Raw genomic sequence first — 115,343 nt, 5'->3', positions numbered from 1 at the left:
TATGGCCTCATTGAGTTCAAAATCAAAACCTTTGTCCCTTCTTATAAAAAGGTCTTCAAAAGTACTGTACTTGATCTTTTTTTTCTTTTCAATGGCCTTGAATATTTTTTTTGATGTATAATTTTCATGTATTCCAAAAATATAGTAATTGTTTAAAAAACCTTCGTGGAAAGCATACGAAAACCCGTTCCCGCTATGCCTTCCTTCCCGTTTTCTAAAATCGGTATGCGCATCTACGTTCAGGCAGTTAACTGCACTTCCCGTTGCGAGCGAGGTGCCTTTTAGCAATCCGTAGGCATTATTATGGCCACCGCCAACAACAATGGCCTTTTTGCCACTGGCTGTTATTTTATATATAAGGTCGGCCACCTCTTTGTCTATGCTTTCGGTAATCTTTCTGGCTTCTTCTATTTTTTCTTCACCGCTCAAGGAATCTATATATTCAAGTTCCCCAGAAAAATCAAGATGTCCAAGTAAAAGTATTTTGTTTCCTTTTGTGTGGCTGTTATGCTGTATGTTTAAAATAAAGGGCAGGGCAGTATTCCATGCATTTCGGGTACCGGTCTTGCCTAAATTTGCGGAAACGCCAATATCTTCGGGTATTCCCAGTAATACATACTTAGCATCAGAACTGCTAAGCTGTGTCTCCAAAGTATCGTTTACATGAAGCAGTTCAATGTGTTCCCCCAGCTTTTGCTCTCCCTTTCTGGGAGCAATTAAAGTAGTTATTTTTTTTAGGTCGTATACAACCAAATTAGATGCCATAAGATAATGTTAAGGTACAATTAAAAGAATGTAAATAATCTAAATCTTTTTTTTATGCGTATATATATTCGTAAAGCAATTTAAAAAAGATTGATTAAATTGCTGAACCAAATTTTAAAAAAAACAAACTTATGACAGAAACAAAGAACAATAATGGTTTAAAAGTTATAGCAGGTTTGCTAGCTGCCGCTTTAATCGGTACCCTTATTTATACAGTTAGCCTGTATAACAATAAGAAAGAAACAACACAGAAGCTTAATAAAGAGAAAAACCTCGTGATAGATGACCTTAATAACTTAAAGTCGGATTACGACAGGGCTATTTCAGAAAGTGAATCGGCAAATGCCGAATTGGTAGAAGCACGTAATAAAATTGCTACCTATATAGACTCTGTAAAACAAATGAAAGCCGATATAAGCTCGCTTTCCCGTTATAGAAGGCAGGTACAGCAACTTACCAAAGAACGCGAATATTTGCTTGCCCAAAACGATTCGCTTAGAACGTCAAATACCATGTTGGCCATGCAAAGAGACAGCACGAAAGTTGCTTTACAAGAGCAGTCCATGTTTGCAGATTCTTTAATTATGCAAAACACACAATTGGCCAAGGTTGTAGAAACCGGAGCTGCTTTAGGGCTTTCAAAATTTTCTGCTGAAGCCGTAAAAGAGCGTAATAGCGGTAAAATTGTTTCGGTAAAAAACAACAGAAGGGCAGATAAACTTAAAATATGCTATACCGTAGGTGCCAATAAAATTACAAAGCCAGGTGCTAAGCAGTTTTATATCCAGGTAACAGACCCTCAAGGGACTATAATGGGAGAACGTGCCGTAGCCGCCAAAGAAGGCGATGAAACTACCGAGTCTGTAAGTGTGACTTATAGCAAGGCTTCCAGCTTTTATTATGAAAATACTACGTTGGATGTATGCGATTTTATCAATAAAGAAGGGGAAGATTTTGTTGAAGGAAAATATAGCGTTGTAGTGTACGACCAGAATTTAAAAGAACTGGGTTCTACTGAGTTTGACCTACGCTAAACATAGTAACTAACCAATTTACATAGAGAAGCATCAGTTGTCCTTTCAACTGATGCTTTTTTTATAAAATTATGGCAATTGCTCCACGATTTTTTCCACAATTGCAGTCGGCGTATTGTCAATGTCCATTGTAATTGCATCTTTTGGGGGCTGTAAGGCTTCAAATTGTGATTTAAGCAGCGATGCAGGCATAAAATGAGACTTCCGCTTGCCCAAGCGTTCTTGTATAAGTTCAAAAGTGCCCAAAAGATACACAAACACCATTTGTTCTTTAATGCCGTTTTGCAAAATGGCCCTGTAAGATTGTTTCAGGGCAGAACAGGCCACAATACAGCTTTTGCCCTGTTTAATGTTTTTGGTGCAAAACTTATTAATTTCCTGTAGCCAGCCTAAACGGTCCTGGTCGTTTAAAGGATGCCCGGCCACCATCTTGTCTATATTTTTCTGCGGATGAAAACTATCGCCATCGGCAAAGGGAATGTTGGTTTTGGATGAAAGCAGTTCGCCAATGGTTGTTTTTCCCGATCCGGAAACCCCCATAATTATGATGGCTATTGGTTGAGTGGTCTTCATGTGTTTTTATAAGTTTGAAAGTTGTAAAGTTTGAAAGTTGAATGTTAGAAAGTTGAATGTTAGAAAGTTGAATGTTGATTTTTTATAAGTAACTTGTTTAGAATTACGATACAAACTCTCCGTTTATCATCACCTTATCTATATTGTTGTTCCCAAAATCGTATGGTAAAAATCCGTATGAAGGTATTTCCTTGGTTAAAATAATATTTGCTTTCTTTCCTTTGGTAATACTTCCGTGGGTTCTGGATACGCCCATGGCATGGGCACCGTTTATGGTAGCCGCGTTAATGGCCTCTGCCGGGGTAAGCTTCATTTTTATGCAGGCGGCCGCAACAACTTGGTTCATGTTTCCGCTGGGCGATGAACCGGGGTTGTAATCGGTTGCCAGAACAAAAGGCAGTCCTGCTTCAATAAGCTTTCTTCCCGGAGCATAAGGAATGCTCAGGAAATAAGAGCATAACGGAAGCCCCACGGGCATGGTCCCGGTATTTTTTAGGGCTTCAATATCTTCATCTGGCATTACCTCCAAATGGTCTACCGTTAGTGCACGGTGCTTTACGGCAGCTTGAATCCCTCCAATGGCATTAAATTGGTTTACATGGACTTTGGGTGTCAACCCATGTGTTTTTGCGGCTTCTAAAATGGCTTCCATATCGGCTACCGAGAAATAGCCTTTTTCGCAAAACACATCAATATAATCGGCCAGTTTGCTTTTGCCAACTTCCGGTAAAATTTCGTCAATTACCTTTTGTACATACCCGTCTTTATTGTTTTTATAGTTTTCGGGAACGGCATGGGCACCCAAAAAGGTGCTTTTTATGGTTGCCGGATAGTTTTCCTTTAACTTTTTTATTATGTTGAGCATTTTTATTTCTGCTTCGGCGGTAAGTCCGTAACCGCTTTTTATCTCAATGGCCCCGGTGCCCAGTTTCATAACATTTTCCAGCCGTTTTCTGGATTGTTCATAAAGTTCTTCTTCCAGGGTTTGTTGCAGGGTTTTTGCCGAATTTAAAATCCCGCCTCCTTTATTGGCAATTTCTTCATAAGTCAACCCGTTTATCCGGTCTACAAATTCCTGCTCGCGGTTTCCGGCATATACCAAATGTGTATGGCTGTCGCACCATGTAGGGAGTATCGTTTTTCCGGTAGCATCAATTACTTCATCTGCATTTTTTGTATCGGCCGAGCCCATGGTCCCATATGCTGCAATGGTATCGCCTTCAACAAGGAGAAAGGCATTTTTAAGGCTTGGCAATACCTTCATGTCCTTTCCGCTTACTTTAAGGATGTTGGCTTCCCTTACTTGCAATAATTCTTTTATATTTATGAACAATCGTTTCATGTATATTGAAATTAATTAAAATTCAGCTGTTTGCACAAAAAATGAAATCTTAATTTTTGCTGAACAAAGTTTAAATTTCCGTGCGGACATCTTTATAAATTCAAATTAGGCGATAAAGGTATTAAAACATTTAGGAAAGCTGTTTTATATAGCGTATTTTTGATATGAAAATGAAAAATATAAGCGATACCATCCCCCGCGTTTATTCCAAATTATAAAAAAGAACAATGAATAAAGGCATTTATATTGCTACGTTAGAATCCAATAGTGGTAAATCCCTCATAACATTGGGCTTAATGCGCACCTTGTTGGGGAAAACGGCAAAAGTAGGTTATTTTAGGCCGGTTATAGACGATAAAAAAGGAGAAAAGGACAACCATATAGATACGGTACTTTCTTATTTTGATGTTGATATGTCTTATGATGATGCGTATGCATTTACCAGAAACCAAGTAATCCAGAAAAGAAATACAGGAAAGTCTGGAGAAATTATCGATACCATTATTCAAAAATACAAGCAACTTGAAGAACAGTTCGACTTTATCTTGGTGGAAGGCTCCGATTTTTCTGGTGAAGGAAGCGTTTTTGAGTTCGATGTAAATGTGTTAATAGCCAAGAATCTGGGCATTCCTGCCATTTTGGTTGCCAGTGGCGTGCATAAAACAAAAGAAGACTTGGCCGGGAGCTTGCAATTGGCATACAATACATTTATCAATAAAGATGTAAACGTAATAGCGGTCATTGCCAATAAAATAAATGCCGAAAACTTGGAAGTTGCTAAAAAAGAGCTTAGAAATTTTCTCCCGGAAGATGTGGATGTATTTGCAATTCCGCGGCTAGAATCGCTGGCGAACCCAACTATAAAAGAAATTGTTCTGGAGCTGGACGGGAAAGTACTTTTTGGAGAAGAATTCCTGGACAATCAAACAGGGAGTTTTGGTGTTGGGGCCATGCAATTAAGAAACTACATTACCAAATTAAGGCACAACAGCTTGGTTATTACCCCCGGAGACAGGGCAGACATTATTTTGGGCGCCTTGCAGGCCAACATATCCAGTAATTATCCGCGCATATCGGGTATTATTTTAACGGGCGGGCTTATCCCGGAAGAACCTATTTTAAAATTAATAGACGGTTTGTCGCAGGTGGTTCCCATTATTTCGGTTGAAGGCGGTACATTTGGCGTAACCAATAAGGTAGGGAATATAAAATCGAATATCTATGCGGATAGCATTCCGAAAATAGAAACCTCCATTAGTACTTTCGAGAGCCATGTTTCCATAGATACGCTTGCAGAACGCCTTACCAGCTTTAAAAAAACAAAAGGGGTTACCCCAAGAATGTTTCAGTACGGACTTATAACCCGCGCACGGCAGGCCAAAAAGCACATTGTTCTGCCCGAAGGTACCGACGACAGGATTTTACACGCCACGGCCCGTTTACTGGCCATTGATATTGTAGATATTACCTTGCTTGGCGAGAAGGACAAGATCCTGGATAAAATAAACAATCTGGGAATTGTGCTCGATGTTGAAAAACTACATATTGTAAACCCTACAGAATCAGAACATTTTAACGATTACGTTACTACTTTCTACGAACTGCGGAAGCATAAAAACGTAAACATGGACATTGCCCGCGATTGGATGAGCGATGTCTCTTATTTTGGCACCATGATGATTTACAAAGGGCACGCAGACGGAATGGTCTCTGGCGCGGTACATACCACACAGCATACCATTCGCCCGGCACTTCAGTTTATAAAAACCAAACCCGGGGTCTCGGTGGTATCTTCCATATTTTTTATGTGCCTCGAAGATCGTGTGTCTATTTTTGGCGATTGTGCCATTAACCCAAACCCTACCGCCGAAGAACTTGCCGAAATTGCCATTTCATCGGCCGAAAGCAGTAGCGCCTTTGGTATCGAACCTAAAATAGCCATGCTTTCCTATTCGTCCGGTACATCGGGGAAAGGAGCCGATGTGGACAGGGTGCGGCAGGCCACCGAAATAGTAAAAAGCCAACGCCCGGACTTAAAGGTCGAAGGCCCCATTCAGTACGACGCCGCCGTAGACATTACCGTAGGAAAAAGCAAATTGCCCGACTCTGAAGTAGCCGGACAGGCAAGCGTATTGATATTCCCCGACCTGAATACGGGAAACAATACCTACAAAGCCGTGCAAAGGGAAACCGGTGCTTTGGCAATAGGCCCCATGTTGCAGGGCCTCAACAAACCGGTGAACGATTTGAGCCGGGGCTGTACCGTAGACGATGTTTTTAATACGGTTATTATAACCGCAATACAGGCGCAGGGAATATAACTGGGAGCAGAAATAAAAATAAAGGAAACAGAGAATTAGAATAAGGAAATATGAAAAAAATATTAGTCATCAATTCGGGAAGTTCTTCCATAAAATTTCAACTTATTAAAATGCCGGGTGAAATAGTAATAGCCGCCGGCCTTGTTGAGCGAATTGGCCTGGACAATTCGGCCATTCATTACAAATCGAAGAAGATGAACATTTCCGAGCAGGTTAAAATTGCCAATCACGAAGAAGGGTTAAAAAGAATAGCTGCTTTATTGATGGATACCGAGAAAGGCGCCATTGCCAATATAGAAGAAATCGATGCCATTGGCCACCGCGTAGTACATGGCGGTAAAGATTTTGCCGATACCATTGTAATAGACAAAGATGTAAAGGCCACTATAAAGCGCTTGTTTTCCTTGGCCCCGCTGCACAACCCGCATAATTATACGGGCATTGAGGTGGCCGAACAGGTATTTCCCAATGCAACGCAAATTGCCGTTTTCGATACGGCTTTTCATCAAACGTTGCCGGAAAGGGCATACCGATATGCCATTCCGAATAAATTATTAGACGAAAATTACATCCGGGTGTACGGTTTTCACGGTACAAGCCATAAATATGTTGCAGAGAAGGCACAGGATTTTATCAGTAAAAAGAAATCAAAGGTAATTACCGTCCATTTGGGGAACGGTTGCAGCATTACCGCCATTAAGAACGGGAAAAGTATAGACCATTCGCTGGGTTTTGCTCCTGTGAACGGCCTTATTATGGGTACGCGCAGCGGCGACATAGATCAATCCATTATTTTTTATATGGTAAATACATTGGGGTATTCCCTCAACGATGTTAGCGAACTGCTCCATAAAAAAAGTGGCATGTTGGGCCTAACGGGCTACAGCGACCTGCGCGAAATAGAAGAAGCCGCCGCCAACGGCAACCAGCAATGCCAATTGGCACTGGAAATGAACGCTTACCGGATTAAAAAGTACATTGGTGCCTATGCGGCGGCCATGAACGGACTGGATGTAATCGTGTTTACCGCGGGAATTGGCGAGAACAGCAGTGTGTTGAGGCGCATGGTCTGTCAGGATATGGATTATTTGGGCATAGAGCTTGAAAACTACAAAAACAATGTACGCTCCAGCGAGAACAGGATTATTAGCAAGGAATCGTCCAAGGTATTGGTCTTGGTCATCCCTACCAACGAAGAATTGGAAATAGCCAAGCAAAGTTACCAGTTGCTGGTATAAATGTTCGTACGAAACATATAAAAAGGGCAATCAATATGGCTTGGTTTCCCTTTTTTTTATGGGTACTGGTCCAAAAACTTTGCTTTAAGTTCTGGGGTAGGGAGCGGGCAACCTTCTTTTTTGCCAAACCATTTATAGCGGTTCCTGGCAATAAAATTATACAGGGCATCGCGGAGGCTTTCTGGCAAAATATAGTTAAAAACACCAAGAACGCTCCAAAAACCGCCAATTTCCTTTGCAATTTCCAAGGCGGCTGACGATTTTACATAATAGGCCACATTGGGCTCTATAAGTACAATGGAATCTGTAACCGAGGGGTCTATATTTCTTTCGGATAACAGCTTTTTTCCTATATCGCTTTGTAATGAAGCAAAGCGGAACACGTCTTTCTTGTCCCTTTCAATAACAAAATTCACGGTGCTATTGCAAAGGTTGCATACGCCATCGAATAATATAATTTTCTTGTCCTCCAGGTGCTCCATGTTGTGTATAGCTGTTTACTGTTACAAAGATATTAAATAGATACGCACGCCGGCCACATGGCAACGGTATTATAATGTATTTAACATCCCGTTCCCGTTACTGGGCGGCCTGTTGCTTTTTATACCTTAGCAAAGCTTCTACCAAATAATAATCGCCATAGGTCAAGGGAACGTCTACTTCCGAGTTGGCAGGCATGTGCCCTACGCCGTGCTTTAAAATAAATCCGCCGTTGGTACCTTTTTGTGCAAGGTATTCGGGAGAGAGCAGGGTTTTTAATATATTTTCGGCTTCGGCAAGGTATTTCCCATCGGTATAGGTAGAGAGTTCCATGAGCGCAGCGCCTATAATTGCTGCGGCCGACGAATCTCGTAGGGCATCCGGGATATTCGGTGCGTTAAAATCCCAATAAGGTACGCCGTCCTTGGGGAAATTTGGATGATTCAGTATAAAATGTGCAATGTTGGTGGCCTGTTGCAGGTACTTTTCATTTTTTGTTTCCCGGTACATAACCACATATCCATAAAGTCCCCATGCCTGTCCGCGGGCCCATGCCGAATTATCTGCGGCACCTTGATTGGTAATGCGTTTCTTTACCTTTCCCGTGGCCTCGCTATAAATTACTTCGTGGTACGAGCTGTAATCTTCCCGGAAATGGTTTTCCAAGGTCGTGTTGGCATGTGCAATGGCTATGTTGGCATATTTTTGGTCTCCGCTATGCTTGCTTGCCCAAAAGAGGAGCTCTAGGTTCATCATATTATCTATAATAACAACCAGATCGCCTTTTTCGGCCTTGTTCCAGGGGGCGCTGTCCCAGGAACGTATGGCCTTAACGGTATCGTTGTAGCGCGTAGCCAAAGATTTGGCACTGTTCATCAAGATTGTTTCATATGCTTTGGAGTCTTCAAGCCGTTCGGCATTGCCAAAGCTACAGTACATCATAAACCCCAAATCGTGCGTAGAAGTATTGTATTGTTCCTTTTTAAGGGCCTGCAACGATTTTAAGGCCTCGTTTTTTAATTCGGCATCGCCCATCGCTTCATATAAATATAAAAGCGTACCCGAATAAAAACCACTGCACCACCACCCAGAGTTGCTTGTTTCCAGGCTATCGGTAGTTTTATGGTATGTTTTAGGGAAACGGCCATCGGGCAGGCGGTTGGCCATGTATATGTATTGCTCTGCGGCTGTTTGTAAAGCCTTATCTATTTGCGTACTCAAGTTTGTTTCTTGTTTTTGGCACGACAACAGCAAACAGCAAATGGTAATTATAAGTAAGTAACGGTTTTTCATCGATGTTTAGGTTATAAGATTGCTTAAATATTCTTTTTTGGTTGACATTAATTAGGTTATGCATCACAAAATACAATCTTTCTTAAACATAGTTTTCCTTCAGAAGAAAAAATGACACTTTATAACTATTTAGTAGTTATTTGATATATATGAGGAAGGGAAAAAGATACATAGGAAGTTAAAACTTGTACGTGGGAAGCCAAAAAAATGGATAAGCAGGCAAAAAAATGCGATTGCAGAGGTAAAATGTGCATGTGCAGAGGTGAAAAATACGATTGCAGGCAAAAAATATGCGTGTGCAGGTACATAAAATACATAAGAACTGCTTTTTGATACCCAAAAAAGGTAAAATGATAGAAAAGATAAATATTTGTACATTCGGTTTTTAAATAGCAGTATTACAGGGCCACCATGAAGCTTCATTATTTAGACAGAACAGACGCAGAGTTCAATTCTTTTTCGGTTACCAGAAACAAACACAAGCATTTTCTCAAAGTTTGGCACTATCATCCCGAATTAGAGCTCGTGTTGGTACTAAAAAGTACGGGAACACGCTTTATTGGCGATAGTATCGAGAAATTTCATGAGGGAGACGTGGTGTTAATAGGGGCAAACCTTCCGCATATGTGGATAAACGATGCCACATATTACCAAGATGGGTCCAAACTACGTGCAGATGCCATTTCTATTCACTTTAGAAAGGATTTTTTAGGAAATTCCTTTATGGGCACCAAAGAGTTAAGGCAAATAAACCATCTTATGGACAAAGCACAGCAAGGTATGGTGTTCCACAACCTTCCTACCCAAACTGTAGACCTATTGAAGAAGACAGAAGCCGATGCGTCGCTGTCGCCTTTTAAAAAGTTGTTGTTATTGCTCGACGTGCTGGACCAATTGGCACGTCATAAGAGCTATAGTGTACTATCGAGCAAGGGTTTCCTGACTTCTTTTAGCGAAGGGGACAATAAAAACCTAAAAACAGTCTACGAGTACATATTTAAAAACTTTAATCACCCCATAAGTGCCATAGATGTGGCCAGGATTATCCATATGAACCCTTCGGCTTTTAGCAGGTTCTTTAAACGCATCCACCGTAAAACATTTACAGCCTATTTAAACGAGATTAGAATAGGGTATGCCTGCAAACTTTTGTTGGAGGGGAAACAAAAGATACTATCTATTTGTTACGATAGCGGGTTTAACAACATTTCCAACTTTAATAGGCAGTTTAAAAAGATAAAGAAGATGTCGCCTACTGAATTTCTCAATTTATATGCTCAATAGACGCCAAGGGCAAAAAAAGTATCATGGTTTGTAATCTCAGGGGTGGAATTTAATATCCTTCTAAAATAAATTTGAAAAGGATAATTTATACGATGGATAAAGAAATTACTATTATAGATGTGCTGGTGAAGGATATACGGTTCCCGACCAGTAAATTTTTGGATGGTTCTGATGCAATGAACACCGATCCAGACTATTCTGCTGCTTATGTAATACTAAAAACTGATGATACACGGTACGAAGGGCATGGGCTTACCTTTACCATAGGTAGGGGGAACGAATTGTGCGCAGCGGCCATACAATCGTTGTCGTATTTAATAAAAGGCAAAAAGTTATCGGGTTTTACCGCCAACATGGGGGCTTTTTGGAAACTAATAACGGGCGATAGCCAATTGCGCTGGCTCGGGCCAGAGAAGGGAATTATCCATTTGGCCACGGGCGCCCTGGTAAATGCCGTATGGGACCTCTATGCAAAGGTAGAAGGGAAACCCCTGTGGAAACTCTTGGCAGATATGCCTGCCGAAGAACTGGTAAGGTGCATAGACTTTACCTATATAACCGATGTTGTTACCCCGGCAGAGGCCATTGCCTTTTTAAAGGCCAAAGAAGAAGGAAAACAGGAACGGATTGATTATTTGCTTAAAAAAGGATACCCGGCATATACCACATCTGCGGGTTGGCTGGGCTATGCCGATGAAAAAATGCGACGGTTGTGCCGGGAAGCAAAGAAAGAAGGCTTTAAACATATGAAAATCAAGGTGGGTTCTAACCTGGAAGACGACATAAGGCGGGCAACCATTATCCGGGAGGAGATAGGCGGGGACCTACAGCTAATGATGGATGCCAACCAGAAGTGGGACGTAGATGAAGCCATTACAAACATGGAATCCCTTAAAAGGTTCGACCCCTGGTGGATAGAAGAACCCACCAGTCCCGACGATGTTCTGGGCCACGCAAGGATTGCAAAGGCTATTGCTCCCATAAAAGTAGCTACCGGAGAACATTGCCAGAATAGGGTTATCTTTAAACAGTTAATGCAGGCCAACGCCATGCAAATTTGCCAGATAGACAGCTGTAGGGTAGGTGGGGTAAACGAAAATCTTGCCATAATGCTCATGGCGGCCAAGTTTAACATACCTGTTTGTCCGCATGCCGGGGGCGTTGGACTTTGCGAATACGTGCAACACCTATCGATGATAGATTTTATTGCCATAAGCGGCTCTATGGATAACAGGGTGATAGAATATGTAGACCATTTGCACGAGCATTTCCTAGATCCGGTAGTTATAAGGAACGGTGCGTACATGCCGCCACAAAAGCCGGGGTACAGCATTACTATGAAGAGCAAATCAATACAAGATTACAGCTTTCCGGAAGGAAAGGAATGGAAATCAGTATAACAGAAACGATTATTTACATGGGATTCAGTTTAAAAAATAAAACAGCTATTATAACCGGTGGCGGAAGCGGTATCGGGAAAGCGATATCCGAGAATTTTGCCCAAAACGGCGCCTTTGTGCACATCTTGGAGCACAACGAGGTCAATGCGCGGGAAACCATAGAAGGCATACTTGCCAAAGGAGGGAAGGGAAGCTGGAAAAAATGCGATGTATCCAACCAGGAACAGGTAAGCGGCGTTGTAGCAGAGATAGTTGCAGGGCATACAGTGGATATTTTAATCAACAATGCCGGGATTGCGCATGTGGGGAACGTGGAACACACTTCGGCAGAAGATTTCGACCGTATTTACAACGTGAACGTAAAAGGGGTATACAATTGCATGCATGCTTTGGTGCCAGTGTTTAAAAACAATGGCGGCGGCGTAATTATCAATATGGCATCCATAGCATCTTCGGTAGGGATTTCCGATAGGTTTGCGTATTCCATGTCCAAAGGTGCGGTGTTAACCATGACATACTCGGTAGCAAAGGATTATGTTGCAGCGAACATCCGTTGTAATTCCATTTCCCCGGCACGGGTACACACACCTTTTGTAGATGGCTTTATTGCCAGCAATTATCCTGGGAAAGAAAAGGAAATGTTTGAGAAGTTGTCTAAAACACAACCCATGGGAAGGATGGGAAAGCCAGAGGAGATTGCCAATCTTGCCCTGTACCTGTGTAGCGATGAGGCATCGTTTATTACGGGAACAGATTTCCCCATTGATGGCGGGTTTATAAAGTTAAACGGATAAATACAACAAAAAATATATAGATGAAACTAATTCGATTTGGACAAGCAGGTAAAGAACAACCGGGAATACAACTTGAAGATGGAAAGCGCATAGACGTAACTGCTTTTGGAGAAGATTACAACGAAGATTTCTTTGGTAACGGGGGTGTGGATAGATTGCTTGCATGGTTGCGTGCAAACAAGGCCAACTGCCCGGAAATTTCAACCGAGGTACGCTTGGGTCCGCCCTTGGTACGGCCTTCAAAATTGATATGCGTTGGACTTAACTATGCAAAACACGCCGAAGAAAGCGGGATGGACATTCCTAAGGAGCCGGTACTGTTTTTTAAGGCAACATCGGCCATTGTGGGTCCCAACGACGATCTAATTATTCCAAAGGACAGTAAAAAAACCGATTGGGAAGTAGAACTTGCCTTTGTAATCGGTAAAAAAGCTTCGTATGTTGCCAAAGAAGATGCCATGGATCATGTTGCAGGCTATGTGTTGCACAACGATTATAGCGAAAGGGAATTTCAAATAGAACGATCGGGGCAATGGGTAAAAGGAAAGAGCTGCGATACTTTTGCACCGCTGGGACCTTTTATTGCTACCAAAGATGAAATTGCTAATGCAAACAACCTGCACCTATGGTTGAAGCTTAATGGACAAATGATGCAGGACAGCAGCACGTCCGACTTTGTTTTTGATATCCCGACCCTTGTAAGTTATATTAGCGGGTTTATGACATTGCTCCCCGGAGATGTTATTTCCACGGGAACCCCTTTTGGTGTAGGGATGGGCTTAAAACCACAACGTTATTTACGGCCCGGCGATGAGGTAGAATTGGGAATAGAAGGCTTGGGCGTTTCCAAACAAACGGCAAAGGCATACCAAAAAGTGTAATTACAATGCAAATAGACAGCCACCAACATTTTTGGCAGTTCAACCCGGTTCGTGATGCTTGGATAACCGATGCTATGAAGGAAATCCGCAGGGATTTTATGCCCGCCGACCTAAAAGATGTTTTGGAGCAAAATAATATGGATGGTTGCGTGGCAGTTCAGGCAGATCAGTCGGAAGAAGAGACTGATTTCCTGTTGAAACTAGCAGAAGAGCACAATTTTATAAAAGGGGTCGTTGGCTGGGTAGATTTGCTGGCCGAAAATGTGGAGGAACGGCTGCTTCATTTTACATCATATAAAAAATTTAAGGGAGTTCGGCATATTGTCCAAGCAGAACCTATGGGATTTATGGAACAAAGTAACTTCCGAAGGGGAATAAAGGCCTTGGGTAAGTATAATCTAAGTTACGATATATTAATTAAGCCCTGGCAACTAAACGAGGCAATTAATTTGGTACGTAGTTTCCCCCGGCAAAAGTTTGTGCTCGACCATATGGCAAAGCCGGCAGTATCCAACGGTATGGATACACAATGGAAAGATGCCATTACCGGGCTAGCCATGCATAAAAATGTGTCTTGTAAGGTCTCCGGCCTGGTTACCGAGGCAGAAAACTTTAAATGGAACGGGCAAGACCTTACTGCCTTTCTTGAGGTGGCAACCAATGCCTTTGGAACGGAAAGATTACTATTTGGTTCCGATTGGCCTGTTTGCCTGGTCGCTGCCCAATACAAAGAGGTAAAGGAAATTATGACCAATTACTTCAAAGGCAATCAACTGGAAAGGGTAATGGGTACAAATGCCATACAATTTTATAATATAGACAACTAAAAAAACCGACCAACATGAAATTAAAATACCTTGGCCTAGCTTTTATGGCAATGTTTCTTTCTTCCTGCAAGGAGGCATCGGTACAAAAAGAGAACAGTACAACCGATATCTGGTACAAACAGCCAGCAAAAGATTGGATGCAGGCACTTCCAGTGGGAAACGGGCGTTTGGGTGCCATGGTTTTTGGAGATACCAATAAAGAACACATACAGTTAAACGAAGATTCCATGTGGCCCGGGGGCGCTAACCTTGGGAACAGCAAAGGGACCCCCGAAGATTTAAAAGAACTGAGAAGATTAATTGATGAAGGCAAAGTGCATGAAGCCGATAAGTTTATTGTTGATAAATTTTCGTTTAAAGGGATTACAAGGTCGCACCAAACTGCGGGAGACCTGCTTATAGATTTTAAGCACAAGGGTAAAGTTACCAAATACAAACGCGGATTGAGCTTTGCAAACGCATTGGCTTCTGTAACGTATGAAGTAGATGGGGAATTATATACCGAAAAGGTAATAGCTTCCCGGCCAGATGATGCATTGGTTATTCAATTGGAAACATCGGCAGGCGCGGGAATGGATTTCGACCTGCAATTATCAAGGCCCGACGATGCAGGGAAACCAACCGTGGAAATACATACACCGGAAGAAAACGAAATGGTAATGAATGGCACCGTTACCCAATTGGAAGGAAAAGTAGCCGATCAGCCGCACCCAATGAAGGATGGGGTGCACTTTCAAACCCGTTTGAAGGCAAAAACAGACTCGGGGACAATAAAATCCAATAATGGGAAGCTGGAATTACGGGGCGTGAAAAAGGCGGTAATCTATTTGGTAACGCAAACCTCGTTTTATCACGAAGAATTTGAGAAGGTAGCCGAAGAAAATATGGCAAAGGCATCTTTAAAACCGTTTGATGAACTTTTAAAAAAGCATACCGAAGATTTTGGTAAGTTATACAACCGTATGGCTTTTAAGTTGGGCAGGGAAACTTTGGATTCGCTTCCAACAGACGAACGGTTGCAAAAATTTAAAGCCGGGAAGCCCGATCTGGACCTGGAAGCAAAGCTTTTCCAGTATGGGCGTTACCTATTAATTTCCTGTTCCAGGCCGGGAACCAACCCCGCAAACCTTCAAGGGCTGTGGAACAACCATATTGTTGCGCCGTGGAATGCCGATTATCATTTAAACATCAATTTACAAATGAATTACTGGCCCGCCGGGGTTACCAATTTAAGTGAATGCCAACTGCCGCTATTTGATTTTGCCGATAAACTGGTAAAAAGGGGGGAAGTTACGGCCAAAGAACAATATGGAATCAATCGCGGTGCCGTGGTGCATCATACCACCGATATATGGGCGCCTACGTTTATGCGCGCGGCACAGCCCTTTTGGGGGTCGTGGATACACGGTGGCGGGTGGCTTGCCCAACATTATTGGGAGCAGTACCGTTTTACGCAAGACACAGCTTTTTTAAAGGAAAGAGCATATCCGTACTTAAAGGAAATGGCCTTGTTCTACTTGGATTGGTTACAAAAGGACCAAGCCACGGGGCAATGGATTTCGTACCCGGAAACATCTCCCGAAAACTCCTATCTCGCTACCGATGGAAAGCCCGCGGCCGTGTCAAGAGGCACGGCAATGGGACAACAGATTATAGCCGAGGTGTTTGCCAATACTTTACAGGCGGCTACCGTTTTAAATATTGAAGATGATTTTATTGCTGAAGTAAAAGCAAAGCAAAAAGATTTAAAATCGGGGGTAATTATAGGCAAAGACGGACGTATTTTAGAATGGGACAAACAATATGATGAACCGGAGAAAGGGCATAGGCACATATCGCACTTATATGCACTGCATCCTGGAGACGATATTACCGAAGCAACCCCTGAAGCCTTTGAAGCTGCCAAAAAAACTATAGCATACCGGTTGGAACATGGTGGTGCCGGTACAGGATGGAGCAGGGCATGGATGATTAATTTCAATGCGAGGTTGCTCGATAAACAATCGGCAGAAGAAAATATCAATAAGTTTTTTGAAATTTCCCTGGCCGATAATTTGTTTGACGAGCATCCGCCATTTCAGATCGACGGGAACTTTGGCTATACCGCAGGAGTTGCAGAACTTCTCCTGCAATCGCATGAAGGTTTCTTGCGCATTCTGCCAACGTTGCCGGAAAACTGGAAAACAGGAAAGATAAGCAGACTTATAGCAAGAGGAAATATCGAGGTAGGCATAACGTGGAATAACGGGAAATTGGTTACATTGACCTTGCTTTCCCCGATAAATAAATCTGTTGATGTAAAATACGGAAGCACTACAAAAACAATTAACCTAAAGGCAAATACAAAAATGTATTTGGGCGAAGGGCTGAATAAAATTGAAAAGTAAAATGACAAAACAAGTTTTCCTGCTATTTTTTACCGCACTTGCTTTTATTTCCTGTGCCGAGAAAGAACCTGCACCCGTCGGGCCAATACCTTCCAAAAGGCAATTGGCATGGCAACCGTTGGAGTATTATGCGTTTGTTCATTTTAATATGAATACGTTTACAGACATGGAATGGGGCTTGGGAGGCGAATCGCCTAAAACGTTCAACCCCACCCATCTCGATACACGGCAATGGGCAAAAACAGTGAAGAAAGCAGGGATGAAAGGCATTATTTTAACAGCAAAACATCATGACGGGTTTTGTTTATGGCCTACCAAAACTACCGAGCATTCCATTAATAATTCGCCTTACAAAAATGGAAAAGGGGATATTGTTAAAGAATTGGCAGAAGCTTGCAAGGAAAACGGATTGAAATTTGGCGTGTACCTTTCTCCTTGGGACCGAAACAATAAAAATTACGGTAAACCCGAATACGTTGCTATTTTCCATCAGCAGTTACGAGAGTTATTGACCAATTATGGCGATATTTTTGAAGTTTGGTTTGACGGGGCCAACGGCGGAACGGGGTATTACGGCGGTGCCAATGAAGAACGCAAAATAGACAATAAAACCTATTACCAATGGGAAAAGGCCATTGCAATTGTTAGGGAACTACAGCCAAAAGCCGTTATTTTTAGCGATGGCGGCCCCGATATACGTTGGGTGGGCAATGAAGAAGGCTGGGCAAACGAAACCAATTGGAGCATTATGCGGCGCGATGAAATATACCCCGGCTGGCCACGCTACAAAGAATTGCGAAGCGGTCACGAAGATGGTACACATTGGTTGCCTGCCGAAGCCGATGTTTCCATAAGGCCGGGCTGGTATTATCATGCTTCGGAAGATCATCAAGTAAAAACCTTGGCGCAATTGGTGGATATTTATTACAAATCGGTTGGAAGAAATGCATCTTTCTTGTTGAACATCCCTGTAGACAAACGTGGGCTGGTTCACGAAAAAGATTCAATTCAACTGATGAAGCTCCGCAGGCAATTGGATAAGGATTTTGCCCAAAATGTGGCTTCGGAGGCAAAAACAGAGGCTTCCAATAGCCGCAGCAAAAATTACAGGGCCCACATGGCCATTGATGGCAACCAAAACACGTATTGGGCAACGGAAGATTCGGTTACTTCGGCAAGCGTTACGCTTTCATTCCATAAGCCACAAATGGTAAACCGGGTTTTATTGCAGGAATACATTCCGCTTGGGCAGCGCGTTAAAAAGTTTAAAATAGAAGCCAAAGTAGATGGAAAATGGCAACTTATTGACGAACAAACAACTATTGGTTATAAACGGATTTTAAGGTTTGATAGGATAGAGGCATCAAAAGTGAAAATAGCAATAGAAGCATCAAAAGGATCTATTTTGCTGTCGAATATTGCCTTGTACAATGCCCCTAATTTATTGGTGCAGCCCATCATCAAAAGAAATAAAAATGGAATGGTTTCATTGCAAGTTCCCGATGATGCCATAGAAATTTATTATTCCGTTGACGGAACAGAACCTACTTTAAATTCACCTAAATATTCCCGACCTTTTATGGTGAACGAACCAAAAATATTAAAAGTAATTGCATACAATCCCGAAACAGAGGAGCAAACAGGGGTGTTGACCAAAAAACTGGAAACCGCCAAAAAGAACTGGAAGGTGCTGGAAGCTTCTTCTGGAGAACAAACAGCTCTTGCAAAGGTAATAGATGCCAACCCTGAAACGTATTGGACGACCGATGCCAGCGATACGACAAGGGAAATTAGTATAGATTTTGGGGAAAATATAGTTGTAAAAGGATTTTCGTACACACCGATGCAGGCCCGATTTCCGTTTGGGATTATAACCGATTATGAGTTTTCGGTAAGCACGAACGGGGAAAACTGGAAGAAAATCTCCCTAGGAGAATTTGGGAATATTGTAAACAACAGAATAAAACAGGAGGTAAATTTTGCTCCCGTTGAAGCGCAATATATTAAATTGAAGGCAATAAAAGTGGCGGGCGACGATGTGCGGGCAACTTATGCAGAAATTGGCATACTAAAAGATTAGGAATATGGACTTAGCATTGAAAGATAAAATTATACTAGTAACCGGAGGCGATAAAGGCATTGGGCTTGGAATTAGCAGGGTTTTGGCCAAGGAGGACGCATTGCCTATTATTGTTGGACGCACGGAAAAAGATGTTTTAAAGGCCGTAACAGAAATTAAAGAAAATGGCGGAAAAACCGATTACGTTTTAGCAGAACTTACCGATCCGGATGCTTGTAAAAAGGTTGTTGCCAAAGTAATAGAAACCCACGGAACCATTCACGGATTGGTAAATAATGCCGGGGTTAACGATGGGGTTTCACTCGAAAATGGCAATTTTGAAAGTTTTATGGCATCGATCAACAAGAACTTGACCCATTACTACTTAATGGCACATTTTTGTTTGAAGGAATTAAAGAAAAATCAAGGAGCCATTGTAAACATAAGCTCTAAAACGGCAGAAACGGGGCAAGGCGGGACTTCGGGCTATGCCGCCGCCAATGGTGGCCGAAATGCCTTAACGCGCGAATGGGCGGTAGAATTATTGCCTTATAAAGTAAGGGTAAATGCCATTGTGGTTGCCGAAAGTTATACCCCTTTGTATAAAAAGTGGATTCATACGTTTTCGAACCCAGAAGAAAAGTTAAATGAAATTACAGCTCGTATTCCGTTGGAAAACCGAATGACAACCCCGGAAGAAATAGCCAATACAGCAGCTTTTTTACTTTCTTCTAAATCCAGCCATACTACCGGGCAATTGCTGTATGTAGATGGTGGATATGTGCATTTGGACCGTGCTATAAAACCTCAAGGGGAAATTTAAGTTTCGTTGCCGAGAATAAGCATCCTTTTGATTGCTTTTTGGTATTGGGACGGGGCAGGCCGAAATTGCCCAGTGTATGAAAAAACAACTAATATCTTCATTTTAAATAATCCGAACATTGTTTTTTAGACCAACAACAGCAGATTGTAGCTAAACAACCTCGATAATTTTACCGCAAAAAAAAGTTGCGGAAAACTAATTGTTTACAATAATTTAATATTTAATTTAGGAACGTTTTATAACGAACTCATCTTAGCTTCAATCAAAAAAGTCAAGATGAATTCAGTAAATTCAACCAACCTAAAACCATGTTATTACAACTTTTTTTTAAGAAAAATCTATATCTCTTTGTTCTATTATGTTCGTTTTATTCTTTCGCACAGTTCCCCAGGTTTAAAGCCTTGGCCTTTTATAGCACGGAAGTAGAAGAAGCCCATGTAAATTTTGCTAATGACGCAATTGCTTACTTAAAAGATTTAACCATTGGAGATGGTTTTATATTGGAAACAACAACCAATATGGACGATTTATTGTTGGACGATCTGCAATCGTATTCGTTGATAATCATGTTAAACGATTTTCCGCATACCCAACAGCAAAGAGCAGCTTTTGAAAAATATATGGACAATGGCGGTGGATGGCTCGGGTTTCATGTATCTGCATACAACGATAAAACTACCAATTGGCCATGGTTTGTTGATTTTTTGGGCGGCGCTGTTTTTTATACCAATAATTGGCCGCCAATGCCAGCAAAAATCGTAGTCGAAGATACAATGCACCCCGTAACCAAAGGCATGCCCAAAACTTATATAGCACCAGCTAATGAATGGTACCAGTGGAAACCCAGCCCGCGCGAAAATCTCGATGTAAAAGTATTGGCATCCCTTTCGGAAGACAACTATCCATTTGGGCTAAAAGACATTATTCAAGGTGGTGATACCCCAGTAGTTTGGACGCACACAAAATACAGGATGGTTTATATGAATATAGGTCACGGGAGCAGGATTTTTAAGGAAGCTGTTCAAAACAGGATGGTAATTGCTGCTTTAAAATATGTGGTTTCTACGGATAAAAAAGGAAATGTATTTAAATATTAATTGATGAATGCAAAAAACTTCAATCGGATATTAGCTATCGATATAATGCGGGGAATTACCTTGTTCCTCATGCTTTTTGTTAACGACTTATACGAACCCGGTGTGCCAAAATGGATGGTGCATACCAAAGCTACCGAAGACGCCATGGGATTAGCCGACTGGGTTTTTCCGGGCTTTTTGTTCATGGTTGGTTTGTCCATACCATTTGCCTTTATGTCCAGACAAAAAAAAGGAGAGGGCACGGCCAAACTTCTTTGGCACATTGTAGTTAGAACCCTGAGCTTGTTGTTAATTGGGGTCTTGATGGTCAATATCCATAGGTTAAACCCGGAATTGGCCGGGATAAACCAAAACCTTTGGGCCATATTGGTTTATGTTTCTATATTTTTAATTTGGAATACGTACCCAAACTCTAAATATTACAATATTGTTTTCAAGGCATTAAAACTCATTGGCGTTATTGGTTTAATTATACTTGCCTTTATTTTTAAGGCAGGAACCCCCAATGACCCGCAATGGTTAATTACCAGTTGGTGGGGCATTTTAGGCTTGATAGGCTGGGGGTATTTTGCCACTTCGGTTACTTATTTGCTTGCAAAAGGAAGCTTTGTAAAGGTTAGCTTGATCTGGGTACTCTTTATTGCCTTGAATGTACTATCACTGCTTGGACTTTTAACTTTTTTAGACGGGATAGCACTTTATTTTGGAGTTTTGGTGAGTGGCAATGTACCTTCAATTGTTATTTGCGGGCTTTTGATAGGTATGATTTTAAAAAAATACAAGCTTCAACCAGATAAATTGTTTAAAATATTGCTTCCTTTTGGAATATTGGTATTAGCAAGCGGTTTTGTATTGAGAAACTGGTTTATTATTTCAAAAATTCAGGGAACTCCAAGCTGGGCCATGATCTGTAACGGTATAAGCATTTTGGTTTTTTGTGTTCTTTTCTTCATAATAGATTATTTAAAGCTTATAAAATGGAGCGCTATATTTAAACCCGCCGGGCAAAACTCGCTTACCACATATCTTGCCCCCGATATTATTTATTTTACCATTTGGGGACTGGGGTTGAATATTTTGTTTTACAAGCAGGAAGAATCGGTATTACTGGCAGTTTTGGGCTCTGTTGTTTGGGCATTTGCCATGATTGGCTTTGCCGCCCTTTTATCAAAAATCAATATCAAACTTAAATTATAAAAAAATGAAGAATACGTATTTGCTATTATTTTTTCTATGCATCAACTTTACTTTATTGGCGCAAGACACCTTGCCTTTAAGGGGTTTGGCCATAGCAGCGCCCCAACATAAAAGCGTGGACAGGTTTGTAAAATTTATAGAAGAAGAAGTTGCCCCACGGAAGGTCAATACCATGGTTTTAAGGGTAGATTATAACTTCATATACCAATCGCATCCCGAATTGGCTGAAAAAGATGGTTTGACACAGGCCGATGTTGATAAAATTGTTGAAGCATGCGTGAAGTCCGGTATTAAAATTATTCCGCAGATAAATTTATTGGGGCATCAGTCCTGGGCGGAATCTTTGGGAAAGCTTTTGGAAATATACCCGGAATTTGACGAAACCCCACAAATAGAAATGCCCAAAGAATACGAGTGGCCAAATAAAGATGGGCTATATTGTAAAAGCTATTGTCCGCTTCATCCAAAAGTGCACAAAGTAGTATTTGATTTGGTAGATGAAATAACTGCCGCTTTTAAAGCAGATGCTTTTCATGCGGGAATGGACGAAGTTTTTTATATAGCAGACCCAAATTGTCCCAGATGTGGCGGAAGGGACAAAGCCGAGCTATATGCTGGAGAAGTAACAAAAATAAGGAACCATTTGGCAGCTTCGGGAAAGCGTTTATGGATTTGGGGAGATAGGCTTATTGATGGTAAAACAACCGGAATGGGAATGTGGGAAGCAAGCATGAACAATACGTATAGGGCCATTAACTTGATCCCCAAAGATGTAATGATTTGCGATTGGCATTACGAAAGGGCAGACCCAACGGCGTCTTATTTTGCCATGCACGGCTTTGATGTGGCCACTTGCTCTTGGAGAAAGCCCGAAGTGGCAAAAACACAACAACAAATGCTTAAAGATTTAAGAAGCAACGCTACCGATGAAATGAAAGACAGGTACAAAGGAATGCTGCATACCGTTTGGACAAGTGCCGAAAACTTTATGGACATGTTTGAAGACAATAAAAATGAAGAAGTGAATGAAGCCACCACATTTAAGGCTATCTTTTAAGCTTGGCCTTAATATTTTATATGGTTTAATGCCCTGAACATACCTATCGGGGCATATTTCTTTTTATTGCTGCGTATATTTTATTTGTATTTTTACAGTATGCTATTGTAAGTTTTGTAGGAATAACCGACAGACATAAAGATATAATACTTTTGGCATGAAAAGCTATTTACACGATTCCCCATTTAAAATAAGCATTAGTTTTAATAAACTTTTGGAAATGTACGAAGAAGTAGCCAAGAACGGCTCGAAGCTTCAGGCCGAAAATGCAAGGCAAATACTTGAAATGGCAGATGCTTATCCGGAATTGAGGCATGGTTTTTCAGACTTAAACAAATGCGGGGATTACAAAGAACAAATAGAAATACTTTTACAGGATTCGTTTTCGCCCATACTTTCCAACAACGAAATAAAAACGGCCGGACTTCCTTTTGACAATAACATCTTTAAATCTTCTCAACGCTTTAAAAAAATATTAAAAGATGCCGGGGACGGTTATGATTTGCAAATTAGGAACGTGCCCGAGGAACAAATGTACATTCTTCAATGTGCCGTAATTTTATCGTTTTATTATAAAAAAGGGGACCTGGCCTATAAAAAACCACTTTTTTACGACATTCCAGACAAGAACGGTGTTTTAAGGCATTATAGAATACAGTACAATGCAGACTTTATGGAATTTCTCCCGACCGATAAAGCAAAGACCCTTACCGATAAAGATATCGAAGAACTCTTGGATGGTTTTGACAACCTTGAGTTATGGAAAGAAAAATTTCCGCCCAATAGTTGGATTGCGAGCGGCTTTGTTATTTCTAATATTTTTGACGTAACCATAGACGATTCTATTTCCGACTTAAAAACGACCTTGTTGGAACAATCGTCCAGCGATGCCATACTTTTAAACCGTTTTCAGGAAATATTCCGGTCTATTTTCAATATTAGCGATTTACAAACGGGTTTCTCTGGATACGATGAGCATTCGTATGTTTTTGAAAAATTAACCAAAGGGCTGCCCAGTTATTTGCTATGGGAAAAGCATGAAGAAGACTGCGACACCATTTTGTGCGAAAAATCGAGTCAGATCCTCAAAGGCGAAAAAAAATACTTTTCAATTTCAGATATTGAGAAAGCTTATAAATTATCGCAAGGCGCAATGCCATATAGGGCATTATACCACCAAGGATATAAAAGCGCCATTTTAATTCCCATAACAAACGAAAAAGAGCTTTTGGGCGTACTAGAACTGGTTTCTAAAAGAAAATACGAGTTAAACAGCATCAATGCCAACAAGCTTAACGATGTTCTTCCGTATATCACCGCAGCGGTTATCCGTAATAAAAACGAGCATGCCAATGCCATAGAGGCGATTATTCAAAATGAGTATACTTCCATTCACGAAAGTGTAAAGTGGAAATTTGTAAAAGAGGTAAAACATTATTTGGAAGAAAAAAGCAGAGGGAATATTATTTCTTTTAAAGATATTGTTTTTAAGGATGTATTTCCTTTGTATGGGCAAATAGACATTAAAAACTCGTCTATAGCCAGGAACAAGGCAACCCAAAAAGATTTAATAACGCAGCTTGAACAGTTAAGCCTAATATTCGACCGTGTCACCAGTTTGATGAAATTCCCAATTTATGAGGAATATCAATTTAGGGTATTGTCGTATTTAGAAGAAGTAAAAAAATCTTTTAAAACAGGGACCGAACAAATTGTGATGGATTTTCTAAAAGAAGAAATACATCCATCGTTGGAGCAAATAGCCATATTCAACAATTCCCTGGCAGCAATGGTGGCTCATTATGAAAAGGCGTTGGACCCATCTTTGAAAATGATTTACGACCAACGTAGAAAATATGATGATGCCGTTACAAGCATGAACAAAAAAATGGCCAGGATACTGGATGAAAAACAAGTCGAGGCCCAACATATTTTCCCCCATTATTTTGAAAGGTACAAAACCGATGGGGTAGACCACACCATGTATATCGGAAATGCTATTGCGCCTACAAAAAATTACAGCGATATATACCTTCAAAACCTAAAATTATGGCAATTGGTGGTAATGTGTGCCATGGAAAATGCATATTACGAGCTAAAACCAAGCCTTGAAGTGCCTTTGGACGTTACTTCCTTGATTTTGGTGCACAGTTCTCCGCTTACTATTAAATTTAGAATGGACGAAAAACGCTTTGATGTCGACGGGACCTACAATGCCAGATATGAAATAATAAAGAAACGTATAGACAAGGCACATATTAAAGGCACCAACGAACGCATAACCAAACCTGGCAAGATTACCATTGTGTATTCTCAAAAAAAGGAAGAAGAAGAATATTTAAGGTACATACGTTTATTGCAGGCAAAGGGCATGCTTTACGACAATGTTGAAATTAACGAACTGGAGGAATTACAGGGCGTTATTGGGCTAAAGGCCATGTCGGTAGAAATATTGTATACCTATGCCGAAGGAAAGAGCCCATTGACGTTTAACGATCTTATGAAGGTAATTGCTAAATAAACGAAAAAGCTATAATAAAAGAAAAGACCGATAGTATCAACCCTACCATAAATACCATATAAGTAATTCGTAAGAGTTTATATTTTTTGGCCAATACAAGCCCAAGATTATACAGGTCCATGGTCAAAGATTCGTAAATATATTCCTTTTCTTTGGTCATTTCTCTTAAAACCGATTCATATTTTTTATAAGGAACTTTATGGAAATTACCGAAAAATAGCAGGTTTACCTTGCGTTGGGCAACATCTTCATCGGTAAATTCTCCTCTTGTAACATTTGGTTTGGTAGAAAGGATGGCAAAAACTACCGAGATAACACTAAAAATAACCAGTACCAAAGTAGGCAACACCAAATGGCTATTGGAGGGACTATCTAATTTTGGAATCAGGTTGGAAAGGGCCAACGAAATAATAATGGCATTAATGGAAAGGAGGATGTTTGCTTTTGTATCTGCAATAGAACTAAGCTGAATATGGTTGCGTAGCGCAACCCTGTAGAGGGTTTGTACGCCTCTTTCGGGGTTTTCCTGCTTCAGCTTGGCCTTTAATTTTTCATTCTTCTCCTTTTGTTTGTCCTTTTTGTTTTTTTTAATCAGTTGGTTTAGGTTGTTAATCTTGCCCTCGCTCCAGTTTTCAATAGCATAAGCCGTATAATACTGGTGCATGGTTGCAAAAAGCTTTATGTTTTTGTTCCTCCATTCGTCCATGGAAAAATCGGCCACACCGGTAGCGGCCAATTCTTGTCGCAGTATCTCAGAAGTATTAACATAACTTTCTTTTGACAAATGGGAACTATCGGCATCCTTAATTATTTTTTCCAATATATTTTGGGGCAGTGCGCCCATTTTAGTGGCCATAATGGTACTGCATACCTTGTTGAGCTTTTCGGTATTATTGTAGCCATTTTCTTCTAAAAACTGTTTGGCAATTTTACAGCTTTCCCTTTCATGCTCGGTAGGGTTTTGCGTATATCCCGTATCGTGGAACCAAGCAGCAAGCATAATAATTTCTTCATCTTCAGCAGATATTTTAAGTGCTTCGCATAATTTTTTTGCACTCGAAACTACTCTTTCTGTATGGATCAGATTATGATATAAATAGTTTTTACCTAACTTCGTAATTAGTAAGTTTTTTACATAGTCCGACGACTTATCAACTATATCGTTCATGGAATTTTAATATCTAGATCTTTGAATATAATATTACGATAAAATCTGCATTTAATTGAAAATATGATAAAAAAATACTTTGATAAAACCCTCCTCTTCCTTTTTTTGTGCTGCCTGTTTTCCTGTGCAACATACCAGTCGAAATTTGTAAGGGAAAATTACAAGGAAGATTCCCAAAATAAAGAAATAGACCGGCGTTTTTATTTAATAGGCGATGCGGGAGGGTCTAACAACAGCGAACCGTCTGATGCCTTAAAGCTTTTCCGGAAGGCTGTGTCTAAAAGTACTAAAAATGATTTTGCCATTTTTTTGGGCGACAACATCTATCCCGATGGAATGCCCCCGGAAGACGGGGCAAATAGGGAAAATGCCGAGTACCAATTAACCACCCAAATAAATGCCGTAAAAGATGTAGCTGCCAAAGTAATTTTTATTCCCGGGAACCACGACTGGTACAATGGCGGGGTTAAAGGAATAGAAAGGCAAGAAGATTTTATTGAGGGTATTATTAAAAGAAAAAGAGTTTTATTACCAAGTGATGTATGCGGTTTGGACGAAATAGAAATTTCTGAAGCGGTTCATTTAATAACGATAGATTCTCAGTGGTTTTTAGAAGATTGGGACAAGCACCCGACCATAAACGACGATTGTGAAATAAAAACGAGAAAGAAATTTTTTATCGAGTTTGAAGGAATGCTGAAAAAAAATGAAGGAAAAACCATCATTGTGGCGGTTCATCATCCATTGTTTACATATGGAACACATGGTGGGTATTTTGCGGCCGGGAAACAATTGTTTCCATTTCAAAGCAAGGTTCCCATGCCCGGAATAGCATCATTGATCGAGCATGTTAGAAAATCTGGCGGAGTTTCTATTCAAGATACTCAAAACCAACGATATCAGGAATTTAAAAAAAGAATAGAATCCATTGCCATAGAAGCGCCGGCAAATGTAATATTTGCATCGGGCCACGACCATTCCCTACAATATATCGTCAACAATAAAATAAAACAGGTAATTGCAGGTTCCGGCTCAAAAGAATCAGCAACAAAATTAACCGGAAATGCAATTTTTGGTTCGGGGAAACAGGGATATGCCATTATTGACGTTTATAAAGACGGATCTTCATGGGTGAGGTTTTTTACGGCTGTAGACAGTAAGGAAATGCTTGCTTTTCAAACGGAAGTTTATCCGCCTACTCCGGCCATTAAAAACTATAATTTCCCTAAAAATTACCCGAGCTACATTACCACTTCGGTTTACCCCAAAGAGAAAACAGAAGTTTCAAATACCTACAAAGGCTTTTGGGGCGACCATTACCGCGAGATATATGGAACGTCCATTAAGGCAAAAGTAGCTGTTCTGGATACGCTATACGGTGGTCTCACGCCAATACGCATGGGCGGCGGGCATCAAACAAAAACATTAAGGCTTGTAGATAAGCGAGGCAAGGAATACAACATGAGGGCGGTTAAAAAAAGTGCCGTTCAGTTTTTGCAAAGTGTTGTGCTGAAAGACAAGATTTTAACTACGGAAGATCTTACCCAAACCCTGCCAGAAGATCTTTTGCTGGATTTCTATACATCGGCACATCCATATGCTGCCTATCCAATCCCGATATTGTCTAATGCCGTTGGGGTTTATCATACAAATCCTAAATTGTATTACATACCCAAACAACAAAGGCTTGGAAAGTATAACGATGAATATGGGGACGAACTGTATTTAATAGAAGAACGGCCCGGAAAAGAGCACCAAGATCTGGAAAGTTTTGGCCGACCCGATGATATTGAAAGTACAGACGACCTTTTTGATAATTTACGGGAAGACGAGAAATATACCTTAGATGAAAGGGCATACATCAGGGCGCGTTTGTTCGACATGCTCATTGGCGACTGGGACAGGCATACCGATCAATGGCGGTGGGCAGAGTTTAATGAAGGAAATAAAAAAATATACCGCCCCATACCGAGGGACAGAGATCAGGCTTTTTCCGATTTTGATGGTGCTTTCTTGAGTTCAGTAAGAACATTGGTAGCACCGGCCAAAATGATGCAGCGTTACGAACCTGAGCTTAAAAATATAGAATGGTTTAATACCGAACCAATGCCAATGGACCGTGTTCTTATTCAAAACAGCACTTTGCCCGTTTGGCAGGAAGAAGCGGCCTATATACAAGAAAACCTTACAGATGATGTAATTGAAAAAGCATTTAAACAAGTGCCCCGGGAAGTACAGGACCAATCTTTAGAAAAAATAAAAACGACCTTAAAAGAACGAAAAGTGCTTTTGGGGAATATTGCAAACAATTATTACAAAACATTAAATAAAGTAGCCGTATTGTTTGGTACCGATAAAGATGATTATATTGAAGTAATACGTGCCAAAAATAAAGAAACACACGTAGTTATTTCTAGGATAAAAGACGGAAAAAAAGCCGATGTAATAGTAGACAGGATTTTTAACAGCAATATTACCAAGGAAATATGGATTTATGGCTTGGACGATAAAGATATATTTGAAGTGAGCGGCAAGGCTAAAAATCCCATAATGGTACGTTTGGTTGGAGGCCAAAATAACGACACATTTAAAATCAATAACGGCAAAAAAGTGCGTTTTTACGATTATAAATCAAAAAACAATACCGTCGCGGTTAACAATGGAGGTGTGAAACGCTTTACTGATATATACGAGAACAATATTTTTACGTACAATAAAAACAAATATTCAACATATACATTGGTTCCCGGGCTAGGTTTTAATCCAGATGCCGGAGTTATAGCGGGCTTAAACTATACAATAACCAATTATGGTTTTGAAAGGAACCCTTTTTCTACAAAGCACAGCTTTGGGGCACGTTATCATTTTGCAACACAAGGTGTTGAATTTACTTATGATGGAGAAGTGGCAGGTTTATTAAAAAAATTAAACCTCTCTTTTGGCGCTAAATATAACAGCCCTACATATGCAAGGAATTTCTATGGATATGGCAATGAAACCGAAAATCTGGAAGACGATCTCGGGATGGATTACTACCGAACAAATTTAAGTAACCTTAAAGGATATTTGGGGCTTACCAAAAGATCGCCGTATGGAAGCACATTTAGAGGAACCTTTATTTTTGAAGGGGCCCAAGTTGATGATACTCCGGACCGCTTTATAGGGGAATACAACTTAGATGATGATTTTTTCAACTGGAAGTACTTTACTACATTGGAATTGGGCTATACATACAAAAGTTACGACCTTGGTATTAACCCGAGCAGGGGGATGTTCTTTAATGCAATTACGGGATATACTTTCAATTTATCCGATTCCGGGCATGGGTTTGTCTACCTAAAACCTCAACTTACATTTTATAACCGTTTAAGCAAAGACCACAAACTGGTTTTAAAAACAAATGTGCAAAGCCAATTAAACTTTGGCGATGATTTTGAGTTTTATCAGGCGCCCTTTCTTGGCGGGAACAGTGGTTTAAGGGGCTATAGAATTAATAGGTTTACCGGAAAAAACAGTTTGGTTTTCAATGGCGATGTCCGTTATACCTTTAATTCTTTTAAAACAAGGATACTCCCAATTCAATTGGGGCTGTACGGAGGTGCCGATTGTGGAAGGGTGTGGCTGGAAAACGATGACTCCGGACTTTGGCACAACTCTTTTGGCGGAGGTGTTTTTATAGTGGCAAGCAAGCTAATTAATATGGATATGTCTCTGTTTAATTCTAAGGAAGGAAACCGATTTGCCTTAAAGTTAGGAGTGAATTTTTAACCACGCTGCCCGAACGGCAATCGGGCAGGGTTAAAAAATTAAAAAACATCATTAACTAAATTGGTTACTTTTGCATTCCATTAAAATTATAGATAAAATGTATTACAAGGTTGCAATGGGCATATTTTCAGCACTGTTTATAATAGCCTGCCAGCAAGAAAAAAGTACCACCTATCAAGATTTAAAAGGAGATGTGTTTGGTACGTATTATCACTTTCAAATAGATTCAGAAAAAGATTATACAAAACAGATAGATTCCGTTTTTCAGCAAGTTAATATTGCGGCCAATACGTATGTTGCCGAGTCTCAAATATCTATTCTTAATAAAACAGGGATTTACAACAATCCTTCGGCAACCTTTTTGGATATGCTGCATAAAGCAAAGCATTATTATACCGAGACAAATGGTTATTTTAATCCTGCCATTTATCCGTTAATAAGTACATGGAAGTCAAAATTCGAAAACCGTTCAGAGATAGATACCCTTAAGGTAAACAAATTACTGGGTTTAACAGCTTTTGACAGTATCTTGACGGTGGAGACAACTAAAATAACTTTTTTAAAACCAAATGCGGCAATAGATTTAAGTGCCATGGGCGAGGGGTATACGCTAGATGCCTTGGCTTCAATTCTGGACAAAAGCGGGGTAAAAAACTATATGTTGGAAATTGGTGGCGAAATGCAGTGCCGTGGCTTAAACCAAAAGGGCAAAACTTGGCTAATTGGTATTGAAGCCCCTAATTTTGACCCGTTGGTTAAAGAAAGAAGTGTTATAAGTACCGTTCGCTTAAAAAATACCGGACTTAGCACCTCTGGGAGTTACCGCAAATTTTATTACGATAGCCTTGGCAAAAAACATGCGCATATAGTAAACCCCAAAACCGGATTTCCGGTAGAGCATCACCTGCTTAGCGTTAGCATTAAAGCTAAATCATCGGCTATTGCCGATACGTATGCTACAGCCTGTATGGCCATGGGCGAGGAAAAATCCAAGAAGTTTATTGAAAACGATCCCGAAATAGAAGGATATTTAATAGTTGCCAACGCAGCAGATTCTACCGAAACATGGCACTCGGAAAAATTTTTCGATTAAATAACATGTTCTGTATACTATTTGGATAATATTCTTTTATTTTGTTTGAAGTATACAACCTCGGTGCAAACATTCGAGGCATTATAAATCTCGCGTAGTGAGTAAAAAGAGCTAATCAATCAATAAAAATTATATTTCTATGGCATCAGGTTTTTTTGCGGTATTAGACGATATTTCTGCATTAATGGACGATGTTGCTTCCATGAGCAAAATAGCAACCAAAAAGACCGCCGGGATATTGGGCGACGATCTGGCAGTAAATGCAGAAAAGGCTACGGGTTTTGTAGCCAATAGGGAAATACCTGTATTATGGGCCATTACAAAGGGGTCTTTCCTTAACAAGCTCATTATTTTACCCATTGCCTTTTTGCTTAGTGCATACCTACCAGTTGCCATTATTGTTATTTTGATTTTGGGCGGAATATACCTGGCATACGAAGGAGCCGAAAAAATATACGAATTTATTTTCCCGCATGCACCAACCGTTGATGAAGAAACGCCAGTGACCATTCCCGAGGAAGAACTTGAAGAATTTGAAAAAAGCAGGATAAAACAGGCAATACTAACCGATTTTATACTTTCCATAGAAATTGTAATAATTGCATTGGGGGCCGTTATTGAAGAACCTTTGGAAACAAGGATTCTTGTGGTTAGCATAGTTGCCATCTTGGCCACAATCGGGGTTTATGGAATTGTAGCGCTTATTGTTAGAATGGATGATTATGGGTATAAGCTCATTAAGTTAAACGATGAGGACAATACCATATCCGATAAAATAGGAAAATTCCTCGTAAATTCTTTGCCATGGGTTATAAAAGGACTGTCGGTGGTGGGAACACTTGCGCTCTTATTGGTCTCGGGAGGGATCTTTAATCATAATATCGAGTACCTTCATCATATCCTTCCAAACATGCCTTCAATAATTAAAGACTTCCTTACTGGTTTAATCGTTGGTTCTGTAACAGTTTTCGTGGTGATTCTTATTAAAAAAATATTCAAAAAGAAACATTGATAACTTAAGTTTTTTCCTTCGGAATAAATAAACATCAAATACCTGATAAGTAATAGGTTATAGGTTTATTTTATGCCAAGGGATTTCTTATTCTTTTTACGTACATAACTTTTTGTTAAAGTTGTTAACGTTCACCTTTACAAACATTAGTGTTTTCATTACTTAAGCATAACCCGCCTTAGTAATTCATGTTATTACTTCGCTGATTAATATTCAACTAATTAAAATAGCATGATTAAAAACCTAAATTTAGTAGTAATTTTAGTATTGATAGGCTGGACCTCCGTAAGTTGGTCGCAGGCTACCATTACAGGTCTAGTTTTAGACGAAAACGATTCCCCCATTCCAGGTGTTAATGTAACCGTTGAGAAGAAAAATATAGGGGTCGTTACCGATTTTGACGGAAAATTTAGCATAGAAGCTGAAAGGGGCGATGTCCTTAAGTTTAGTTATCTTGGAATGCAGTCCCAAACCATAACAGTTACGGGCAGCCAACCGCTTACAATAGCGATGCAGACCGACCAAATGCAATTGGAAGATGTTGTTGTAGTTGGTTATGGTACCCAAAAGCGGGCCGATGTTACAGGGGCTATCGGTTCGGTTAATAACGAAAACTTCAATAAGGGATTGGCAACAAACCCCGGTCAGCTTTTCCAAGGAAAGGTTGCCGGTGTAAATGTGTCGGTTGTTAGTGGCGAACCCGGTGCCACACAAGATGTAATTATCCGCGGGGTAGGTAGTTTGCGTTCGGGAACAACACCTTTGTACGTTATCGATGGCTTTGCACTGGACAACTCGTCCACAGGGGTTGCCACCAACCCTTTAAACTTTATCAACTCGCAGGACATTGAAAAAATAGATGTCTTAAAAGATGCATCGGCAACGGCCATTTACGGGTCGAGGGGTGCAAATGGGGTAATTGTGATAACAACCAAAAATGGAAAAACCGATAAGGCCCAGATGGACCTGAGCGTGACTTCCGGTTTCTCTACCTTGGCCAATAAAGTGGATGTTTTTAGTGCCGATGAATTTAGGCAGCAAGTGGTAGCTGTTGGGGGAACTTTAGATGATGGCGGGGCCAACACAGATTGGCAGGACGAATTGACCAGGACAGCCTTTTCTCAAAATGTAAATTTCTCGTTGAGCAATGCTTCCGATAATTTTTCGTACCGTGCATCGTTGGGTGTAAACGATCAAGAGGGTATATTAAAGTCCAACGACCTAAAATTGTATTCCGGTCGCTTAAACCTTATGCAAAAGGCATTCAACGACCATTTGCGGGTAGAGTACAATTTAACGGCCAACAGGATCGAAAACGCAAGGGCAGATGCTCAATCAATTGTTGGGAACATGCTTCAACTTAATCCTACAACGCCAGTTTATACCAATGGTAAGCCTACTTTGTTGGAAAATATGCTAAATCCTTTTACCAGAGAAGAAATATATAGCGATGAGGCGGTTAACAACCGTATTTTGGCAAATATTGCCCCTTCAATAAAAATAGTAAAGGGGCTTACCTATAAGTTGAGCCTTGGCGTAGATTATTCTTCAACCAATAGGGATATTCAATACAAACCATATTCTTTGTTGGAAGATTATACAAACGGGTCTTTAAATTCTATTTACACCACCAATAAGAATACGCTGGTGGAAAATACATTGACCTATAATTTCTTTAAGGATAAGCACAACTTCACTTTTTTAGTGGGACAAACATACCAAGAGACATACGAGGAGCAAAAGAGTTTTAGAATGGAAGGATTCTCTGATAATGGAGTCGACCCAAAATACCAAGACCAGATTAGTGGAGAGAGCACCCCGACTTATATGGACACGTATGCTGTTAAAAACGAGCTTCAGTCTTTTTTTGGGAGGCTTAATTATATTTATAACGACAAGTATTTAATAACCGCAACCATGCGGGGAGATGGTTCTTCAAAATTTGGGGAGAACAACAAATATGGTTATTTTCCATCGGTTGCATTGGGGTGGAACATCATGAACGAAGATTTTTTAAGCGCCTCAAGCGTGGTAACCAACCTAAAATTAAGGGCCAGTTGGGGTAAGACCGGAAATCAGGAAATTCCATCAAAAATCACCAAATTAAGTTATACCGATAGTAAAGATGATAACGATTCTTATCCGATAAACGGCGACGAAAGTTCTATTGAGGATTATCCGTATGGTACAATTTTCACACGCTTGGCAAACCCCGATATTCAATGGGAAGTTTCAACACAAGCCGATATCGGTCTGGACTTTGGCTTTTTTAATAACAGGTTAACGGGAACCATAGATTACTTCAATAAAGTATCAGAAAATATATTGCTTGAAGTAACCCCGGCAGACCCGGTTCAGCCAACCGATAAATATTGGACCAATATTCCGGACATGGAAATTAAAAATAGCGGGGTAGAATTTTCTTTGGACTACAATGGAAACTTCAGCAATAACTTTACTTTTAATATAGGCGGGAACATTTCTTACACCAACAATGAAGTGGTAGATTCTCCATATGAAGTTTTAACAACGGGAGCTGCACAAGGTGCCGGGCAAACCGATGCCACCATTAACGGGAACCTTAACGGAGAGGCCATAGGGTCTTTTTACATGCAGGAATTTATGGGCATTGGAGACGACGGCCTAAGTATTTTGTCTGATGATCGTAGGGTGGCCGGAAGCGCCTTGCCGGATATTATTTATGCCTTTTACGTAAATCTAAAGTACAAGAATTTCGATTTGGGGATTAACTTTAATGGGGTTTCCGGAAACAAGGTATACAACCATACGGCAATGTCCCTCTTTACAAAAGGACTATTGGCTTCCAACTTTAATACCACCGATATTGTAACACAATACGAAAACGAAGATATTACCAATTCTAACACTGTTTCTACACGTTATCTGGAAGATGGTGATTTCCTGCGGTTAAACAACACCACATTGGGCTACAATTTAAGGCCGGAGTTATTAGGGATGGGAGATTTAATCCATAACATCAGGTTTTCGGTTACAGGGCAGAATTTGTTTGTAATATCAAAGTATAGCGGATTTGACCCTGAAATTAATTCAAACCTTACTATTGACGGTATTCAGACTTTCGGGATCGATTATTTCAACTACCCAAAAACAAGAACTCTATTGTTCGGTTTAAACATATCATTTTAATCAAAAAAAGACTTCAAAAATGAAGAATAAAATTATAATTGCACTTTTCGGGATTAGCTTATTGTCCAATTTAAGTTGTACCGATTTAGACGAAGAAGTTATAGACGAATCCTTGGAAGGTAGCGGGCAGGCAGAGGCTGTAAGTGGAGCCATAGCCCCGGCTTATGGCCAGATTGCGTGGACCTGGAGGCATACCAATTATTACGGATTGCAGTTAATCCCTGCCGATGAGGCTATTTTGCCCTATCGTGGCGGTACAGATTGGTACGATGGTGGGAAATTTCTGGAAGCGCATACACATAATATTTCCCCAAGCAACGATTTGGTGGGAAGTTCCTGGAACGAGCTTACCAAAAATATCTCCAGGACCCTTTCGGCTATTGAAGTATTAAAACCACTTGCCGAGGCGGGAAATACAGAGGCCGAAGGAGCTCTTAACGAAATGATAGCTTTAAGGGCATACTTGAATATGTTGACATTGGATAGCTGGGGAATTGCGTTTAAAAAAGAATCTTCAGAAGAAATTTCCCAGATACTCCGCGGGCAGGAAGCCATTGATTATATTGAGAGCGAATTAATCTCGGTGGTAGATGTAATAAATACCCAAAAAGGACCCGGAAGGATAACCCAAGCGGCTGTTTTGGGGTTTTTGGCAAGATTGTATCTTAATGCGGCCGTATATCGCGATCCATATGGAACTCCAAGCTTCACCAATGAAGATATGGACAAGGTAATTGCCTATACCAATGAAATAATAAATTCGGGCAATTTTTCATTCTCTCCAGAATATTTCGATTTGTTCAACGACGATAACCATGACAATCCCGAGCTGATCTTTGCGGCAGACCAGCGGGGCGTAATGAACAACGAACATAGCCGTTGGGCATATTGGTCGCTTGCGGGCTCATGGTTTCCAAGACCCGAATTTCCTAGCGCAGACGGTACCGATGGCCCGGCAATTACATCCGATTTTTATCAAACTTGGGTAGATGCCTACGGAAATGTAGACCCAGCAGAAGCCGATGCAAGGTTCTATAAAAAGAATCAAGACATCCCGGAAGCACTTCAAGACCTTACCGGCCTTTCACCGTTGAACGATGAAGACCATTATTATTGTACTGCTGCGGAAGATTTTGAAATTGACAGGGGAATAATACGTGGCATTATTTGGGGGCCTAGAAAAGACGAAAACGGGTCTTTTTATACCTGCGACGGGGGGTATCGTATCTATCCGGTAAAACAGACAAAAGGAAATGGCCCCGACAAAGATGTGGGCTATGTAAACCACGTACTGCAAGTTGATTTTTCAAACGAAGGAAGGCGCCATGCCAATGGTTACCGTACTTCTAAATATCAATTTAGCCATACTTCGCCTAACGGAAATAATTATAGTAGCGTGGATTTGGTGTTAATGAGGTATGCCGAAATTTATTTGATGCGTGCAGAGGCCAAATTGAGAAATGGCGACAATGCAGGAGCCTTGGCCGATGTAAATGTGGTACGCACTTCCAGAACGGCACGTGCGCCAATTCCAGCGGCTTTACCGGCTGTTGACCTAGAGACGCTTTATAGGGAACGTGGTTTTGAACTATATTGGGAAGGTTTTAGAAGAACCGACCAAATCCGCTTTGGTCATTATGAAGATTCCTGGACAGAAAAAACCGATGCAGATGTACACCATAGACTATTCCCAATCCCGCAGGATGCCATTGATGGTGCTTCCAATGTTTCGGGATATTTAGAACAAAACGAAGGGTACTAATACTTATTTTTGTATGAAATACTAGTGTTTTTGGGTAAAAAAACCAGAATGCTATAAATAAAACAAGCTGTAAATAAATATGAAGAATATTCTAAAATTAACCTTGGCCTACTTTTTATTGCTTTCCAACGGAATCAATTGTACGTTATTCGCTCAGGAAACCTTTAAGGTACATTCCCACAACGATTACGAACAGCAACTCCCGTTTTGGTATGCTTTTAGTAATGGTGCCGCTTCCATAGAAGCCGACATTTTTCTTAAAAACAATGAACTTTATGTAACGCATAGCGAAGATGAGATAGTTGCCAAGGCCACTTTGGAGAACATGTACTTAAAAAAATTGGAAAGTTTGGCGGCGTTGGGAGAGTTAAGGGAATTGCAATTATTGGTCGATATAAAATCTGATGCCTATAAAACCCTTGATAAATTGGTCGAAGTCCTTAAAAGGTACCCATCCGTTACAGACAATAAAAAAATACGCTTTGTAATTTCGGGAAACCGGCCTGAGCCTGAAGACTACAATAATTATCCCGATTTTATATGGTTTGACCATCAAAACCTGAACAATCTGGACAAAATAGACTTAAAAAAAGTAGCCTTGGTAAGTGTAAGCTTTAAAACATATACTGTATGGAACGGTTATGGAAGAATGGTGGCCAAGGAGCAGGAAAAGGTAGAAGACGCCATTAAAAAGGCACATGATGTTTCAAAGCCATTTAGGTTCTGGGCAACTCCCGATACCAAAACGGCATGGGCCAATTTGGCAAAGCTGGGCGTAGACTACATAAATACCGATGAGCCGGCACTTGCAAAACAATATTTAAGCAAGCTTGCCAATAATACTTATAGCCAAAAAGAGCCAATAAAAATATATAAACCGGGTTATGGATATAACAAGGACGAAACCCCGCAAAATATCATTTTAATGATTGGCGACGGAAACGGGCTTGCACAAATATCGGCTGCCATGATTGCCAACCGTGGGGAGCTTACGCTAACCGGAATTAAGGATGTTGGATTGGCTAAAACCGCATCTTTTGATAATTTAATAACCGATTCGGCCGCAGGCGCAACTGCAATGGCTACCGGTACTAAAACCAACAACCGGGCCATTGGCGTGGACCCGGCAGGAAAGGCGCTTGACAATTTAGTAACTATGGCAAACCAGCAGGGGTTTAATACCGCTATTGTTTCTACCGATGCCATTTATGGGGCAACCCCAGCATCTTTTTATGCGTACCGTGCAGAGCGTGATAATACAGATGGAATCGTGGAGGACCTTGTGCATAGCAAACTTGACTTTTTTATGGCAGGGGGTAAAAATGAAGAAAATACCATTGGAAAGCAGTTTAAAACGGTAACGATTGACTCATTTACCGATTTTAATCAGCCAATCGCGGTTTATCTTGGGGACGAAAAAGCCCCTTCGATGATAAATGGAAGAGAGAATGCGTTGCCAAATAGTGTCCATAAGGCACTTGAAGTGCTTGGTTCTAAAGAGGAACCGTTTTTTTTAATGGTTGAAGGTGCTCAAATAGATAATGGCGGACATTCCAATAACATTCAGGGTATAATTAAAGAAATGCTTGATTTCGATCGGGCCATAGCCCAAGCACTTCGTTTTGCAGATACTCATAAAAATACGTTGGTGGTAATTACCGCCGACCATGAAACCTCTGGTTTGGGCATTGTTGGTGGAGATATAGAAAGCGGTACCGTACAGGCCGATTTTTTGACCGTAGACCATACCGGAATTATGGTGCCCGTTTTTGCATATGGCCCGCAAGCGGAAAATTTTAAGGGTGTTTTTGAAAACACATCGATTTTTAAGAAAATATGGAAGGCTATTAACAAATAATTCTTACTGAAAACGGCTTTGGGATAGTTGTTGGATCAAATTAATATTTTGATAATTTACAGGTAACATGCCTTAAAAAATATATATCCAACTTTGTGCCGAGAGTTAGTTTTCACATTTTGAATAATTAGTTAGCAAGTTATTTAAAAAGAGGTTGCCCGACAAGGCAACCTCTTCTTTTTTATTTACTTTTTTGAAGCTTCCAAAGAAACCTTTCTAAATTCCTTGAACAATTTTGTAAGTTCTAAAGACGATTTACGGGCTCTAGTTCCAGCTGCTTTATTACCACTTTCCAATTGGCTGTTTGCATCTTTTTGAAAGGCTTCGATTTCGGTTTCGATTTTACTAATTAATTCTTTCATATTTTAATTTTAATAAGTTAAAGCCTGCAATATAGGCAATAATTTTAGTAGAAAAGATGGCAGAAGTTCAAATTTAAAATCATATAAAAGTGCCTTTGCTTATTTGAAGATTCTTAGCACTGGTGTCATTTTATGTAGGTAAATAGACTATGTATCGCATTATTAAGGATTTGTAACATACAAATATCATTTAAAAGCATCAAACCCTATATTTGTTTTAAACCTTGGTAGGTAAGCATACAGACAACTATAAACCAATCAGTAGAAAAATATCAAAAAATAAATATGAAAATTTATCTAAAAATATTACTCGTTCTATTTTTTTCTGAAATAGCGACCGGGCAAGAAACCGCAAAAAACCCGATTATTTATGCAGATGTTCCCGATATGTCCATGATCCGTGTTGAAAATACCTATTACATGAGCAGTACGACCATGCATATGAATCCTGGGGTGCCCATTATGAAATCTACCGACTTGATAAATTGGGAATTGGCATCTTATGCTTACGAAACATTGGGGAATACCGATGCCCTAAATCTGGAAAGCGGCGAAAATGCCTACGGAAAAGGCTCATGGGCGAGCAGTTTGCGTTATCACGAGGGTACGTTTTATGTTTCTACTTTTTCATCGACTACCGGGAAAACGTATATATTTTCAACCGATGATATAGAAAGTGGCAAATGGAAAGAACTTTCTTTTAAGCCGAGCTTTCACGATAATACCTTGTTTTTTGACGATGATGGAAAAATATACATGATTTATGGTGGCGGAGACCTTAAAATAGTAGAACTAAAAGAAAATTTGTCCGGGTTTAAAGAAAGCACCAAAAGAACGCTTATAACAAATGCAAGCGCACCGGCAGGTAACGATATTGCACTCCCAGCAGAAGGGTCTCAACTTTTTAAGGTGAAGGGCAAATATTATTTATTCAATATTACCTGGCCAAAAGGGGGTATGCGAACAGTGGTCGTGCACCGGGCAGATAAAATTGGCGGTCCATATGAAGGTAGGTTAACCTTTCAAGACAAAGGTGTAGCTCAAGGAGGATTAATTGACACACCCGATGGCAAATGGTTTGCCTATCTTTTTAAGGATAATGGCGCTGTAGGCCGCATTCCTTATTTGGTTCCTGTTCATTGGGAAAATAATTGGCCGGTTTTAGGGGTTAACGGCAAAGTCCCGTCAACGTTAAATCTTCCGGCTAGCAATGGCTTGATTCCCGGAATAGTAAATTCCGACGAGTTTAACCGAGAAGCAAACGAACCTTTCTTGCCGTTGGTATGGCAATGGAACCATAACCCGGATGAAGATTATTGGTCGGTTACCGATAGACAGGGGTATCTTCGATTGACAACCAACCGTTTGGACTCTTCCGTGGTGGCAACAAAAAACACCTTGACCCAACGTACCTTTGGCCCCATATGCAACGGCAGCACTGCTGTTGATATTTCTGAAATGAAAGAAGGCGATGTGGCCGGACTGGTTCTTTTACAGGAATATTACGGTTATGTAGGGGTTCAATATAAAAACGGGAAAAAGTACATCGTTCAGGTAAATTATGAATCTGGTAAACCCACGATCCATGCAAAAATTCCAATAACTGTCAATACCGTTTACCTCAGCGCTGCGTGCAATTATAATGAAATGAAGGACACGGCTCAATTTTATTATAGTTTGGACGGGAAATCATGGCATTCCATAGGAAATCAACTAAAAATGAAATATACCCTTTCCCACTTTATGGGCTACCGTTTTGGCCTGTTTAATTATGCTACAAAAACAGCAGGCGGGTATGCAGACTTTAATTACTTCCACATAAAAGAACAGTTAGCACCGTAATAGTTTTTTTAAGCATAAAAAATGTTTTAGGTAGCCAAAAAAGCTTGTAAAGAGCAAGAAATATGCTTTGTGTAACCTATTGTAAACTAATTGTAACAAATAATTCAGCAGTATTAAAAGCTTGAAAATAAATTTGTTTACCACGTCCATTTCCATGGATATATGGAAAGGGCTAAGTTTTTTTATTCAGAAGTAAACGTATTAAATAGATGAAACGAACATTTAAACGTGTGAAAAATTCATTCGTAAATAGCATTTCTGTTAAGCTGTCAACCAATTGTAACCATGATTAAGATGAGAGGAAGCGAACAAAAAATTTCCTTTTTGGAAAAATTGGGGTATAGTTTAGGCGACTTGGCTGCCAATTTGATTTTTCAAACCCTAATGACCTTTTTGGCATTTTTTTATACAGATGTATACAAAATCCTGCCAAACATTGCATCTACCATAATTTTTGTTGGCGGGATGACAGGGGCTTTTTTTAATCCCGTTATGGGAATTATTGCCGACAGGACCCAAACGCGATGGGGAAAATTCCGGCCATGGATATTATGGACGGCCATTCCTTTTGGATTAATGGCAATTTTGGCGTTCAGGACCCCCGAATACAGTTTAAATGGTAAAATAACCTATGCCTTGATTACCTATATATTGCTGGTTGTTATCTATTCGGCAAACAATCTTCCGTATGCCTCGTTAAGCGGTGTCATGACGGGTAGCATGAAAGAAAGGAACAGTATATCTTCCTATAGGTTTACTGCGGTTATGATTGCGCAGTTTCTCGTGCAAAGTTTGCTTTTGCCACTGGTTTATATTCTTGGTGACGGAAGTAAAACACTCGGGTTTGAAAGGGCTATTACCATGTTTGCCATTATTGGAATTATTTTTTTTATTATTACTTTTTTGACCACCCGGGAACGGATCCAACCAAAGGAGGAACAAAAAACTTCCGTTAAGGACGATTTAAAAGATTTATTTAAAAACAAACCTTGGTTTGCCATGCTGTTGGCCACCATTTTTATTTTTATAACCCTTTCCCTAAAGGGGGGCATGTATGTTTATTATTTTGATAATTATTTAAGCGTTACCGGCCTTCAGGAGTTTCTTAACGATATTGGCTTCAATTCCTTAATAGCAAATCTTAACAAGCTTCTTGTTTCCATGGGAATGCATGGCTTTAAATGGCCAGACGATCCCGCTACTTCTGGTTTTAGCATTTTTAACGCTATTGGTATTGTAATGATGATTGTTGGAATAGGAATTTCTAAGCCCATTGCCGATAAATACGGAAAGCGTAATGTTTTTGGCTACAGCATCGTACTTTCTGCAATTACCTTGATTGCTTTTTATTTTTACAGTCCTTCAGCTATTTACCTGGTTTTTGTTACACAGTGCATACATGGTTTCTTTTATGGAATTTCCACACCGCTTTTGTGGGCAATGATTGCTGATGTTGCCGATTACTCAGAATGGAAAAACAACCGCCGTGCCACCGCCATAATTTTTTCGGCCATGATTTTTGGCCTAAAGGCCGGATTGAGCATTGGCGGAGCATTGGTGGCCGGGATTCTTGGGTTTTACGGTTATAACGAGCTTTTAACCGAACAATCAGAAAAAGCTGTTTTAGGAATACAATTATCCGTAAGCATATATCCGGCCATTACCTTTTTACTGGCCGCTGCAAGTTTGTTTATGTATGAAATTGGCAAACGTAAAGAAATGCAAATTCAAGAAGATTTAGAGAAACGCCGGGTTGGATAACTTGATACAAATGAAATTTTAAATAGATGAAATTAATAAAGACAATATTAATAGTATGCTTCACAATTTTTTATGTGAATGCACAAGAAACTTCGTTAACCCTAAAAGAAGCATTTAAAGGGAAGTTTTTAATTGGCACCGCCATGAACGCTTATCAAATAATGGGAAAAGATACGGCGGCCACCAATATTATAAAAAAGCAGTTCAACGCCATTGTTGCCGAAAATTGTATGAAAAGCGAGAGGATTCACCCCCGGGAAGATAAATTTGACTTTTCCCTGGCAGATAAGTTTGTTCAATTTGGTACGGACAATAATTTGGTGGTAACGGGCCACACCTTGATTTGGCATTCTCAAGCTCCAGACTGGTTTTTTGTTGATGATGCTGGAAAAATGGTCTCAAAAGAAACTTTAATAGCCCGAATGAAAAATCACATTCAAACCATCGTGACACGCTACAAAGGAAAAATAAAGGGATGGGACGTTGTTAACGAAGCAATTAACGATGATGGAACATACAGGAGCTCAAAATTTTATCAAATTATAGGTGAGGATTATATAAAACTGGCTTTTCAATTTGCCCGTGAAGCAGATCCCGATGCCGAACTGTATTACAATGATTATTCCATGTCTATTCCCGCAAAGCGGAATGGGGTAGTGGCCATGGTGAAAAAACTTCAAAAGCAGGGAATAACCATAGATGCCATTGGGATGCAATCTCATTTGGGCCTGGACAATCCCGATATTAAAGATTTTGAAGCCAGTTTAGAGGCTTTTTCTTCGCTGGAATGTAAGGTGATGATTACCGAAATGGACATAAGCATATTGCCTTTCCCCGACAAAAATGCGGGGGCAGAAGTAACAAAAAGTTTTGAGTACAAACAACAAATGGATCCCTATCGGGAATCGGTTCCAGACTCGGTTACAACTGCTTTTGAGCAAAGGTATTTATCGTTTTTTAAACTTTTTGAAAAACATAAAAAAGCCGTTACAAGGGTTACTTTATGGGGCGTTACCGATGCCAATAGTTGGAAAAATAATTGGCCTGTTCCCGGGAGGAAGGATTATCCTTTGCTATTTAGTAGAAATTATGCCCCAAAACCCATAGTAGACAAAATAATTAAGCAAACGCTTTCAGAATAACCCGGTTACTATAAAATGCCCATAACTAAATTTTAGATACCGACCGGGATAATAATTAAAGGCACATTCCATCTGACCATTAAAAACAATAAAATATTAACAGATGAAACAAAAGAAATACTTATTAGATCATTTATACATGGCCGATCCTTCGGTACATGTTTTTAATGACAAACTGTACATATATCCTTCGCACGACATAGATTCGGGCATTCCCGAAAACGATAATGGCGATCACTTCAACATGAAAGATTACCATGTATTGTCTATGGAAACCATTGATGAAGAAATTACCGATCATGGCGTGGCTTTAGACATTAAAGATATTCCTTGGGCCAACAGGCAACTTTGGGATTGCGACGTAGCCCATAAAAACGGTAAATATTATATGTATTTTCCTGCAAAGGACGAACTTGACATATTTAGAATAGGAGTTGCCGTAAGCAATCAGCCATACGGTCCCTTTAAACCAGTTGATGCACCAATGAAGGGAAGTTACTCTATAGACCCGTGTGTTTTTGAGGATGACGATGGCTCGCATTACATGTATTTTGGCGGAATATGGGGCGGACAATTGCAGCGTTACCGAAACAATAAGGCCATAGAATGCGGACACGAACCAGAAGACAATAGCCCTGCATTGCCCTCAAGGGTTGCCAAATTGTCTAAAGATATGCTGTCTTTTGCCGAAAGCCCTAAAGAAATTGTAATTGTAGATGTTAACGGGGTTCCCATTTCCGCAGGAGACCACGATAGGCGTTTCTTTGAAGCTTCATGGATGCACAAGTATCAAGGGAAATATTATTTTTCGTACTCCACCGGGAATACGCACCGTATTTGTTATGCCATTGGTGATAACCCTTACGGCCCTTTTATCTACCAAGGTGTAATCCTTACCCCGGTTGTGGGATGGACTACGCACCACGGAATTAGTTCCTTTAAGGGGAAATGGTATTTGTTTCATCACGATAGCGTGCCGTCCGGAGGTAGAACATGGTTAAGGAGCTTGAAGGTATGCGAAATGGAATATAATGAAGACGGTACCATTAAAATAATCAACGGTACAGATTAAAGCATCAATATTTTGAATTGGTGCGGTAAAAAATATTTAATTCAATACAAAAAAGAAAAAGTCTATGTTTTCATTAAAAAAACAAAATGGGTACCGCTTATGGGTGTTCGTCTCTTTTATCATGATTTTTTTCCAGTCTTGTAATACGGGTTCAAAATCAAATGAAAAAGAAATCGGGACTATTCCATTTAAAAAATCAACGGCATATTTTGATGATTTTAAATATACTGGAAAAGACGATTTTTATAATGAAAATACGCTGCCGGACAATTCTTATTTCTACAATCCTATTTTGCCGGGCTGGTATTCCGATCCAAGTATATGTTCCAACGGAGAAGATTATTTTTTGGTAACCAGCACATTCTCTTATTATCCGGGCGTTCCCATTTTTCACAGCAAAGATTTGGTAAACTGGAAACAGATAGGGCATGTTTTGGACCGGCCGGAACAATTGCCTTTGGATGGCCAGCGTATTACCGAAGGGATTTTTGCCCCGGCCATAAGTTATAACCCCCATAACAAAACATATTACATGATAACGACCAACATAAAAAAGGGCAATTTTTTTGTTAAAACGAAAGACCCCTTCAAGGGTTGGTCCGATCCGGTTTGGTTGCCGGAAGTTCAAGGTATTGACCCTTCTTTCTTTTTTGATGACGATGGGAAAGCCTATGTGGTTAACAACGATGCCCCAGATGGCGGCAGCCAATACGAAGGGCACCGGGCTATACGCATACAGGAGTTTGACGTAAAAACGGAAACAATGAAGGGGCCGCGAAAAATGATTGTTAACGGCGGGGTTGACCTATCAGAAAAACCTATTTGGATAGAAGGCCCCCATGTGTATAAAATTAATGGAAGTTATTATTTAATGTGTGCAGAAGGGGGAACCTCGGTAAACCACCGCGAAGTTATATTTAAGTCCGAATCGGTGCTGGGTCCCTACAAACCGTGGAACAAAAACCCCATACTTACCCAGAAACACTTAGACCCAAACAGGCCATTGCCCATTACCTGTGCCGGGCATGCCGACCTTATCCAAAAGAAAGACAGTAGTTGGTGGGCCGTATTTTTGGCATGCCGCCCCATAGACAACGATTTTGAAAACCTGGGCCGGGAAACTTTTTTAATGCCCGTACAATGGGATGAAAGCGGTTTTCCATACATGACCAGAGAAAATGAAACAATACCTAGAATTATAAAAATGCCCGGTAGCATACGTGCTAAAAAAACAACTTACGGCAATTTTAGCATAACCGATGATTTTACAGATTCCCTGCTTCCAAAAGAATGGGTTACCATTCGGGGAGATGGAAAGAATTTATATTCTTTAAAAGATATTCCGGGCTATTTGGCACTTTCCTGTGCCGATGTAAATACGGTAGAACTAAAAACCCCGGCCTTTGTTTCCCGCCGCCTTCAACACCATAAATTTGAAGCAGAAACCACGGTTTATTTTGAGCCTTCAGGTTTGCATGAGGCCGCTGGCATTCTTCTTATGAAAGATGAAACACATCAGTATGCATTTACCTTGACCGGAAATGAAAAAAGCCCAAAAATACTTGTTGAAAAAATAACGAAAGATGGTCGGGAAATTTTGACCGAAAAAAATCTGGAAACCGGTGAAAAACTATTTCATTTAAAGGTAATTTCAAACGGTCTTAATTTTGAATTTCAATATGCAAGCAACACTTCAGAATGGAAAACACTAAAAACGGGAGTAGATGCCCGTTACTTATCTACAGCAAATTCATACGGATTTACGGGTACTAACATAGGGGTGTATGCTACCAAAAAGCGGGTTCCGCTGTTGAGCAAGTAAAATCATTAGACTTATAAATAATAACTTCAGCAGATAATAAAAAAATAGGCTGCTCCTTTTATGGAACAGCCTACGCTATTTAACTAGCTAATTAATTATTGGGCTTGAAAAACTAACAATTATTTATTTCTAAAACCAAGTCCCAATAATTGGAAAAACAATCTTCAATAGTTTTTTGCAATGATGCCGTTGTTCAATATTCAAATGTAATGCATTGTTTGTATTCGGTTATATTTCCATGTTACCAATCCTTATCAATAGGTTACTTCTTCAATTTTATGCATTATAGATAGGTAAGGAATACCTTTAAAACGATATTTACTTCACTATTTAATTATCATAATATCAATTAATGACCCTTAAAAATTCTATAATTCACATTTTTTCGATAAAAAATTGTGAATTATAATTAAATTAACATACCTTGTAGTCAAATTAACTATTACATAACATTCCGATTTAAAAAAGATTTTTTATATGAAGCAGTTTTTAAAAAACATATTCCTTGAACTGATGCATATTTAATTTGATTGAATCACGCAAACGATTGCGTTTGTGCAATGTTGCAAATGCTAAAACTAACAATTACACCCATGATAAATACGCTAACCAGAACCTGTACTTTTATGTATAAAAGCGCATTAAAGTTGTTTTTTAATGCAAAAGGGCATGCCAAGGGATGGCATTTGTATTTTTTGCTTATATGCCTTCAGCTTCCGGCTCAAACCGCCAAGTTTTACTCTACGGACAACAAGCTTTCAAGTACGCTTATCAATCAAGTACTGGAAGATAAAGAAGGCCTTATCTGGGTTGCTACCGAAGACGGCCTTAACAGGTACGACGGGGCAAAGTTTAAGACCTATAAATTTAGCACCAAGGACAGTACCTCCATTTTAAACAATTACGTACGTTGTATGTACCAAACTTTAAATGGGCAATTACTGTTCGGTTTTTTCAATGGCCTGCAACAATACAACACGGGAACACAAAGTTTTAGCGAGATTGATTTATTTGATAAGCAAGGATCAAAAGAACATTGCCATGTTTCTTCCATCTTGGAACGTAAAAATGGGGAGTTGTTAATTGCCACTTCCGGGAGTGGTATATTTAAGTTGCATAACGAGAATGGTGTTGTAGCCGGAAGATTAGCCGTAGAAGTTGTTAAATCAGAGTTTATTCAAAAGCTTTTTGAGGATAAACAGAGAAACCTTTGGGTGATAACACAAGACAAAGGAGTGTATTGTATTGCAGAAAACGGCACCATATCCCGCTATTTTTATAAAAACGAGTCGGAAGCCAATATCTCCAGTATATGCCAGGCACCCAACGGGAATATCTATATTGGAAAGCTAAATGAAGGCTTGTACAAGTTTGAACCAAAGAGCAAAAGCTTTAAAAAAATACCATATACGCAATGCCATTTATCTATCAAGACCCTTTATGTAAATTCTCCTGATGAAATATACATAGGTACCGACAGCAGCGGGATGAAGGTTTTTAATCCGTATACAGAAACATTTTCAGATGTTAGCCTGGGAATCAACAAATTCGACTTTTCCAAGACCAAGGTCCACTCCATCATTAAAGACAGGTCGCATAACCTATGGTTGGGCATTTACCAAAAAGGGGTGGCCCTAATCCCACACAAACCGAATAATTTTAAATATATAGGATATCAATCCATTAACAACAACACCATTGGATCCAATAGTGTTATGGCCATTCACGAAGACAGGAACAACAATTTATGGGTGGGTACCGATGGAGATGGGGTTTACGGCCTGGACAATGCGGGGAATTTAAAAAAACACTATCTCAACAAAGAAGTTACCACCATTATGAGTGTCTATGAAGATTCGAACAATACGGTTTGGGTGGGCTCTTATTTAAACGGAATAGCTTCGCTAAATAAAAACACCGGTGAGTTTAACTTTAATTATGAAATAAAAGATGAAAACTCACATAAAGTAGAAAGAATATACAGTATCACCGAAGATGGCAACAAAACCTTATGGATAGGCTCCATGGGCTCGGGCCTTTTTTCTTTAGACCTCGAGACCGGGAAAATAAAGGACAGGAATACGGGAACAACCATTGGCCTGTCTTACAACCCAAACAATAAAATGCAGAATTTTTGGATCAATACGCTGCTGTATTCCAAAGAAAACAAATTGTATATAGGAACGTATAACGGACTTAGTTGCCTTGACCTTGAAACCAATAGTTTTATTTTTTCTGATGGGCTTAACCGGGTTTTGGCGCATAAAATTATTTATTCACTTTATGAAGATGCCGAAGGGAATTTATGGATAGGAACTTCAGAAGGAATATTCCTCAAGCCCAAAAACTCGTGGAAACTAGAAAACTTTTCTACCAAAGACGGCCTGTCGAGCAATGTGGTATGTGCCATTAAGGGAGATGGGCAGAACAACCTGTGGATTAGTACGCACCATGGAATATCTAAGTTTAACAAAGCGAGCCAACAGTTTACCAATTTTTATTTTAACGACGGGCTTCAAGGAAACGAGTTTAGCAAAGGAGCAGTTACCTACGACGACCAAAATGCCATATATTTTGGGGGAATTAACGGCATTACCTATTTTAAACCCGAACAGATTATCGATGAAGGAAAGATACCCGATATTAGGTTAACGGCCTGCTATTTGCAGAACAAAGAGATAACAACGGCAACAAAATCAAACGGGCGTGCCATTATTGAAAAAGATATCATGAAGGCCGATACATTGCTTTTATCGCATAAAGACAATACGTTTAATCTGGAGTTTGCGGCCACCAACTTTATAGAACCCCAACGGCTAACTTATTTTTACAACCTCAACGGCAAGGAATGGGTAAGCCTTCAGCAGGGATCAAACATGCTGACTTTTAACGATTTGGTTCCGGGAACCTATTCTTTGCGCGTAAAGGCAAAAGAATTTAAGTCGTTTTCGCCGGTTAAAAACTTCACCATTATTGTAAGGCCGCCTTGGTTTTTATCATTATGGGCAAAAATTTGCTATACAATAATCGTCGTTTTAATTACTTGGGCCGTATACAACCAAATTCATCAACGGTATAAGATTAAAGAAAAAATACGACTTCAGCAATATGAAAACCAGATAAACGAAGCTAAGATTCAGTTTTTCACAAACATTTCGCACGAAATAAAAACACCCATGTCGCTCATAACAAACCCATTGAAAAAAATGATGAAGAGCGATATAGACCCCGATCGCCAAAAAGCATACCGTATCATGCACCGAAATTCCGAACGTATCCTGCATTTAATCAATCAGTTAATGGAAATGAGGAAAATTGATAAAGGCCAAATAGACTTAAAGTATCAAAAGGTAGAAATGGTCTCTTTAATAAAAGATATATGTTTCCTTTTTGAAGATCAGAAAAAGGCAAAGGAAATCGACCTGGAATTTCATAACGACCAAGAAGAATTGTATGCAGCAATAGACCCCAATTATTTTGATAAGACCATCCAGAACATACTATCCAATGCTTTTAAGTTTACGCCCAATGGCGGACACATTAAAATAAACCTTGAAAGTGTTGTAAATGAAGCAGGCAAGAAATGTTTTAAAATAACTGTAAAAGATAACGGCAAAGGCATTGACGAACATGCCATTGAAAAGATTTTCGACCGTTTTTACCGTGCTACCCAAGACGAAATGCACCCAAAAGAAGGTACGGGAATTGGCCTGCACTTAACGCGCTCTATTGTTAATTTACATAACGGAAAGGTTTATGCAGAGAACAATAAAGATCAAAAAGGTTGTAGCCTGATCATGGAAATACCGCTGGAAAAGGCAAATGCCAATGTTAAAGAACTAGACCATTTGCCATTAACAGGCTCCGTGGCTCCAAAGTGTTACAAACCGCAACCCGTTTTGTCGTTGTTCAATACCAATAGTGTTTCTAATGGGGAAGATGCCCCGTGTAAAGGAAAACACACCATACTCCTTATAGACGATGATGCCGAAATAAGAAATTACCTTAGAAGGGAGCTGTCTTTAAAATACCATATTTTAGAGGCTTCCAACGGAAAAGAGGCTTACGGCATTATTCTTCAGGAACCGTTGGATTTAATCATCAGCGATGTAAAAATGCCGGAGATGGACGGTGTTACCTTGTGCAGGAAATTAAAAAAGAACATTAATGTAAATCATATCCCATTAATTTTATTGACGGCCAAGTCCAGAGAGCAGGACAACATAATCGGTCTCGATATCGGGGCAGACGCCTATCTTTCCAAACCGTTTAATCTGGAGATTTTGAAGAAGACCGTCCAGAACATAATCCATAACAGGGAGATGCTTAAAAATACATATGGCGGAAATCAAATCCCGGAAGACAAACTGGAGACCATCCAAATTAGGTCGGCCGACGAAAAACTTATCAATAGGGTTACAAAATTAATTAACGAAAACCTGGACAACCCCGATTTAAACGTAGAAATGATTGCCAGGGAAATTGGTATAAGCAGGGTTCACCTATATAGAAAGCTTAAAGAGCTAACCAATCAATCGGCGCGTGATTATGTGAGGAACATCAGGTTAAAACAAGCCGGCGATTTGTTGGCCACCAAAAATTTAAGTATTTCTGAAGTGACTTATGCAACCGGTTTCTCGCATGTTTCTAAATTTTCTTCAAGTTTTAAAGAGTTCTATGGGGTTTCGCCAAAAGTGTATAAAGATTCGCATCTTAAAAAAGAATATATAAACACGCATGAATCCATGGCAAGTTAGATACGTGGGCCATGTTAAAGGCATAGCACAAAATATCTTTTTTAGGATAAACAAGGGGGGCATGGCCTTTTTATGCCTCTTATTCCCCCTTTGGTCATGCCCATTGCCCCATTTTAAAAGGGGGTACGGGCCCTAAAAAGAACGACATCTGCCCCCTTGCGGCATGGGGCCGGGGGCTCTAAATAAAGGGGATGTACCCTTTTCGGACATGTCTATTGGCTATTTAAACATACTCCTTGGCCCACCCAAAGGTGCTTCGAACCACCTTTGGGTGGGCTGCTGCATCCTTCCGGTAGGGGGTAGGGGCTTTAAAGAAAGGGGGCATACCCCGTTCCAGCATGCCCCATTACCCATACCGGGAGACACATGGAGGCTCTCTGCAAGGGCAATGAGGCATGTTTAAAGAGGCTATCAACCATTTACAAACAGGTTAGAACCACCTTTGGGTGGGGTAACAACATTATGAGATACCTAAAAAACCTGTTATTGCCCAAGAATAACTATTCTTAAAGTACTATTCAGTTTGGAAAGGACTGGTGGGAAGCCCTTCTTTATTGTACAAATTGGCCTTATCTGGGTTATTGGCCCATGCATACCTAACATATTTTGGGTTGGCTATGGAATTGCTCCAAACAATTACCTTATTGTTATGTATCGTTGCTTTTGCCCACACATAGTTTTTATCGGCTCCCGCAATGGCAAAAGAATGTAAGGAATCTCCGTTCTTTGCTACCAATCCGCTGCCAATGCCGTTAAATGAAACAACAATCTTATTGCCCTTAATTTCAGAAGATTTATATAGGGGTCCAGAAGCCACCGTGTTTTTCTCATGATATGCAATTTTTTCTGCCAAGAGTGCCAAACGGTGCCCAACATCTTTTTTGTTCAACGGATGAATATCGTTCCACTCTCCAATATCTATCGTTACGGCCATTCCGGTATTAGGGGTTGTTAAGGTTTTTAATTGTTGGTTTCTTAACATTGCCCAGTTGCTTTCCTCGGGATTTGTGGTAGACTTCATAAAATTGGCCAGTTGCACGTACAAGAACGGAAAATTACCGAGGTTCCACCGTATCCTCCATTCGTTGATAAGCGTGGAAAAAAGGGCTTGGTATTCGTCAGGGCTGCCCGTATTGGATTCTCCTTGGTACCAAATAACACCCTGTATTTTATAGTTTAGTAATGGAGCAATCATGGCGTTAAAAAGGCCTGCGGGCTTCCATCGCACAAAGGTTTGCGGTTTTAAAGGTTCTTTAGCAACCCCTTTTTTAAATTTCCAAGTTCCAGTAAGGGAAATGGTAGTATCGTTTAGTACTATTTGATAAGGTTTTTCGGGCACAAATCCGCCTTTGCCGCGTTCGTTTATAACCTTTACGGTAATTTGGTTTTCACCTTCTTTTAAAATGTTTTCTGGAATATTATATCTCCTTGGCGGATATTGATATGTGGTATTGCCTATAAAATGACCATTTATAAATACAGAATCTGCATCGACAATACGGCCCAGCAAAAGCTTGCCCGAAGCATTTTTATGGGCAGGGGAAATTTTAAAGGCTTTTTTGTACCATGCAACGCCGTTAAAGCGGGTCTCTATCTGGTCGTTCCAATAGCCGGGGATTTGCATATTTGTCCAATCCTTGGCCGAGTCGATATTCAATGTTTCCCAATGTTGGGCATTTCCCAGATCGTTGGTGTTTACCTCCCTGTACCAATTGGCAATTCGTTCCCGGTCCCCGGAAATAATGCCGTTAACATAGGTGCTGTCTTTATACAGCAACAGCTCGTTATAGGCTTTCGGGAATTTTTTTAGGGCATCTTCGCTCAACCATGCCTCGGCTGGCGAGCCTCCCAAGCTAGTATTGATTAAGCCAATAGGGACTTGGTAACGTTCTGTTAGGTCCTTTGCAAAAAAATAGGCAATTGCAGAAAAGTTAAGTACGGTTTCTGGCGTGGTATTTAACCATTTACCCCCTTCAATCTGCTCTTGTTCTCCACTAAAATTATAGGTTTTAGGTACTTCAAAATAACGAATCGTTGGATAGTTGGCCTTTGGAATCTCAGCTTCATACAAAGGTTTTACCCTCGACATGGGGATTTCCATGTTAGACTGTCCGGAGCATACCCATACATCGCCCACCAAAATATTGTTTACTTCTATGGTATTCGAGCCACTAATGCGCATTGTATAGGGCCCGCCAGCTTTTCCAGCTTCAAGGTCAACTTCCCAATTCCCATTTTGGCCGGCTTTGGTATGATAGGTTTTTCCTTTAAACAAAATAGTTATGTTTTCTTCTGCGGAAGCCCAGCCCCATACCGTTATGGGGATATCACGTTGCAATACCATTCCATCTGAAATTAATTTGGGAAGGCTTATTTGACTTGATAAATTGAAGGTTGTTAAAATGAATAAAATAGCTACAATTTGCCTTAGGTTTTTCATGTTCTTATTATTTTGAATATGGATCGATGGTTTGTATGCTTCCATCTTTGTTATAATGTAATTCGGTAACTTTTATGCATCTTAAATGTGTTTTTCCTTCTGATAAGGAACTGTCGTGAAAAAAAAGATACCATTTTCCTTTGAATTTTACAATGGAATGGTGAGTGGTCCACCCAACAACGGGTTTTAATATAACGCCTTGGTAAGTAAATGGCCCATATGGATTGTTTGCAGTGGCATACACAATTTTATGTGTATCTCCGGTAGAATACGAGAAATAGTATTTCCCATTGTATGTATGCATCCAAGCTGCTTCAAAAAAACGCCTTTCATGGTCTCCTGCCAACAATGGTTTCCCGTTTTTGTCGATAATCTGAATGTCTTTTGGGGGTTCTTCAAAATTTATCATATTGCTGGACAGTTTGGCAATTTTGGGGCAGAGGGCACTGCTGTCTTCGGCCGGATAGACATCTTCGGAAGCATAGCTTCCAGTTGTCCACTTTTGTAATTGACCGCCCATAATACCGCCAAAATACATATAATAACTACCATCATCATCTTTAAAAACACTAGGGTCGATACTAAAACTACCCGAGATATAAGTGTTTAACGCCTTAAAAGGGCCTTCGGGCTTTTTTCCAGTGGCAACACCAATCCTAAAAACATTATTGGCATCCTTGGCGGGAAAATAAAAGAAAAAAGTACCGTTTTTTTCGGCGGCATCGGGAGCCCATAGTTGCTTTTTTGCCCAAGCCACTTGGTCTACGTCCAATGCCGTTCCATGGTCGGTTACCTTGCCGGGAATGCTGTCCATGGAAAAAACATGATAATCCCTCATATTAAAATGATTTCCATCTGCATCGTTGGCAATTTTGGAGTCGATATCGTGCGAAGGATAAATATAGAGTTTGTTGTTGAACACATGTACCGAGGGATCGGCGGTATACAAGTTGGTTATTAAAGGTTTTGGGGAACCTGTTTCCATATTTTTTGGTGTTGCCTGAGCAGTGCTTTTAGTATCCTGTTGCTTTTTGGCCGTTGTTTGGCATCCTGTTAAAACAATGGCAAGAAGCCAAACTATTTTTATTCTGTTGCGTGTATGGTGCATATATTTGTTATCAGTAAAATAATTATTTTTTTATTTCAACACTTTCTTTGGGCCCTAAATAGCTTTCTTTTAACGGTTGGGTTTCAATGACTATTTTTTGGAGCACCAAACCACTGTTTTTCATGTAATATTTTAGGGTATGGTCCCCTTTATCAAGGGGTAGTTTGGTTGTTATAATTTTTATGTTGTTTGCAACCAATTGGTTCCAGTTGTGTTCATTGTCGTTTTCATGAAAGTTAATGACCTTTGGGGCATCCTCATCGATGCCAATACCGTAATAGTGGCCAATGCTTGGGTTGTAATTTAACGTGGGGGAGAAGTAAGCATGGATTTTTACCGTACCTGAGGAAAATGAATGAAAGTCGAACTCCAGCCTTGGCGAGCTTTCCGTAATTTTTTCAATGCCAGCGGTAACGGGCAGGGTAGTTACCCCAGAAGAAGTTTTCCCTAGGTTTGGTACCGTAATCCAATTTATATTTTCTGTGCCCACGGATCGGGAATAGTTTTTTGCTTCCATGGAAATATAACCGTCGTTTTCCATAAAACCATTAATATCTGTTTGTTGAGGGTTATTAATCTTTACTTTAACCTTTACTTGTTCGGTACCCTTTTGTATTGTAAAATAGGTTTCATGTTGCCCTTTCGGGATTTTTTCCTGCTGTAGGCTTATCCATATTCTTTTTTGCTCTTTTATGGTGCCTTTGCTCTGGGAAAACCGTAACCAATTGTTGGCAGGTTTAATGTTGTATTTAAAGCTTTCTTTTCCGCTATTAAAGATTTCAATAAAATGCGTTTCGTTTCCATAAGATACAAATTCGGGAAGTTCCAATCCTTCCTTAACTTCTGGGTACCAATTGTTGGAACCTTCAATGGCAATGCCCATTGCTGCCTTATCCTTAATGGTTATGTGGTTTATTTTTGGCATTACATTATATCTGGGTTCTTGCCAGGAAATATACCCTATATGGGTTTGAGACATCATGTGGTTCCATTTTCCGTTGGCTAGGCTTGTATGGTAATAATTGGTGAGAATGGAATCGTTGGCAAATAAATTTTTTACATTTTTAGCAGTTTCATTAGTAAGCGCCCTTCCTTGAGCGGCATAATAATTATTTTTTGCCGTTTCTATGTACAGGTTGTTTAAATTGGCGCTTGCCAATACCGGAAACAGCACCAATTGATAATAGGCATCTTTGTAGTCTTTGGGAATTTTCTCATATATATGCTTTGCCTTGTTAGATAATGCTTCAAATTCTTTTTGAATACGGTCGGATTCACCATAATTAACAATGCTGTATGTTTTAGCAGAAAGCAACTCGGGTTTTCTTCTGGAATTATACTTTGTGTATTTCATAAGAATATCGGCGATTTCTTCGGCATGCATATTCCCAAAAATGCTGCGGCTCCATTGCACATAATAATCCGGAAGGTTATTTGCGTTCCATTTTTCTGGATTCCATGCAAAATCTAAAAAAAACGAAATTGGCAGTTCCATAGGTTTTAGGTCGCCCACGTTTACAATCCATATGTTTTTTACCCCGTGCTTGTATGCCAAATGCATTTGTTCCCAAGTCCTTTCAATCTGGTTGGTGTTTATCCATTTATAATTCCTCGGTCCGCCAACATAGTCAAAATGATAATAGACTCCGTATCCACCGGGGCGAAGCGTATCAGACGGGACGGGCAGTTTCCTAATATTCCCCCAATTGTCGTCGCAGAGCAAAAGGGTTACATCTTCGGGTACCCGCATCCCTTTGTCGTAATAGTCCTGTACTTCTTTGTAAAGTGCCCATAATTGAGGTGTTTTGGTAATGTCTTTTTGGGTAACATCTGCAATAATCCCCCGTTGTTTTTTTACAATATTTTCCAAGAGTTCAATGGCAGTGCCTTCCGTCATGGGTTCGTCGCCATCGCCACGCATCCCAATGGTAACAATGGTTTCTGTATTTCCCATTCTTTCCATTCCAGCACGCCAAAATGCTTCCAGGTTTTTTGTATTGGTGCTATAATCCCAAGCACCGGTTCCAAATTTTTTCCATTCGGCATGGGCCCTTGTTAGCGGTTCGTGGTGAGATGTGCCCATTACAATGCCATATTCGTCGGCCAAGTCTTTGTTTTTTGGGTCATCTACATAAAACATACGCCCCCACATGGCAGGCCATAAATAATTGCCTTTTAGTCTTAAAATAAGTTCGAAAACTTTATTGTAGAATTCAGCATTAAAAGACCCGTAATTTTCATGCACCCAACCCGAAAGTGCCGGAGCTTCATCATTAATAAAGATACCTCGGTATTTTACCTTAGGTTCGTTCAATGTATGCGTTCCCGGAGTTATATAAATTTTTGAGGCTTTTTTAGCGGGGACATCAGCCCAAAAATGCCACGGCGATACCCCAATTTGTGTGCACAGATCGTAAATTCCGTATATGGTGCCACGTTTGTCTGATCCCGCAATGACCAAAGCTTCCTTAATTCCAGGAAATGGATTTTGTATGGTTTTTATAATGAATTTCTCCCATTTGCCATTCAAGTTGGATTCATCAATTAACTTTTTTTCAATTAATTGATTTATAATAGGGCTTTTACCTAGCGTGCCCACAATAATGGGAAAATCCTTCAAATTATCGATACCTGTATAAAGTTTTGGGGTAGCACCAGAAACACTTTCAATATCTTTCTGCAAGTCCAAAATTACTTTTTGCACCCCTTTATAATCCATGTCGCTATATAAAATAGAAGCAACATTATTGTTTTCAGCAAGGGCAAAACCATTATCGATGGATGTATTGACCACATATTTTTCCTGCGATTGTAGGTTGTTTATAACAAGGAAAGCAAAAACTATAAGGAGTATTTCTTTAATGTTAATTTTCATGAATTTAAATTCTGTTGGTTGTTGATAAGAGAAAAATACTTACTTATTTTTAAGTTGAATGATTTTTCTAAAAATAGAAAGAAATAGAGCTACTCTGTTCAAGAGAGGCTCTATTTCAATCCGCTAACTAAATAAACTAATCAATTTAACATCCAACTGCTGATGATTGATTATTCTTATTGATATCCCGGGTTTTGATAAGCATCTTTTTCGGCCTCTGTCATTTCCATACCATCCAGTTGCCCTTGGGGGATAGGACGTAAATAATGGTAATCTTCAATGGTCCTTGTAAATGTTTCAGGCGTATGATTACCCAGTTCGGGTCCGCAAATAGTATAGGAAGCAGCAAGCTCTTGCCACTTTTGTGTTCGTACCAGATCGAACCAGCGGTATCCTTCTCCGTAAAATTCCCGCGAGCGTTCAGCCAAAACATAATCAATGTCTATAGTTGTTGGCGTGGCACTGGCCATATCGGCACTGTAATCGGCAATTTTTTCTTCATTTCCGTTATTGTCCCAACGCCATTTTCCGGCACGTTCTCGAATAACGTTAATCAAATCGCGGGCACTTCTGCTTCCCGAAGCTCCTTTAACAGCCGCCTCGGCCGCTACAAAGTAAAGTTCGGAAAACTTGGCAATATTAAAAGGACGTGTGCTTCCGGCATTAGGCTGCCCCAATCCATCACCATTATCGGTACGATAGGTACCCAATTTCCAGAGCCCCGGATATGTAAACCTACTTATTCCCTGCGGGGAAATTACAAAGTCTGGCCTGCCAGGCAATACGCCGGCACCGATTCCGCTATTGTATTGTGTGTTGGAATAGTCTATGCTTCCCGATGGCTCTTCGTCCAAGAAGGTTAATACGGCATCTCCGGGGTATATTTCCATTGAATTGGCGCCGTACATGAAAGCCGCATCAAGGCCTGCTTTTGGCCAGTTTGCACGAAAGGTGGTTACAAAGGTTCCATCGTATCTGGAATCGGTTGTTTTATCGGCAAAAGTATTTTCCACAACATCAATAGTTGGGCACATACGGGTCCACGGACGGCCGTATGCCTGAGCGGCCTCTCTCTGTACAGAGCTTGCTTCTTGGGTCCAAGCAGCATCTAAAGCGCTTTTAAGGTTGGTATAGTTCCATGTCATCATCCAAACGGCAAAATTGTCGGGGGCAGCACCACTTCCGTATGTAAGGCTTCCGCCATTGTACAGTTCGCTATCTTCGGTATGGTCGGCATATAGCAATATTTCACTATTTCTGTCATTGGAGGCCAGATTTACGTCGTAATAAGTTTCCTGTAGCATAAATGGCCCGGGATTGTCTATGGCTGCCGTTGCCACATCGTAGGCTTGTTGAAAGTACCATTGTGCATCATGACCGTCCGAGTCGGTACGGCCAGATTCTGGATATGTAGGGATATTGTTTGGGTTTTCCAGCCACCATCCGTATGTTAGGTATGCCTTGGCCAAATAAAGCCGGGCAAGGGTTTTGGTAGCCCCGCCGGTTACGCGTCCGTCAACGGGCAAGTCGTTAACGGCAGTAACTAAATCTGGAAAAATAGCCTTTGTGTATACTTCCGGAACCGTATTCCTAACGGAAGTCCTTGATGTTGAAGTATTGAATTTAAGTTCCCCGGCACCTAAGTCTAACGGGACACCGCCAAAGGTCTGCACCAATAAGAAATAATCGAAAGCCCTAAAAAAGCGCGCTTCTGCAATAAGGACATCCGAAATATTTTCAACTTCAGAAGCATTTTCAATAATACCACTTGCCGTATTAATATTGGTAAAGGCTGTACCCCAAAGAACATCAGCTCTACTTGTGGCGGCCGTTAATTGCCCCACGCCCGAAAGGTCCATGTCCTTAAAATTTCCATCGGCACTTTGGGCATAGGTGGCTTCATCTGTACCGGTAAGGCACGAATTATAGTAATAGGCCTGCCCATATATATACCGTAAATGTGCGTACATGGCCGTTAAGCCACCAAGAACGCCATTTTCAGTTTTAAAATATCCCGGTTCGTAAATACTCCGAGGTTGTTCTTCTAAAATATCTTTAGAACACGATCCAAGGAAAAATATCAGTAATGCTGTTGCTATAAAGCTCTTTTTGTATATACGTTTCATTGTTCCTTTTTTTAAAATGTTAGATTTATACCCACCAAATAATTGCGTGTTGCCGGTGTGTTTGTCCCGATTATGAGCAAGCGCCTTTGGCCTTCAACGGCTACATTTTCATCGCCATAGGAGTTGGTTTCGGGATCCATTCCCGATTCGTCGTGATAAGGAGAGAAAAGTACAAATGGGTTTTGCACGGTGCAGTAAATTCTAAACCTGTCTATTCCTGCATTTGTAATAAAATCCTGATCAAAATTATACCCCAACGATATGGTGCGCACTTTTAAGAAAGAAGCATCAAAATACCCTAAAGTACTTCCATATTTTGGGTTGTCGCTACTTTGTATTCCGCCAGGCTTTGGATATTTAGCATCTGTGTTTTCGGGAGTCCAGTAGTCTACCTTAACATTATTTCCGGCACGACCGTTTAATGTATTCAAGTAACCAGAAGATGAATACAGCGAACTAATTAAAACCCCGCCGCTTTTAAAAACGCCAACTGCTGTAAGGTCTAGATTTTTATAAGCCAAGCGCGTATTAAATCCGCCTTGAAAATCTGGTTGAAGACTCATAATCTGACGATCATCGGCCCCTATTGCCCGTACCGGGGTGCCATCTGCATTGTATTCTCCAGTATATTTTACCTTAATCATTCCTGGGTTCCCACCGGGCTCCAGAATGTCTAAATAAGGGTCGTCTTCCTGCCAAAGCCCCACTTTTTCATAATCGTAAATTACGTCAATAGGATGGTCCACAAACCACCCGTTAGCTTCATCGCGTTCTTGTCCAGAGGCCAGTGACACCAATTTGTTTCTATTGGCATAGATATTTAACCCGGCCTCCCAGGTAAACCCATCGGGATTGTCAAAAATTACACCGTTTAAGGAAAGCTCGACCCCTTTGTTTTGGGTCTGCCCGATATTGGCGGTATAACTATTTACACCCGATGTAGATGGAAGATTTACCCCAAGCAGTACATCTTTTGTATTTTGAATATAATATTCTGCAGTTCCCGAAAGCCTGTTGTTAAAGAATGAAAAATCCAATCCAAAGTTCCATGTTTCGGAATATTCCCAGCCCAGATCGGCATTGGGAAGTTCGGACACATAATAACCCGTAGTAAATTGATCGCCAAAATTATAAGGCCTTGTATTGAGCAACCCTAATGTTTTATATGGATCTATTGCTTGATTGGCCGTTTGTCCATAACCTACCCTTAATTTTATCAGGTCGATGTTTCTACTATTTTCCATAAAAGATTCATTGGTAATGTTCCATCCTGCGGAAACGGCAGGGTAAGAGTGCCATTTATGCCCATCTGCCAATCTTGACGAACCGTCTGAACGGAAAGTAGCACTTAACATATATTTATCGTCATAAGAATACATGGCCCGTCCCATATAAGACATTAGGCCCCATACAGAATACCATTGCTGGGAAGGATCTACGTTTATCTGTCCTTCTGCACGGCCAATGTTGTAAAATTGAAAATGATCTGATGGAATGTCCATGGCCGACATATACGACCTATTGTAGCGTTCCTCTTGAGATGAGTATAATGCAGTTAAGTTGAGTTTGTGTTTTTCGGCAAAGGTCCTTTCGTAAGTTAAAAGGTTTTCCACGGTCCAACTGGTGGTATGCGAATTGGCTACCGAAGCGGTAGACACATTTTCCGGATTACCGCTAAAAACCCCTTCACCTGTATAATTTCCATCGTTGCTTTGGCGGTAGTTAAGTCCTAAATTAATCCGGTATTTTAACCCTTTTATGAATGGAATTTCAATTTCTCCAAAAATACTGTTATAAGAGCTAAAGGCCCTATTTTGATTAATATATTTATCGCCTAAAGAATAAAAACGGTCATTGGTAGGAACCCATTGTGCCCCCGATGTTTGTTCAAGTATGGTATTTTTCAGGCTTCCATCTTCATTATACGGGTTTGCTATTGGCGATCTGCCCAATGCCATTCCAACGGCGGGTATCCCACTGGCATCGGTAATGGCATAATTGTTATTGGTTGTTAGACCAACCCGAAAAATATTCCCGATTCTTTGGTCAAGATTTGCCCGTAACGAAATACGCTCGTATTCCTGCAAGGGAACAACACCATCATCTTTATAATAACCGAGTCCAAAATTATAACTACCTTTTTGTGTGCCTCCGGTAATCCCTATGTCATGGCTCATGAGCACTCCTGTTTCAAAAATGAGGTCTTGCCAATCGGTGTTGATATCGTCTGATTCGTCTAATGTATTTTGATATTGACCGGCTTCTGCACGCAAGGCGGCAAACTCTTCTCCGTTCATCATTGGGAACCTTGAGAAGAGGGTCTTAATTCCGGAATATCCGTTGTAAGTTATCTTGGCTTCTTGTCCAACTTGTCCTTTTTTGGTGGTAATCAAGATAACGCCATTGGCACCCCTTGACCCATAAATAGCCGATGCCGATGCATCTTTCAATATATCAAGACTTTGAATGTCGTTTGGATTGATATCTCCAATAGATCCCGCAAAAGGGATTCCGTCAAGAACAATCAATGGGTCGTTACTGGCATTTAAGGAGCGTGTACCACGGATACGGATTTGCATGGAAGCTCCGGGCTTGGAAGAAGTAGGGGTCATTTCTACACCGGCAACCCTTCCTTGCAAGGCTTGGGAGATATTTGGTGCCGGGACTTCTTGTAATTGTCCGCCTTTGATGGAAGCAATGGAACCCGTAACATCTTCCCTGCGCTGGCTACCGTAACCAACTACAACTACTTCTGAAAGAGTAGAGGTGCTTATGGCCATTTGTACATCGATGGTGGTTTTATTCCCAACGGGGATTTCCTGTGTGTCGAAACCGACAAACGAAAAGACAAGGATTGCACTTTCATTGGGCACATTAATGGTATACTCCCCATTGAAGTCGGATGTTGTTCCAGTGTTGCTGCCCTTTAGAATAACATTAACGCCGGGGATAGGGACTCCCGAATCGTCTACTACAGTTCCGGTAACCGATGATTGTGCGTGAACAGTATTCATGGACATCAGCAGCCATATTAAAAAGTATCCGGGCAGGATATGCCAGCGACAACTTTTTTTCGAAAAAAATCGTAAAATTGAGTTTTGCATAGATTTAATTTGTTTGGTTAGACTTATTAATTATAGTTAGTTTATGTATGCTGTTTAAAAATGTTCTTTTAGGCTGTTTTGGCCTACTACAACGTTTTCTTTTATGGATAAACTTTTATGATTTTAAAATTAGAGCTTACATTATTTATTGATTGCCATTTTGTTACATTTAGTTTTCGGTAGGTTACATGTATAAAAATTAACTTTTATATAACAATATTTTCCTTTCTTATTAATGTTTATATTTTATTTTAAATGTATTTATACTTTATTTAGTTTATGGACAAAAAATAGGCACTTAAAAAGCATAAAATATCCTTTCCCTGCCCAAAAGTTTAGGAGGGTTGTCTATATGTAAATCATTGAATAGCTATATGTATACTAGGAGACTAGGTTGACATTTAGTGTTAATAAATACTTTTTCAGACTTTTAACTAGGTTACCTATGCAATTGGGTAAAAAGAAATAATAACAACTCAGGTTTACAGAATAAGATTTTAAGTAAAGAAAAGGGTAATAATCAATTAACTTTCTTCAAGTTTATGTAATATTCCTTGTTCCAGTCCACGTAGCTCGGCAAGTCCTTTAAGCCTGCCAATAAGGGAATATCCAGGATAATGCTCTTTACCTTCTTCCAAAGTATGCAAAAAACCATGGTCGGGGCGCATGGGGAGCCTTTCTGCTCTTTTTTGCATTAGGAGGATAATTTTTTCCACGATTATATTCATATTATTAGAACCTTGAAGATGTGGAGATTCTTTAAAAATGTTTTTATTTATTCTGATGACATTTCGAAGATGCAGAAAATGTATGCGGTCACCAAAACGGTCTATAATGGCCGTTAAATTATTCTCCGGATGTGCCCCTAACGATCCGGTGCAGTAACACAATCCGTTTGCATTTGAAGCAACCGACTGAAAGATATGTAGCAAGTCTTCTTCAGTTGAAACTATTCTTGGCAGCCCTAAAACCGAAAAAGGAGGATCGTCGGGATGAATGGCCATTTTTACCTTATGAGATTCGGCAACGGGAATAATTTCAGCTAAAAAACATATTAGGTTTTCCCGCAATTTTTGATTGTCGATATGTCTGTAATTTTCTAAAAGGCTTAATATTTCATCAGCAGTAAAATTTTTGGTGCTACCGGGAAGTCCTAATAAAGTATTTTTAAAAAGTGTTTTTTTATCGGCTTCGCTTAAGGAACTGCCATACTCTTTGGCCTCTTTTTTTTCTTCTTCAGAATAATCGTTGTTGGCATGAGGCCTTTTTAAAAGATGAATGTCAAAGTAAGCAAATGCAATTTTATTGAACAACAATGTTTTCGAGCCATCCGGGTTAAGGTAATTATGGTCGGTGCGCACCCAATCGAGAATGGGCATGAAATTGTAGGTAACAACATGAATACCACAAGCCGCCAAGTTTTTAATACTTTCTTTATAATTTTTAATGTATTGATGATAGTCTCCCGATCTACGTTTAATAGCTTCGTGTACGGGCAAGCTTTCCACGACACTCCATTCCATTCCTGCTTTTTGTATGATTTTTTGCCGTTTTTTTATTTCTTCCACGCTCCAAACAGCTCCAACGGGAATGTGGTGAAGGGCGGTAACAATACCTTCGGCGCCTGCTTGTTTTATGTCTATTAGGTTGGTGCTGTCTTGTGGGCCAAACCAACGCATGGTATTAAGCATTGTTTTCATCTACTGTATTTTTTAGTGCCATGAGGGCCTTATACCGGGGGCATATGGAAATTTCAAGGATTTGTAATACTTAAGGGAATGTTTTGGGGTTTCCATGCCTTTTGGAAATGGTTTTTTTGAAAATGTTTGAAAGTAGCTCATACATGCATCACGCCACCATTTGGCTTCTTTAAGCTGTATGCTTAACAGCATAGCTACTTCTTGGTATTGTTCTGCCGAAAGATATGGTTTTATTTGCTCCCAAAGCGATTGCATTTCTCTTACCTGACCCACACCTTCCTGATATTTTAAGGCAAGTCCGTTCCATAAAATATTGCCGTTTTTTAATTTATAATCCCACGGAAGGTGATGAAACCACAACAGATATTCTTCCGGGCAGGTTTCAAGGTTGTTAAAAGTATCGGCAACGGGTTTGGCATATTGGGCGGTGGCATTGCTTCCGGTTGGTGTGCGGTCGAAGCCAATGCCAAGGCTATCTGCTTTATGGTAATACACAGGGTTCCATTCTGGCCGGGAAAGGTTGGATACCCATGGGCCGGGCCCATAATGATGCCCGGTATCCATTAAATGGTGCAACCCGAGCGGTGTCATGTAATTTACCACTGCCGCCCGCGATATTAGCAACATTTTAATCATAGGGGTTACAAATTCATCATTGGTAGAGTAGGTCATGCGCAGCCATTCATTGGCAATAGTTTTGGCACTTAAATAAGGGTTCCATGACAATCTGCCAAAACCATACCAATTGGCTTGGCCAAAGGGATGCCCGGTCCAGTTTACGTCGCTTCCAATGTTTGCTACGCCGGCCATGCCACTTATTTTTTTATGATCAAGTGTTCCATCAATAACTTTGGCTACCAAAGAACCTTTTCCATGTTGGTAAGTATCGGCTTGCAAAACTTCTTCATAAAGTTTGGGCAAGTATACCAAATGAGTGCTAAAGCCCAGATATTCCTGTGTTATTTGAAACTCCATCATTAATGGTGTTTTGGGCATGGCCCCGAACATAGGGTGAAAAGGTTCCCGCGGCTGAAAGTCGATCGCCCCGTTTTTTACCTGCAATAGCACGTTTTCCTTAAATTTTCCATCCAGCGGAACAAATTCGTTATACGCTTGCTTGGCCCTGTCGGTAGCATCGTGTTCAGAGTATACAAAAGCACGCCACATTACAATGCCTTTGTGCGGGGCCAAGGCATCGGCCAGCATATTGGCGCCATCGGCATGCGACCTTCCGTAGTTTTGTGGGCCGGGTTGCCCTTCAGAGTTTGCTTTTACCAAAAAACCTCCAAAATCGGGAATTTCTTTATAGATACGATCTATTTTTGCCTTCCACCAATTCCTGACCTCGGGATTTAAAGGGTCCGCTGTTTTTAGATTGCCAATTTCAATAGGGGCAGAGAAACGTGCGGTTAAATAAACGCGAATTCCATAAGGCCTGAAAACATTTGCCAAAGCCGCCACTTTTTTAATGTACATTGGCGTTAAAATAAGGGCGTTGGCATTTACATTGGTAAGTACGGTTCCGTTAATTCCTACGGATGCATTTGCCCGGGCATAATCAATATACCTTTGGTCGATATAGCCGGGAAGTTTATGCCATTTCCATATGGAATTTCCTGCATAGCCCCTTTCTACAGACCGGTCGAGATTGTCCCAATGGTTTAAAATTCTTAAATCTATCTTTGGTGCATCGAAAATGGGTAATTTTTTTAAAGGAAGATTCATTTGCAGGTGTTTAAGCAAATGAAAGACACCGTAAAGAACCCCAATATCATCATTGGAAGTAACAATGATGTTTTCTTTTACATGGGAAATTTGAAATCCGTTTTCCTCAATTTTAGACGATTCAAATAACGCTTGGTACTCTTTGTTCAGGTCTTTTATTTTAGCAACGATTATAGCATTTTTTATATTTTGACGTTCCAAAAAAGTGGGTTTGTCTCCTAATAATCCTGCAAGGCCCACACTTAACTCTTTTTGTGCAATTTCCAGCGTTTTGGTATCGGGCTGGATATAAACCGATTGGATCTGGTTGCGGTATTCCTGCAAAAGTTCGCTATTTTTTACTTTTCTATAATCCAGCCAAAGTTTATATCCAGTTTGAGGAAGCATTTGTATGGAAAACAGAAATATAACGGTAACGATGCTTATTCTTGTAAAAGTATTCAATGTTCTTGTTTTAAATCGTTTTTTCAAATCTTGTGTCCACTATCGGGCATTGACTGGAATTATGTCGAGTAAAATTATTTTTTTCAATCTAAAATAGAAAAGTAATTTGTTACATGCTATTTACTTTACGTTACATTCATAAGAAAATACAACAAGATTGTGCAATGGCAATTTTAATTTCTGTTTTTTAGCTAGGATTAGCTACTTTTGAAAGCATCTTGACTTTATTTGATGCCTTCAAAAGAACCAAACCAATAATGAAATTACATAAAATTATATTTCTTCTATTTTTATTTGCTGCACAAGTTTTTGGGCAAAAGATGGAAGAAAGCCAAATCTATTTGGCCGATCCAACTATTTTTGAAGATAACGGAACTTATTATTTATACGGAACAAAGAACGATGCGCGTATAGAAGGAGATGGATTTCTGGTATATACATCTAAAGATTTAAAAAATTGGGAAGGCCCCGCTGGGATTAATGAGGGCTTTGCATTAAAAAAGGGGGATGCTTTTGGCACAAAAGGGTTTTGGGCGCCCCAGGTTTTTAGGTATAAAAAAACATACTACATGGCATATACTGCCAACGAGAACATAGCCATAGCTACTAGCGATAGCCCACTTGGACCATTTACCAACAATAAGGAGGCTATAGAAGCACCAGTAAGGCAAATAGATCCTTTTATTTTTTTTGATGATGGAATTCCTTATTTGTACCATGTAAGGTTGCAGGAGGGGAATAGGATTTTTGTTGCTGAAATGACAAACGACTTAAAAGCCATAAAACCTGAAACCTTAAGAGAATGCGTCCATGCTTCTGCGGATTGGGAAGATACCCAAAATTCGGACTGGAAAGTAACCGAAGGGCCAACGGTTTTAAAAAAAGACAAACTGTATTATTTAATCTATGCTGCCAACGATTTTAGAAACCCCGATTATGCAGTTGGATACGCAACCAGTAAAAGTCCAATGGGACCTTGGGCAAAAGCCAAAGAAAACCCGTTAATTTCCCGGGAAAACATTGGGGAGTTTGGTAGTGGGCACGGAGATGTGGTAACCAATAAAAATGGTGATATTTATTATGTGCTCCATACCCATAACTCTACTTTTAAAGTACACCCCAGAAAAACCGCGATTGTGAAAATTGGCTTTAAGGGAAAGAAAATCATGGCATATCCAGATTCATTTAAATGGATAAAATTGTAGTTTTTATTAAAAAATTAAGCTTCATTGATATTGTTTTTAAGGCTTTTCTTTATGTTGTCTTGATAATCTTTAGGGTTACACCCGTATTTTTCCTTAAAAATTTTAGAAAAATAGCTTTTACTGCTAAAACCAATTTTATATACAATTTCTGAAATGGTATATTCCCTTTTTTTAATCATTTCTTCGGCCATTTCAAGTCTTGAATTTTTTATATAGCCTGTAACTGTTTTTTCAAACATCAACTTAAAACCTTTTTGGAGCTTTGGTGGTGTAATGGCGTATTGAGAGGTAAGTTTTTTTATGGAATAAGACTTTTCGGGAGACTGCCTTATGTCGCTGGATATTCTCTTAACTTTTTGTATTTCCAAATTAGAAAGTTCAAAAGAATTAGTGTCATACCGCAAATCGTTTATGTATTGCTGTATAAGAAAGGCCAGCAACAATTTTACCTGCCCTTCCATGAAAATGTTTTTTAAAACCCCTGTTTCCTTTACCTTGTCAATCTGTTCTATAATTTCGGCTATTTTAAGGTTGCAGTTTCCATAATGCGAAAAATCATCGTTTTCGTTTAATATTTTAAAAACCGGTTGAAAGTCATGCAGGTTAGATGCCCATTGTTTTTCTTTTTTTAAATACCCTTTCGGGTTAAACTTTACAATGGTGACGTCGTTGGTTTGGTTTTTTGGTATTATAAACCGTATCCCGGCCTTTCCGGCCTTTAATACTACCGTTTGGTTTTCATAAATTTTCTTATAGCTATTGCCATGCTGTTTTATATGCAAGAAACTACCTTTGTTGCAGTACATAAAATACAGGGAAGAATTTGGGTGGGCACTTTTAACCTTAACGGCCAAATCTTCTTTTAAAGAAACGTTATACTTTATATACGAAATTGTATTGGAGAAACTAATGCCATGAACATGCCCGTTTATATGTGTGCCTTTGAGTTGCATGCCCCTGTTTAAGCCATCTTTTGGCTCGCCTCCAATTTGCTGTTGTATTTGCTTGTATATGAATTTTAACTTTTTATCAGCTATAAATAAGGGTTTCATCTATTTTTGTTGATTGTTATGTAGCGGTAGGAGCCCAAAAATCAACAATAAAATGAAGGAGTATTAACAAAATAGAAGCTATAATTAACAAAATAGAACTTTAACAGTTGTTTTACCTCTAGTTTTTTTATTGCAGGCTATTTATAAATGAATAATGGGCAAATAATGGTATCTTACTAAACTATAAAACAAGCCAACCTAAATGAAAAGCATCAAAGTACAATCGTTGCCCATTGACGAAGTTATTAAGGATATAGCCAATTTATTTCAAACCAATTATAGCGAGTACTGTGGCGAATACGCTGTAGAAATACCTGAAACATTTGGTAACGGAACCATAAAAGGGTTTAACTTTAGTAGGGGATTGGGCATTGTTTTTTACGATTGTGAGTTTTTGGAGGATTTTGAATTTCAATTTGTGGTCGATAATGTGCATCCGGTTAAATTTCTTTTTTGTACCAGTGGTGCCGTTGACCATAGGTTTGAAAACAGTAACAAGCTAAACCGGATATCTAAATTTCAAAATGCCATTGTGGCCAACAAAGGAAGAAAAGGACATGTATTGAAGTTTAAGGCCAATACACGGGCATGCCTGAACAGCGTTGAAATTATCCGTTCGGAGTTTAAGGAAAGGCTTGATTGCGATTTTAAAAACCTCGACAAAAACATTTTAAAATTATTTAGAGACCAAGAAGGAAGTAATTCTTTTTATTATGAAGGGTTTTACAGCTTGGTTATTGCAAACCTATTTAAAGAAATCGACGCGTTTTCCCAGGAAAGGTTTTTGTGGAATTTATACATGGAAGGAAAATCCTATCTTATTCTGGTGCAACAAATAATGCAATATAAAGACGATTTGCAAGAAGGTAAAAACAGAACCATATTAAGGCAATCTGATATTGAATTGATTGAAAAATCTGCAAAATATATTTATAAAAACCTAGAAGAGCTTGGCACCATACACGAAATAGCAACGACGGTGGGGGTAAGTGCCGGAAAATTGCAAAGCGGTTTTAAAGAGCTTTTCGGCGTTACGGTAAACGATTATATAATAAACTCCCGGTTAAAAGTGGCGGCCATTTTATTGGCAGAAACCGATTATTCCCTGAGTGAAATACAAGATAAAATAGGTTTGTCCAGCAAAAGCTATTTTTCCAAAATTTTTAAGGAATTTTATGGCATATCGCCTTCTATGTTTAGGCAGGAAAACAAGAAAAAAATCTTGGAGAAAAGGCAAAAATAATTCATGGGCGGTTACCGTGCCAAAAGCCTAGCTTAGGGCAAAATCTTTTATGGAGCGTATCTTATTAATTCCGGCCTGTATCCTATCACGTTGCGATCTCAAAATAGTGGCGGTACTCGCTGGAAAGATGTCAGATTTTAATGCTTCATTATATTCTTCAAGGGCAGCTTTTTCGCCCCTTATGGCTTCTTCTAGCATGGCTTCTTCCTTGAATTTTGTAAAAAGCGATTTAAAATCGATCCACCCCATATGGATATCTTCCGAAATGGTTCCAGAAAATTTAAACTTTTCACCGTAAAGAACAAGCTCGTCTTGAAGTTCCGAGATAAATTCTTTCCGTTCTCTTGAAAGGTTTCTAAAATAATGAATCAATGCTTTATTGTCGGTATGGTCAATGGCCCTTTGAAACCCGTTTTGCGCATCGATGTTCTTTACTAATATTTCGTTGAGGGAATCTCCTATTTTTTCGGTGTACTGTTTCATAATTCATTGAATTTGTGTCGTGTATTAAATTTACAAAATCATCATACGATCCGCTATTAAGGAAAGCATAATTTTGTGTCCTATTTTGCCAAATTCCCTTAAATTTTCATCTTAAAATACCGCCTATAGCGTGCCTTGGGATAGTTGGTTTCAAGAAAACTTGTATGCGGAAGAAAATTAGTTACTTATTTCAGCGGCCTTCTTTTTAACCGAAGAAAGGTTTATGCGGTATGGGTTTTCTTTGAGTACAGAGGCAAGGTGAACCATATTTTGAGCCATAATCAACAACATATTGTTTGTAAATTCATGCTTGTCGCCCTTTGCTTCAATATAACTTGGGCCGGGGCCTGCTTTTCCAACATAATAACTAAACGGATTAACGGCCAGGGTAAACCCATGTTCGGCAAGGTCGAATAAAATACTGGAAATGGCTTTTTTTGCACCGTCCTCGTTACCGTCTACCAACATGCCTGCAACTTTATTGTAGGTTGGATATTGCTCGTTTTTATCTTTTTTATCCTCAAAAAGACCATCCAACCGCTCAGAGACCAGTTTGGCTACAGAACTCCTGTCGCCTCTCCATACAGGCGTTGCCATGATAAAGATATCTGTTTCTTTAATTTTATTGAAGATAAATGGCCAATCGTCTTCAGGGCCTTCATCAGATGATGTTCCAAATTTTATGTGGTAATCGGTAATTCTCACTATTTCCGTGGCAACATTAAGATCTTTAAAAATAGCCGCAGATTTTTCTATAAATGCCCTTGTGTTTGATGTTTCGGGAGAATATTTTAATGTACAGTTTAAAAAAAGTGCCTTGAGTTTCATAATCTATAATTGTTTTCAACTAAATATTTAAACTTAGTTTTAATTTTTCCTGATAATTCTTTGGGCTGCAATCGTATTTTTCCTTGAATATTTTCGAGAAATAACTTCGGCTGGTAAAACCAATATCGTAAACAATTTCAGAAATGGTACAGTCCCTATTTTTAATCATTTCCTCTGCAATTTCAATTCTCAGGTTCTTTATAAAATCGGCTACGGTTCTATTATGTAATACCTTAAACCCTTTTTGAAGTTTAGAAGGTGAAATAAGGTATTTGGCAGTTAGTTTTTTTATAGAGTGAGCAAAGGAAGGATTGTTTTTTATGTAATCTGAAACTTCTTTTACTTTTTTAAGCTCTGCGTTGGTAAGGTCGCTTATTTTATTTTGATTGAGAATATCCCAATTGTACTGTTTAATTAAAAGTGCCAACAGCAGTTTTATTTGGCCTTCCATGAAAATATTTTTTAACAACCCGCTTTCTTTGATATTGTCGATTTCCTTAAAATAATCGCAAATTTTTAAATTATAGCTCCCGTAATGTGTATACCCTTCTTTACCGTTGTAATTTCTATAGAGTGCCTGTAAGTTTTTATCCAGGTTAGTTATAAATTTTTCCTTTCTTAAATAAATCAATGGATTGATTTTTATAAAAATGAGCTCATGGGTCAACTCTTTCGGAAGGATAAACTGCATACCTTTTTCCCCAGGGTTGATTACGGTTGTTTGGTGCTGGTATATGGGCCTGTATAAGTCTCTTTTTTTCCCTTTGTGCATTATTTTTCCTTTGTTGCAAAAAATAAAATATAAAAAAGAAGTATGTCGCGAGGGTTGTAAATGTATGGCAACGGGCTCTTTTAAAGAAAGATTGCACTTAATAAAGGACACCGAATTGGAATAGCAATTCCCAGAGAACTTTCCCGAAATCCCGATCTCGTTTGCTCGAAAATTAAACATTCCGTCTCCCCGAGATAATGTGCCATCTATATTTTGTTGGAGTTGTAGAAAAACATCCTCTATACTATTATCTGCTATTATTAATGATTTCATTGGCTGTTTTTTTATTATAATAGGGAATAGCAAGGGAAGAACATCTTTATGCAAAGAGATGATGTTGCTCTAATTTAGGGCATAATATTTTTAATAGTAAGTAATTAACATAGTTTAATAGATTTTAATAGTTTGTTTGCACTTTGATTAAAATAGTATTTTAAATGCTTTTTACTGGCGATAAGAAAAAGAAAAGGCCTTAAAAGCAGTCTCTGCATTTTAGGCCTTTTTAGAGAAAAATAATAATTAATGAATAGCTTTTTTGTTTAAACGCTTTTCTGCTATGCTACTTAGTGTTTCGTCTGCATTGTTTTCTTCTTCAAGTGTTTTATGCAGTTTTTTTGCTATATCTAGGTAACCTAATTCCTTTGCATACCTAATAGCAGTGCCATATCCAGCAATTTCGTAATGTTCAACTCTCTGTGCCTCCGCGATAAGGCCTGCGTTTAGTACATCTTCTTCAGGCTTTTCTTCCATAAAATCGTCGGCTTCGTGTATAAGTCCTTTCATCGCCTTACAAGTTTCCCCACTGGGGCTTATGCCTAGCTCGTTACAAACCTCTTCAATTCTTACTTTGTGCTGCTTTGTTTCATCAAGGTGGGTTTCAAAAGCTTCCTGCAACATTTCGTCGGTGGTGGTATTGGCCATTTTGGAAAGGGCCTCGATTAATTGTCCTTCAGCATTGTACAAATCTTTTAATTGGTGCTCTAATAAATCTTTTAGTGTTTTCATCTTAATTTTTATTAACGGTTAATATATACAATGAATTTATAGGTATTTCCATGTTTTAATTGCTTCATTTAAAAAAAATAATATCCCTTTTAAATAGTTGCGCTATTGTTAATTCATTTAAAAAATTAGTTAACTCATTTAGCTGAAAAACAGTTTATTATGGTTTTAATTGATTAATTTACAGAAGCTTTTTCTTTTTTATGAAATAGCTAAAAATGTGAAAGAGAAGAAAGTATAATTAAAAAAAGACACTAATGGAATATCCAAGAGAATTTATAAAGGAAGACTTAAAAAAGCAACCCGGAAAACAGTCCAAAATGAAAACAAAGCCCATTATAATAAGGGAAAATTATAAAGGGAGCGGAAAATTAACGGGCAAGGTCGCGTTGATTACGGGCGGCGATAGCGGAATAGGAGAAAGTTGTGCTGTACATTTTGCTGTAGAAGGTGCCAATGTTGCCATAATATACTTTAACGAAAACGAAGATGCCACTAATACAAAAAAGAGAATAGAACAAGAGGGAGTCCAGTGCCTATTGATTAAAGGGGATTTAAAGGATGAAGTTTTTTGTAGGGATGCCGTTCAAAAAGTAATAGATGAATTTGGTACTATTAATATTGTTGTGAATAATGCCGCCATGCAATTTAAGGAAGAAAACTTAACGGAAATAGATTTAATTAATATGCAAACCACTTTTCAAACCAATATTTACCCTTTATTTTACATTACGCAGGCAGCATTGAATTATTTAAAAAAAGGGGATAGTATTATTAATACCACTTCTATTACGGCCTATCGCGGAAATCCAGCCCTTATAGATTATTCAAGTACGAAAGGGGCTGTACTTTCTTTTACGCGTTCTCTTTCAGCTTCATTGGCAAATAAGGGAATTCGTGTAAATGCTGTGGCCCCTGGACCCATATGGACTCCTTTAATTCCCGCTACTTTTGATGATTACAAAAAATTTGGCCAAGATACTGCCATAGGAAGAGCAGGACAGCCTGCCGAACTAGGCCCGGCGTATGTCTTTTTAGCAAGCGAAGATAGTTCGTATATGACGGGACAGACACTGCACGTTAATGGAGGCACAATAATAGGAGGGTGATTTTTTTTGGTTTAGCATATAGATATGTTTGTATTTAGAAACAGGTGCTTTAGCAGTTCAAGGGAATATAGTAGCAGAGAAATAGCAAAAAAACAATTTGAGTATGCCAGGCAAAAGCTTTTTAAGGTTAATCAGTGGTCGTTTTTATCGGCATATGTAGCCAAATTTATAATTTATGATCCTTATTATTTTAAACCAACCGATATTCTGGAGCTTGGCAGCTATATAAAAATATCGTTTCCCTTATCCTTGCCCGATAACTGGGTAAGGGTAACCAAAATCCGTTCAAATGACTTAGAGGCTTTTTTTGTAGTACGGCCAACTTCCAGTCCCTTTTCAGCTAAAAAAAAGAAAATTAATCACTTTTTAAAAAAGGAAGCCAGCAGTACTTTTAAGGTGAAAATAAAGAAAACAGCCATAGTCGGTTACGAAGTTGGATGTAACGAAGTAATAAATAATAAAGGTGAGCAGGCGGGAAGCCGTAAAATAATAAATACTATCATGGCTTGGGGTGGTTGGTTGGGGCTGCAAAATATTTTATGGGGGAAGCTTACCAAATTTTTGGTTCGCTAGCCTATTGTTTGTGGTGTGGGTTTAAATATTTTCGTTCTTTGATAATTTACAATGGAAACCGGGCTAAGGCACAACCTTATTTTTTATTGGTGGACGAATATATATTTTTTTTGTTTTTTCTTCCAGATATTTGTTATCGGTTAAGTCCAAAAGCATGGGCGTAATACTTATGTCCCCTTGTTTAATGGTCCATCTGTCCGACCCTTTTTCTTCACTTTCTATGGGAACGACTGTAAACCAGTAATGGTCTCTTCCCATAGGGTCTTTGCTAGCTATGACCTTTCCGTCGTATTGACGTATTGATTGCTTTGTCCATAAAATATTTCCGTTTGGGTACTGTGGAAAGTTAATATTGAGGAGTTTTTGTTGCTCAAGATCGATAACTTCCGTCAAGGTCTTCTTAACAAAAGTTTTAAGGGCATTAAAATCTGTTTCCTCTTCGCCCAACGATACGCTTAGGGCAATACCCCGAACATTAAAAAGTACAGCTTGGCGCGCGGCCGACAATGTACCTGAATGCCATGCGGAATTTCCAAGGTTGGCGCCCATGTTTATGCCAGATAGTACAAGATCGAAATTCTCAAACAAATGAATACCCATGGCTACACAATCTGCGGGAGTACCCTTTACGCGATATGCCTCCAAGCCATCAAAAACTATAGGAGATGTTTTATAAGTAATAGGTCTTCCCGAAGTTATTGCATGGCCCATGGAAGATTGTTCTATGTCTGGGGCCATGACCACGACTTCACCAAAAGTAGAGGCAACTTTTGCCAAACAGGCAAGCCCCGGACTATATATTCCATCATCGTTTGTTACAAGGATTCTCATTTTTTTAATATTTTCATTTAAACTTTAAATTACAAAAAATAACCTTTTTTATCCTGTTAAAGCTTTTTAAATTCTAGTTAAATTGATGAAAAAAATAATATATCATCATAATTTAATACCTACCAACAATTAACAAGTTAGTTATGCAAAAAATAGTAATAATACATAATCCAACTGCGGGAAGTGCCGATCATAGCAAGAATTTTTTGATGAACCTTGTAAATGAATCGTTATTGGAAATTGAATATATTTCTACAAAAGAAGAGGCATGGAAAGGATATCGTTTGGGAGATGAAGACTTAATTTTATTGGCCGGAGGAGATGGAACGGTGAGAAAGTTGTTCGAAAAAATGCTAGATGCTAAATGGGAAGAAAAAAGAACGGGGCCGCAGGTTGTACTATTACCTTTGGGAAAAGCAAACAATATCTCTAAAACCCTCAACATAAAAGGCAAACCAAATAAAAAAATAATTTATAATGCAAACAATGCTGTATGGTACAATTATGGAAATATTGAAGGGCTTAAAGAAGAAAACTTTTTCATAGAAAGTATGGGCTTTGGGGTTTTTCCGCAATTACTTTCTATTATGAAGAGTCTTAAAACCAACAATGAAGCTCCCGAAATAAAAATTAAGCTTGCTTTGGAACACTTAATTAAAGTGGTGAAAAATTATCTCCCCATAACTGTGGAAATTAAAGTTGAAGGAATAAACATTGAAGGTTCTTTTTTATTGGCAGAACTTATGAAAATAAAACATATAGGCCCTAATTTACAGTTAGCTCCCCATGCTGCCATAAACGATGAATGTTTATACTTGATACTCATTATCGAAGGCAAAAGAGAAGCATTTATAAGGTACTTGAGCTCAAAACTAAAAAACAAGCACAAAACCGAAAATATTAATGACTTTGCCATATGCATTCAAGCCAAAAAGGCAAAAATAAAAGCCAAAACCCCACAATTGCACATAGACGATAATTTATTGGAAAATTATTCGGAAAAATATATGGATATATCCATAAAAAGAGGGGTTTTTACATTTATCGAAAATATAAAATATCCATAATCATGATTTTCTCTTTGGATAAATACCAAACCTACTTCCCTTCTATAAAAAAAAATTGCCCCAAATCAAGCAAAGTTTAACACCATGAAGTTCTATTTGCATGTTTTTCTGCTTCAATAAGGAAATTTGGGATGAAAGAATAAAAAACTAATGATTAAACGGGTTAATTATTTGTTTTTTTGAAACACATATAAAAAATGATGTCTTGTAGCTTTGTAATGATCACAAATCAATAGGATTATGAAAACTGAAAATTTATCGCATACAGAAGCAATAAAAAAAATAAAAGAAATAATAGAGGGTACAAAAACAGCTATTTTGCTTACCGATCTTGACACATTGCCACTTGGGGCAAACCCGATGGAAACCAAAAAAATTGAGGATGACGGAAACATTTGGTTTTTAAGTTCCCTGAACAGCGATCATTATTCAAACATACTGGCCGATAAAAGGGTACAATTATTATACAGCAACCCAGAAAACAAGCAGTTTTTAAGCATGTATGGAAAAGCATTTATTTATACAGACAAAGAACTACTTGAAGAATTATATACCAAAATGGACGACCGATGGTTTGGCGGTGTAGACGATATAGAGCTGATTGCCATAAAGGTAATTCCCTTGTCGACTTATTATTGGGATAAAAAACAAAATAAATTTACCGAACTTATAAAGGATTTTGTGGAAAATAAATCTACAGAAAAACATACCGAAAAAGATGTAAAAGGAAAATTAAAACGCTAACCTAATCTTTAATTCCCCGTTTATTCCTCTTTAGTGTTAGAGAGCGTGTGTTTTTTTCCTTCTTTGGTGTTCCAGCTATCTTTAAACAATTGCATAAAGGCCAAGCTCAGCACCATAGTTGTGGCAAGCCCCATGAGCAGGACCGTCATTATTAACATTCCTGTATTGGCAAACCAATCAAATTTCCATTTGGCCATAAAATTATGCGTAAAATCGGGATTCAGCTCAATAATATACAACGAGAAAAAAATGGTATAAAAAACAGTCGCGGTAAATCCTGTTATTAACCCGGCAGAAAACCCATGTTGATACTTAAAACCACCGCCATTGGATTTTTTTAGGGTTTTAATGGCCCAATAGATCCCCGTACCCGTAATTATAACGTTTAAGAAGCTAAATATAGGCTGTATATGCAATTTTACCATGGCGAGTAACAAGAAGTAGGCAGTTAATAATATTCCTGTTATAACACCGTATTTTATGGATATATTTTGATTTTTCATTGAATAAGCAAATTTTTTAATATCAGAGAAAGATACAAGTTGGTACAATATTTAAAGAACCATAAACGCTATCCATATTATTTTTAACTCATTTAATGAATTTACATACAAATTTGATGCTCCTTCATAAAATGGCTAATTTTTCAAATTTGCAAGCTTGGCATTGCTTATATATTTTGTTTTATTAAAGTTGTAATATTCCGAAAGTAATTTTTTTATGTTCATTTTAAACTGAAAAGTGGTGTTAAGCGAGTCCGAAAACACTTCAACCGAGCCCGAATGCGCCTTGGCGATTTCGGAAACAATATAAAGTCCCAAACCCAGGCCCTGTCTATTCTGTTCTGAAATTTCCTTGTAATAAGGTTTGAACAAGTTTTTAATGGTGTTGTCGGGAATTCTTTTACCGCCATTGGTAACAGAAATTTCAAAGCAACCAAATTTAATGCCCGCATATACCACAATGGGCTCTTTTCTGTCGCCGTGCTTTATGGCATTGCTCAAAAGGTTAGACAAAAGCTCTCCAAGTCTGTCTGGGTCGCACGGAAAATCCTTGTCAATTTCAAACTTACACTTAAATGTTTGGGAGGGGTCAAGTGCTTTTGCTTCGGCCACAACTTGAGAGAGCGTAGATAACAATTGATTTTTATTACGCACTAAATGGAGTTGAATGCCATCTGCAATGTGTCCTTTTGCAAAATCCAAAATGGTGTCTATTAATTCCTGCATCCTGTAGGAAGAAGATTTGATAATTTCTATCTGCTTTACAATGTTATCGGGCAGGGATTGTTTTAAAAGGATATCCGAGATCATTCTTGTGGTTCCCACTGGGTTGCGGAGGTCATGGCCTAGAATGGCAATAAAGGTGTCGCGCAGTTCGGCCAGCCTTCTTTCTTCCATAAGCTCGCGGTTGGTTTGCAAAATTGTTTCTTTCATGGCTATTTGCGACGAAACCATGCATGCATATTTGTTGAGCATGGAAGTAATTTCATACGTATTGAACGACTTGGCATCACGGTCCATGACTATCAAGGTGCCCAATAATTCATTGTTGTTTTTGTATATCGGGACGCCCGCAAAACTTTTGCATTTATGGATAAGGTTAAAAGGATGCGAGGTATATTTAAGGGATTCGTCCATGTTTTCTATAAGAAGCGGCTTTTTTACCTGTTTTATCTCACTGCAAATGACATGTGGCAAGGGCAGCCTGTCACCCTTTTTAAAATTAAATTTTAGGCTGTCCTTTATGTGTGCCACAATCCATTCTTTTTCGGTAACCCGGGTAATGGCGGCAAATCCCATATCTGTTTTAAGACGGATAATATCCAGTATTTCGGTAAGTATTTTTAAATCGTTTATGATATCAAGATCTTTTTGAATATCAAATTCCAACGTGTTGTCCATAAAGTGAATTGAATGGTTTATTTTATTTTTTAACAGTAGGAGGGAGTGCTTTACCTAAAGGTATGCTTTAAAAATGGATTAATTAAAAAAAAAGTTAATTTAGGTGCTTATGCATTAAAAGTTTAACGGTTTGCGTTAAAAAAGCACATATGATGGAGATATTTACGGAATCTATTTATCGTCATCTTCTTTATAGAGCAGTCTATGGTCTTTGTTTAAGCCTACAATGTCAATAATGTTTTTAATGGTAGCATACAACATTAGAACAACCGATACCATAAAGCCGCTTAAAAATGATGAAAAGAACAAAGTAGTCCAATACACATATTTATACCATATAGCTGGGACATTATCCGTTTCGGTAATTGGAATGTTAAAAAATTGAAAAAGGACAAGTGCAGAAACGAACAGTACAGTATCAAATTTTGCAATTATTATTACTTGACGGTAATGTTCTTTTTTTAATTTAGATTTTGTTCCCGTGCTACTTACTCCCAAAAGTGTTAAAATCAATGCTAAAATTGTGGCAGAAGCCAAAACAATTGTATTGCATAACATATTTATACCTTGTAGTGATGCTGCTATAAGCTGTTTGGCCTCATAGCCCGAGACATTGCCCACTAAAAATACGCCAATTCCCGTAATGGAAAATGTAATAATACCGCCATAGACAGATATTCTATTGTTAATTGTAAAATTCATTAGTGGTCAACCGGATTAATAATTTCATATTGAATAGACTTGAAACACCCGCCATTGCTGTCTTTTGCCGAACAGGCAGTTAAAGCTACCAGCAAGTCCATTTCGGCTTTAAACAAAACATAATCCCCTGCAACGGCAGTTGGGGGAAGTACACGAATGGTTCCCATGGAATCAAAAGCTACATTCATGAAAATATTAAATGCAGTTGGTATCTCATCATGCATGATTCCATATTTTTTCAGGTGCCTTGCCAAATTATCCAAACAGCTAGGGTGCGGGTCGTGCATATCATAGAAATGGGCAAAAGTAGAGGAGTCGCATGGGGCAAGCAAAAAGTCGTTCCTGTCATTGGTGTCTTCAATTATCTGCATCATTTTATTGCTTCTATTGCTCCACAAAAAATTGTTTGTAGAAATTAAAATGCTCTCCTCAAAATCTAATGTTTTCCCTGACGATATCTTTTCTTTAATATCATGGGGATTCACTAAAATCATATCCGAAACCTGTGCCCCCTCAGGATTGATCACCTTTAAGTACTGTCCTTTCTTTAAGGTAAAGGCTGTGCCACATAACTTGGATATGGTGTAAATCATTTGTTTGGTTTTTCAAAATAAGGACACTTCCATTGTCCCTTTACCATACGCCCGCTATATTGCCTGGCTTCGCTGCTTTCTCCAAAATCTTCTAGCATGGGATTTATATCTCCCTGTAAGTTTTTATCCCTGTTCCGTATTCTTTTTTTTACTTGTTCGTAAGCCCCCATTTTTCTAAGTCTTTCAAACTGGCGATGTAGATTAAAAGCAAGGGAAACATAGGGCATTCTTCTGGCTTTCCGGGGACTATTGGGAAACATTCCTACAACATAAAAAGCAGTTCCCGCAATGCTAAAACTATAATTGTTGTCTTGTAATTTTTTGCTTACGGAAGGATCCCAATCATATTTGTCCATTGAATTAAGCTTGTATAATACCTCCCATAAAAAATCCTCGAACAGAATAGCATCAGAAATGTTTATTTCTGGGAAAACAGCAATAATCGTTGAGAATGAATTTGGATCAGGGCTATCATTAAGTCTGTTCTGCTCTATTGTAAGATACAATTTTTTAATTTCATTGATGGAACTATTCAACAAAATAACTGTTCTTAATGAATTGCTGGCCATTACAGATCGAGCCATAAGGCAGGAGTGGTCTTTATGAACGATAAAATCTTGAATATTCCTTACTATTTTATCCTTTGGAAGGTTAATAGAATTCATAATGATAAAATTGATTAACTTGATAGATACCTAAATTATGCAGATTAACCCGAGAGAATTATCACAATCCGTTTTTACCTTGACTGAATCCATCTGATATGCATTACTTTATGGGGAAATTAAGTTAACTTTAATAGGTTGTAATAAATAAAAAAGGCTGAAGTGGAGTTATAGTTCTTGTAAAATATTGAAAAACGCTTCAAATTATAGAAAAATGAAAAAATTGGCATTCATATTAAAAAGGTTATTACTTCTTATGTTCATTAATATAAGTTTTGTAGGCTGTGAATTACCCAAAGATTCAAGAGATTCGGTTTTGGACGCGCAAATTAACGGACTAAAAATAGGGGTAGTTGTAAATCCGCCGTTTACCGTACATGACAATACAGGGTTTTCTGGGTCGGAAATTGATTTGTTACAGGAATTTTGTTCAGAAAAAAGCATTACATATCAACTTATAGAAGGAACCGAAAGCGAGTTGATAAAAAAACTCAATAAAGCCGATATTCATATCATTATTGGAGGATTTAAAAAAAACACCATATGGCAAGAGAAAGCAGGTTTAACAAAAACCTACGACGAAGAACATGTATTGTTAGTACCCAAAGGCGAAAATAAACTGGTGATGGAATTGGAATCCTTTATGGAAAAAAATAAAGCGCGATGAAAATAACAGGAAAATTTGCATTGCCCCCATATTTGCAGGAAACCCTTAAAAAAGCAATTTTTTACGAATGGTTGACTGTTGGATATTTATTAACGGTTATTGTTTTGATGTTTTTGGTCATGGGTTCCTCGCAAGCCATGAAGACTGCCTGGCTGGAAGATGCCTTGAGTATTTTGCCGGCAATATCTTTTTTAATAGCCAGCCGTATATACAACAAGCCGGCCACCAAAGAATTTCCCTATGGGTTCCATAAGGTTTTCAGCATTGCTTTTTTAACTGGCTCTGTTGCTTTGTTTGCCATGGGCTGCTTTTTGGCCATAGATTCCGCAATTACCCTTATTAAGGCAGAACGGCCCACTATTGGAAGTATATATGTTTTTAATACCCAGATATGGATGGGGTGGTTAATGATGTTAACATTGTGTTACAGTGCCTTTCCGGCCATGTGGTTGGGGTACAAAAAAATGCCACTGGCCAAAAAAATGCACAATAAAATATTATTTACAGATGCAACTACTCAAAAAGCGGATTATATGACAGCCTTTGCGGCCATTATAGGTATTTTGGGCGTTGGTTTTGGAATTTGGTGGGCCGATGCCTCGGCCGCATTGTTTATATCCATATCGGTAATTAAAGATGGTTTTAAAGGGCTTAAAAATGCTATAGCCGATTTGATGGACCGCCACCCGATGGATGTGAAAAACAATGAAAAGGACAATCTGGTTGAAGAAATTAAAAAACTGGCAAAACAATGGCCCTGGGCAAAACAGGTAAGGGTTAGGTTCAGGGAACACGGAATGGTATATTTTGGAGAACTGTACATAATACCAATGAAGGGTTTTGCACTGGATGGAAAAATTGAAGCAGCCAAGGACGAACTATTGGCCTATCATTGGAAAATACACGATGTAACCATTATGGTAGAAGATACTTTTGATGAAAATGTGGTATAAACCTGCATTCTCAATTATTTAAACTTAAGTCGTTTATCAATGTTTTTTACATTGAAATGGTCAGAAGCCGGGATATCGTCCAGCTCGCTCCAGGAAAGCGGCATGGCAATGCCGGCATTTTTGGTTGGTCGCAGGGAATAAGGGCAAACGGAGGTTTGTGCATAAAAGTTTCTAAGATAATCAATAAAAATTTTTCCGTTCCTTTTATTTTTTCTAATGGCCGTAGTAAAAATTTCGGGGTGCAATTTTTCAAGTTCTTCGGCGTATTGTTTTATTTTAGGACGTAAATCTTCAAAAGTAGTAGTCCTTCGAATGCGGTACCAGATATGGATTCCTTTTTTCCCGCTTGTCATTACGTTACATTCTTTTCCTTGTTTTGCCATAAACGCCTTGATTATTTTTACGCCTTCTTTTAATTTTTTAAATGAATCCTTTGAGGGGTCGAGGTCAAAAACAACTTTATCGGGCTTACGCAATTTATCTGTTCTGGACAACCAAATATGGAAACCAATAGTACCTTGATTGGCCAGGTAAACTAGACTTTTTTTATTGTTGCATACAATTTGGGTATTTTCCCCTTCTTCGGTTTTTATCTGTACCGTTTTAATAAAATCCGGGAAATAATCGGCTGCATTTTTTTGGTAAAACCCCTGTTTGTTCACCCCATCGGGAAACCTATGTAAAGTAAGGGGCCTGTTTTTTAGATAGGGTATCATGTATTTTGCAACCCTTTTGTAATAATTAACCATCTCTATTTTGGACAGGCCGATTTCTGGAAACAATATTTTATCGGGATGTGTAATTGGTACTCCTTGTATCTTCATTTGGCTTCTTCTTTTGCAATTTCTTTGAGTGTCCTGTTGCTTGTTACACTTTTGTTTTGTGTACTAACGGGGTTTCGTCGGGCATCTGCCTTTTCATCGTCCTTTTTTATCAAAAGCCAATTTCCTTTCATCTTACCAGAATTCATTCGTATAAGGCTATAACCGCCTTGTAGTTTTTTTCCTTGCAAATAAAACTCTATAATGCCTTTTTTGTATGAATCGGATACGTTTTGTCCTTCTTCCGCTAAGTCTTTATAGGTTCCTTTGTCCCAGATCATAACGGTGCCTCCGCCATATTGTCCTTTTGGGATGGTGCCTTCAAAATTGGCATATTCCAGAGGATGGTCTTCTGTGGGGATTGCCATACGCTTAATGCTTGGGTCTGTGCTTGGACCTTTGGGTACAGACCATGATTTTAAAACATTGTCTATCTCCAACCGGAAGTCGTAATGCAAATTGGTGGCATCGTGTTTTTGGATGACAAAAATTTGACTGTTTGTATCTTTTTTTCTTGAATTTCCCTTTGGCTCTTTTGTTTTAGAAAAATCCCTTTTTTTATTATATTCCTTATTTTTCATAATCAATTATCTAATTTTCAATGGGGTAATTACAAAATACAAAACAACTTGCTTAATGTTTTATAAGAAACTGCTAAAAAAAGATTTAAAAAGGCATTGGATTACGTTTTATGCCAATTGCGTCAAAAAAAAATACTTAAACAGTAGTAGGTTCAACTTCATCAATAATAAAAAAGCCATCATCGCCTTGAGCTTGATATAATGGCATAAAAATATGGGCATTCCACTTGCTTGTTATTTTTTTCCCATTTTGCATAGCGAGAAATTGTCCTTTTTTTACTTTGCTGAAATTCTCAAAGCCCGGTTCCATTTTAAATTGATCCTTTTTATTTAGGGCATGCCGATATAAAATTTTAAAAGTTTTTTGTTCCGGGGCATTGTCTACGGAAAAGCGGGTAACGCATTCGGGATAACAGGATAAATTTTCCAGTTTTAAATTACAGGCTTCCTTCAAGGCCAGCCATATCATGCCTTCGTGGTTTTCTATGGCTTTTTTGCTGGTATGCTGACCTGCTTCAAAAACAAAACCCGTAATGCCAATCCTGCTTAAATAATGGTCTATGTCGCCAGTTATAATATCGCTAAAGCCTCTAACAATATAAGTTGGAAAGCGGTGTGCCCAAGCATCATTATTGTTTACTTCCTGTACCGAAATGTAAGGCAGGCTTGCCGATGAGGTAGTGTGGCAATCCAAAAAGTAATTCTTGCTGTGTTTTTTTTCCAGATATGTTTGCAGGATTTTTATAATGTCATGCATTTCTGTATGTTCGTGCGAAGTATTTTTTCCGGATTTTATATTTTCTTCGGTCCAGGTCCTGTTGAGGTCCTCGTCGATATAGCGTACATTTTTTGCCAAAGCGGTTTTATTTCCAGAAACACCCACCAACGTGCCGTTTATTGTAGGTTTTGTATGGTTTAGCTCCTTGAAAACATCTTGCAGGGCTAGAACCCCGCTGGGTTCGTTTCCATGAATTCCAGCAGTTACAAATAAGAGCGGACCTGGATTGTTACTTGTATAAGTTCCTATAATTCTTTCAACATCCATAGTTATCTAATTTAATACATTGTGGCCAACACTTTGTTTGATAGTTGCCCTTTGTATTTCTTTTTATAATAAAGCTTTCTTTCTATGGCATCGATAACAGTATTTGTAAAATCGGGAAGGCCAATATCCGAAAACCTATCAAGGCCACCGGGGCTTAGTACGTTAATTTCAATAAGTTTGTCCTTAACAATGTCCAACCCTACAAAAAAGAGGCCGTCTTTAATTAATTTGGGCGCCGTAAGATCGATAATGTATTGCATTTCTTTGGTAAGTTCGCTGCTGTCGGCTGTGGCTCCCTGCTTAAAATTGCTCCTAAATTCTCCCTTGCCGCTGACCCTTCTAATAATAGCTTTCTCATCATTTTCTTCCAAGACCCTTCCGTTCATTAATAAAACCCTAACATCACCATCTTTCACGGCAGGTAAATATTCTTGTGCAATAACATACCCATGGTTGCTAATGGTCTCTATAATCTGATTGGTATTTTTTTCATGCTCATCAATTAAATACACATCTTTTCCGCCAGATCCTTCCAAAGGTTTTAATACAATTCTTTTATTGTTTTTCTCCCAAAACGACAAAATATTCTCCTTTTTTCTGGTAATTATGGAGGCCGGTTTTATGTCTTTTGGAAGTTCTTCAAAATAAAGTTTATCAATAAAAGCATGAGAGAGGGCATAGGCATCATTTAAAACTAAAACGCCCTGTTGCTGGATCATTCTGCCAAAGGCTATTCCGGCTTGTTCTGCCCAGTGCCTGGTAGCACCTTCTTCAGTAGGGTTGTTTCTAATAAAAAGTACGTCCACATCGGTTGATACTATTTTTTTCTCTTTGGCCTTGGCACTTTGCAGTATTTCCAAATATTTCTTTGGAGATTTTGTTGAAGTACCCTTTGGGACCTGTTTTGTGTTGAGGGTAATTGTACCGCTGGATTCAAAATTAAAATCGCCAACGCCCATTACAAAAACATCATGTCCTTTTACATGGGCCTTTGTCATAAGTGCTACAGAAGTTGCGGCTTTTTCTGTTTCAATTTTATTTAATACAAAGCATATTTTCATCTTTTTTCTTTTTTTGTTTAAGTAATTTTTATGCGGTATTGCTCATCTCGGTCTGTTTTATGGCCATTTTCGGGATGGGCATGCCGTTTTTTATCTTCTGAAGCCTGTCTTCGTAAAAGTCTTCATATACATAACTTGGTTTTAATGTTCCTTTATGCAGAACCTTACGCTGAATAAGCTCGTTGATTATGTGGATATGGTGAAACCCAAATTTTCCGGCAAATAGTTGTTCATAATCGCCATCGTCAATTAAATATTGCTGAAGCTTCACCAAGCCTTTTAGGTAGATAATATCTTTTAAGAAACCGCCCCCTTGCATTATCCTCGAGGTAATATTAAAGGCGTGTTCTTTGGAAAAACCATATTGGGAGAACAACAAATTAAAGATTTCCCTAAAATTACCACCGTCAATAAGAGCCTTTCCGGCTATAACCCTTCCGGCAAGTATTCTCAGCCTGTTTACCGTAAGCCCTCCAGAGAGGTATTCAGACATAACGGCAATGCCTTCCTGCAAGGTATCGTAATCGGCCAGTCCGGTAGATAATTGTTCCAAAGGTTGTTTGCTTCCGTTAAAATAAGTGAGCACATGAGTGCCCACTTCGTGCTGTATAAGTGCTTTTGCTTCGGTTCTACAAGATTTATAATCGGCAGGAATGTACAATTCGCCTTGGTTTACCATCATAATATTTACGTCCTTACGCAAGTGTATCTTGCTTTTAAAATCGGTATTCTGGTCTTTAAAATAGGCAAATTCCTTTCTTGCAAAGGCGCTAAATTCCATAGCGTCCATGGAGGGGCAATCTTCTCTTTCTGTTTCTTCCGGGAGTTCGGTAAGTATTGCTTTGGCAGTTTCGTGCAATATAGCATCGACGTTGCCGTAGAGTCTAATGCTGTTGTAAAAGAAGTTAGGGGTTCCGCGTTCACTTAGCATTGATATCTGTAGATCGAGTTCCTCTCTTTTCTGTCGGAATAAATGAGACATGGCGGGATCGTCTACTTCCTCAATTCTTAAGTTATAGAGGTTACGCTTTAAAATATCGGGGTCTATGGGTAACAAGCGGTAGTGGTATTTTAATATTTTATGGTATCCCGATTCAAAAAAAGTTTTTTTGATATTGTAAATGTTAGATGGCGATACCAACCATAAAAATTTATATGAACGCTCTATTTTAGAGAGTTTCCTATCGATTTCAAAAACTTTTTCTTTCAACGATTGCCTACCAAGGGCTTGATAACTTTGCACCCCACACGAAGTTTGCACCCTTACATATTCAAATATAGCTTTGTGAATGGCATTAATAAGCGCGTCTTTAAATTCTCTAAAATATACGGGGTAAAACCTCCATTTTTCATCGTAAAAAACGGGTGGCACTTCGAGGCCCACCAATAATGCCCCGCATTGTTTGGCCTTACCAATTGTTAATAAAGCTGCTTTTTCTTCTGGCTGCCTTTTGGTAGTATTTTCAATGGTTGAAGTAAGATGCCCGTTAGAAGCGTTGTTGCCTAAATTGTCTAAAGCTTCTTTTAAAGTTTTTAAAAATGACGGTAAAATATCTTCCGGTCCTTTAATCTTGAAGGTTTTGGTCTTGCTTTTTGCCAGAAAAAGTTCAAGGACTAGAAACGATTTATACTTTGCAGAAAGCACATCTGAAATAGCGATAATTAATTTTTGAAATTTTTTAAAATCCTTATTGCCAATAAGTAAATATGAAGCCTCATTTACGGCAATACGCTTTAAATGATTTCTTTCTTTATGCCTTCTATATACCACCATGTAGGGTAATCCCGATTCAATATGTAATAATCCTCCTCCGGGCAACGAACAATTTACTTCCTCATCCTGCTCCAGGATAGTAACAATTTCAGCAATTTCTTTCTTACCAAGTTTGTTGAATTTAAGCATATTGTTTTTATCTTTCTATTTGTGTTTTAAATGTAGTATGCGGGTTAAAATCCCTGTACCATTGGGATATCCGCCACTATTAACATACTTAAAGTTATGTATAATTTAAAGGGTAAGTGACTTAAAATTAATATTTTGGCAATTTTTTAATATGGAAAGCTTATGTGTTGTTAAAATATGCCAAAAATATTTTTATTAATTAAAGGTGACTAAAATTCAAACAAAAAACTATTCAATGAAAGATACTGGCATACAAAGAGTGGTTCCTAATATATATTCAAACGATATAGAAAGCAGTAAGCAATTTTATAACGGATTCCTGGGGATGAAGCTAGCAATGGACATGGGCTGGATATTAACATTTATATCCAACGACAACCCAACGGCCCAAATCTCTGTTTTTAAAAACACCGGGAACAAACCTTTGGACAATACAGCTATCTTTATTTCTGTGGAAGTTTCCAATGTTGATTACCTGTACAACCGCGCAAAAGAACAAAAAATTGAAATTGTATATCCACTTACCAATGAAGAATGGGGCGTAAGGAGGTTTTTTGTAAAAGACCCCAACGGGGCTACAATTAATATATTAATGCATTTATAAAAAGGATACTACAAATAGAATTCTTCTCTTTTCTATTGTTATTCTTTAAATTTAAATGAAATGCCATAAAATGAAAAATCCCGTAAACACTGGTGTTTTACGGGATTTTGTTTGAGATTGTTACGCTCTCAGCGGAGAAAGAGGGATTCGAACCCCCGGAGGTGTGACCCTCAACAGTTTTCAAGACTGCCGCATTCGACCACTCTGCCATTTCTCCAGTACTGCTCATTGGAGGCGTTTGCCGCTTCGACCTCCCGATAGCTATCGGGACTGCCATTTCTCCATTGCGGGTGCAAATATAGAAACCTTTTTTAATTCATGAAAGACTAAAATATACTTTTTTTTAAATATTTTTTTTCGGGTTGACTATCAGAAAGATATTTTTCTTATCAATTTGTATTATAGGGATATCCTTACAAAAAAGTAAGCATAATATGTCGCAATACCTTATTTTTGTATAAAAACGATTGATAATGAGTGTAATTAATGCCTTAGAATGGCGCTATGCTGTTAAAAAATTCGATAATTCCAAAATACTCCCCCAACATAAAATAGATATTTTGAAGAAAGCGTTTAATTTAACAGCGACTTCTTATGGCCTGCAACCGGTAAAATTACTGGTGGTTTCCAATAAAGCGCTACAATCAAAGCTCAAAGAAGCTTCCTGGAACCAGCCGCAAGTTACAGATGCCTCCCATATATTGATTGTGTGTATTGAAGACCAAATAGATAGTGTCTATATTAAAAACTACTTTAACCGGGTAAAGCATGTTAGAAATACCCCGGAAGACATTTTGGAGCCTTTTCAGGATTTTTTAATCAATGATTTTGAAAGTAAATCTAAAGAAGAAATAATCAATTGGGCAAAAAACCAAGCATATTTGGCCATGGGCAATCTTTTAACAGTGTGTGCCATTGAAGAAATAGATGCATGCCCAATGGAAGGTTTTATAGCTGATGAATACGACAAAATTTTAAATCTGCATACCCAAAACCTGAGGTCGGTATTGGCTTTGCCGGTTGGTTACCGTGCCAAAGACGATATGTTTTCTGGATTTAAAAAAGTTCGTAAACCAATAAGCGACAGTATTATAGAAATCGACTAAAAGGATTAGTCATTTAAAATTTGCCATATAGATGTGCTTTTAGCTACATTTGTGTATTAAGCAATGATAAAATAATAAAAATGCCAGGATTTGAACTTTTTGGAGAGAAAGAAAGGGCACAGGTTAACGATGTGCTGGAAAGCGGAGTGTTAATGCGTTATGGTTTTGACGGAATGCGTAATGGGCATTGGAAAACCGTTGAACTGGAAAAAGCAATTTCCGGGAGAATGAAGGTAAAACATACACAATTGGTAAGCAGCGGGACATCGGCGTTGACCATAGCCTTAGCTAGCGCAGGTATTGGTGCCGGAGACGAGGTAATCATGCCCACTTTTACCTTTGTTGCTAGTTTTGAGTCGATTATAGCACTTGGGGCAGTTCCTGTTTTGGTAAATATAGATGATACATTGACTTTGGACCCAAAGAAAGTTGAAGCAGCAATTACCTCCAAAACAAAGGTGGTTATGCCGGTTCATATGTGCGGCTCCATGGCACAATTAAAAGAATTAAAGCAAATATGTACCAAACACAACTTATTGCTTCTTGAAGATGCTTGTCAGGCCATTGGTGGAAGTTACAACGGGAAACCTCTGGGAAGTTATGGAGATTTAGGTTGCTTTTCTTTTGACTATGTAAAAACCATTACCTGCGGTGAAGGCGGGGCCATAATTACCAATAATGATAAATATGCGGTTCATGCTGATCATTATTCCGATCATGGGCATGACCATACAGGAAAAGATAGGGGAGCAGAAGCACATCCTTTCCTTGGATATAATTATAGGATTTCGGAGTTGAATGCAGCCGTTGGTTTGGCACAAATACAGCGTTTGGACGAGTTTTTGTTGATTCAGAAGAAAAATTATACCGTTTTAAGAAAAGCTATTGAAAACATTCCTGGAGTAAGCATGAGGCGTGTTCCGGATGGCGGAGAAGAAAATTATTCCTTTCTAAGCTTTTTCATGCCAGACGAGGCCACGACCAGGGAAGTACATAAGGCTTTGAGCGAAAATGGGGTAGATGGTTGTTTTTATTGGTTCGACAATAATTGGCACTACATAAAAAAATGGGATCACCTAAAGGATTTAAAAAGCTTAGGAAAATTGCCCGAAGAAGTAATTAATGGGCTTCCCGATTATCATTCGCAAGACTTTGGTCAATCAGACCATTGGTTGGGAAGGACTATTTCTGTATTGATAAAATTAAGTTGGACAGAAGAAGAAGTTAAAGCACGTGCCCAGAAAATGAAAAGTGTATTAAACGCTTGTTGTGTTGGTGCATAATAGGTTATTATAGAGTTTTCTAAATAAAAAAAGCAGTTCAATAAGAAACTGCTTTTTTTGTAGATTATTTTTTCATTTATTAGCAGTTCCTAAATAATTCTATAATGAAGATACATTACCTATTATTTCTATTTATTTTGGTCAGCTTTCATGCATTTTCCCAGAAAGAAGGAAAAAATCATGTGGTTGATTTGCTCGATTTTAAAGATGAAGAAGTCCTTCATGCCTCATTTTATATAGACAACGTTGTTGATAATAGAATTTATAAAGAAAACATAGGGTTTGCCCAAAAAGGACCATTTAATAAAGTTGTTCCTGCCGTGTTCCCCGATAGTTTTAGCGTTACGCTTCAAAATTATTTTAACAGACTACTTCCCAATAAAAATGATAGCTTATCTGCAATTACAATAAGGATAAATCAATTATTGGTTTCAGAGAAAACGGGTTTTGCCAGTGAAACAGGTACAGCTGTTATTAACATGGACTTTCTCAAAAAGAAATCCGGGAACACGTATTACTTACTCGATTCATATGTAAAGAGCATCACTAAAAATGCAGTTATGGATGCAACTTCAAAGCATGATGATCGCTTACGTGAATTATTAAACGATGGATTGAATCAATTCAATGAGAATATTGCAGCGCTATCAAAAGAAACGAATGTGATTTCAATTGAAAATAAAACGATTATCTCTCTACTCATTGAAGGAGTACCGCCCAAAGAAGGTTTTTATCCTTCATTTTCAGAATTGTACAGAAATCAATCTATTCTCGATTCTGGTTTGAAGGAAAAGAAACGGAAGGATGACAAGCTTTACTTTGAATCTGACAATAAAAAAGAACCATCCTTTTATGCATATTCCAACGGGAGCGATATCTATTTAAACGCCACAATATATTCGGAAGATAAACATTATATCAAAACAAAAAGAGTAGACGACTTTCTACTGTTTAACGATACTTTTGTAAATGAAAATAGTGTTGCCGCCTTGTCGTTTACTTTCGGTTTAATGGGTGCTTTAATAGGGAACCAAAATAACAATGTTTTACTGGATTTGAGTACCGGGAAATATTACCTTTTAAGTGGTTCTAAAATGAAAGCATTACTTAACGGCCTAAATAAAAATTTATTCAAGCTTTATAAAAAGAACGACAGAAACACCGAGGAAATTGCTAAATTGTTGGAATATGTTTTTGAAAATACTCCGGCCAAAGAAAAAGCAAAAGCGATAATTAGGTCGTAAATTAACTTTTAATACCCTACGTATTCAACTATTTCAAGTCCGTAGCCAATAATTCCCACTCTTTTTGTTTGTGAAGAATTGGACATTAACCTGATTTTTGAAATATCCAAATCGTGCAAAATCTGGGCACCAATACCAAAATCTTTGGCGTCCATATTTATTTTTGGAGCTCTCATTTCTCCTTCTGCCTGTAATTTTTTTAATTCCGTTAATCTTTTAAGTAAGTTTAAAGAATGGCTTTCCTGATTTATAAAAACAATGGCGCCTTTGCCTTCTTTGTTTAATTGCTTGAACATATCGTCCAATTTTTTATCGGCATTGCTGGTAAGTGTGCCAAGGATATCGTTGTTTACCAAGGTAGAATTTATCCGGGTTAAAACGGGTTCGTGTATGTTCCAAGAGCCTTTAGTAAGGGCAATATGTACTTGGTCGTTGGTAGTTTGCTTGTACGCCCGAAGCCTGAATTTTCCAAAACGGGTTTCAATATCAAAATCTTCTTTCTTTTCAATCAAACTATCGTGCTGCATTCTATATGCAACCAAGTCTTCAATGGTAACAATTTTTAGATCGAGTTGTTTGGCAACTTGGCACAGTTCTGGGAGTCTGGCCATGGAACCGTCTTCGTTCATGATTTCTACAATAACCCCGGCTGGGTTTAATCCGGCCAACCGTGCAAAGTCGATTGCTGCTTCGGTGTGTCCTGTACGGCGTAATACACCGCCTTCTTTGGCAACCAATGGAAAAATATGTCCGGGTCTTCCCAGTTCAAAGGCCTTTGTGTCTGGGTCTATTAGGGCCTTAATGGTTTTAGCCCTGTCTCCGGCAGAAATCCCGGTAGTAACGCCATAACCGCGAAGGTCTACCGAAACCGTAAAGGCAGTTTCCATGGGGTCGGTATTATTGCCCACCATGGGGTGCAAATCTAATTCTTTACATCTTTTTTCGGTTAGCGGGGTACAAATAAGCCCGCGGCCGTATTTGGCCATGAAATTTATCATTTCCGGCGTTACTTTATCGGCGGCGGCTACAAAATCTCCTTCATTTTCCCTATTTTCATCATCTACCACAATAATAACCTTTCCGTTTCTTATATCGGTAATGGCTTCTTCTATGGTGTTTAGTTGAATATCGGACGTAGACATTATTGTTTGAGTGTTCATTGCAAATTTTTATCAAAAGTACGTAAATTTTTCCCATTGAAAATTAAACATACCGTTATGCTTCATATTAAAATAGTTGCTTTTGCAGAAAGGCCTTTATTTTGATTCTTCTGACTTTTTCTTCCTAAGAAAACTAAAAAGTCCTGAAATACTGGCTATTAAATTCCCGGCATCAAAAACAGCTTTGTCTGCAGTTGCCCTTCTCGTTAAGAAAATTCCCAACGGAAGCATAATAATTGTGGCTATCCAAGCACCAATTGCAGGAGGAATGCTGCCGTCTTCGGCATAGTTTTTTGTAAATATTCCTATAAAATGGTAGGTAAGAAACAAACCAATGGCCAGTACCATGGGAAGGCCCAATCCTCCTTTTCTTATAATGGCGCCAAGCGGGGCGCCCACAAAAAAGAGTATAAAACAGGCAAAGGCCAACGAGTATTTTTGGTGAAGTGACAAAATATGGTGGTTGTACAATTTTATCCTTCTGCTCAAGTCCCATTTTTTTCCCTCTAATGTAGATTTTGTATTTTTTACGGTATTAAGGGCCATGTCTATAAGCTGATTTTGCCTATAATCTTCAAAAATAGTCACAACGCTATCTATGTTCTTTTCAATTTTTGACTTTATTTGCTGAACATCGGTAGTTTTTTCTTCCTTTTCAGCAATATCGTCTTTTTTAACGGGAGATGGTTTTGAGGTTTTTTTTAACTGAAGGTTCGCCGCACCGGTGCGCTTATACACATTTTCGCCAAAATTGCTAAATATCTTTTTATTGTCTTGTTTTAAGGAATCAATGGCATAGTCCAACTCGCTTACATTTAGCATTTTAAAGGTGTTCTTGACCTTTTCTTCTTCTAAATCGACATTGTTTAGATTTGTAAGGTCCATGTAAATGGTATAACTATCAAAGCTTGCTTTTGCATAGGGGTAATTATCGCGCTTGTCGCGGCTAGATGCTTTTAAGTCTTTATAGTAATTTCCGTCAATTAGTTTTAGTTGAAGGATATTGGAATTTTTACTGCTTATTAATTCGCCGTCCACGGACTTGATAACGGTGTTGTTAAGCCCGCCATCGGTAAGTTGGTGGATAATTACATTGTCCAGTAAATTATCGTTGTTGCCGTGCTTTTTATCTACTTTCATGCTAAAATCTTCGCCAACATTGCTAAAAACCCCTTCTGTAATTGCCATGGCGGGTTTCATCTGTGCAATGTTCCTGCGTAGGTTGTACGATTTGTATTCGGCAGCGGGAATAACATTATTGGCAAAAAAGAAAGTACCAACGCTTAAAAAGGTAATAAAAATAATAAGTGGCCTCATGGCCCGGTACAGCGATATTCCGGATGCTTTCATGGCAGCAAACTCATAATTCTCGGCCAGGGCGCCAAATGTCATGATAGAAGCCAAAAGCACCGTAAGCGGAAGTACGTTGGGGACAAGGTTGGGGGAGTAGTAGAACAGAAACTTCCCCACAATTGCCAAATCTATATCTTTTCCCGCAAATTCGTCTATAAAAAACCAAATTGCCTGAAAAATAAAGATAAACATCAGTATAACAAACGAACTGATGAAATTATAAAGAAATCGGGATAAGATGTATCTGTCTAATATTTTCACTCCCCTAATTTTTGTAAGTGCCTGTGTATTTTTTAAGTAACTTAATTTTCGATTATGTAATACCCAAGATCGTCGTATTTAGCCTGGTTAAAGGTAAACATAGATTTGGATATGGGTTCGTTTGTTTTAAAAGAATTAACGGTAATGGTTGTTTTTGTACCATTGCTCCCAACTTCTATTAAATTATAGATATGTTTGGTCTGGGCATCTATGCCCAAAAGGATTTCTTTTATTTCTGAATTGGAATCAATGGGGGTTAATTTTACAAATTGAATTTTCCTTCCTTTTATGTCCTGAAGGATGTCCCAGCTGTAATTATAGCCTTCTTTATAAAAAGTAAGCATTTTTGAAGGTGTAATATTGCCTTCAGAATCGCCTTCGTTAACTTCAATAACTACTTCTTCATTTTCAGGGATAATGGTATAGGTTTTACTTCCATCAAAAATCTTCGTGGCCCCAAGATAGTTAAACACATATTTATCGCCTTGAATGGTAACATCTCCTTTGGTTTCCTGGTGGATGTTCTCTGCGCTGTTGTCCAACGCATACTTAAAGTCTATGTAGATATTATCGTAGCTTTTTACCTTGTTGTAAACATCGTCTAAAAGCGCTTTGGCCTTAGGGTCTTTTTGTGCGTTTACTGAGAAAGATAAAATGATGGTTGTTATTAAAAAAAATACTTTTTTCATTATTGATAATTTTAATTTAAAAATCGACAAATTTTATTCATTGCTTAATAACTGGTCCAGTGCTGCCATATCGGTAACCAACACTTGTCTTGCCTTGCTTCCTTCAAAAGGGCCAACAATTCCGGCAGCTTCCAGTTGATCTATAATTCTTCCGGCCCTGTTGTAGCCTAATTTTAATTTTCTTTGCAGAAGGGAAGCCGATCCTTGCTGGGCAATTACAATTACCTCGGCTGCCTCCCTAAATAAAGCATCGCGTTCTGATATATCAATATCAACTCCTGTGCCAGAATCTTCGCCTACATATTCTGGCAGTAAATGTGCATCTGGGTATGCCCGCTGACCGCCAATATAATCGGTTATTTTTTCTACTTCTGGGGTATCCACAAAAGCACATTGAAGCCTTGTTAAATCGTTTCCTTGGGTATAAAGCATGTCACCGCGGCCAATTAACTGGTCGGCTCCGGGAGAGTCCAAAATGGTCCTGGAATCTATTTTAGAAGTTACTCTAAAAGCAACGCGTGCCGGGAAATTGGCCTTAATAATTCCCGTAATAACATTCACCGATGGTCTTTGGGTGGCAATAATTAAATGTATACCAATAGCACGGGCAAGCTGTGCCAATCGTGCGATGGGCGTTTCTACTTCTTTTCCGGCGGTCATTATCAAATCGGCAAACTCATCGATAACCAAAACTATATACGGTAAAAATTGGTGCCCGTCGTTCGGGTTGAGTTTGCGGGCCTTAAACTTGGCATTGTATTCCTTAATGTTCCTCACCATGGCATTTTTAAGCAGCTCATAGCGATTGTCCATTTCAATACAAAGGGAGTTTAGGGTGTTAATAACCTTGGTGTTATCTGTAATAATGGCTTCTTCACTGTCTGGCAGTTTTGCCAAGAAGTGGCGTTCTATTTTATTAAACAGTGTAAGTTCCACTTTTTTAGGGTCGACCAAGACAAACTTTACTTCTGCCGGATGTTTTTTATACAATAAAGAGGTCAAAATGGCATTTAGACCAACCGATTTACCTTGTCCAGTGGCCCCGGCCATTAACAAGTGGGGCATTTTGGCAAGGTCTACCACAAAGGTTTCGTTGCTAATGGTCTTCCCGAAAGCAATGGGCAGTTCCATTTCGGCATTTTGGAATTTTTTGGCCGCGATTACCGACCGCATCGAAACGATGGTAGATTTTTTATTGGGCACTTCTATACCAATGGTACCTTTGCCCGGGATGGGGGCAATAATCCGGATACCTAAAGCCGATAAGGAAAGTGCAATATCATCTTCCAGATTTTTAATTTTTGAAATACGCACCCCAGCTGCCGGAACAATTTCGTATAGGGTTACGGTAGGGCCAATGGTGGCCTTTATCTGGGAGATATCTATTTTGTAGTTTTTTAATGTATCTACAATCCTGTTTTTATTTTCTTCCAGTTCTTCCTGGTTTATGGTAATGGAACCGGAGCCGTAATCGTTTAAGAGTTCGAGGGTAGGGAATTTATAGTTGCTTAGCGCCAGTTTTGGGTCGAATTCCCCAAAATCCTTTACCAGCCTATCCGATAAATTGTCGGATTCTTCTTTTTCTTCTTCTACTTTTTCAACTTCAATTTTAAGTTCATCGTCTTTTTCTTCAGTATTCGATGGATGTTTAGTTGAAACGGCCGGGCTTTCTTCTTCGGCTATTTTTACTTCAAAAGAATTTTCAATATCAACGTCCGAAGTGGTATCGGCATCCGTAGCATAATTTATAGCAGCTGTCTTGGTTTCTTCTTCCTGTTGTTCAGCTGTGTTTGTTTCGGCTTCGGCCTTTACTTTATTCGACTTAAAAGCGGCCTTGAATTCTTCTTGCGTGGTAAGGAACAGCGATTTTATTTTTTGCGGGGTTATACCGAGGCGTGCCACGCAATAAGTTATAAATATAAAGAGGAGCAAAAGTACTACGCCAATAACGCCTATATAGGCCCTGAGGAAATCGTTCATTTCAAAACCTACAACACCGCCCAATAGGGGAGCATCATCTGCAAAAAAACCAAAGAATATGGCCAGCCAAATGCTAACAATAATGCCCCAAAACCATCTGTTGATTAATTGCTTGGAACTTTTATTTAAAAATAAATAAAACCCCGTTTGGAATAAGAGGACAGGAAAAATAAAAGCTGCAATACCAAATCCTTTATATATAAACAAATGACTTATGGAAGCCCCGAATTTATTGAGCCAGTTTTTGGCCTCGGCCTGCCTGTCGCCAAACTCTTTAAGAAGACTTTGGTCTTGTTGCCATGTTGAAAAAAACGAAATAAAAGCAATTACACATGCAATGCTAATAAGCATTAACAAACTCCCAAAAATAATTTTTTGTTGGTTGGAAACTTTAAATGATGGAAGTTTTTTAGAGGAAGATGTTTTACTTGTTTTAGTCTTTTTTTTGGCCATTGGCTACATTATGTTTAATCGCAAAAATACAAATTACAAACGTACAGTTTCTATTTATATTTTTAAAATATTTTAGGAATGTAGATAATGCAACCAACCACAATGGCGCTTATGGCAGCAATAAAGACGGCTCCCGCGGCAATGTCTTTTATAAAACCTATTTTATAATGATGGTCGGGATGGATAAAGTCGGCTATTTTTTCTACGGCAGTATTTAGGCCTTCAATACTTATAACCAAGGCAATGGTGAGGATTTGTAGGATCCACTCGGTTTTGGAAATTTCAAAGTAGAAGCCGGCAAGGGTTACCAAAACGGCTAGTACCGTTTGGATCTGTATGCTGGACTCTGTTTTTATGAGAAGGTACGCTCCTTTAAAAGCGTACCCTATGCTTTTTAATCTGTTTATAAGTAAGCTCATTAAGCATGTATTGCATTAAGTGCGGCTTGGTAGTTTGGTTCGTCTACAATTTCGGGAACTTGTTCGGCATGAAGTACTTTTCCATTTTCGTCCAGAACGATCACAACCCTGCTTAACAGGCCTTCGAGGGGACCGTCTATAAATTCCAGGCCATAATCTTTTCCGAAGCGGTGATTTTTAAAATCGGATAGGGATACGACATTGTTTAGCCCTTCGGCACCACAAAAACGGGAAAGCGCAAAAGGCAGGTCTCTTGAAATGCAAAGCACTTTGGTGTTTTTTAATTCTGAAGCTTCTTTGTTAAAAGCCCTTACGCTAGCGGCGCACGTTCCGGTATCTACGCTTGGAAATATATTTAGTATTACTTTGTTGCCCTTAAAATCGGTTAACGAAACTGATGAAAGGTCTGTTTTTACCAATGAAAAATCGGGAGCAGCGCTTCCTTTTTCAGGTAATTCCCCAGAGGTGTGTATTTTGTTTCCCTTTAATGTTACTGTGCTCATGTTAATTATTTTTTTGTTGCATAAAGGTATTAATATTTGCGGTATTAAAGCAAAAAAGGCCGCCAATATTGGCAACCTTTTCTGTTCTTTTCTTTGCAATTTTTTCCCAACCGGGATAATTCTATTTATCGATAGAACCAAGTACCCGTTTCATGAAAGCGTTTACTGCTTCCTTTTGGCTCATTCCGTTTTCTTTTATCATCTTTTGGACTTCCAAAGCTCCGTACATATTGGAAATTAACTCGCCAATGGTATCCAGCTCTTCATCTTTTAAAGAAGGAACTTCGGTAATTGCTTCCAATGTTTCAATGGCTTCAATTACATAATCTTCGTCGTTCGCTTCAATAAAGCCAGAAAGCTGTTTAATTACTGGTAGCTTCATCAATAAAAGATTTTAAAACGTCTGTCTTGTTTGTTTGTACCTGCTTGGCAACCTCGCCATTTTTAAAAGCTGCGAAGGTTGGTAAATTATCAACGCTTGCCAGCTTTCTGGATTCAGGAAATTTCTCGGCATCAACGATTACAAATGTTGCGTTTTCTGCTTCTTGCGAAAATTTCTTGAACTTAGGCTTCATGATACGGCAATTACCACACCACCCGGCTGAATACTGAACCAGTACGGTATCGTTTTCAGCAACCAATTCGGCCAAATTATCTTTTTCTAATTCTACTATCATAACTGTTTTTAGTTTGCGCTTAAATAGGCTGCAACACCTTTTCTGTCGGCGTTCATGGCTTCCTTACCTTCTTCCCAGTTGGCAGGGCAAACTTCACCGTTCTTTTGTACGTGCGCATATGCATCGATTAAACGTAAATACTCGTTTACGTTTCTTCCTACTGGCATATCGTTAACACTTTCATGGAATACTTTACCTTCTTCGTCGATCAAGAAAGTAGCCCTGTAGGTTACGTTATCGCCTTCGTATACATAAGAATCGGTTTCTTCGTTGTAAGTTTCGGTAGATAGATCTAGAATGCGTAGCATGTTTGCCAAGTTTCTGTTACTATCTGCCAATAAAGGATAAGTTACGCCTTCAATCCCTCCATTGTCCTTTTCAGTGTTTAACCATGCAAAATGTACTTCAGGAGTATCGCAAGAAGCACCAATTACAAGGGTGTTTCTTTTGTCAAATTCACCTAAAGCAGCTTGAAATGCATGCAACTCTGTAGGACAAACAAAAGTAAAGTCTTTTGGATACCAAAAAAGGATTACTTTTTTGTTGTTTTTAACAGCTTCTTCTAAAATGTTGATTTTAAAAGTGTCGCCCATTTCATTCATAGCGTCTACTGCTATATTTGGGAATTTTTTTCCTACTAATGCCATATTATTTACTATTTATTTTGTTAAACTTTCAGTGCAAATTTAGCAAGTAATATATTGGCTACAATAGGTTTTAAATTATAATAACTTATCAAGAAATAGAGTTTGATAATAGCGCTAAAAAAGAGGTGTTTTTTTTATGTAGTTGATAAAATGGACCGTTAAAAATTAAGATATTCTCAGTCGATTTGCTTCAGGAGTGATAAATTAATCTTTATCTTTTAATTGCTTTATTTTAATGTTGAACGCGGCATAAATCAAGGTTACAAACGGACTCAAATAATTGAAGAATGCATAGCCTATATAGGCCGTAGTATCCACGCCTAGAACACTGCTTTGGTAGGCTCCGCAGGTATTCCATGGCACCAATACAGAAGTAACGGTACCAGAGTCTTCCAATGTTCTACTCAAGTTTTCGGGAGCTAAGCCTTTGTCCCGGTAGGCCTTTGCATACATTTTTCCGGGAACTACAATGGCCAAATATTGATCGGATGCCGTTACGTTTAGGGCTAAACAACTTGCTACGGTGCTGGCAAAAAGTCCGAAAACAGAATCGAATGCCGTTAATAAGGCTTTGCTGATCCTTGCAAGGGCTCCAATGGCATCCATAATGCCACCAAAAACCATGGCACATAAAATTAACCAAATAGTGCCCAGCATGCCTGCCATTCCTCCAGATGAGAAAAGGTCGTTTAACTTTGCATTAGATGTTTCTATGGCGGTATCTACCGTAATGGCGTTCATGACACCTTTGTATCCCGAAATAAATGTAAGTTCGCTTGCGCCGGTAATATTTTTCACAATTTCAGGTTGAAAAATTAATGCGAAGATTCCGCCCAGCAATGTCCCGACAAGCAATGCCAGTAATGGCGGCGCTTTTTTTACAATAAGAAAAATAACCACGATCGGTACAATAAACAGCCACGGAGAGATATTGAAAGATTCGTCAATGGAAGCTAGCAAAGCCGCAGTATCGGGCACTTTGGTAGTATCAAGATTCAAACCTATAATAGTAAAGATTATCAATGTAAGCACCACCGTAGGTACGGTTGTAAGCGCCATATAGCGTATGTGCGTAAACAAATCGGTTCCGGCCATGGCAGGGGCAAGGTTGGTGGTGTCGCTCAATGGAGACATTTTGTCCCCAAAGTAAGCCCCAGAAATTACGGCACCGGCCGTCATGCCCGGAGAAATGCCCAAGGCGCCGCCAATACCTACCAAGGCAATACCAACGGTTGCCGATGTTGTCCAGCTGCTTCCGGTGGCTACCGAAATAATGGCACAAATAACCACGCAGGCGGTTAAAAAGAATGTCGGGTTTAAAATTTGCAACCCGTAATAAATCATGGAAGGGATAACACCGCTTATTAGCCAAGTTCCGGCCAGTGCGCCCACAAAAAGTAAAATTAGAATAGCCCCGGCCGTAGATTTGATGTTGTTGGCCACTTCTTCCAGCATTTTTTCATAAGATACCTTGTTGAACACCCCAACAATTGCCGCAACGGCACCACCGATAAGGAGCATGAACTGATTGGAGCCACTTAGGGCATCGTCTCCGTATACAAAAACATTAAATGCCAATAAACCTACTAAAACTATAACCGGGATAAGAGCTTCCCAGATGCTAAGCTCTTTGTTCTGAATTACTTTCTCGTCTTCCATTAAATTAGTTTGATTCTGTAATGTTACAATTTTACAAAATGTTATGCAAATTGAATTTTATGCGCTAAACAGAAGTATTTGATTTTTAATCTGTAATAAAAACTGCGGAAGACAATCAAAGCAATTGACTTCCGCAGCAAACAATTAAACCCAAGACTTTTATCTATAATTTTAATGCATTAGACCTACTTTTTTAAAGCACGACTTCATCATTTCAAAAGTGCGTTTCATATCATTGTCGAGCCCGATGGAGAAACGTATAAGTCCGTTGCTCAATCCCATGGCCTCTTGTTCTTCAATTGGAATTTCAGAAGAAGTGGAACTTCCGGGGGCGCTAAACAGGGTTTTGTAGAAACCAAGGCTTACCGCCAGGTAACCGAGGTTTTTTTCCTGCATGAGCTCCATGAGGCGGTTGGCCTTTTCAAGGGAACCTACATCCAGTGTTAGCATTCCCCCAAAACCATATTCGGGATTCATTTGCTTTTTTAGGGTTTCGTGACCCGGATGCGATTTTAACCCCGGATAGACTACTTTTAATCCTGCCTGCTCCAAGTTTTTTGCAAGATACATGGCATTATCGCTGTGTTTTTTAATGCGGATATGGAGCGTGCGCATGTTTTTTAGTATGGAAGCCGCCCTTAAACTGTCCATGGTGCTCCCTAAAAGCATTCCGGCACCATTATTTACGTCTTTCAAACTAAGGCAAAATTCGGTCGTTCCACAAACTACCCCGCCAACGGCATCGCTGCTGCCGTTTATAAATTTGGTTAAACTGTTTATTACAACATCGGCACCTAACTTTGCAGGAGCAACGGTAAGTGGCGAAAAGGTATTGTCAACTACCAACGGGATGTTGTGCTTTTTTGCAATGGCCGACAAGCCCTTGATGTCTGTAACCTCCAATAATGGATTGCTAATGGTCTCGCAATAAATTAGTTTTGTTTGCTCGGTAATAGATTTTTCTACTTTTTCTAAATCCGTAGTGTCCACAAAAGAAGTGCCGATATTAAATTTAGGTAGGAAATTCTTCATAAAGGCGTAGGTTCCCCCATATATGGTCCTGCTGGAAACCATGTGGTCCCCGGCATTGCACAATTGCAATATTACAGCCGTAATTGCGCCCATGCCGCTTGCGGTCACGTTTGCAGTTTCTGTACCTTCCATGGCCGCCAATGCCTCGCCCAAGTATAGATTGGAAGGCGATGAATGCCTGCTGTACAAATAGCATCCTTCTGTGTTGCCCTCAAAGGTGTCGAACATGGTTTTGGCCGAAAGGAATGTATAGGTTGAAGAATCGGAAATCGATGGGTTTACGCCACCAAATTCACCAAAATATTGTAAATCCTGTATCTTGTCTGCGGGATTAAATGCCATAATTTATTTTTTTATTAACATCAAAATAATCATATTTTAGGTTAAAATTCAATAGTATTACCTTTATTTAGGTAATTGTTCTATTTTTATTTATTTTAATAGATTTATATTTGTTTTTTAGATGAATTTACTTCAGTAAAAAGAAAAATGTTCGGTTATGAAACTAGACACCATCGATAAAAAATTGCTTGAATTGCTGCAAAATGATGCCAAACAGACCACCAAGGTATTATCGCTTCAATTAAACTTATCTAAAACAGCTGTATATGAGCGTATTAGAAAACTGGAAAAGGAAGGTGTAATTAAGGGGTATACTGCCTTACTTGATAAAAAAAAGATAGATAAAGCCTTTGTTGTATTTTGTCATGTAAGGTTGACACAGCATACCAAAGAACATGTTGTTGGCTTTGAAAGCGATGTAATTAGGTTGGAAGAAGTTTTGGAATGCTATCACGTAAGCGGCGATTACGATTATATTTTAAAAGTGAACGTGGCAGATATGCAGGCATACCGAAATTTTATGACCTCAAAGCTTACTTCGTTGAAACATATTGGGAGCACGCATAGCATTTTCATGATCGAAGAAGTAAAAAATACAACCGTGGTAGAATTATAGTTCAACTTCCCGTTGTTTGCCTTGTGAAAAGTTTTTGGGCAAATTTGTACCTATAAAAACAGATTTATATTTTTAGAAAAATACATAGTTGCCTTCCCGTAAAACATTTGTATTTTTGTTAGTCTATAAATAAAAGTATCACTAAAAACATTTTATGAACTCATATGATGTAGCCGTCATAGGCTCGGGACCCGGAGGTTATGTAGCAGCAATCCGTTGCGCACAACTGGGAATGAAAACTGCCATAATAGAAAAATACGATACCCTTGGGGGAACATGCCTAAATGTGGGATGCATCCCTTCCAAAGCACTTTTAGACTCGTCGCACCATTACGACGATGCCATTACACATTTTGAAGAACATGGAATTGAAATCCCGGGAGAAGTAAAGGTTAACCTTAAAAAAATGATCGCCCGTAAACAAGATGTGGTAGACCAAACCACCAAAGGGATCGATTTCTTGATGGACAAAAATAAAATAGATGTTTATCACGGGATAGGAAGCTTTAAGGACGCTACACATATTGAAATTAAACAAGGTAAGAAAACTGAAGAAATAGAGGTAAAACACAGCATTATTGCAACCGGATCAAAGCCTTCAACCCTTCCTTTTATTGAGATTGACAAGGAGCGTATTATAACTTCTACCGAAGCGCTCACGCTAAAAGAAGTACCAAAACACCTTATTGTAATAGGTGGCGGAGTTATCGGGCTGGAACTGGGCCAGGTATACAGCCGTTTGGGCGCAGAAGTTTCGGTAATAGAATATATGGACCGTATTATCCCAACAATGGATGGTGGGCTCTCAAAAGAACTACAGCGCTCGTTGAAAAAACGCGGAATAAAATTCTTTACATCGCACAAAGTGAAAGAAGTTACCCGAAAAGGAACTAAGGTTACCGTAAAAGCCGATGATAAAAAAGGAAAAGAGGTTTCTTTTGAAGGCGATTATTGCTTGGTTTCTGTTGGAAGGCGTCCGTATACCGATGGCTTGAACGCAGAAAAGGCAGGCATAAAGGTAAACGACAAAGGACAAATAGCAGTAAACGAGCATTTACAGACTAACATTTCTAATATCTACGCCATTGGCGATGTTGTAAAAGGTGCCATGCTGGCCCATAAGGCCGAAGAAGAAGGTGTTTTTGTTGCAGAAACACTTGCAGGGCAAAAACCCCATGTTGATTACAACTTGATTCCGGGCGTAGTTTACACATGGCCGGAAGTTGCTGCCGTTGGCAAAACCGAAGAACAATTAAAGGAGACAGGAACAAAATATAAAACGGGGCAGTTTCCAATGCGTGCACTTGGCCGTGCCCGTGCAAGTATGGACATTGATGGCTTTGTAAAAATTCTTGCCGATGCCGAAACAGACGAAGTTTTGGGTATCCATATGATCGGCGCCCGTACAGCCGATTTAATTGCAGAAGCCGTAACGGCCATGGAATTTAGGGCAAGCGCCGAGGATATTTCTAGAATGAGCCATGCACACCCAACTTATGCAGAAGCAGTAAAAGAAGCTGCTCTGGACGCTACAGACAGCAGGCCTTTGCACACATAAGTAAAAGTATAGCAGACATAAACTAAAAATGAGCCTTTTGGAGTTTGTATAAAACGATAAACTCCGAAAGGCTCAACTTTTTTATCTTCAAAAAAACTTCTTTATTATTTTTTGCCCTTTTTAGGGTTAAAAGGAGGTAAAAGCTTATTGGAAACTTCCCCAAAACCTATCCTTATGGAATCTTTTTTACAATAACCCCTCATGGTCACAGTATCTCCGTCATCTATAAATTTACGTTCGCTGTTATCCTTCATCTTAATGGGTTTTTCGCCTCTCCAGGTAAGTTCCAGCATCGATCCGTACGAATCTGGCGTTGGGCCCGAAATGGTCCCGCTTCCCATCATGTCCCCACTGTTAACCTTACATCCATTTATGGTATGATGTGCCAGCTGTTGAGACATATTCCAATACATATATTTAAAATTACTTTTTGTAATGGTAACCGGGCTTCCGTTTTCAGGGGTGAGGTCTACTTCCAGATTGATGTCAAAACTTTTCTTTCCTTTAAAATGCAGATAGGGAAGTGGTTTGGGATCCTGTTTTGGGCTTTCAACCCTAAATGGTTCAAGAGCGTCCAGGGTAACGATCCATGGAGAGATGGACGAGGCGAAATTTTTTGCAAGGAAAGGCCCTAGCGGGACATATTCCCATTTTTGAATATCGCGGGCACTCCAGTCGTTAAACAGCACCATTCCAAAAATATAATCTTCGGCTTCTTCAACTGGGATAGGTTCTCCCAACTGATTTGCGTCTGTGGTGATAAAAGCCATTTCCAACTCAAAGTCTACCAATTTCGACGGGCCAAAAACTGGGTCGGTCGCACCGGCAGGCATGGTCTGCCCCATTGGGCGGTGAATAGGGATTCCACTGGGCACAATAGACGAGCTCCTTCCGTGATAGCCTACCGGGATATGGAGCCAATTGGGCAACAGGGCATTGTTGGGGTCGCGAAACATAGTCCCAACATTGGTAGCGTGCTCTTTACTGCTGTAAAAATCTGTGTAGTCCCCAATTTGCACAGGAAGCTGCATCTCAATTTCATCTAAAGTAAACAACACAATATTGCGGTGCTCCTCGTGATTTTTCAGGGTTTCGTTTTTTTTATCAAATATTTCGGCAATTCTATTTCTTACCAATCTCCATGTTTTCTTTCCGTCAGAAATAAAATCGTTTAAAGTGTCTTGCAAAAAGATATCATCAGTAAGTGGGATGTTTTTAAAATACCCCAATTGATGTAGGGCACCAAGGTCAATGGCAGTGTCGCCAATGCGGGTCCCAATGGTAATTACATCATCGCGGGTTAAAAAAACCCCGAACGGAATATTTTGAATTGGAAAATCAGAATCCGGACTTACTGGTAGCCAAGACCTCCTATTTGGATTATTTGCTGTATCAGGCATGACAAATTTCTTAATTATTGTTTCATAAAATTGGATTTAAAGGTACCAATTTCTATCAATTTACCGAATCTATTTTATATTTTTGACCATTCTTTAACGAAATACTCCAAAATGAAAAGAGACGAACAAATTTTTGATCTTATTGAGGCGGAAAAAAAACGCCAATTGGAAGGGATCGAACTCATTGCTTCAGAAAACTTTGTAAGCGGACAGGTAATGGAAGCCGCAGGTTCTGTACTAACCAATAAATATGCCGAAGGCTATCCGGGCAAACGTTATTATGGTGGTTGTGAAGTGGTAGACGAAGTGGAAAGTATTGCCATTGAACGCGCTAAAGAATTATTTGGCGCAACCTATGCCAATGTTCAGCCGCACAGTGGTTCTCAGGCAAATACGGCTGTTTTTGCAGCATGCTTGAAACCGGGTGATAAAATTTTAGGTTTCGATCTTTCCCACGGAGGGCACCTTACCCACGGTTCGCCGGTAAACTTTTCGGGAAAATTATACAATCCGGTTTTTTATGGGGTCGAAAAGGAAACCGGACGTTTAAATTATGAACATATAGCAGAAGTTGCCAAAAAAGAGCAGCCAAAATTAATTATTGCAGGCGCATCGGCTTATTCAAGAGATATTGATTTTAAAAAATTCAGGGAAATTGCAGATAGCGTCAATGCTATTTTATTTGCCGATATTTCCCATCCCGCTGGGCTTATCGCCAAAGGTGTATTGAGCGACCCCATCCCTCATTGCCACATTGTTACAACGACTACACATAAAACATTGCGCGGACCAAGGGGCGGACTTATATTAATGGGGAAGGATTTCGAAAACCCATTTGGTCTAAAACTTAAAAACGGCAATTTAAGGATGATGTCCTCTCTGTTGGACAGTGCCGTATTCCCGGGCAACCAAGGCGGGCCCCTGGAACATATTATCGCTGCCAAGGCTATTGCTTTCGGGGAAGCTTTAAGCGAAGAATTCCTGCATTATATCGTGCGGGTTAAAAAGAATGCAGCGGCCATGGCTCAAGCTTTTGTAGACAGGGGATATGATATTATTTCTGAAGGGACCGACAACCATATGATGTTGATCGACCTTAGAAATAAAAATATTTCTGGTAAAGAAGGAGAAGAAGCTCTTGGTAGAGCAAATATTACGGTGAATAAAAACATGGTGCCTTTTGACGATAAAAGCCCGTTTGTAACCAGCGGCATAAGAATTGGTACCGCGGCAATAACCACAAGAGGTTTGGTTGAAGAAGATATGGAAGCGGTGGTAAACCTTATTGATGAAGTGTTGACAAACAGGGAAGACGCTTCTAAGGTAGAAGCTGCCAAAAATCATGTTTACAGATTAATGGCACACAGGCCATTGTTTAAAGCATAAAAAAGTATTCTTTTTAAGAAAGCCCTTGCCATAAACGGTAAGGGCTTTTTGTTTTATGCTTACAGAAAGCCAAAAATATACGTATTGAATGATTTTGATGAAGTATTGAAGCAAAAAGCATGCAGCGTTCTTTTATATTCTACTAATTTGGGCAACCAATCAATTTTATAAATTATGATGCACAAGAGCACGTTTCTTTTAGCAATGGTATTTTTTGTCCTAATCGGGCATGCACAGGATAAGCCCAAAATGTATTATACCGACACTTCATCTGGAAAACCAATTGCAAAAGACCCAACGGTTGTATATTTTAAAAATGCTTATTGGATGTACTATTCCATTGCCAATAACGATAAAAAAGGCTGGTCGATTGGCATTGCAAAGAGCAATGACCTAACAAATTGGCAAAAAACGGGCGAAATTAATCCGGAAGAAACATATGAGAAAAATGGACTTTGTGCACCGGGTGCCTATGTGGAGAATGGAAAAATTAATTTGTTTTACCAAACATACGGAAATGGCCCAAAAGATGCCATATGCCATGCTACCAGCACCGATGGAATTCACTTTAAAAGAAATAAAACCAACCCGGTTTTTCGTTCAACCGGCAAATGGAACAATGGGCGTGCCATTGATGCCGAAGTAATAAAATTTAAAGGGAAATACTTTCTATATTTTGCCACAAGAGACCCCGAAGGGAAAATACAGATGCAAGGCGTGGCAACTGCCCCTGGAAATTCCAACTTTAATAGGGACGCCTGGACAATGGCCGCGGATAAATCAATTTTATACCCAACGCTGGCTTGGGAAAGGAACTGTGTAGAAGGGGCTTCATTGGTAAATTTGGGCGATGAGCTATACATGTTTTATGCGGGAAGTTACAACAACGAACCCCAGCAAATAGGAATTGCAAAAAGCAAAGACGGGATTACATGGCAACGTTTGTATAACCATCCTTTTCTGGAAAATGGAAAACAGGGTACCTGGAACAACAGCGAATCGGGTCATCCAGATATTTTTAAGGATAATGAAGGGAATTACCATTTGTTTTTTCAAGGAAATAATACCGGTGATGGAAACACATGGTATTTGTCCAAAAAAGAAATAATATGGAAAGACGGTTTTCCCGTGTTATTAAATTAAGCCTTACTTAACCCTTATGCCTTGAGTGGTAAAAGACAGGCCTTGTTGCCCGGCTGTAGAAATCATTACGGCTTCAAAATAGGGCGCTTTTGTGTTTTTGCTTACAGTCCAATCAAAAATAAAATTCCCACCCGAACCACCATGATTGTCGTCTTTGGCAATAACTATTTCAATGGTTTCCAGCGGAGCGATATAGACGGGCTTTTTTACATACGACCTTATGAGTGCCCCTTTTTCGTTATGATAATCTGCTTTTGTGATATAAATGCTATCCTTGCTGCTAATATTTCTTAGGCTTACCGTGGTTGTAAGGTCATGTTTTCCATGTTGCGTATAGCTATAGATTTGCGAATAAATAGAAAGGTACGTTTGCCCGTTGACCCATAAAGAATCATTGGCAGGTAATGAAATGTTACGGCTTTCCCAATTAACCATTTCAATGTCCTGATCGTGAATGTCTTCTACAGGCTGTTTGCACGAGAATGAGAAAACTATTATTAGCAAAAGGCAAAAAAGCGGTTTAAGCATAGATGAATAACATTTTGTTTCCATGTTAAATATACTAAAAAAGCACCGCTATCAGCGATGCTTTTTTTAGATTTATATATTTTCGGGATATCCTTAGTTTATCTTAGGATCTTTCATACCTTCTTCTATCATGCTATAGAACTGATCTAATTTAGGTAAGATAACAATTCTGGTTCTACGGTTTTTAGCTTTTCCATCTTTGGTATCGTTTGAAGCAACAGGAACATACTGACCTCTACCGGCAGCAGTCATTCTCGCTGGTGCTACACCAAATTCGTTTTGAAGGATCCTAACAACAGAAGTAGCCCTAAGTACACTTAAGTCCCAGTTGTCTTCCATTTTGGCAGTATGGATCGGCACAGTGTCTGTATGTCCTTCTACCATAAACTCGAAGTCTGGCTTGTTCTTAACAACGGTAGCAACTTTTCCTAATACTTCTTTTGCTCTTGCAGATACGGTTGTACTTCCGCTGGAGAATAATAATTTATCAGAAATATTTACATATACAACTCCTTTTTCTACACTGATGTTGATATCTTCGTCGTCAAGGTTACCCAAAACACCTTTTAAACTCTGTACCAAAGCAAGGTTAACAGAGTCCCTACGTGTAACAGCATTTTGTAACTTTCTTATGGTAAGGTCTTTTTCCCTTAAGCTTTCAAGAGATTTTTCCAAGTTGTCGGCTCCTTTGGCAGTTAGGGTTGTTAAGTTCCCCATATTGTTTATGAGCTCGTCGTTATTTGCTTTAAGCAAATCTATTTGATCTTTATAATTTTCCTGCTCAGCAAGGCAAGAGTTTAACTTAACTGTTGCTGAGTTTAACAAATCTTGCGTCTCTTTTTGCTTGGCTTCAAGTTCTGCGTACTTTTTAGAAGAAACACAAGAAGTTAAGAAAACGGCACCTAATGCACCTAATAAAAAAATTCTTTTCATGATTATAATTTTACTTAATTAACGTTTTAACATTTTGGAACAAAATTATATAAAAAGCTTATGGATGTACATGGTTTTTAGTTAATTTTCTCTTAAATCATCGGGTTTATGGACGTTTGCTTGAGTTTGTAATTTCCCGATAATACCTTTTTTGTTTTAAGAAATAACTGATTACAACCGAAGTGCATTCAAAATACTTAATATCTTTATTAATATGCCCCCTTTTTTTAAAGATTCTTACAAAATAATAATAGTAACTAAAATGAGCTTTTATTATTGCCAATAAATGTAATAATTTTAATTGAAACAAAAAGCGTATTCCCGCAATTCCGTCTAAAAATAACCTTGCAACGATTAAAGGAAAAACCTTGCGCTTGGGAAGGTTTTTTGTAATTGAAAAAAGCGAGTTCCTAAAATTTAAAAATGTTTTTTTAGGGTTCATGTTGTTTAGGGTCGCGCCTCCCACGTGATATACTTTTGAAACGCCCACATACACAATTTTATAGTTCCTGTTCTGGGCCCTCCAACACAGGTCTATTTCTTCTTGATGGGCAAAGTAATCTTCATCAAAGCCCCCAAGTGTGTTAAAAACTTCCTTTTTAATAAACATACACGCCCCGGTGGCCCAAAAAATCTCCTTTATGTCATTGTATTGTGCATGGTCCTTTTCCAGGGTCTGAAAAATCCTTCCCCTGCAAAAGGGATAGCCCAGCCTGTCCAGAAAACCACCGGCCGCACCCGCATACTCAAAATATTCCTTGTTTTTATAGTCTAATATTTTTGGCTGAACAATTGCAATGTCGTTATTGCTTTTAAAGGTTTCTTCTATGGGGGACAGCCAATTTGGGGTAACTTCGATGTCTGAGTTCAGCAGGCATAAAATGTCTTCTTCAACATGTTTCAGGGCATCGTTATAACCTTTGGCAAACCCGCCATTGGTTTTATTTTGAATAATGGCAACATTTGGGAATTCTTCTTTTATAAACCCCACCGAGCCGTCTTCAGAAGCATTATCGGCAACATAAATAGTCGCATTTGGGGAATATTGAATAACCGAAGGGAGAAACTTCTTTAAAAGTGCTTTTCCGTTCCAGTTTAATATTACAACCGCTATTTTCATTCTTTCATGTTGATTTTTCAAAACGACTGCAAATTAAAGCATATAAGATGGAATATCCTTTAGAAATATGTATTTTTCGTTTTCATAGTCCATTTGGCAATAATAATGCTCAAGTCCGTTGGTCACCATTAAATAAGTAGCCTTTAGCGAGAGGTTGTACCGTGCAATCTGGTCAAAAGTATGCTGGGTTATTTTTACGTTCGGGGCCTTGCATTCAACTATTAAATGGATGTTTCCGTTCGGTTGAAAAATTAAAACATCGTATCTTTTTTTTAATGAATTGATTTTCAGTTCCTTTTCAATATTAATCAGGGAAACGGGATATTTTTTTTCATTCAGTAAAAAGGCCACTACATGTTGGCGCACCCATTCTTCGGGTTGAAGCTGTACAAACTTTTTACGGATCGAATCAAAAATATGGACTTTATTTTCGCTATTTTTGAATCGGAATGTATATGCTGGAAAATTGAGTTGTTGCATATGGCAAATATCTAAAATATCAGAAGATAATTGTAAATACCATCAAAAATTACATGTTTCTTTATGGATGAAGTTAAAAAGATCGTTAACGATATAAAAGCGGGAAATATCAAGCCAATTTATTTTTTAATGGGCGAGGAGCCATATTATGTAGATAAAATTGCCGAATATATGGAACGCTCCATCCTTACCGAAGAAGAGCGGGGTTTTAACCAAATGGTGATTTACGGGAAAGACGCCACCGTTGACGAAATTGTTTCGAGCGCCAAAAGGTACCCCATGATGGCCGAAAGGCAGGTAATTATCGTCAAGGAAGCACAACACCTTTCCAGGACCATAGACCAGTTGGAGGCTTATGCCCTTAATCCGCAGCCCACAACGGTATTGGTAATATGCTATAAATATAAAAAACTGGATAAGCGCAAAAAAGTATACAAGGCCATAAGCAAGACCGGGTATATTTTTGAAAGCAAAAAATTGTACGAAAATCAAATAGGCGACTGGATACGAAAAGTCCTTGCCGGAAGGAAATACAGCATAACGCCCAAGGCCGCGCAGATGTTGGTAGAATTCTTGGGCACCGACCTGGGGAAAATTAACAACGAACTTGAAAAATTGCAGTTAATTATTCCAAAGGGAGAAGAAATTACCCCAAAACATATCGAGGAAAATATTGGAATTAGCAAGGATTACAACAACTTTGAGCTCCGCAAGGCCATTGGGGAACGCGATATTGTAAAAGCAACCAGGATTGTTACCTATTTTGCACAAAACCCAAAAGACAACCCCATGGTCATGACCATCTCCCTTTTGTACAGTTTTTTTTCACAATTATTGCAATATCACGGGTTAAAAGACCATTCTAAAGGAAGTGTGGCAAGTGCCTTAAAAGTAAATCCTTATTTTGTTGGCGAATACCAAACCGCCGCCAGAAATTACCCTATGAAACAGTGTAGCAAAATAGTAACCCAACTTCGGGCAATCGATGTAAAGAGCAAAGGGGTAGGGGCCGTAAACATTTCGCAGGCCGATTTGTTAAAAGAATTGTTGTTTTCTATTTTTAATTCTCCATCGAGGGTTTAATGCAATTGTTCACAAACAAGAATTTCCGGTATGAAATTCATGACGAGGGTTTTTTAACAGAAACACAGCTAAGAAAAAACCTCATTGTGCTGTTCTTGTACACGAATAAAAGTGGTTCGCTTTGTAAGCTCTTTTAACCTTCCTGCGCCCACATATGTACACGTAGAGCGTAAACTGCCCAAAATGTCCTGCACGGTATGGATTACATCGCCCCGATACGGGATTTCCACGGTCTTTCCTTCGCTGGCACGGTATTCGGCAACGCCCCCGGCATGTTTTTTCATGGCCGTTTCCGAGCTCATCCCGTAAAAAGCCTTGTATTGTTCCCCGTTTTTAGTAATTATTTTACCACCACTTTCGGTATGCCCGGCCAGCATTCCGCCAAGCATTACAAAATC

At 39.0% G+C, this 115,343-nt stretch carries 92 protein-coding genes and 1 tRNA gene (2 of these 93 running past the window's edge); 45 read left to right on the top strand and 48 right to left on the bottom strand.

What is annotated here, in order from left to right:
- On the bottom strand, window positions 1-765 hold the 5' portion of the coding sequence (locus PSF86_RS08020) for a formimidoylglutamase (protein ID WP_277899538.1). Its footprint begins 252 nt before the window's first position; only the first 765 of its 1,017 coding nucleotides appear in the window; its start codon is at window positions 763-765; the stop codon falls past the left edge of the window.
- 131 nt (window positions 766-896) lie between these two features.
- Here PSF86_RS08020 and PSF86_RS08015 point away from each other — a divergent pair, with 131 nt between their 5' ends.
- Entirely contained in the window at window positions 897-1,799 is a 903-nt protein-coding gene (locus PSF86_RS08015) for a DUF8428 domain-containing protein (protein ID WP_277899537.1), read from the top strand.
- Between the two features lie 69 nt (window positions 1,800-1,868).
- Here PSF86_RS08015 and PSF86_RS08010 read toward each other — a convergent pair whose 3' ends face one another.
- Entirely contained in the window at window positions 1,869-2,372 is a 504-nt protein-coding gene (locus PSF86_RS08010) for a gluconokinase (protein WP_277899536.1), read from the bottom strand.
- Between the two features lie 103 nt (window positions 2,373-2,475).
- A complete protein-coding gene (gene hutI / locus PSF86_RS08005) occupies window positions 2,476-3,714 on the bottom strand; it encodes an imidazolonepropionase (protein WP_277899535.1) in 1,239 nt (412 codons plus the stop codon).
- A 227-nt stretch (window positions 3,715-3,941) separates the two neighbouring features.
- Between hutI and pta the strand changes: the two genes are divergently transcribed.
- Both pta and PSF86_RS07995 read left to right on the top strand, forming a co-directional pair.
- Window positions 3,942-6,035 (top strand): phosphate acetyltransferase, encoded by a 2,094-nt coding sequence (pta, locus tag PSF86_RS08000; RefSeq protein WP_277899534.1) that lies wholly within the window; start codon window positions 3,942-3,944, stop codon window positions 6,033-6,035.
- A 50-nt stretch (window positions 6,036-6,085) separates the two neighbouring features.
- Entirely contained in the window at window positions 6,086-7,273 is a 1,188-nt protein-coding gene (locus PSF86_RS07995; protein ID WP_277899533.1) for an acetate/propionate family kinase, read from the top strand.
- A gap of 56 nt (window positions 7,274-7,329) precedes the next feature.
- Here the strand turns inward: PSF86_RS07995 and PSF86_RS07990 are convergent, their stop codons facing one another.
- Both PSF86_RS07990 and PSF86_RS07985 read right to left on the bottom strand, forming a co-directional pair.
- A complete protein-coding gene (locus tag PSF86_RS07990; RefSeq protein ID WP_277899532.1) occupies window positions 7,330-7,755 on the bottom strand; it encodes a thiol-disulfide oxidoreductase DCC family protein in 426 nt (141 codons plus the stop codon).
- Between the two features lie 97 nt (window positions 7,756-7,852).
- Window positions 7,853-8,974, bottom strand: coding sequence for a glycoside hydrolase family 88 protein (locus PSF86_RS07985; RefSeq protein WP_277899531.1), 1,122 nt, complete (start codon window positions 8,972-8,974; stop codon window positions 7,853-7,855).
- A gap of 483 nt (window positions 8,975-9,457) precedes the next feature.
- Between PSF86_RS07985 and PSF86_RS07980 the strand changes: the two genes are divergently transcribed.
- The 12 genes from PSF86_RS07980 to PSF86_RS07925 all read left to right on the top strand — a co-directional run bounded on the left by PSF86_RS07980 (window position 9,458) and on the right by PSF86_RS07925 (window position 25,373).
- On the top strand, window positions 9,458-10,330 hold the full coding sequence (locus tag PSF86_RS07980) for an AraC family transcriptional regulator (protein WP_277899530.1): 873 nt from the start codon (window positions 9,458-9,460) through the stop codon (window positions 10,328-10,330).
- A gap of 92 nt (window positions 10,331-10,422) precedes the next feature.
- On the top strand, window positions 10,423-11,730 hold the full coding sequence (locus tag PSF86_RS07975) for an L-fuconate dehydratase (RefSeq protein WP_277899529.1): 1,308 nt from the start codon (window positions 10,423-10,425) through the stop codon (window positions 11,728-11,730).
- A 17-nt stretch (window positions 11,731-11,747) separates the two neighbouring features.
- Entirely contained in the window at window positions 11,748-12,524 is a 777-nt protein-coding gene (locus tag PSF86_RS07970) for an SDR family NAD(P)-dependent oxidoreductase (protein ID WP_277899528.1), read from the top strand.
- A gap of 20 nt (window positions 12,525-12,544) precedes the next feature.
- Window positions 12,545-13,405 carry a fumarylacetoacetate hydrolase family protein gene (locus tag PSF86_RS07965; RefSeq protein WP_277899527.1) on the top strand — a complete coding sequence of 287 codons (861 nt, stop codon included), beginning with the start codon at window positions 12,545-12,547 and terminating at the stop codon, window positions 13,403-13,405.
- A gap of 5 nt (window positions 13,406-13,410) precedes the next feature.
- Window positions 13,411-14,232: an amidohydrolase family protein gene (locus PSF86_RS07960; protein WP_277899526.1), complete on the top strand. Its 822-nt coding sequence runs from the start codon at window positions 13,411-13,413 to the stop codon at window positions 14,230-14,232.
- A 14-nt stretch (window positions 14,233-14,246) separates the two neighbouring features.
- The gene (locus PSF86_RS07955) at window positions 14,247-16,619 is read left to right on the top strand and encodes a glycoside hydrolase family 95 protein (RefSeq protein WP_277899525.1); all 2,373 of its coding nucleotides are present in this window, start codon (window positions 14,247-14,249) and stop codon (window positions 16,617-16,619) included.
- Between the two features lies 1 nt (window position 16,620).
- Window positions 16,621-18,699 carry an alpha-L-fucosidase gene (locus PSF86_RS07950; RefSeq protein ID WP_277899524.1) on the top strand — a complete coding sequence of 693 codons (2,079 nt, stop codon included), beginning with the start codon at window positions 16,621-16,623 and terminating at the stop codon, window positions 18,697-18,699.
- A gap of 4 nt (window positions 18,700-18,703) precedes the next feature.
- Window positions 18,704-19,501: an L-fucose dehydrogenase gene (locus PSF86_RS07945; RefSeq protein WP_277899523.1), complete on the top strand. Its 798-nt coding sequence runs from the start codon at window positions 18,704-18,706 to the stop codon at window positions 19,499-19,501.
- 308 nt (window positions 19,502-19,809) lie between these two features.
- Window positions 19,810-20,598, top strand: a complete 789-nt coding sequence (locus PSF86_RS07940) for a ThuA domain-containing protein (RefSeq protein ID WP_277899522.1) — start codon at window positions 19,810-19,812, stop codon at window positions 20,596-20,598.
- Window positions 20,599-20,601: 3 nt separating this feature from the next.
- Window positions 20,602-21,795, top strand: a complete 1,194-nt coding sequence (locus PSF86_RS07935; RefSeq protein ID WP_277899521.1) for a DUF5009 domain-containing protein — start codon at window positions 20,602-20,604, stop codon at window positions 21,793-21,795.
- Between the two features lie 4 nt (window positions 21,796-21,799).
- Window positions 21,800-22,852 (top strand): family 20 glycosylhydrolase, encoded by a 1,053-nt coding sequence (locus tag PSF86_RS07930; protein WP_277899520.1) that lies wholly within the window; start codon window positions 21,800-21,802, stop codon window positions 22,850-22,852.
- A 157-nt stretch (window positions 22,853-23,009) separates the two neighbouring features.
- Window positions 23,010-25,373 (top strand): GAF domain-containing protein, encoded by a 2,364-nt coding sequence (locus tag PSF86_RS07925; RefSeq protein WP_277899519.1) that lies wholly within the window; start codon window positions 23,010-23,012, stop codon window positions 25,371-25,373.
- Here the strand turns inward: PSF86_RS07925 and PSF86_RS07920 are convergent.
- Window positions 25,366-26,541 carry a Pycsar system effector family protein gene (locus tag PSF86_RS07920; protein ID WP_277899518.1) on the bottom strand — a complete coding sequence of 392 codons (1,176 nt, stop codon included), beginning with the start codon at window positions 26,539-26,541 and terminating at the stop codon, window positions 25,366-25,368. The genes PSF86_RS07925 and PSF86_RS07920 overlap by 8 nt on opposite strands.
- Before the next feature lie 63 nt (window positions 26,542-26,604).
- On the opposite strand from PSF86_RS07920, the gene PSF86_RS07915 reads away from it, so the two are divergent.
- From PSF86_RS07915 to PSF86_RS07890, 6 genes are all read left to right on the top strand, one after another.
- Window positions 26,605-30,309, top strand: a complete 3,705-nt coding sequence (locus tag PSF86_RS07915; protein WP_277899517.1) for a metallophosphoesterase — start codon at window positions 26,605-26,607, stop codon at window positions 30,307-30,309.
- A 97-nt stretch (window positions 30,310-30,406) separates the two neighbouring features.
- Window positions 30,407-31,402 carry an FAD:protein FMN transferase gene (locus tag PSF86_RS07910; RefSeq protein WP_277899516.1) on the top strand — a complete coding sequence of 332 codons (996 nt, stop codon included), beginning with the start codon at window positions 30,407-30,409 and terminating at the stop codon, window positions 31,400-31,402.
- A gap of 139 nt (window positions 31,403-31,541) precedes the next feature.
- A complete protein-coding gene (locus tag PSF86_RS07905; protein WP_277899515.1) occupies window positions 31,542-32,414 on the top strand; it encodes a DUF808 family protein in 873 nt (290 codons plus the stop codon).
- A 231-nt stretch (window positions 32,415-32,645) separates the two neighbouring features.
- Window positions 32,646-35,582, top strand: coding sequence for a SusC/RagA family TonB-linked outer membrane protein (locus tag PSF86_RS07900; protein WP_277899514.1), 2,937 nt, complete (start codon window positions 32,646-32,648; stop codon window positions 35,580-35,582).
- Between the two features lie 19 nt (window positions 35,583-35,601).
- On the top strand, window positions 35,602-37,344 hold the full coding sequence (locus PSF86_RS07895) for a RagB/SusD family nutrient uptake outer membrane protein (RefSeq protein WP_277899513.1): 1,743 nt from the start codon (window positions 35,602-35,604) through the stop codon (window positions 37,342-37,344).
- Window positions 37,345-37,423: 79 nt separating this feature from the next.
- Entirely contained in the window at window positions 37,424-39,202 is a 1,779-nt protein-coding gene (locus PSF86_RS07890) for an alkaline phosphatase (protein WP_277899512.1), read from the top strand.
- A 185-nt stretch (window positions 39,203-39,387) separates the two neighbouring features.
- Here the strand turns inward: PSF86_RS07890 and PSF86_RS07885 are convergent, their stop codons facing one another.
- Window positions 39,388-39,564: a BF3379 family histone-like protein gene (locus tag PSF86_RS07885; RefSeq protein WP_277899511.1), complete on the bottom strand. Its 177-nt coding sequence runs from the start codon at window positions 39,562-39,564 to the stop codon at window positions 39,388-39,390.
- A 285-nt stretch (window positions 39,565-39,849) separates the two neighbouring features.
- Here PSF86_RS07885 and PSF86_RS07880 point away from each other — a divergent pair, with 285 nt between their 5' ends.
- The 7 genes from PSF86_RS07880 (at window position 39,850) to PSF86_RS07850 (ending at window position 52,363) form a co-directional block, all read left to right on the top strand.
- A complete protein-coding gene (locus tag PSF86_RS07880) occupies window positions 39,850-41,406 on the top strand; it encodes a glycoside hydrolase family 43 protein (RefSeq protein ID WP_277899510.1) in 1,557 nt (518 codons plus the stop codon).
- A gap of 285 nt (window positions 41,407-41,691) precedes the next feature.
- Window positions 41,692-43,167, top strand: a complete 1,476-nt coding sequence (locus PSF86_RS07875; RefSeq protein ID WP_338424022.1) for an MFS transporter — start codon at window positions 41,692-41,694, stop codon at window positions 43,165-43,167.
- A 26-nt stretch (window positions 43,168-43,193) separates the two neighbouring features.
- Window positions 43,194-44,309 (top strand): endo-1,4-beta-xylanase, encoded by a 1,116-nt coding sequence (locus PSF86_RS07870; protein WP_277899509.1) that lies wholly within the window; start codon window positions 43,194-43,196, stop codon window positions 44,307-44,309.
- A gap of 103 nt (window positions 44,310-44,412) precedes the next feature.
- Complete coding sequence (locus PSF86_RS07865; RefSeq protein WP_277899508.1) at window positions 44,413-45,381, top strand: glycoside hydrolase family 43 protein; 969 nt, start codon at window positions 44,413-44,415, stop codon at window positions 45,379-45,381.
- Between the two features lie 64 nt (window positions 45,382-45,445).
- Window positions 45,446-47,203 (top strand): glycoside hydrolase family 43 protein, encoded by a 1,758-nt coding sequence (locus tag PSF86_RS07860; protein WP_277899507.1) that lies wholly within the window; start codon window positions 45,446-45,448, stop codon window positions 47,201-47,203.
- Between the two features lie 593 nt (window positions 47,204-47,796).
- On the top strand, window positions 47,797-51,960 hold the full coding sequence (locus tag PSF86_RS07855; protein WP_277899506.1) for a hybrid sensor histidine kinase/response regulator transcription factor: 4,164 nt from the start codon (window positions 47,797-47,799) through the stop codon (window positions 51,958-51,960).
- A gap of 163 nt (window positions 51,961-52,123) precedes the next feature.
- Complete coding sequence (locus tag PSF86_RS07850) at window positions 52,124-52,363, top strand: hypothetical protein (protein WP_277899505.1); 240 nt, start codon at window positions 52,124-52,126, stop codon at window positions 52,361-52,363.
- Between the two features lie 111 nt (window positions 52,364-52,474).
- On the opposite strand, the gene PSF86_RS07845 is transcribed toward PSF86_RS07850, so the two are convergent.
- From PSF86_RS07845 to PSF86_RS07815, 7 genes are all read right to left on the bottom strand, one after another.
- Window positions 52,475-54,400 (bottom strand): sialate O-acetylesterase, encoded by a 1,926-nt coding sequence (locus PSF86_RS07845; RefSeq protein WP_277899504.1) that lies wholly within the window; start codon window positions 54,398-54,400, stop codon window positions 52,475-52,477.
- A 7-nt stretch (window positions 54,401-54,407) separates the two neighbouring features.
- The gene (locus PSF86_RS07840) at window positions 54,408-55,508 is read right to left on the bottom strand and encodes a glycoside hydrolase family 43 protein (protein ID WP_407933314.1); all 1,101 of its coding nucleotides are present in this window, start codon (window positions 55,506-55,508) and stop codon (window positions 54,408-54,410) included.
- 22 nt (window positions 55,509-55,530) lie between these two features.
- The gene (locus PSF86_RS07835; RefSeq protein WP_277899503.1) at window positions 55,531-58,383 is read right to left on the bottom strand and encodes a glycosyl hydrolase 115 family protein; all 2,853 of its coding nucleotides are present in this window, start codon (window positions 58,381-58,383) and stop codon (window positions 55,531-55,533) included.
- 176 nt (window positions 58,384-58,559) lie between these two features.
- On the bottom strand, window positions 58,560-60,509 hold the full coding sequence (locus PSF86_RS07830) for a RagB/SusD family nutrient uptake outer membrane protein (protein WP_277899502.1): 1,950 nt from the start codon (window positions 60,507-60,509) through the stop codon (window positions 58,560-58,562).
- Window positions 60,510-60,520: 11 nt separating this feature from the next.
- Window positions 60,521-63,529: a SusC/RagA family TonB-linked outer membrane protein gene (locus tag PSF86_RS07825; protein ID WP_338424021.1), complete on the bottom strand. Its 3,009-nt coding sequence runs from the start codon at window positions 63,527-63,529 to the stop codon at window positions 60,521-60,523.
- A gap of 608 nt (window positions 63,530-64,137) precedes the next feature.
- Window positions 64,138-65,313, bottom strand: a complete 1,176-nt coding sequence (gene uxuA / locus PSF86_RS07820; RefSeq protein ID WP_407933313.1) for a mannonate dehydratase — start codon at window positions 65,311-65,313, stop codon at window positions 64,138-64,140.
- A gap of 12 nt (window positions 65,314-65,325) precedes the next feature.
- Entirely contained in the window at window positions 65,326-67,425 is a 2,100-nt protein-coding gene (locus tag PSF86_RS07815) for an alpha-glucuronidase family glycosyl hydrolase (RefSeq protein WP_277899611.1), read from the bottom strand.
- 314 nt (window positions 67,426-67,739) lie between these two features.
- On the opposite strand from PSF86_RS07815, the gene PSF86_RS07810 reads away from it, so the two are divergent.
- On the top strand, window positions 67,740-68,687 hold the full coding sequence (locus PSF86_RS07810) for a glycoside hydrolase family 43 protein (RefSeq protein ID WP_407933312.1): 948 nt from the start codon (window positions 67,740-67,742) through the stop codon (window positions 68,685-68,687).
- A 14-nt stretch (window positions 68,688-68,701) separates the two neighbouring features.
- Here PSF86_RS07810 and PSF86_RS07805 read toward each other — a convergent pair whose 3' ends face one another.
- Entirely contained in the window at window positions 68,702-69,739 is a 1,038-nt protein-coding gene (locus PSF86_RS07805; protein ID WP_277899500.1) for an AraC family transcriptional regulator, read from the bottom strand.
- A 202-nt stretch (window positions 69,740-69,941) separates the two neighbouring features.
- On the opposite strand from PSF86_RS07805, the gene PSF86_RS07800 reads away from it, so the two are divergent.
- The gene (locus tag PSF86_RS07800) at window positions 69,942-70,982 is read left to right on the top strand and encodes a helix-turn-helix domain-containing protein (RefSeq protein WP_277899499.1); all 1,041 of its coding nucleotides are present in this window, start codon (window positions 69,942-69,944) and stop codon (window positions 70,980-70,982) included.
- 27 nt (window positions 70,983-71,009) lie between these two features.
- On the opposite strand, the gene PSF86_RS07795 is transcribed toward PSF86_RS07800, so the two are convergent.
- From PSF86_RS07795 to PSF86_RS07780, 4 genes are all read right to left on the bottom strand, one after another.
- Window positions 71,010-71,465: a ferritin-like domain-containing protein gene (locus tag PSF86_RS07795; RefSeq protein WP_277899498.1), complete on the bottom strand. Its 456-nt coding sequence runs from the start codon at window positions 71,463-71,465 to the stop codon at window positions 71,010-71,012.
- 177 nt (window positions 71,466-71,642) lie between these two features.
- The gene (locus PSF86_RS07790) at window positions 71,643-72,293 is read right to left on the bottom strand and encodes a flavodoxin family protein (RefSeq protein WP_277899497.1); all 651 of its coding nucleotides are present in this window, start codon (window positions 72,291-72,293) and stop codon (window positions 71,643-71,645) included.
- 19 nt (window positions 72,294-72,312) lie between these two features.
- Entirely contained in the window at window positions 72,313-73,338 is a 1,026-nt protein-coding gene (locus tag PSF86_RS07785; protein WP_277899496.1) for a helix-turn-helix domain-containing protein, read from the bottom strand.
- A 246-nt stretch (window positions 73,339-73,584) separates the two neighbouring features.
- On the bottom strand, window positions 73,585-74,070 hold the full coding sequence (locus PSF86_RS07780; RefSeq protein WP_277899495.1) for a YciE/YciF ferroxidase family protein: 486 nt from the start codon (window positions 74,068-74,070) through the stop codon (window positions 73,585-73,587).
- A gap of 254 nt (window positions 74,071-74,324) precedes the next feature.
- Here PSF86_RS07780 and PSF86_RS07775 point away from each other — a divergent pair, with 254 nt between their 5' ends.
- Both PSF86_RS07775 and PSF86_RS07770 read left to right on the top strand, forming a co-directional pair.
- Entirely contained in the window at window positions 74,325-75,176 is an 852-nt protein-coding gene (locus PSF86_RS07775; protein ID WP_277899494.1) for an SDR family oxidoreductase, read from the top strand.
- 24 nt (window positions 75,177-75,200) lie between these two features.
- Entirely contained in the window at window positions 75,201-75,749 is a 549-nt protein-coding gene (locus PSF86_RS07770) for a hypothetical protein (RefSeq protein WP_277899493.1), read from the top strand.
- 63 nt (window positions 75,750-75,812) lie between these two features.
- Here the strand turns inward: PSF86_RS07770 and surE are convergent, their stop codons facing one another.
- Window positions 75,813-76,580, bottom strand: a complete 768-nt coding sequence (surE, locus tag PSF86_RS07765; protein WP_277899492.1) for a 5'/3'-nucleotidase SurE — start codon at window positions 76,578-76,580, stop codon at window positions 75,813-75,815.
- Between the two features lie 143 nt (window positions 76,581-76,723).
- On the opposite strand from surE, the gene PSF86_RS07760 reads away from it, so the two are divergent.
- Both PSF86_RS07760 and PSF86_RS07755 read left to right on the top strand, forming a co-directional pair.
- Entirely contained in the window at window positions 76,724-77,647 is a 924-nt protein-coding gene (locus PSF86_RS07760) for a diacylglycerol/lipid kinase family protein (protein WP_277899491.1), read from the top strand.
- 240 nt (window positions 77,648-77,887) lie between these two features.
- Window positions 77,888-78,391 carry a pyridoxamine 5'-phosphate oxidase family protein gene (locus tag PSF86_RS07755; protein WP_277899490.1) on the top strand — a complete coding sequence of 168 codons (504 nt, stop codon included), beginning with the start codon at window positions 77,888-77,890 and terminating at the stop codon, window positions 78,389-78,391.
- Between the two features lie 20 nt (window positions 78,392-78,411).
- On the opposite strand, the gene PSF86_RS07750 is transcribed toward PSF86_RS07755, so the two are convergent.
- The 5 genes from PSF86_RS07750 to gntA all read right to left on the bottom strand — a co-directional run bounded on the left by PSF86_RS07750 (window position 78,412) and on the right by gntA (window position 82,255).
- Window positions 78,412-78,894, bottom strand: coding sequence for a DUF4199 domain-containing protein (locus PSF86_RS07750; protein ID WP_277899489.1), 483 nt, complete (start codon window positions 78,892-78,894; stop codon window positions 78,412-78,414).
- A gap of 135 nt (window positions 78,895-79,029) precedes the next feature.
- The gene (locus PSF86_RS07745; RefSeq protein ID WP_277899488.1) at window positions 79,030-80,295 is read right to left on the bottom strand and encodes a GAF domain-containing sensor histidine kinase; all 1,266 of its coding nucleotides are present in this window, start codon (window positions 80,293-80,295) and stop codon (window positions 79,030-79,032) included.
- A 171-nt stretch (window positions 80,296-80,466) separates the two neighbouring features.
- Complete coding sequence (locus PSF86_RS07740) at window positions 80,467-80,997, bottom strand: hypothetical protein (protein ID WP_277899487.1); 531 nt, start codon at window positions 80,995-80,997, stop codon at window positions 80,467-80,469.
- Window positions 80,997-81,590 carry an urea carboxylase-associated family protein gene (locus tag PSF86_RS07735; protein WP_277899486.1) on the bottom strand — a complete coding sequence of 198 codons (594 nt, stop codon included), beginning with the start codon at window positions 81,588-81,590 and terminating at the stop codon, window positions 80,997-80,999. Before PSF86_RS07735 ends, PSF86_RS07740 begins: the two co-directional genes overlap by 1 nt.
- A complete protein-coding gene (gene gntA, locus PSF86_RS07730; protein ID WP_277899485.1) occupies window positions 81,587-82,255 on the bottom strand; it encodes a guanitoxin biosynthesis heme-dependent pre-guanitoxin N-hydroxylase GntA in 669 nt (222 codons plus the stop codon). The genes PSF86_RS07735 and gntA overlap by 4 nt, the downstream gene beginning before the upstream one ends.
- Window positions 82,256-82,511: 256 nt before the next feature.
- On the opposite strand from gntA, the gene PSF86_RS07725 reads away from it, so the two are divergent.
- Both PSF86_RS07725 and PSF86_RS07720 read left to right on the top strand, forming a co-directional pair.
- The gene (locus PSF86_RS07725) at window positions 82,512-82,922 is read left to right on the top strand and encodes a transporter substrate-binding domain-containing protein (RefSeq protein ID WP_277899484.1); all 411 of its coding nucleotides are present in this window, start codon (window positions 82,512-82,514) and stop codon (window positions 82,920-82,922) included.
- Window positions 82,919-83,875: a cation diffusion facilitator family transporter gene (locus PSF86_RS07720; RefSeq protein ID WP_277899483.1), complete on the top strand. Its 957-nt coding sequence runs from the start codon at window positions 82,919-82,921 to the stop codon at window positions 83,873-83,875. Before PSF86_RS07725 ends, PSF86_RS07720 begins: the two co-directional genes overlap by 4 nt.
- Before the next feature lie 14 nt (window positions 83,876-83,889).
- On the opposite strand, the gene ligD is transcribed toward PSF86_RS07720, so the two are convergent.
- From ligD to PSF86_RS07695, 5 genes are all read right to left on the bottom strand, one after another.
- Entirely contained in the window at window positions 83,890-84,699 is an 810-nt protein-coding gene (gene ligD / locus PSF86_RS07715) for a non-homologous end-joining DNA ligase (protein WP_277899482.1), read from the bottom strand.
- Window positions 84,696-85,277: a DNA polymerase ligase N-terminal domain-containing protein gene (locus PSF86_RS07710; protein WP_277899481.1), complete on the bottom strand. Its 582-nt coding sequence runs from the start codon at window positions 85,275-85,277 to the stop codon at window positions 84,696-84,698. Before PSF86_RS07710 ends, ligD begins: the two co-directional genes overlap by 4 nt.
- Window positions 85,278-85,413: 136 nt before the next feature.
- Window positions 85,414-86,322, bottom strand: a complete 909-nt coding sequence (locus PSF86_RS07705; protein ID WP_277899480.1) for a M14 family metallopeptidase — start codon at window positions 86,320-86,322, stop codon at window positions 85,414-85,416.
- A gap of 11 nt (window positions 86,323-86,333) precedes the next feature.
- The gene (locus tag PSF86_RS07700; protein ID WP_277899479.1) at window positions 86,334-87,383 is read right to left on the bottom strand and encodes a glutathione synthetase; all 1,050 of its coding nucleotides are present in this window, start codon (window positions 87,381-87,383) and stop codon (window positions 86,334-86,336) included.
- A gap of 28 nt (window positions 87,384-87,411) precedes the next feature.
- Window positions 87,412-89,286, bottom strand: a complete 1,875-nt coding sequence (locus PSF86_RS07695; RefSeq protein ID WP_277899478.1) for a peptidase MATCAP family protein — start codon at window positions 89,284-89,286, stop codon at window positions 87,412-87,414.
- 235 nt (window positions 89,287-89,521) lie between these two features.
- Here PSF86_RS07695 and PSF86_RS07690 point away from each other — a divergent pair, with 235 nt between their 5' ends.
- Window positions 89,522-89,890 carry a VOC family protein gene (locus tag PSF86_RS07690; protein ID WP_277899477.1) on the top strand — a complete coding sequence of 123 codons (369 nt, stop codon included), beginning with the start codon at window positions 89,522-89,524 and terminating at the stop codon, window positions 89,888-89,890.
- A gap of 132 nt (window positions 89,891-90,022) precedes the next feature.
- On the opposite strand, the gene PSF86_RS07685 is transcribed toward PSF86_RS07690, so the two are convergent.
- A tRNA-Ser gene (locus PSF86_RS07685) sits at window positions 90,023-90,107 on the bottom strand.
- 256 nt (window positions 90,108-90,363) lie between these two features.
- Between PSF86_RS07685 and PSF86_RS07680 the strand changes: the two genes are divergently transcribed.
- The 3 genes from PSF86_RS07680 (at window position 90,364) to PSF86_RS07670 (ending at window position 93,523) form a co-directional block, all read left to right on the top strand.
- Window positions 90,364-90,996: an NAD(P)H-dependent oxidoreductase gene (locus PSF86_RS07680; RefSeq protein WP_277899476.1), complete on the top strand. Its 633-nt coding sequence runs from the start codon at window positions 90,364-90,366 to the stop codon at window positions 90,994-90,996.
- An 80-nt stretch (window positions 90,997-91,076) separates the two neighbouring features.
- Complete coding sequence (locus PSF86_RS07675; RefSeq protein ID WP_277899475.1) at window positions 91,077-92,279, top strand: DegT/DnrJ/EryC1/StrS family aminotransferase; 1,203 nt, start codon at window positions 91,077-91,079, stop codon at window positions 92,277-92,279.
- Window positions 92,280-92,383: 104 nt separating this feature from the next.
- The gene (locus PSF86_RS07670; protein WP_277899474.1) at window positions 92,384-93,523 is read left to right on the top strand and encodes a DUF6563 family protein; all 1,140 of its coding nucleotides are present in this window, start codon (window positions 92,384-92,386) and stop codon (window positions 93,521-93,523) included.
- Between the two features lie 8 nt (window positions 93,524-93,531).
- Here PSF86_RS07670 and ribB read toward each other — a convergent pair whose 3' ends face one another.
- From ribB to PSF86_RS07615, 11 genes are all read right to left on the bottom strand, one after another.
- Window positions 93,532-94,683 (bottom strand): 3,4-dihydroxy-2-butanone-4-phosphate synthase, encoded by a 1,152-nt coding sequence (gene ribB / locus PSF86_RS07665; protein ID WP_277899473.1) that lies wholly within the window; start codon window positions 94,681-94,683, stop codon window positions 93,532-93,534.
- A 96-nt stretch (window positions 94,684-94,779) separates the two neighbouring features.
- Entirely contained in the window at window positions 94,780-96,228 is a 1,449-nt protein-coding gene (locus PSF86_RS07660; RefSeq protein WP_407933317.1) for an LptF/LptG family permease, read from the bottom strand.
- A 110-nt stretch (window positions 96,229-96,338) separates the two neighbouring features.
- Complete coding sequence (gene lolA1 / locus PSF86_RS07655; RefSeq protein ID WP_277899471.1) at window positions 96,339-96,986, bottom strand: outer membrane lipoprotein periplasmic chaperone LolA1; 648 nt, start codon at window positions 96,984-96,986, stop codon at window positions 96,339-96,341.
- Window positions 96,987-97,019: 33 nt separating this feature from the next.
- Window positions 97,020-99,419, bottom strand: coding sequence for a DNA translocase FtsK (locus PSF86_RS07650; protein ID WP_277899470.1), 2,400 nt, complete (start codon window positions 99,417-99,419; stop codon window positions 97,020-97,022).
- Window positions 99,420-99,481: 62 nt separating this feature from the next.
- Window positions 99,482-99,838: a diacylglycerol kinase gene (locus tag PSF86_RS07645; RefSeq protein ID WP_277899469.1), complete on the bottom strand. Its 357-nt coding sequence runs from the start codon at window positions 99,836-99,838 to the stop codon at window positions 99,482-99,484.
- A complete protein-coding gene (gene tpx, locus PSF86_RS07640; protein ID WP_277899468.1) occupies window positions 99,838-100,341 on the bottom strand; it encodes a thiol peroxidase in 504 nt (167 codons plus the stop codon). The genes PSF86_RS07645 and tpx overlap by 1 nt, the downstream gene beginning before the upstream one ends.
- A gap of 121 nt (window positions 100,342-100,462) precedes the next feature.
- On the bottom strand, window positions 100,463-100,723 hold the full coding sequence (locus PSF86_RS07635; RefSeq protein WP_277899467.1) for a DUF6952 family protein: 261 nt from the start codon (window positions 100,721-100,723) through the stop codon (window positions 100,463-100,465).
- Window positions 100,704-101,018 (bottom strand): thioredoxin family protein, encoded by a 315-nt coding sequence (locus PSF86_RS07630; RefSeq protein ID WP_277899466.1) that lies wholly within the window; start codon window positions 101,016-101,018, stop codon window positions 100,704-100,706. Before PSF86_RS07630 ends, PSF86_RS07635 begins: the two co-directional genes overlap by 20 nt.
- Before the next feature lie 8 nt (window positions 101,019-101,026).
- Window positions 101,027-101,665, bottom strand: a complete 639-nt coding sequence (locus PSF86_RS07625) for a peroxiredoxin (protein ID WP_277899465.1) — start codon at window positions 101,663-101,665, stop codon at window positions 101,027-101,029.
- Between the two features lie 204 nt (window positions 101,666-101,869).
- A complete protein-coding gene (nhaC, locus tag PSF86_RS07620; RefSeq protein WP_277899464.1) occupies window positions 101,870-103,324 on the bottom strand; it encodes a Na+/H+ antiporter NhaC in 1,455 nt (484 codons plus the stop codon).
- 171 nt (window positions 103,325-103,495) lie between these two features.
- Complete coding sequence (locus tag PSF86_RS07615) at window positions 103,496-104,698, bottom strand: aminotransferase class I/II-fold pyridoxal phosphate-dependent enzyme (RefSeq protein ID WP_277899463.1); 1,203 nt, start codon at window positions 104,696-104,698, stop codon at window positions 103,496-103,498.
- A gap of 157 nt (window positions 104,699-104,855) precedes the next feature.
- On the opposite strand from PSF86_RS07615, the gene PSF86_RS07610 reads away from it, so the two are divergent.
- Both PSF86_RS07610 and lpdA read left to right on the top strand, forming a co-directional pair.
- Window positions 104,856-105,314, top strand: coding sequence for an Lrp/AsnC family transcriptional regulator (locus PSF86_RS07610; protein WP_277899462.1), 459 nt, complete (start codon window positions 104,856-104,858; stop codon window positions 105,312-105,314).
- Between the two features lie 154 nt (window positions 105,315-105,468).
- Window positions 105,469-106,872 (top strand): dihydrolipoyl dehydrogenase, encoded by a 1,404-nt coding sequence (gene lpdA, locus PSF86_RS07605; RefSeq protein ID WP_277899461.1) that lies wholly within the window; start codon window positions 105,469-105,471, stop codon window positions 106,870-106,872.
- A gap of 104 nt (window positions 106,873-106,976) precedes the next feature.
- Here lpdA and fahA read toward each other — a convergent pair whose 3' ends face one another.
- Window positions 106,977-108,272 carry a fumarylacetoacetase gene (gene fahA / locus PSF86_RS07600; RefSeq protein WP_277899460.1) on the bottom strand — a complete coding sequence of 432 codons (1,296 nt, stop codon included), beginning with the start codon at window positions 108,270-108,272 and terminating at the stop codon, window positions 106,977-106,979.
- A 111-nt stretch (window positions 108,273-108,383) separates the two neighbouring features.
- Between fahA and glyA the strand changes: the two genes are divergently transcribed.
- Both glyA and PSF86_RS07590 read left to right on the top strand, forming a co-directional pair.
- A complete protein-coding gene (glyA, locus tag PSF86_RS07595; RefSeq protein WP_277899459.1) occupies window positions 108,384-109,658 on the top strand; it encodes a serine hydroxymethyltransferase in 1,275 nt (424 codons plus the stop codon).
- Window positions 109,659-109,832: 174 nt separating this feature from the next.
- Window positions 109,833-110,801, top strand: a complete 969-nt coding sequence (locus PSF86_RS07590; protein WP_277899458.1) for a family 43 glycosylhydrolase — start codon at window positions 109,833-109,835, stop codon at window positions 110,799-110,801.
- A gap of 3 nt (window positions 110,802-110,804) precedes the next feature.
- Here PSF86_RS07590 and PSF86_RS07585 read toward each other — a convergent pair whose 3' ends face one another.
- The 4 genes from PSF86_RS07585 to PSF86_RS07570 all read right to left on the bottom strand — a co-directional run bounded on the left by PSF86_RS07585 (window position 110,805) and on the right by PSF86_RS07570 (window position 113,862).
- Window positions 110,805-111,305, bottom strand: a complete 501-nt coding sequence (locus PSF86_RS07585; protein WP_277899457.1) for a DUF3124 domain-containing protein — start codon at window positions 111,303-111,305, stop codon at window positions 110,805-110,807.
- A 117-nt stretch (window positions 111,306-111,422) separates the two neighbouring features.
- Window positions 111,423-112,262 carry an OmpA/MotB family protein gene (locus PSF86_RS07580; protein WP_277899456.1) on the bottom strand — a complete coding sequence of 280 codons (840 nt, stop codon included), beginning with the start codon at window positions 112,260-112,262 and terminating at the stop codon, window positions 111,423-111,425.
- A gap of 106 nt (window positions 112,263-112,368) precedes the next feature.
- Complete coding sequence (locus PSF86_RS07575) at window positions 112,369-113,382, bottom strand: glycosyltransferase family 2 protein (protein WP_277899455.1); 1,014 nt, start codon at window positions 113,380-113,382, stop codon at window positions 112,369-112,371.
- Window positions 113,383-113,415: 33 nt separating this feature from the next.
- On the bottom strand, window positions 113,416-113,862 hold the full coding sequence (locus tag PSF86_RS07570; protein ID WP_277899454.1) for a type I restriction enzyme HsdR N-terminal domain-containing protein: 447 nt from the start codon (window positions 113,860-113,862) through the stop codon (window positions 113,416-113,418).
- A 63-nt stretch (window positions 113,863-113,925) separates the two neighbouring features.
- On the opposite strand from PSF86_RS07570, the gene holA reads away from it, so the two are divergent.
- Window positions 113,926-114,945 carry a DNA polymerase III subunit delta gene (holA, locus tag PSF86_RS07565; RefSeq protein ID WP_277899453.1) on the top strand — a complete coding sequence of 340 codons (1,020 nt, stop codon included), beginning with the start codon at window positions 113,926-113,928 and terminating at the stop codon, window positions 114,943-114,945.
- A gap of 68 nt (window positions 114,946-115,013) precedes the next feature.
- On the opposite strand, the gene PSF86_RS07560 is transcribed toward holA, so the two are convergent.
- Window positions 115,014-115,343, bottom strand: the 3' portion of a protein-coding gene (locus PSF86_RS07560; RefSeq protein WP_277899452.1) for a GMP reductase. It continues 708 nt past the right edge of the window; only the last 330 of its 1,038 coding nucleotides appear in the window; its start codon lies beyond the right edge, outside the window — the gene reads right to left on this strand; the stop codon is at window positions 115,014-115,016.

This window comes from Galbibacter pacificus, assembly GCF_029603165.1.
GTDB classification, from domain to species: domain Bacteria; phylum Bacteroidota; class Bacteroidia; order Flavobacteriales; family Flavobacteriaceae; genus Galbibacter; species Galbibacter pacificus.
The sequence above is the reverse complement of the archived record's forward strand: the minus strand, read 5'-3'. Positions and strand labels throughout refer to the sequence as shown.

What these genes read in the sequence shown, in the direction of transcription:
- PSF86_RS07770 (WP_277899493.1), top strand. Translation starts at nt 75,201, where the DNA reads ATGTTTGTATTTAGAAACAGGTGCTTTAGCAGTTCAAGGGAATATAGT.
- PSF86_RS07975 (WP_277899529.1), top strand. Translation starts at nt 10,423, where the DNA reads ATGGATAAAGAAATTACTATTATAGATGTGCTGGTGAAGGATATACGG.
- PSF86_RS07735 (WP_277899486.1), bottom strand. Translation starts at nt 81,590, where the DNA reads ATGATTTACACCATATCCAAGTTATGTGGCACAGCCTTTACCTTAAAG.
- PSF86_RS07750 (WP_277899489.1), bottom strand. Translation starts at nt 78,894, where the DNA reads ATGAAAAATCAAAATATATCCATAAAATACGGTGTTATAACAGGAATA.
- PSF86_RS08010 (WP_277899536.1), bottom strand. Translation starts at nt 2,372, where the DNA reads ATGAAGACCACTCAACCAATAGCCATCATAATTATGGGGGTTTCCGGA.
- pta (WP_277899534.1), top strand. Translation starts at nt 3,942, where the DNA reads ATGAATAAAGGCATTTATATTGCTACGTTAGAATCCAATAGTGGTAAA.
- PSF86_RS08015 (WP_277899537.1), top strand. Translation starts at nt 897, where the DNA reads ATGACAGAAACAAAGAACAATAATGGTTTAAAAGTTATAGCAGGTTTG.
- PSF86_RS07980 (WP_277899530.1), top strand. Translation starts at nt 9,458, where the DNA reads ATGAAGCTTCATTATTTAGACAGAACAGACGCAGAGTTCAATTCTTTT.
- PSF86_RS07900 (WP_277899514.1), top strand. Translation starts at nt 32,646, where the DNA reads ATGATTAAAAACCTAAATTTAGTAGTAATTTTAGTATTGATAGGCTGG.
- PSF86_RS07835 (WP_277899503.1), bottom strand. Translation starts at nt 58,383, where the DNA reads ATGAAAATTAACATTAAAGAAATACTCCTTATAGTTTTTGCTTTCCTT.
- uxuA (WP_407933313.1), bottom strand. Translation starts at nt 65,313, where the DNA reads ATGAAAACAATGCTTAATACCATGCGTTGGTTTGGCCCACAAGACAGC.
- PSF86_RS07875 (WP_338424022.1), top strand. Translation starts at nt 41,692, where the DNA reads ATGATTAAGATGAGAGGAAGCGAACAAAAAATTTCCTTTTTGGAAAAA.
- lolA1 (WP_277899471.1), bottom strand. Translation starts at nt 96,986, where the DNA reads ATGAAAAAAGTATTTTTTTTAATAACAACCATCATTTTATCTTTCTCA.
- PSF86_RS07865 (WP_277899508.1), top strand. Translation starts at nt 44,413, where the DNA reads ATGAAACAAAAGAAATACTTATTAGATCATTTATACATGGCCGATCCT.
- PSF86_RS07990 (WP_277899532.1), bottom strand. Translation starts at nt 7,755, where the DNA reads ATGGAGCACCTGGAGGACAAGAAAATTATATTATTCGATGGCGTATGC.
- PSF86_RS07755 (WP_277899490.1), top strand. Translation starts at nt 77,888, where the DNA reads ATGAAAACTGAAAATTTATCGCATACAGAAGCAATAAAAAAAATAAAA.
- PSF86_RS07580 (WP_277899456.1), bottom strand. Translation starts at nt 112,262, where the DNA reads ATGAAAAGAATTTTTTTATTAGGTGCATTAGGTGCCGTTTTCTTAACT.
- PSF86_RS07590 (WP_277899458.1), top strand. Translation starts at nt 109,833, where the DNA reads ATGATGCACAAGAGCACGTTTCTTTTAGCAATGGTATTTTTTGTCCTA.
- PSF86_RS07800 (WP_277899499.1), top strand. Translation starts at nt 69,942, where the DNA reads ATGAAAAGCATCAAAGTACAATCGTTGCCCATTGACGAAGTTATTAAG.
- PSF86_RS07855 (WP_277899506.1), top strand. Translation starts at nt 47,797, where the DNA reads ATGATAAATACGCTAACCAGAACCTGTACTTTTATGTATAAAAGCGCA.
- PSF86_RS07860 (WP_277899507.1), top strand. Translation starts at nt 45,446, where the DNA reads ATGTTTTCATTAAAAAAACAAAATGGGTACCGCTTATGGGTGTTCGTC.
- PSF86_RS07870 (WP_277899509.1), top strand. Translation starts at nt 43,194, where the DNA reads ATGAAATTAATAAAGACAATATTAATAGTATGCTTCACAATTTTTTAT.
- PSF86_RS07890 (WP_277899512.1), top strand. Translation starts at nt 37,424, where the DNA reads ATGAAGAATATTCTAAAATTAACCTTGGCCTACTTTTTATTGCTTTCC.
- PSF86_RS07645 (WP_277899469.1), bottom strand. Translation starts at nt 99,838, where the DNA reads ATGAGCTTACTTATAAACAGATTAAAAAGCATAGGGTACGCTTTTAAA.
- lpdA (WP_277899461.1), top strand. Translation starts at nt 105,469, where the DNA reads ATGAACTCATATGATGTAGCCGTCATAGGCTCGGGACCCGGAGGTTAT.
- PSF86_RS07955 (WP_277899525.1), top strand. Translation starts at nt 14,247, where the DNA reads ATGAAATTAAAATACCTTGGCCTAGCTTTTATGGCAATGTTTCTTTCT.
- PSF86_RS07675 (WP_277899475.1), top strand. Translation starts at nt 91,077, where the DNA reads ATGCCAGGATTTGAACTTTTTGGAGAGAAAGAAAGGGCACAGGTTAAC.
- PSF86_RS07790 (WP_277899497.1), bottom strand. Translation starts at nt 72,293, where the DNA reads ATGAAACTCAAGGCACTTTTTTTAAACTGTACATTAAAATATTCTCCC.
- PSF86_RS07745 (WP_277899488.1), bottom strand. Translation starts at nt 80,295, where the DNA reads ATGGACAACACGTTGGAATTTGATATTCAAAAAGATCTTGATATCATA.
- holA (WP_277899453.1), top strand. Translation starts at nt 113,926, where the DNA reads ATGGATGAAGTTAAAAAGATCGTTAACGATATAAAAGCGGGAAATATC.
- PSF86_RS07885 (WP_277899511.1), bottom strand. Translation starts at nt 39,564, where the DNA reads ATGAAAGAATTAATTAGTAAAATCGAAACCGAAATCGAAGCCTTTCAA.
- PSF86_RS07625 (WP_277899465.1), bottom strand. Translation starts at nt 101,665, where the DNA reads ATGGCATTAGTAGGAAAAAAATTCCCAAATATAGCAGTAGACGCTATG.
- PSF86_RS07570 (WP_277899454.1), bottom strand. Translation starts at nt 113,862, where the DNA reads ATGCAACAACTCAATTTTCCAGCATATACATTCCGATTCAAAAATAGC.
- PSF86_RS07810 (WP_407933312.1), top strand. Translation starts at nt 67,740, where the DNA reads ATGAAATTACATAAAATTATATTTCTTCTATTTTTATTTGCTGCACAA.
- PSF86_RS07930 (WP_277899520.1), top strand. Translation starts at nt 21,800, where the DNA reads ATGAAGAATACGTATTTGCTATTATTTTTTCTATGCATCAACTTTACT.
- ribB (WP_277899473.1), bottom strand. Translation starts at nt 94,683, where the DNA reads ATGAACACTCAAACAATAATGTCTACGTCCGATATTCAACTAAACACC.
- PSF86_RS07690 (WP_277899477.1), top strand. Translation starts at nt 89,522, where the DNA reads ATGAAAGATACTGGCATACAAAGAGTGGTTCCTAATATATATTCAAAC.
- glyA (WP_277899459.1), top strand. Translation starts at nt 108,384, where the DNA reads ATGAAAAGAGACGAACAAATTTTTGATCTTATTGAGGCGGAAAAAAAA.
- PSF86_RS07680 (WP_277899476.1), top strand. Translation starts at nt 90,364, where the DNA reads ATGAGTGTAATTAATGCCTTAGAATGGCGCTATGCTGTTAAAAAATTC.
- PSF86_RS07725 (WP_277899484.1), top strand. Translation starts at nt 82,512, where the DNA reads ATGTTCATTAATATAAGTTTTGTAGGCTGTGAATTACCCAAAGATTCA.
- ligD (WP_277899482.1), bottom strand. Translation starts at nt 84,699, where the DNA reads ATGAAGATACAAGGAGTACCAATTACACATCCCGATAAAATATTGTTT.
- PSF86_RS07935 (WP_277899521.1), top strand. Translation starts at nt 20,602, where the DNA reads ATGAATGCAAAAAACTTCAATCGGATATTAGCTATCGATATAATGCGG.
- PSF86_RS07780 (WP_277899495.1), bottom strand. Translation starts at nt 74,070, where the DNA reads ATGAAAACACTAAAAGATTTATTAGAGCACCAATTAAAAGATTTGTAC.
- PSF86_RS07630 (WP_277899466.1), bottom strand. Translation starts at nt 101,018, where the DNA reads ATGATAGTAGAATTAGAAAAAGATAATTTGGCCGAATTGGTTGCTGAA.
- PSF86_RS07660 (WP_407933317.1), bottom strand. Translation starts at nt 96,228, where the DNA reads ATGTTTATCTTTATTTTTCAGGCAATTTGGTTTTTTATAGACGAATTT.
- gntA (WP_277899485.1), bottom strand. Translation starts at nt 82,255, where the DNA reads ATGAATTCTATTAACCTTCCAAAGGATAAAATAGTAAGGAATATTCAA.
- PSF86_RS07670 (WP_277899474.1), top strand. Translation starts at nt 92,384, where the DNA reads ATGAAGATACATTACCTATTATTTCTATTTATTTTGGTCAGCTTTCAT.
- PSF86_RS07775 (WP_277899494.1), top strand. Translation starts at nt 74,325, where the DNA reads ATGGAATATCCAAGAGAATTTATAAAGGAAGACTTAAAAAAGCAACCC.
- PSF86_RS07915 (WP_277899517.1), top strand. Translation starts at nt 26,605, where the DNA reads ATGATAAAAAAATACTTTGATAAAACCCTCCTCTTCCTTTTTTTGTGC.
- PSF86_RS07940 (WP_277899522.1), top strand. Translation starts at nt 19,810, where the DNA reads ATGTTATTACAACTTTTTTTTAAGAAAAATCTATATCTCTTTGTTCTA.
- PSF86_RS07965 (WP_277899527.1), top strand. Translation starts at nt 12,545, where the DNA reads ATGAAACTAATTCGATTTGGACAAGCAGGTAAAGAACAACCGGGAATA.
- PSF86_RS07740 (WP_277899487.1), bottom strand. Translation starts at nt 80,997, where the DNA reads ATGAATTTTACAATTAACAATAGAATATCTGTCTATGGCGGTATTATT.
- hutI (WP_277899535.1), bottom strand. Translation starts at nt 3,714, where the DNA reads ATGAAACGATTGTTCATAAATATAAAAGAATTATTGCAAGTAAGGGAA.
- PSF86_RS07615 (WP_277899463.1), bottom strand. Translation starts at nt 104,698, where the DNA reads ATGGCATTTAATCCCGCAGACAAGATACAGGATTTACAATATTTTGGT.
- PSF86_RS07650 (WP_277899470.1), bottom strand. Translation starts at nt 99,419, where the DNA reads ATGGCCAAAAAAAAGACTAAAACAAGTAAAACATCTTCCTCTAAAAAA.
- PSF86_RS07575 (WP_277899455.1), bottom strand. Translation starts at nt 113,382, where the DNA reads ATGAAAATAGCGGTTGTAATATTAAACTGGAACGGAAAAGCACTTTTA.
- PSF86_RS07695 (WP_277899478.1), bottom strand. Translation starts at nt 89,286, where the DNA reads ATGCTTAAATTCAACAAACTTGGTAAGAAAGAAATTGCTGAAATTGTT.
- PSF86_RS07720 (WP_277899483.1), top strand. Translation starts at nt 82,919, where the DNA reads ATGAAAATAACAGGAAAATTTGCATTGCCCCCATATTTGCAGGAAACC.
- PSF86_RS07845 (WP_277899504.1), bottom strand. Translation starts at nt 54,400, where the DNA reads ATGAAAAACCTAAGGCAAATTGTAGCTATTTTATTCATTTTAACAACC.
- tpx (WP_277899468.1), bottom strand. Translation starts at nt 100,341, where the DNA reads ATGAGCACAGTAACATTAAAGGGAAACAAAATACACACCTCTGGGGAA.
- surE (WP_277899492.1), bottom strand. Translation starts at nt 76,580, where the DNA reads ATGAGAATCCTTGTAACAAACGATGATGGAATATATAGTCCGGGGCTT.
- nhaC (WP_277899464.1), bottom strand. Translation starts at nt 103,324, where the DNA reads ATGGAAGACGAGAAAGTAATTCAGAACAAAGAGCTTAGCATCTGGGAA.
- PSF86_RS07895 (WP_277899513.1), top strand. Translation starts at nt 35,602, where the DNA reads ATGAAGAATAAAATTATAATTGCACTTTTCGGGATTAGCTTATTGTCC.
- PSF86_RS07635 (WP_277899467.1), bottom strand. Translation starts at nt 100,723, where the DNA reads ATGAAGCTACCAGTAATTAAACAGCTTTCTGGCTTTATTGAAGCGAAC.
- PSF86_RS07705 (WP_277899480.1), bottom strand. Translation starts at nt 86,322, where the DNA reads ATGGATGTTGAAAGAATTATAGGAACTTATACAAGTAACAATCCAGGT.
- fahA (WP_277899460.1), bottom strand. Translation starts at nt 108,272, where the DNA reads ATGCCTGATACAGCAAATAATCCAAATAGGAGGTCTTGGCTACCAGTA.
- PSF86_RS07905 (WP_277899515.1), top strand. Translation starts at nt 31,542, where the DNA reads ATGGCATCAGGTTTTTTTGCGGTATTAGACGATATTTCTGCATTAATG.
- PSF86_RS07795 (WP_277899498.1), bottom strand. Translation starts at nt 71,465, where the DNA reads ATGAAACAGTACACCGAAAAAATAGGAGATTCCCTCAACGAAATATTA.
- PSF86_RS07840 (WP_407933314.1), bottom strand. Translation starts at nt 55,508, where the DNA reads ATGCACCATACACGCAACAGAATAAAAATAGTTTGGCTTCTTGCCATT.
- PSF86_RS07610 (WP_277899462.1), top strand. Translation starts at nt 104,856, where the DNA reads ATGAAACTAGACACCATCGATAAAAAATTGCTTGAATTGCTGCAAAAT.
- PSF86_RS07880 (WP_277899510.1), top strand. Translation starts at nt 39,850, where the DNA reads ATGAAAATTTATCTAAAAATATTACTCGTTCTATTTTTTTCTGAAATA.
- PSF86_RS07910 (WP_277899516.1), top strand. Translation starts at nt 30,407, where the DNA reads ATGTATTACAAGGTTGCAATGGGCATATTTTCAGCACTGTTTATAATA.
- PSF86_RS07920 (WP_277899518.1), bottom strand. Translation starts at nt 26,541, where the DNA reads ATGAACGATATAGTTGATAAGTCGTCGGACTATGTAAAAAACTTACTA.
- PSF86_RS07945 (WP_277899523.1), top strand. Translation starts at nt 18,704, where the DNA reads ATGGACTTAGCATTGAAAGATAAAATTATACTAGTAACCGGAGGCGAT.
- PSF86_RS07950 (WP_277899524.1), top strand. Translation starts at nt 16,621, where the DNA reads ATGACAAAACAAGTTTTCCTGCTATTTTTTACCGCACTTGCTTTTATT.
- PSF86_RS07850 (WP_277899505.1), top strand. Translation starts at nt 52,124, where the DNA reads ATGGGGCCGGGGGCTCTAAATAAAGGGGATGTACCCTTTTCGGACATG.
- PSF86_RS07710 (WP_277899481.1), bottom strand. Translation starts at nt 85,277, where the DNA reads ATGAAAAATAAGGAATATAATAAAAAAAGGGATTTTTCTAAAACAAAA.
- PSF86_RS07925 (WP_277899519.1), top strand. Translation starts at nt 23,010, where the DNA reads ATGAAAAGCTATTTACACGATTCCCCATTTAAAATAAGCATTAGTTTT.
- PSF86_RS07760 (WP_277899491.1), top strand. Translation starts at nt 76,724, where the DNA reads ATGCAAAAAATAGTAATAATACATAATCCAACTGCGGGAAGTGCCGAT.
- PSF86_RS07825 (WP_338424021.1), bottom strand. Translation starts at nt 63,529, where the DNA reads ATGTCCATGAATACTGTTCACGCACAATCATCGGTTACCGGAACTGTA.
- PSF86_RS07805 (WP_277899500.1), bottom strand. Translation starts at nt 69,739, where the DNA reads ATGAAACCCTTATTTATAGCTGATAAAAAGTTAAAATTCATATACAAG.
- PSF86_RS07830 (WP_277899502.1), bottom strand. Translation starts at nt 60,509, where the DNA reads ATGAAACGTATATACAAAAAGAGCTTTATAGCAACAGCATTACTGATA.
- PSF86_RS07995 (WP_277899533.1), top strand. Translation starts at nt 6,086, where the DNA reads ATGAAAAAAATATTAGTCATCAATTCGGGAAGTTCTTCCATAAAATTT.
- PSF86_RS07700 (WP_277899479.1), bottom strand. Translation starts at nt 87,383, where the DNA reads ATGAAAATATGCTTTGTATTAAATAAAATTGAAACAGAAAAAGCCGCA.
- PSF86_RS07970 (WP_277899528.1), top strand. Translation starts at nt 11,748, where the DNA reads ATGGGATTCAGTTTAAAAAATAAAACAGCTATTATAACCGGTGGCGGA.
- PSF86_RS07960 (WP_277899526.1), top strand. Translation starts at nt 13,411, where the DNA reads ATGCAAATAGACAGCCACCAACATTTTTGGCAGTTCAACCCGGTTCGT.
- PSF86_RS07815 (WP_277899611.1), bottom strand. Translation starts at nt 67,425, where the DNA reads ATGCTTCCTCAAACTGGATATAAACTTTGGCTGGATTATAGAAAAGTA.
- PSF86_RS07785 (WP_277899496.1), bottom strand. Translation starts at nt 73,338, where the DNA reads ATGAAATCATTAATAATAGCAGATAATAGTATAGAGGATGTTTTTCTA.